The 97,153-nt window shown below is 48.3% G+C and carries 87 protein-coding genes, 8 tRNA genes, 1 rRNA gene, 2 pseudogenes and 3 riboswitches; of the genes and pseudogenes, 15 read left to right on the top strand and 83 right to left on the bottom strand.

Going from position 1 to position 97,153, the window contains the following annotated elements; translation table 11 throughout:
• The 10 genes from TES5_RS09255 to TES5_RS09300 all read right to left on the bottom strand — a co-directional run.
• A 16S ribosomal RNA gene (locus TES5_RS09255) occupies positions 1 to 191 on the bottom strand; the annotation flags it as partial.
• Between the two features lie 531 nt (positions 192 to 722).
• Positions 723 to 1,040: a PTS lactose/cellobiose transporter subunit IIA gene (locus tag TES5_RS09260; RefSeq protein WP_068561593.1), complete on the bottom strand. Its 318-nt coding sequence runs from the start codon at positions 1,038 to 1,040 to the stop codon at positions 723 to 725.
• Positions 1,041 to 1,068: 28 nt separating this feature from the next.
• The gene (locus TES5_RS09265) at positions 1,069 to 1,389 is read right to left on the bottom strand and encodes a PTS sugar transporter subunit IIB (protein ID WP_068561594.1); all 321 of its coding nucleotides are present in this window, start codon (positions 1,387 to 1,389) and stop codon (positions 1,069 to 1,071) included.
• A 138-nt stretch (positions 1,390 to 1,527) separates the two neighbouring features.
• Positions 1,528 to 2,964, bottom strand: coding sequence for a glycoside hydrolase family 1 protein (locus tag TES5_RS09270; RefSeq protein ID WP_068561595.1), 1,437 nt, complete (start codon positions 2,962 to 2,964; stop codon positions 1,528 to 1,530).
• Positions 2,965 to 3,066: 102 nt separating this feature from the next.
• Positions 3,067 to 3,384 carry a PTS lactose/cellobiose transporter subunit IIA gene (locus tag TES5_RS09275; RefSeq protein WP_068561596.1) on the bottom strand — a complete coding sequence of 106 codons (318 nt, stop codon included), beginning with the start codon at positions 3,382 to 3,384 and terminating at the stop codon, positions 3,067 to 3,069.
• A 24-nt stretch (positions 3,385 to 3,408) separates the two neighbouring features.
• The gene (locus TES5_RS09280) at positions 3,409 to 3,729 is read right to left on the bottom strand and encodes a PTS sugar transporter subunit IIB (protein WP_068561597.1); all 321 of its coding nucleotides are present in this window, start codon (positions 3,727 to 3,729) and stop codon (positions 3,409 to 3,411) included.
• A 66-nt stretch (positions 3,730 to 3,795) separates the two neighbouring features.
• Entirely contained in the window at positions 3,796 to 5,106 is a 1,311-nt protein-coding gene (locus TES5_RS09285) for a PTS sugar transporter subunit IIC (protein WP_068561598.1), read from the bottom strand.
• A 196-nt stretch (positions 5,107 to 5,302) separates the two neighbouring features.
• The gene (locus TES5_RS09290) at positions 5,303 to 6,703 is read right to left on the bottom strand and encodes a glycoside hydrolase family 1 protein (protein ID WP_068561599.1); all 1,401 of its coding nucleotides are present in this window, start codon (positions 6,701 to 6,703) and stop codon (positions 5,303 to 5,305) included.
• A 254-nt stretch (positions 6,704 to 6,957) separates the two neighbouring features.
• Positions 6,958 to 7,713: a MurR/RpiR family transcriptional regulator gene (locus tag TES5_RS09295; RefSeq protein WP_068561600.1), complete on the bottom strand. Its 756-nt coding sequence runs from the start codon at positions 7,711 to 7,713 to the stop codon at positions 6,958 to 6,960.
• A gap of 176 nt (positions 7,714 to 7,889) precedes the next feature.
• Positions 7,890 to 8,927 (bottom strand): DUF7309 domain-containing protein, encoded by a 1,038-nt coding sequence (locus TES5_RS09300; RefSeq protein WP_068561601.1) that lies wholly within the window; start codon positions 8,925 to 8,927, stop codon positions 7,890 to 7,892.
• Positions 8,928 to 9,127: 200 nt separating this feature from the next.
• Between TES5_RS09300 and TES5_RS09305 the strand changes: the two genes are divergently transcribed.
• Complete coding sequence (locus TES5_RS09305; RefSeq protein WP_068561602.1) at positions 9,128 to 9,889, top strand: GNAT family N-acetyltransferase; 762 nt, start codon at positions 9,128 to 9,130, stop codon at positions 9,887 to 9,889.
• 181 nt (positions 9,890 to 10,070) lie between these two features.
• Here TES5_RS09305 and TES5_RS09310 read toward each other — a convergent pair whose 3' ends face one another.
• The 10 genes from TES5_RS09310 to TES5_RS09355 form a co-directional block, all read right to left on the bottom strand.
• Positions 10,071 to 10,355: a DUF503 domain-containing protein gene (locus tag TES5_RS09310; protein WP_232309344.1), complete on the bottom strand. Its 285-nt coding sequence runs from the start codon at positions 10,353 to 10,355 to the stop codon at positions 10,071 to 10,073.
• 244 nt (positions 10,356 to 10,599) lie between these two features.
• Positions 10,600 to 11,241: a bifunctional phosphoribosyl-AMP cyclohydrolase/phosphoribosyl-ATP diphosphatase HisIE gene (hisIE, locus tag TES5_RS09315; protein ID WP_068561604.1), complete on the bottom strand. Its 642-nt coding sequence runs from the start codon at positions 11,239 to 11,241 to the stop codon at positions 10,600 to 10,602.
• On the bottom strand, positions 11,234 to 11,998 hold the full coding sequence (gene hisF / locus TES5_RS09320; RefSeq protein ID WP_068561605.1) for an imidazole glycerol phosphate synthase subunit HisF: 765 nt from the start codon (positions 11,996 to 11,998) through the stop codon (positions 11,234 to 11,236). The genes hisIE and hisF overlap by 8 nt, the downstream gene beginning before the upstream one ends.
• On the bottom strand, positions 11,995 to 12,699 hold the full coding sequence (gene hisA, locus TES5_RS09325) for a 1-(5-phosphoribosyl)-5-((5-phosphoribosylamino)methylideneamino)imidazole-4-carboxamide isomerase (protein WP_068561606.1): 705 nt from the start codon (positions 12,697 to 12,699) through the stop codon (positions 11,995 to 11,997). Before hisA ends, hisF begins: the two co-directional genes overlap by 4 nt.
• Complete coding sequence (gene hisH / locus TES5_RS09330; protein WP_068561607.1) at positions 12,700 to 13,275, bottom strand: imidazole glycerol phosphate synthase subunit HisH; 576 nt, start codon at positions 13,273 to 13,275, stop codon at positions 12,700 to 12,702.
• Positions 13,272 to 13,850, bottom strand: a complete 579-nt coding sequence (gene hisB, locus TES5_RS09335) for an imidazoleglycerol-phosphate dehydratase HisB (RefSeq protein ID WP_232309345.1) — start codon at positions 13,848 to 13,850, stop codon at positions 13,272 to 13,274. Before hisB ends, hisH begins: the two co-directional genes overlap by 4 nt.
• On the bottom strand, positions 13,847 to 14,845 hold the full coding sequence (locus TES5_RS09340; RefSeq protein WP_068561609.1) for a pyridoxal phosphate-dependent aminotransferase: 999 nt from the start codon (positions 14,843 to 14,845) through the stop codon (positions 13,847 to 13,849). Before TES5_RS09340 ends, hisB begins: the two co-directional genes overlap by 4 nt.
• A complete protein-coding gene (hisD, locus tag TES5_RS09345; protein ID WP_068561610.1) occupies positions 14,842 to 16,095 on the bottom strand; it encodes a histidinol dehydrogenase in 1,254 nt (417 codons plus the stop codon). Before hisD ends, TES5_RS09340 begins: the two co-directional genes overlap by 4 nt.
• The gene (gene hisG / locus TES5_RS09350; RefSeq protein WP_068561611.1) at positions 16,079 to 16,696 is read right to left on the bottom strand and encodes an ATP phosphoribosyltransferase; all 618 of its coding nucleotides are present in this window, start codon (positions 16,694 to 16,696) and stop codon (positions 16,079 to 16,081) included. The genes hisD and hisG overlap by 17 nt, the downstream gene beginning before the upstream one ends.
• 12 nt (positions 16,697 to 16,708) lie before the next feature.
• On the bottom strand, positions 16,709 to 17,530 hold the full coding sequence (locus TES5_RS09355; protein ID WP_232309350.1) for an ATP phosphoribosyltransferase regulatory subunit: 822 nt from the start codon (positions 17,528 to 17,530) through the stop codon (positions 16,709 to 16,711).
• Positions 17,531 to 17,693: 163 nt separating this feature from the next.
• Between TES5_RS09355 and hisJ the strand changes: the two genes are divergently transcribed.
• A complete protein-coding gene (gene hisJ, locus TES5_RS09360; RefSeq protein ID WP_068561613.1) occupies positions 17,694 to 18,485 on the top strand; it encodes a histidinol-phosphatase HisJ in 792 nt (263 codons plus the stop codon).
• 48 nt (positions 18,486 to 18,533) lie between these two features.
• Here hisJ and TES5_RS09365 read toward each other — a convergent pair whose 3' ends face one another.
• The 3 genes from TES5_RS09365 to TES5_RS09375 are packed head-to-tail and all read right to left on the bottom strand — an operon-like array spanning position 18,534 to position 21,593.
• Positions 18,534 to 19,766 (bottom strand): ABC transporter permease, encoded by a 1,233-nt coding sequence (locus TES5_RS09365; protein ID WP_068561614.1) that lies wholly within the window; start codon positions 19,764 to 19,766, stop codon positions 18,534 to 18,536.
• Positions 19,763 to 20,467 (bottom strand): ABC transporter ATP-binding protein, encoded by a 705-nt coding sequence (locus tag TES5_RS09370; RefSeq protein WP_068561615.1) that lies wholly within the window; start codon positions 20,465 to 20,467, stop codon positions 19,763 to 19,765. The genes TES5_RS09365 and TES5_RS09370 overlap by 4 nt, the downstream gene beginning before the upstream one ends.
• A 1-nt stretch (position 20,468) precedes the next feature.
• Entirely contained in the window at positions 20,469 to 21,593 is a 1,125-nt protein-coding gene (locus TES5_RS09375; RefSeq protein WP_083546467.1) for an efflux RND transporter periplasmic adaptor subunit, read from the bottom strand.
• 230 nt (positions 21,594 to 21,823) lie between these two features.
• On the opposite strand from TES5_RS09375, the gene TES5_RS09380 reads away from it, so the two are divergent.
• Together TES5_RS09380 and TES5_RS09385 are read left to right on the top strand one after the other, a co-directional pair.
• A complete protein-coding gene (locus TES5_RS09380) occupies positions 21,824 to 22,399 on the top strand; it encodes a DUF1836 domain-containing protein (RefSeq protein WP_068561616.1) in 576 nt (191 codons plus the stop codon).
• Positions 22,386 to 23,249: a DegV family protein gene (locus TES5_RS09385; RefSeq protein ID WP_068561617.1), complete on the top strand. Its 864-nt coding sequence runs from the start codon at positions 22,386 to 22,388 to the stop codon at positions 23,247 to 23,249. The genes TES5_RS09380 and TES5_RS09385 overlap by 14 nt, the downstream gene beginning before the upstream one ends.
• Before the next feature lie 613 nt (positions 23,250 to 23,862).
• On the opposite strand, the gene TES5_RS09390 is transcribed toward TES5_RS09385, so the two are convergent.
• Positions 23,863 to 25,260 (bottom strand): 6-phospho-beta-glucosidase, encoded by a 1,398-nt coding sequence (locus TES5_RS09390; protein ID WP_068561618.1) that lies wholly within the window; start codon positions 25,258 to 25,260, stop codon positions 23,863 to 23,865.
• 261 nt (positions 25,261 to 25,521) lie between these two features.
• On the bottom strand, positions 25,522 to 26,421 hold the full coding sequence (locus TES5_RS09395; RefSeq protein WP_068561619.1) for an aldo/keto reductase: 900 nt from the start codon (positions 26,419 to 26,421) through the stop codon (positions 25,522 to 25,524).
• A gap of 213 nt (positions 26,422 to 26,634) precedes the next feature.
• Between TES5_RS09395 and TES5_RS09400 the strand changes: the two genes are divergently transcribed.
• On the top strand, positions 26,635 to 27,612 hold the full coding sequence (locus TES5_RS09400; RefSeq protein WP_068561620.1) for an aldo/keto reductase family protein: 978 nt from the start codon (positions 26,635 to 26,637) through the stop codon (positions 27,610 to 27,612).
• A gap of 287 nt (positions 27,613 to 27,899) precedes the next feature.
• Here the strand turns inward: TES5_RS09400 and aroD are convergent, their stop codons facing one another.
• From aroD to TES5_RS09445, 9 genes are all read right to left on the bottom strand, one after another.
• Complete coding sequence (aroD, locus tag TES5_RS09405; protein WP_068561621.1) at positions 27,900 to 28,655, bottom strand: type I 3-dehydroquinate dehydratase; 756 nt, start codon at positions 28,653 to 28,655, stop codon at positions 27,900 to 27,902.
• A 168-nt stretch (positions 28,656 to 28,823) separates the two neighbouring features.
• Positions 28,824 to 30,095, bottom strand: coding sequence for a glycoside hydrolase family 27 protein (locus tag TES5_RS09410; RefSeq protein WP_068561622.1), 1,272 nt, complete (start codon positions 30,093 to 30,095; stop codon positions 28,824 to 28,826).
• Complete coding sequence (locus tag TES5_RS09415) at positions 30,088 to 32,076, bottom strand: glycoside hydrolase family 127 protein (RefSeq protein ID WP_068561623.1); 1,989 nt, start codon at positions 32,074 to 32,076, stop codon at positions 30,088 to 30,090. The genes TES5_RS09410 and TES5_RS09415 overlap by 8 nt, the downstream gene beginning before the upstream one ends.
• Before the next feature lie 130 nt (positions 32,077 to 32,206).
• Positions 32,207 to 32,443 carry a DUF6171 family protein gene (locus tag TES5_RS15575; protein WP_068561624.1) on the bottom strand — a complete coding sequence of 79 codons (237 nt, stop codon included), beginning with the start codon at positions 32,441 to 32,443 and terminating at the stop codon, positions 32,207 to 32,209.
• A gap of 1 nt (position 32,444) precedes the next feature.
• The gene (locus TES5_RS09425) at positions 32,445 to 33,896 is read right to left on the bottom strand and encodes an alpha-N-arabinofuranosidase (RefSeq protein ID WP_083546468.1); all 1,452 of its coding nucleotides are present in this window, start codon (positions 33,894 to 33,896) and stop codon (positions 32,445 to 32,447) included.
• Positions 33,893 to 34,867, bottom strand: a complete 975-nt coding sequence (locus TES5_RS09430) for a glycoside hydrolase family 43 protein (protein WP_068561678.1) — start codon at positions 34,865 to 34,867, stop codon at positions 33,893 to 33,895. The genes TES5_RS09425 and TES5_RS09430 overlap by 4 nt, the downstream gene beginning before the upstream one ends.
• Positions 34,868 to 34,904: 37 nt before the next feature.
• A complete protein-coding gene (locus TES5_RS09435) occupies positions 34,905 to 36,347 on the bottom strand; it encodes a glycoside hydrolase family 43 protein (protein WP_072763741.1) in 1,443 nt (480 codons plus the stop codon).
• A gap of 446 nt (positions 36,348 to 36,793) precedes the next feature.
• Positions 36,794 to 36,979 (bottom strand): hypothetical protein, encoded by a 186-nt coding sequence (locus tag TES5_RS09440; protein WP_157080406.1) that lies wholly within the window; start codon positions 36,977 to 36,979, stop codon positions 36,794 to 36,796.
• 165 nt (positions 36,980 to 37,144) lie between these two features.
• Positions 37,145 to 38,644 carry an arabinosylfuranosidase ArfA gene (locus tag TES5_RS09445; RefSeq protein WP_068561626.1) on the bottom strand — a complete coding sequence of 500 codons (1,500 nt, stop codon included), beginning with the start codon at positions 38,642 to 38,644 and terminating at the stop codon, positions 37,145 to 37,147.
• Between the two features lie 345 nt (positions 38,645 to 38,989).
• Between TES5_RS09445 and TES5_RS09450 the strand changes: the two genes are divergently transcribed.
• Positions 38,990 to 39,892 carry an ArsR/SmtB family transcription factor gene (locus TES5_RS09450; RefSeq protein WP_068561627.1) on the top strand — a complete coding sequence of 301 codons (903 nt, stop codon included), beginning with the start codon at positions 38,990 to 38,992 and terminating at the stop codon, positions 39,890 to 39,892.
• Between the two features lie 374 nt (positions 39,893 to 40,266).
• Here TES5_RS09450 and tkt read toward each other — a convergent pair whose 3' ends face one another.
• The 3 genes from tkt to TES5_RS09465 all read right to left on the bottom strand — a co-directional run bounded on the left by tkt (position 40,267) and on the right by TES5_RS09465 (position 44,822).
• Entirely contained in the window at positions 40,267 to 42,270 is a 2,004-nt protein-coding gene (tkt, locus tag TES5_RS09455) for a transketolase (RefSeq protein WP_068561628.1), read from the bottom strand.
• A gap of 138 nt (positions 42,271 to 42,408) precedes the next feature.
• Entirely contained in the window at positions 42,409 to 43,794 is a 1,386-nt protein-coding gene (locus TES5_RS09460) for an MATE family efflux transporter (protein ID WP_068561629.1), read from the bottom strand.
• A gap of 107 nt (positions 43,795 to 43,901) precedes the next feature.
• The gene (locus tag TES5_RS09465; protein ID WP_068561630.1) at positions 43,902 to 44,822 is read right to left on the bottom strand and encodes a Gfo/Idh/MocA family protein; all 921 of its coding nucleotides are present in this window, start codon (positions 44,820 to 44,822) and stop codon (positions 43,902 to 43,904) included.
• Positions 44,823 to 45,011: 189 nt separating this feature from the next.
• Between TES5_RS09465 and TES5_RS09470 the strand changes: the two genes are divergently transcribed.
• From TES5_RS09470 to manA, 4 genes are all read left to right on the top strand, one after another.
• Positions 45,012 to 46,406: a glycoside hydrolase family 1 protein gene (locus TES5_RS09470; RefSeq protein ID WP_068561631.1), complete on the top strand. Its 1,395-nt coding sequence runs from the start codon at positions 45,012 to 45,014 to the stop codon at positions 46,404 to 46,406.
• 25 nt (positions 46,407 to 46,431) lie between these two features.
• Positions 46,432 to 47,715 (top strand): PTS cellobiose transporter subunit IIC, encoded by a 1,284-nt coding sequence (gene celB / locus TES5_RS09475; protein ID WP_068561632.1) that lies wholly within the window; start codon positions 46,432 to 46,434, stop codon positions 47,713 to 47,715.
• A 151-nt stretch (positions 47,716 to 47,866) separates the two neighbouring features.
• Positions 47,867 to 48,580 (top strand): GntR family transcriptional regulator, encoded by a 714-nt coding sequence (locus TES5_RS09480; protein WP_068561633.1) that lies wholly within the window; start codon positions 47,867 to 47,869, stop codon positions 48,578 to 48,580.
• Positions 48,581 to 48,606: 26 nt separating this feature from the next.
• Entirely contained in the window at positions 48,607 to 49,569 is a 963-nt protein-coding gene (manA, locus tag TES5_RS09485; protein ID WP_068561634.1) for a mannose-6-phosphate isomerase, class I, read from the top strand.
• 370 nt (positions 49,570 to 49,939) lie between these two features.
• Here manA and TES5_RS09490 read toward each other — a convergent pair whose 3' ends face one another.
• Together TES5_RS09490 and TES5_RS09495 are read right to left on the bottom strand one after the other, a co-directional pair.
• Positions 49,940 to 50,905: a Gfo/Idh/MocA family protein gene (locus TES5_RS09490; protein ID WP_068561635.1), complete on the bottom strand. Its 966-nt coding sequence runs from the start codon at positions 50,903 to 50,905 to the stop codon at positions 49,940 to 49,942.
• A 40-nt stretch (positions 50,906 to 50,945) separates the two neighbouring features.
• Complete coding sequence (locus TES5_RS09495; protein ID WP_068561636.1) at positions 50,946 to 51,806, bottom strand: ROK family protein; 861 nt, start codon at positions 51,804 to 51,806, stop codon at positions 50,946 to 50,948.
• A 346-nt stretch (positions 51,807 to 52,152) separates the two neighbouring features.
• Here TES5_RS09495 and TES5_RS09500 point away from each other — a divergent pair, with 346 nt between their 5' ends.
• A complete protein-coding gene (locus TES5_RS09500) occupies positions 52,153 to 53,202 on the top strand; it encodes an aldose epimerase family protein (RefSeq protein WP_068561637.1) in 1,050 nt (349 codons plus the stop codon).
• A 91-nt stretch (positions 53,203 to 53,293) separates the two neighbouring features.
• On the opposite strand, the gene TES5_RS09505 is transcribed toward TES5_RS09500, so the two are convergent.
• From TES5_RS09505 to TES5_RS09555, 11 genes are all read right to left on the bottom strand, one after another.
• Positions 53,294 to 55,345: a beta-galactosidase gene (locus tag TES5_RS09505; protein WP_068561680.1), complete on the bottom strand. Its 2,052-nt coding sequence runs from the start codon at positions 55,343 to 55,345 to the stop codon at positions 53,294 to 53,296.
• Positions 55,346 to 55,374: 29 nt separating this feature from the next.
• Positions 55,375 to 56,223 carry a sugar ABC transporter permease gene (locus tag TES5_RS09510; protein WP_068561638.1) on the bottom strand — a complete coding sequence of 283 codons (849 nt, stop codon included), beginning with the start codon at positions 56,221 to 56,223 and terminating at the stop codon, positions 55,375 to 55,377.
• A gap of 2 nt (positions 56,224 to 56,225) precedes the next feature.
• Positions 56,226 to 57,479, bottom strand: coding sequence for a carbohydrate ABC transporter permease (locus TES5_RS09515; protein ID WP_083546470.1), 1,254 nt, complete (start codon positions 57,477 to 57,479; stop codon positions 56,226 to 56,228).
• Positions 57,480 to 57,519: 40 nt separating this feature from the next.
• The gene (locus TES5_RS09520) at positions 57,520 to 58,812 is read right to left on the bottom strand and encodes an extracellular solute-binding protein (RefSeq protein WP_068561640.1); all 1,293 of its coding nucleotides are present in this window, start codon (positions 58,810 to 58,812) and stop codon (positions 57,520 to 57,522) included.
• Positions 58,813 to 58,988: 176 nt separating this feature from the next.
• Positions 58,989 to 59,975: a LacI family DNA-binding transcriptional regulator gene (locus tag TES5_RS09525; protein WP_068561641.1), complete on the bottom strand. Its 987-nt coding sequence runs from the start codon at positions 59,973 to 59,975 to the stop codon at positions 58,989 to 58,991.
• 140 nt (positions 59,976 to 60,115) lie between these two features.
• On the bottom strand, positions 60,116 to 61,012 hold the full coding sequence (locus TES5_RS09530; RefSeq protein WP_068561681.1) for a DMT family transporter: 897 nt from the start codon (positions 61,010 to 61,012) through the stop codon (positions 60,116 to 60,118).
• Between the two features lie 238 nt (positions 61,013 to 61,250).
• Positions 61,251 to 62,240: an L-glyceraldehyde 3-phosphate reductase gene (mgrA, locus tag TES5_RS09535; protein WP_068561642.1), complete on the bottom strand. Its 990-nt coding sequence runs from the start codon at positions 62,238 to 62,240 to the stop codon at positions 61,251 to 61,253.
• 326 nt (positions 62,241 to 62,566) lie between these two features.
• The gene (locus TES5_RS09540; protein ID WP_068561643.1) at positions 62,567 to 63,298 is read right to left on the bottom strand and encodes a GntR family transcriptional regulator; all 732 of its coding nucleotides are present in this window, start codon (positions 63,296 to 63,298) and stop codon (positions 62,567 to 62,569) included.
• A gap of 105 nt (positions 63,299 to 63,403) precedes the next feature.
• The gene (locus TES5_RS09545; protein ID WP_068561644.1) at positions 63,404 to 64,819 is read right to left on the bottom strand and encodes a glycoside hydrolase family 1 protein; all 1,416 of its coding nucleotides are present in this window, start codon (positions 64,817 to 64,819) and stop codon (positions 63,404 to 63,406) included.
• Between the two features lie 31 nt (positions 64,820 to 64,850).
• Entirely contained in the window at positions 64,851 to 66,188 is a 1,338-nt protein-coding gene (locus TES5_RS09550; protein ID WP_068561645.1) for a PTS sugar transporter subunit IIC, read from the bottom strand.
• Positions 66,189 to 66,606: 418 nt separating this feature from the next.
• The gene (locus tag TES5_RS09555) at positions 66,607 to 66,987 is read right to left on the bottom strand and encodes an SMU1112c/YaeR family gloxylase I-like metalloprotein (protein WP_068561646.1); all 381 of its coding nucleotides are present in this window, start codon (positions 66,985 to 66,987) and stop codon (positions 66,607 to 66,609) included.
• A gap of 190 nt (positions 66,988 to 67,177) precedes the next feature.
• Here TES5_RS09555 and TES5_RS09565 point away from each other — a divergent pair.
• Both TES5_RS09565 and TES5_RS09570 read left to right on the top strand, forming a co-directional pair.
• A pseudogene (locus TES5_RS09565) lies at positions 67,178 to 68,593 on the top strand (RNA-guided endonuclease TnpB family protein).
• Positions 68,594 to 69,056: 463 nt separating this feature from the next.
• Complete coding sequence (locus TES5_RS09570; protein WP_068561649.1) at positions 69,057 to 69,398, top strand: heavy metal-binding domain-containing protein; 342 nt, start codon at positions 69,057 to 69,059, stop codon at positions 69,396 to 69,398.
• A gap of 51 nt (positions 69,399 to 69,449) precedes the next feature.
• Here the strand turns inward: TES5_RS09570 and topB are convergent, their stop codons facing one another.
• The 4 genes from topB to TES5_RS09590 form a co-directional block, all read right to left on the bottom strand.
• Positions 69,450 to 71,624 carry a type IA DNA topoisomerase gene (gene topB, locus TES5_RS09575; RefSeq protein ID WP_068561650.1) on the bottom strand — a complete coding sequence of 725 codons (2,175 nt, stop codon included), beginning with the start codon at positions 71,622 to 71,624 and terminating at the stop codon, positions 69,450 to 69,452.
• A gap of 155 nt (positions 71,625 to 71,779) precedes the next feature.
• Complete coding sequence (locus TES5_RS09580; protein ID WP_068561651.1) at positions 71,780 to 73,975, bottom strand: DNA topoisomerase III; 2,196 nt, start codon at positions 73,973 to 73,975, stop codon at positions 71,780 to 71,782.
• A gap of 120 nt (positions 73,976 to 74,095) precedes the next feature.
• The gene (locus TES5_RS09585; protein WP_068561652.1) at positions 74,096 to 74,647 is read right to left on the bottom strand and encodes an ECF transporter S component; all 552 of its coding nucleotides are present in this window, start codon (positions 74,645 to 74,647) and stop codon (positions 74,096 to 74,098) included.
• Positions 74,626 to 75,048: a DUF4430 domain-containing protein gene (locus tag TES5_RS09590; RefSeq protein WP_068561653.1), complete on the bottom strand. Its 423-nt coding sequence runs from the start codon at positions 75,046 to 75,048 to the stop codon at positions 74,626 to 74,628. Before TES5_RS09590 ends, TES5_RS09585 begins: the two co-directional genes overlap by 22 nt.
• 87 nt (positions 75,049 to 75,135) lie before the next feature.
• Positions 75,136 to 75,292: riboswitch (adenosylcobalamin (AdoCbl) riboswitch) on the bottom strand.
• Positions 75,293 to 76,191: 899 nt separating this feature from the next.
• Here TES5_RS09590 and TES5_RS09595 point away from each other — a divergent pair.
• Both TES5_RS09595 and TES5_RS09600 read left to right on the top strand, forming a co-directional pair.
• Positions 76,192 to 77,715, top strand: a pseudogene (locus TES5_RS09595) (heavy metal translocating P-type ATPase).
• Positions 77,716 to 77,856: 141 nt separating this feature from the next.
• Positions 77,857 to 78,051: an SHOCT domain-containing protein gene (locus TES5_RS09600; protein WP_232309347.1), complete on the top strand. Its 195-nt coding sequence runs from the start codon at positions 77,857 to 77,859 to the stop codon at positions 78,049 to 78,051.
• Positions 78,052 to 78,116: 65 nt separating this feature from the next.
• Here TES5_RS09600 and TES5_RS09605 read toward each other — a convergent pair whose 3' ends face one another.
• From TES5_RS09605 to TES5_RS09745, 29 genes are all read right to left on the bottom strand, one after another.
• The gene (locus TES5_RS09605; RefSeq protein ID WP_068561655.1) at positions 78,117 to 79,517 is read right to left on the bottom strand and encodes a sensor histidine kinase; all 1,401 of its coding nucleotides are present in this window, start codon (positions 79,515 to 79,517) and stop codon (positions 78,117 to 78,119) included.
• Positions 79,514 to 80,197, bottom strand: coding sequence for a response regulator transcription factor (locus tag TES5_RS09610; RefSeq protein WP_068561656.1), 684 nt, complete (start codon positions 80,195 to 80,197; stop codon positions 79,514 to 79,516). Before TES5_RS09610 ends, TES5_RS09605 begins: the two co-directional genes overlap by 4 nt.
• A gap of 31 nt (positions 80,198 to 80,228) precedes the next feature.
• Positions 80,229 to 81,737, bottom strand: coding sequence for a multicopper oxidase family protein (locus tag TES5_RS09615; protein ID WP_232309349.1), 1,509 nt, complete (start codon positions 81,735 to 81,737; stop codon positions 80,229 to 80,231).
• A 154-nt stretch (positions 81,738 to 81,891) separates the two neighbouring features.
• On the bottom strand, positions 81,892 to 83,022 hold the full coding sequence (locus TES5_RS09620; RefSeq protein ID WP_068561658.1) for a sodium ion-translocating decarboxylase subunit beta: 1,131 nt from the start codon (positions 83,020 to 83,022) through the stop codon (positions 81,892 to 81,894).
• 16 nt (positions 83,023 to 83,038) lie between these two features.
• Complete coding sequence (locus TES5_RS09625; protein WP_068561659.1) at positions 83,039 to 83,386, bottom strand: biotin/lipoyl-containing protein; 348 nt, start codon at positions 83,384 to 83,386, stop codon at positions 83,039 to 83,041.
• Between the two features lie 34 nt (positions 83,387 to 83,420).
• Positions 83,421 to 83,717 (bottom strand): OadG family transporter subunit, encoded by a 297-nt coding sequence (locus tag TES5_RS09630; protein WP_068561660.1) that lies wholly within the window; start codon positions 83,715 to 83,717, stop codon positions 83,421 to 83,423.
• Between the two features lie 19 nt (positions 83,718 to 83,736).
• Positions 83,737 to 85,179 (bottom strand): oxaloacetate decarboxylase subunit alpha, encoded by a 1,443-nt coding sequence (locus TES5_RS09635; protein ID WP_255356055.1) that lies wholly within the window; start codon positions 85,177 to 85,179, stop codon positions 83,737 to 83,739.
• 220 nt (positions 85,180 to 85,399) lie between these two features.
• A complete protein-coding gene (gene dhaM / locus TES5_RS09640; RefSeq protein WP_068561662.1) occupies positions 85,400 to 85,774 on the bottom strand; it encodes a dihydroxyacetone kinase phosphoryl donor subunit DhaM in 375 nt (124 codons plus the stop codon).
• Complete coding sequence (gene dhaL, locus TES5_RS09645) at positions 85,767 to 86,354, bottom strand: dihydroxyacetone kinase subunit DhaL (RefSeq protein ID WP_068561663.1); 588 nt, start codon at positions 86,352 to 86,354, stop codon at positions 85,767 to 85,769. The genes dhaM and dhaL overlap by 8 nt, the downstream gene beginning before the upstream one ends.
• Positions 86,355 to 86,479: 125 nt before the next feature.
• Positions 86,480 to 87,187 (bottom strand): glucosamine-6-phosphate deaminase, encoded by a 708-nt coding sequence (nagB, locus tag TES5_RS09650; protein WP_068561664.1) that lies wholly within the window; start codon positions 87,185 to 87,187, stop codon positions 86,480 to 86,482.
• 10 nt (positions 87,188 to 87,197) lie between these two features.
• Positions 87,198 to 88,343, bottom strand: a complete 1,146-nt coding sequence (nagA, locus tag TES5_RS09655) for an N-acetylglucosamine-6-phosphate deacetylase (protein ID WP_068561665.1) — start codon at positions 88,341 to 88,343, stop codon at positions 87,198 to 87,200.
• A 70-nt stretch (positions 88,344 to 88,413) separates the two neighbouring features.
• On the bottom strand, positions 88,414 to 89,229 hold the full coding sequence (locus tag TES5_RS09660) for a MurR/RpiR family transcriptional regulator (RefSeq protein WP_068561666.1): 816 nt from the start codon (positions 89,227 to 89,229) through the stop codon (positions 88,414 to 88,416).
• 217 nt (positions 89,230 to 89,446) lie between these two features.
• Positions 89,447 to 89,938 carry an energy coupling factor transporter S component ThiW gene (thiW, locus tag TES5_RS09665; protein WP_068561667.1) on the bottom strand — a complete coding sequence of 164 codons (492 nt, stop codon included), beginning with the start codon at positions 89,936 to 89,938 and terminating at the stop codon, positions 89,447 to 89,449.
• A gap of 131 nt (positions 89,939 to 90,069) precedes the next feature.
• Positions 90,070 to 90,171, bottom strand: a riboswitch (TPP riboswitch).
• 62 nt (positions 90,172 to 90,233) lie between these two features.
• Positions 90,234 to 90,336, bottom strand: a riboswitch (TPP riboswitch).
• Between the two features lie 36 nt (positions 90,337 to 90,372).
• Positions 90,373 to 91,356 carry a zinc-binding dehydrogenase gene (locus TES5_RS09670; protein WP_068561668.1) on the bottom strand — a complete coding sequence of 328 codons (984 nt, stop codon included), beginning with the start codon at positions 91,354 to 91,356 and terminating at the stop codon, positions 90,373 to 90,375.
• Between the two features lie 23 nt (positions 91,357 to 91,379).
• On the bottom strand, positions 91,380 to 92,255 hold the full coding sequence (locus tag TES5_RS09675) for a DUF5131 family protein (RefSeq protein ID WP_068561669.1): 876 nt from the start codon (positions 92,253 to 92,255) through the stop codon (positions 91,380 to 91,382).
• 21 nt (positions 92,256 to 92,276) lie between these two features.
• Entirely contained in the window at positions 92,277 to 92,900 is a 624-nt protein-coding gene (locus TES5_RS09680) for an ABC transporter permease (RefSeq protein ID WP_068561670.1), read from the bottom strand.
• Positions 92,897 to 93,670, bottom strand: coding sequence for an ABC transporter ATP-binding protein (locus TES5_RS09685; RefSeq protein ID WP_068561671.1), 774 nt, complete (start codon positions 93,668 to 93,670; stop codon positions 92,897 to 92,899). The genes TES5_RS09680 and TES5_RS09685 overlap by 4 nt, the downstream gene beginning before the upstream one ends.
• Positions 93,671 to 93,687: 17 nt before the next feature.
• Positions 93,688 to 94,596, bottom strand: a complete 909-nt coding sequence (locus TES5_RS15580; RefSeq protein WP_068561672.1) for a glycine betaine ABC transporter substrate-binding protein — start codon at positions 94,594 to 94,596, stop codon at positions 93,688 to 93,690.
• Positions 94,597 to 95,226 (bottom strand): ABC transporter permease, encoded by a 630-nt coding sequence (locus tag TES5_RS15585; RefSeq protein WP_068561673.1) that lies wholly within the window; start codon positions 95,224 to 95,226, stop codon positions 94,597 to 94,599. It abuts the gene before it with no gap.
• Between the two features lie 13 nt (positions 95,227 to 95,239).
• Positions 95,240 to 95,530, bottom strand: coding sequence for a hypothetical protein (locus tag TES5_RS09700; protein ID WP_143148215.1), 291 nt, complete (start codon positions 95,528 to 95,530; stop codon positions 95,240 to 95,242).
• A gap of 397 nt (positions 95,531 to 95,927) precedes the next feature.
• On the bottom strand, positions 95,928 to 96,266 hold the full coding sequence (locus tag TES5_RS09705) for a winged helix-turn-helix transcriptional regulator (RefSeq protein WP_068561675.1): 339 nt from the start codon (positions 96,264 to 96,266) through the stop codon (positions 95,928 to 95,930).
• 160 nt (positions 96,267 to 96,426) lie between these two features.
• A tRNA-Leu gene (locus TES5_RS09710) sits at positions 96,427 to 96,510 on the bottom strand.
• 39 nt (positions 96,511 to 96,549) lie between these two features.
• Positions 96,550 to 96,620, bottom strand: a tRNA-Cys gene (locus TES5_RS09715).
• Positions 96,621 to 96,652: 32 nt separating this feature from the next.
• Positions 96,653 to 96,724, bottom strand: a tRNA-Gln gene (locus tag TES5_RS09720).
• 8 nt (positions 96,725 to 96,732) lie between these two features.
• Positions 96,733 to 96,805: transfer RNA gene (locus tag TES5_RS09725), tRNA-His, on the bottom strand.
• An 11-nt stretch (positions 96,806 to 96,816) separates the two neighbouring features.
• Positions 96,817 to 96,897 (bottom strand) — tRNA-Tyr (locus tag TES5_RS09730).
• 14 nt (positions 96,898 to 96,911) lie between these two features.
• Positions 96,912 to 96,984: transfer RNA gene (locus TES5_RS09735), tRNA-Phe, on the bottom strand.
• Positions 96,985 to 97,002: 18 nt separating this feature from the next.
• Positions 97,003 to 97,075: transfer RNA gene (locus TES5_RS09740), tRNA-Asp, on the bottom strand.
• Positions 97,076 to 97,077: 2 nt separating this feature from the next.
• Positions 97,078 to 97,150: transfer RNA gene (locus TES5_RS09745), tRNA-Val, on the bottom strand.
• Positions 97,151 to 97,153: the final 3 nt, after the last annotated feature.

Genomic DNA, 97,153 nt, shown 5'->3' on the forward strand with positions numbered 1-97,153 from the left:
AAAACTATGCGGTATTAGCACCCGTTTCCGGATGTTATCCCCCTCTTATGGGCAGGTTACCCACGTGTTACTCACCCGTTCGCCACTATCTTCTCAGTGGAAGCAAGCTTCCATAGAAAAGACCGTTCGACTTGCATGTATTAGGCACGCCGCCAGCGTTCGTCCTGAGCCAGGATCAAACTCTCATGTAATGTGGGCTCTTGTACAGAAACCCTCATGAAAAGCTGAATAGCTCTTAATTTCTTGCTGACTTTATGTTTGCGATACGATGTATCGCCTTCGTTTGCTTCGACCGAAGTCTAAGCTCCCTGCACATTTGGTTCGTTCATTCTTTGTTCAGTTTTCAAAGGTCAATCGCGCATCACGTATTACGTGATTGCTTACTCATGTTATCACGGCCTCGTTTATCCGTCAAGCATTTTTTGAAATATTTTTCAAAAAAATTTATTGAAGGTCGCTCGAAGCAGCAACTTTTATATCTTATCACCATCACAATTGCATGTCAACAATTATTTTCAATTGTTTTATTTGCTCTCGTGGACAACTTCTAAATACTACCACCCGACACCTCTCATTGTCAACATTTTTTAGAAGATAAAAATCCAATGCCTCGAATAAATGACACTATTTATGAGTTCCTTCATTATATGCACTCTCCCAAAAAAGAATAATAAAAAAGCGGATATCCGGTTTTCGCCGGATATCCGCATGCATCTATTTTATTATTTACTGATTTTCTCATAGATTTCGACGATTTCTTTCGCCAAGTCTTTGAATGCGATCGACGTCATCAAATGATCTTGTCCATGGACCATCAATAACGACAGTTCCACTGCATCTCCAGATGCTTCTTGTGTCAACAGACCGGTCTGCGCATGATGGGCTTCCACCAATGCTTTTTCCGATTCGCCGATTTTTTCGTTCGCTAATGCAAAGTCTCCTGCTTTTGCCGCTTCGATCGCTTCAATCGCATTTCCTTTTGCATCGCCTCCATGCATGATCAACTGCATGATGACATCCAGGTTCTTTGGTTCTGCCATGTTATAGACTCCTTCAGTGTTGTTTTGTTTATTCACCCATTAACGTTAGAGCTGTTTTCAATACTTTTTCGCCATTCATCATGCCGTAGTCCTGCATGTTGATGACATCCATTTTTGTGTCCGTTCCGGCAACTTTATCTTCGAATTGTTTTTTCATGTATTTAACTTGCGGTCCCAACATCAGGACATCGATTTTTTTCTTGGCCAAATGTGCGTCTGCTTCTGAAGCGGATACTGCGAAAATTTCAGCATCCAATCCTTGCGCTGCCGCCGCTTTTTGCATTTTTGATACAAGTAAGCTGGTGCTCATTCCAGCTGCACATACTAACATGATTGTTTTGTCTGCCATATTCATTCTCTCCATCCATAAAATAATTTGCTATGCGATTATTATAACACACATGATAGCGTTTGTCGAAAACACTTTCATAAACTTTCAAACGTTTTCACCACACCGCTTTCTTTCGGGTTTCGTGGAGAGAGGACACTACTTCAGATTCTTGCCGTTTTGTTCTATGACCTCTTTGTACCAGTAATAACTGGCCTTTTTGTATCGTTTCAACTCTTTCGGACTTTCTTCATCTCGGTCCACATAAACAAACCCATAACGCTTTTGATACCCGTTCAGCCAACTTAAAAGGTCGGTATAACTCCAAGTGCAATATCCGAGCACTTTCACGCCATCTGTGATGGCTTCCTGGACTGCTTTGGCATGGTCGTTCAGATAATCGATCCGGTACTGGTCATGAATCTGTCCCTCTTCAAGCTTGTCGTATTCACCCAGTCCGTTTTCGGTTATCAGTATCGGCAGTCCGTATCGACTGTTTATCCGACGTAAGGCGATGCGAAGGCCCAGCGGATCGATATCCCAATCCCAATTGGTCTTTTCAACGAATGGATTCAGTACTTCTTTGAAAACGCCTGGAATTCCGCCTCTTTCGGTACTCCCCTTTTCGCCGGAATAATTCGGTGTGCCGATGCCGACGCCATCCAATGGATTCGCGGCAACCGTTGATGTCTGATAGTAATTCACGCCCATGAAATCAGGTTTCCCTGCTTTCAGTATCTTGAAATCTTCCGGTCGGGTCTCAGGCTGCAGATCGTTTTCTTCCAACCAATTCCAGATGACGGTAGGGTATTCTCCTTTTGCATAGACGTCCATCCAAAAATAGGCGTTCATTTCGTCGAAGTTCTCCGCTGCCAGAATGTTTTCTGGGCGTGCGTCAATAGGATAGCCTGGTGAGTAAGCGAAACTCGGCCCGATTTGCCCATCCATACCAAGCGACCGATATTTGTTGATGGCTGCCGCATTCGCTACGTTCGCATGATGATTGGCTTGGTACATCCGTTTCGGATCCTTGACTGCCGGGGGATGGGTCGCCATCATGTAGCCATGGGAAATGAAAATATTTTGTTCGTTCAGGGATACCCAATATTTTACCCGATCGCCGTATCTGCGGAACACGGTTTCTGCATAGGTGGTAAAGTCTTCGATGATCTGGCGCGATTCCCAGCCTAGATACTCATCCTGCAGATATTGTGGGATATCCCAATGATACAAAGTGACAACCGGTTCGATTTGATTCGCCAGCAACTCATCAATTAGATCATCATAGAACTGCAGACCTTTTTCGTTCGTTTCATTCATGTTGTGAGGGAAGATACGGCTCCAAGCAATCGAAAAACGATAAGCCTTCAGCCCCTGTTCAGCCATCAATGCAACATCTTCTTTGAAACGATGGTAGTGATCAACTGCTACATCCCCGTTCGTTCCTTTAAATGTCTTGCCGGGAATCCTGACAAAGGTGTCCCAGACAGATGCACCTTTTCCATCTTCATCCCAAGCTCCCTCGACTTGATAGGCGGCCGAGGCAGAACCCCATAGGAAATCTTCCGGAAAATCTTTCATTTTCTTGTGCTGCATAGTATAACCCACTTTCGGTTTAGTTTTTTTATGTTCAAAATGCAAAATGGACCATCAATCCTATGAGAGGTTCATGGTCCATCTATGTTTGGTGTCTAGTGATTATTTTGCGATTTTCTCATAGATTTCGACGATTTCTTTCGCCAAGTCTTTGAATGCGATGGACGTCATCAAATGATCTTGTCCATGGACCATCAATAACGACAGTTCCACTGCATCTCCAGATGCTTCTTGTGTCAACAGACCGGTCTGCGCATGATGGGCTTCCACCAATGCTTTTTCCGATTCGCCGATTTTTTCGTTCGCTAATGCAAAATCTCCTGCTTTTGCCGCTTCGATCGCTTCAATCGCATTTCCTTTTGCATCGCCCCCATGCATGATCAACTGCATGATGACATCCAGGTTTTTTGGTTCTGCCATGTTATAAACTCCTTAGTCTTTATATTATAGTCCCATCAAAGTGAGGGCTGTTTTCAATACTTTTTCGCCGTTCATCATGCCGTAGTCCTGCATGTTGATAACATCCATTTTGGTGTCCGTTCCGGCAACTTTATCTTCGAATTGTTTCTTCATGTATTTGACTTGAGGTCCCAACATCAGAACGTCGATTTTTTTCTTAGCCAAATGTGCGTCTGCTTCTGAAGCGGATACTGCGAAAATATCAGCGTCCAATCCTTGTGCCACCGCCGCTTTTTGCATTTTTGATACTAGTAAGCTGGTGCTCATTCCAGCTGCACATACTAACATGATTGTTTTGTCTGCCATAAGATTTCCCCATCCTTATATCTAATTTGAGCCCCTATGAAAGGGGCTCATTTTGAGGCTATTTGATTATGCTACTACGTTTCCTGAAGCATCAGCTTCAAGTTCACCGATTTCAATACTATATGCTTTGTTGTCTTCGATTTTGAAGAATGGGTAGAAGATTGCAGCACTGATGACTGTTTCGATGATTTGCCATACAGCACCTCTCCACCCGCTGATCAAGAAACCAGAGAATACTGGAGGAGTTGTCCAAGGAATGTTTACCCCGTTTGCAAGAGGAACCAGACCGATGCTCATCACGATGTAAGTAAGGATAGCCAAGATTACTGGAGTCAAGATGAATGGGATCATCAAGATTGGGTTCAATACGATTGGCATACCGAAGATCAAAGGCTCATTGATGTTGAACAATCCAGGTCCAATCGCTAATCTTCCGAGTGTTTTGAATTGAGTCGATCTAGCTACGAACAAGCAAAGCAATGCCAAACCTAATGTTGAACCGGCACCACCGATTTTAATGAAGTTTGCATAGAATTGGTAGTTGACGATGTTCGGCAATTCAGCACCTGCAGCGTAAGCATCTGCATTTTCTGCAGTCAGAGTCAACCAGATTGGTTGCATTACAGCACCCAAGATGTTTGGACCGTGAAGACCGAATGAGAACAAAAGTGTTTCCAAAATCAGTACCAAGACAGTTGCAGGCAATGTTGCGCCTAAGCTAGTCAGTGGTGCTTGGATGATTTCGAAGATGAATGATTGAGCTGTTTCGTAAGGTGTCAAAGCGAATACCATACGCAAGATGTTGAAGATCAGAATAACGAATAATCCAGGGATTAAAGCATCAAATGATTTTGCAACGTTTGATGGTACTGAATCAGGCATGCTTAATTTCCAGCCGCGAGCCAATACCCAACGGATGATTTCAACTGCGAATACAGCACTCATCATACCAAGGAACAATCCGCTTGCGCTCAAGTTATCCATTGGGATTCCTGATGCATCGTCTGCGCTCAATAGTGTTGGAGTCAAGATAAGGAATCCTACGATACCGTAGATGATTCCTGCCAGATCATCCAAGCCATAGTGTTTTGACAAATCTTGGGAAATCCCGATCATAACGAATAATGTCATGATGTTCATTGTCATGTTATAAGGAACCATGAAGAATTCTGTCCAGTTGGCACCGAAGATACCTGCCATGAAGTCGGCGTAACCAGGAATCGGCAAGTTAGCGAACAACAGGAAAATCGATCCGATGATCAGTAGGGACATTGCTCCGAAGAACCCACTCTTGATTGCTGAAAGGTAACGGTTTTCGTTTAATTTATAAGCAATTGGTCCTAATTTTTCTTGTAATGTATCTAAGAATTTATCCATAATAAAATCCTCCTCTGTTAGGAACACTTGTGAAGACAGCGTGCCGTCTCCGAAAACAGTAAAATAAATTGATATGATTGCTTGTCCGGATTCTGCCAGTCAGTCTCAGAACAATGGGCCTTCGTCTTTCGCCTTCATTTGCCGCTGTTCTTTATCAACAACGGTTGGAGCGAAAAACTTTCCTTGCTTTCTACATCTAACCTTCCAGTTTCTCCCCGTTTGACGCGATCACTCCTTTGTACCAATAGAAACTATCTTTCCGGTATCTCTTCAGATCTTTCAGATCGAAGTCTTCCCGGTTGACGTAAACAAAGCCATAACGCTTGCGGAACCCTTGGTGGGTGCTGATAAGGTCGATTGCACTCCAGGTGCAGTAGCCGAACACATCTGCTCCATCCGTAACAGCCAGGTTCATCTGTTCGATATGGTTGCGGAGATAGTCGATCCGATAATGATCATGGACCTTCCCATCTTCCAGCTTATCAATACCGCCTAAACCGTTTTCAGTAACGATCAGGGGTTTGCGATAACGAGAGTAAATTTGGTTAATCGTCGTGCGGAATCCAGTAGGGTCGATCTGCCAACCGAATTCTGTATAAGGAAGATGCTCATTGTCGGATCCTGCAAAGAATCCTTCTTGGCTATCTGATAACTGCTGATCTTTTTTGCCTGTTGCGCGTTCCGTTCCGGCCGGATAGGCTTGAACAGTCGAGCTGTTGTAGTAATTGAAGGCGATGAAGTCGCATTCCGCGGATTTCAGTATCTCCAAGTCACCCGGCTCCATATCAGGCAATGCCTCATTTTCTTCCAGGTAAGCCCACACTTGGTGATTGTATACACCATACACGGCGATATCAAGATAAAGCCAGTTACGGATTGCGGTATACAGATCGGCTGCTTGGACGTCCGCCGGGTTGTTCGATTTCGGATAGACCGCCGAAATGTTCGGTGCCGGTCCGATTTTCACATCCGGTAATTTTTCGTGACAATTGTTCATCACCATCGCCTGTGCAACAAGCATGTGGTGGTTTTGTTGGTACAAGGATTTCAGAGTGCTTTCACCTGTACCGACTGCAGCGCCGTGCAGGATCATCATGTTCTGTTCATTGATCGTCAGCCATAATTTGACGCGGTCTCCTAAGTTATCGAAGAGGACATCGCAGTAGCGGACAAAAGCATCGATTGTGGCGCGGTTTTCCCAGCCACCTTTTTCAGCAAGTCCTTGCGGCAAGTCAAAGTGGTAGACCGTCACTAGAGGCTCGATACCGTATTTCAGACATTCATCAACCAAATCGCTGTAGAACTGAAGGCCTTTCGGATTGACTTCTCCATCCCCGTCAGGAATGACCCGTGACCATGAAATCGAGAAACGATAGGTTTTGAAGCCCATCTCTGCCAAAAAAGCAATATCTTCCTGCATGTGGTGGTAATGGTCAGTGGCTACCTTAAAATCGGAAGTATCGGGAACGATTTCCTTCACATCCTGAACCGATGGGCCTTTACCATCTTCGTCCCAAGCGCCTTCAACTTGATAGGCACTAGTTGCGGATCCCCATAAAAAACCTTCTTTAAACGGCTTCAATTTCTTATGATACATGCTCTCATCCCTTCCAATCGCTTTACATTGGGCAAGCCCACATATTTTAAGCGGTTACATCCACTTGGAAAACAAATGCTCTTTCCTTAAAAAGAGCGGTTTTACAGTTGCGGATGCGCTTTCTGTTTTTCAATATAAGCTTATTATAGGGTTTGTGAACGAAATGTAAACAGTTTCATCTCGTAAAGGAACAATGACCAGCTTTTGGAATGTTGTTTCATAAAAGAAACGATTTGTTTCAAACGAAAAATCTGCTAAAGCTTGTTGTTAAGCATTTGTTGCATGTAATTATAATTGCGTCTTGCCAGTGTTTCAATCAAAAAAACGGCCGGTAACTGCGAAGTCACGTTTACTTCTTCGTCGACGTATTCAGGTGTCAAATGATAGGCCAGGTTTATATCTGACTGCCTAGCCAAAGAATTGGTAGAGGAATTCGTGATGCTTATGATTTTGCTTCCTAAACTCTTCAGATCTCCAGTTTTCCTTAACATGATTTCTGTTTCTCCAGAGACGGAGCAAATGATTGCCACTGTATTTGTATATTGCCTGCTGATCAAATGAAATGGATAATATGGATCTTGGATATGGAAAGTACTTTGACCTAGATTCGAAAATTGCCGGGATGCGTATGCAGCGATCAGGCCAGAAGTTCCTATGCCAAAAAAGAGGGCAACGTCGGAATTGGCTATCATTTTGACTGCATCCTGTATTTTTTCTTCGTATTCCGATTGCATGGAACGGCTGAAAAACTCCTCAACGATCTCCGAGGTATCGAATACCTTCTTATTGTGTTTGCGGTTGTCCATTTCCTTCAGATGCAATTTGCACTCCCAGATATTTTCAAACCCTAGCTTGCTGATGGTCCGCGTAACCGTTGCCGGCGACACATGAGTCTCGGAAGCTATCTCGCGAACGCTCATACGGATCACTTTTTGGGTACGCTGCACGATGTACTCGTATACCTTTAATTCTGTATTCGTCAGTAATTTCACATTTTCTTGATTAAACACGTAAAAACCCCTTTATCCGGAACAAAATAAGCTCTGAGGCGTGCATGAGTTCGTTTTCTTTTCTTATTAACAATTTTACCATTTATTTTGAAGAAAACAAAAAACAAAACAATTTTACGCAACTCAAAAATTGTTTTGTTTCTTGTGCTGTTATTTTCAGAAAAATAAACTATTTCTCAGAAGATATCTTCCGATAAGCTTTTTCGGAAAGCCTCGATTTTCCGTAATCTGCTCTTTTCAGCGTGTGCGATGTCCAACTCATCCAGCAAGGGAACCAACATCTCGTAAGTTTCCAACACGCTATCCCCGCGCATTTCGATTTTTGCGGGAAAAACTTTCGCCTCAAACAGATATTTGTACAATTCGAATTGGATATCGCGCGATTTATCGGACGCCAGGACAGTCGCCAGCAGTACTTCTCCCGATTTTTTATCCGCGATGGCCATCATCTTCACAAAGCGCGGCCGTTCCCCTTCTTTGAAGGTGATTGGTTGCGGCAAATAAAATAAGTCTATTTCGAAGGTATTTCTTAAGAAGGTTTTCTTCTCCATCATCAAACGACGGATTTCAAACTGAGAAAGCATCAGATCATATGGACCTTTCGTCAATTCACCGCCGGTCAAGAACGCCAGAATATGCTCTTCTTTCAATTTCCAGACACTGTCTTTTGTACCTGCTTGGTAATAGTAGCGCGTCGGAACGTCATCTGCCGCAAAGGACTTGTCAAAGTCCAGTTTGCTGTAGATAGGGAACATTTCTAAAAAGCTCTCCAGCACGCGTTCGAAAAGAGTGATGTCCTCTTCGGTAGCCGACCACGGAACAAGTCCTGGCGTGAAATCCAGCAGCTCCGGCCAAGCTTTTTTTCCGCGGAATTTGACATCCGTTGTGCGGATACGGTTATAATCGATTTCTTCCAGTTTGTTTCGGTCGACGAATTCCAGTCTGATGTTTTTCAACTTCTCAGTGTATTCCCCGTTGCCATCAACTTCCGCGAACTCCGACTCCAGCAAATCCAAATAGAGGATGTATTCCGAAACATCCCGGAAGACGCTCAATCCGATGCTGTCCTCGTCCAACCCGTCCAAAGCAAAGAATACAGGCTCCTTGCGGTCGGAATATTTGATCCCGACCACGTCTGTGTCTTTCATTATTTCCCAAGGCTTCAGTTTATGGAAAGCCTTTATGTTTTCGTACAATTTTTGATAATCTCTCATTTATATCTCCTATCTATTTACAAAACATAAGCCTATGAACCTTTATAAAAATGAAATTCGCAGAAGATGCTGCTTTTTAGTCAGTTATCCCTAGCGCTTTCCACCGCATATGTTGTTTCGGCTTATTGTAACAAATTCCTTTCCTATGCTATCATATCTTGAAGCGTGCATCAATTTTTCTTTTTTTAAGGAGTCCAAAAATGACCTTTTCTTTCAAGGATATCGAACATAGCAAGTCAGTAGTCAAAGAAACCTCTCTGTACACTCACTATCACAATGAAACGGCCCTTTTTATGTATATCGAAAATTACGTGATTTTCCATCGCGTGCCAACCTTCGCTGAATTCATCGAGGCGGAAGCCTATTTGAAATCAGAGCATCAAAAAGATAACCAGGATTTCATAAAATTCATTTGGCCCGAAGATTGCGAAATTCCGCAGCCGATCATTTCCTATCTGGGTTCGAACGACTTCAGCCTCGATGTATTGGAACTGTACGCGGCCCTTCCCGGAACCTTTGTGTCGACACGGATTGATGAAGCACCTTCCGATGTCAAAGTGGAATGGGTGAACGCCGACAACCGCAGCGCCTATCTGGCTTTGTCCGCACGGGCAGACAAGGAAGTCAGCGAGGAATTCGCAAAACAGAAGCAGCCCTACACCCAAGCTAAATTCGACAATCCAGCTTTCCGTCCCATCGTGGCCCTGCGCTCCGATGAAGCGGTCGGTTCCATCGACCTTTATCTGAAAGAGGAAAGTATTGAAATCGATAACTTTCACGTTGCTGTAGATTCCCGGGGTAAAAGGATTGGAACGGCTCTGCAGCAATTCGTGATGGATCATGCCGACGGGAAGACCGTCCTTTTAGTGGCTGATGCAGCGGATACGGCGCGCGAGATGTACAATCGTCAAAATTACACATATATTTCTTTCCGCTACGAGCTCCTTAAAGTCTTCAAATAACGGATCAACGGGCTGTCTCATACGTAGACGGCCTATTCTGCAGGCAGCAGCCATAACTAGAGCGAAAGTTGTCCGGTAATCCGATTGAATCGGACAACCAGAGTGCTAATAGCAACAAAAAGGGCTTTATCAGATCCAGAGAGTGCTACGCTGGTTCTGATAAAGCCCCTATTTACTTTTCTCATTCGATTTCGTTGATTTGGTAGATTTCCACAGGATAGTTCGATTCGATTTCCTCAATGATTTTATCCACGATTTTTTGGCAGAGGACCCGCGAACTGTTGACAACCGCCAACCCGATGACGGCCTGGTTCAGCATATCTTGTGCCGATACTTCCGCAATGCTGACATTGTACCGTTGATGCATCTTGGCAAGGATGCTTTTCACAACGCTGCGCTTATCCTTCAGAGAATTGGAATCAAAAAGCCGCATAGACAGTTCAACAGCCAACACATTCATCGTCATCGCCCCATTTATGTTTGATATAGAAATATTATCTCTTCAAGACAAAAAATAACCGAAACGGCCCCTTCTGTCAAGGGATAGCTCCGGTGATCGGATAAAACAAGGGCGGGATTCATCGTATCCTAGTAGTTGAACTCTGAATTGCAGGGGATTCCGCCTAAGCTGACATTACGTCACGGCCAAAAAGCGGCCGTTCTCGTAATGTCCTCTTAGTGCTCATCCCCTACCCGCAATTCATCGTATCCTAGTAATTATCTACATCTTTTCTTTCGCCTTTGAAGTTGTTTTTCTTTTGGTGGCGTTCGATGAGGACTTTGGTCACATCGGCTACGTCGACGCCTTGGTCGTACAGGAGTACGCCGAGGTGATATAGCAGGTCTGCCGTTTCGTTGGCGACTTCTTCTTTGTCGTGGTTTTTCGCGCCGATGACGACTTCGAAGGCTTCTTCGCCGAATTTCTTGGCGATTTTATCTGTGCCTTTGTCCAGCAGATAGTTTGTATAGGACTTTTCATCGTGTCCGACAGCGCGTTGGCGGATGGTCTCTTCCAGATCATCCAGACCAAAAGCAACCGGGACATCGAAACAACTCTCCGTATTGCGGTGGCAAGTCGGTCCGGCCGGGTCGACCATAATCAGCAATGCATCCTGATCGCAGTCCAGGTACATATCCTTCACGAACTGGTAATGTTCGCTGGATTCGCCCTTTTTCCAGAGTCTGTCCTTGCTTCGGGAAAAGAACCAGACAACCTCGTCCCGTTTCGTCAATTCGAAGGCCTCTTCATTCATGAAGCCGACCATCAAAACATTTTTGTTCGTAAAGTGCTGAAGAACGACAGTCAATAACCCTTTCGTAAAGTCAGGCACTAGTGCATCGTATTTAGACATTGCGCATATCCACTCCATTCTCCGTGCAGCATTCTTTCACTTCGGCGATCGACACTTCTTCATCATGGAAGATGGAAGCTGCCAATCCGGCCGATACATCCGTTTCCTTGAATAAGTCGGCGAAATGCTGGGCATTGCCGCCACCTCCGGAAGCGATGACCGGGATCGAGACCAAAGCTTGGATTTTATTCAGTAAACGGTGATCGAAGCCTTGCTTCATGCCGTCATAATCCATACTGGTGACCAGCAATTCGCCGGCTCCTAGTGCTTCCACTTGCTGCATCCAGTCCAACGTTTTGATGTCGGTCCGTTTTTTGCCGCCGTGGGTATAGCAATACCATTCCTCTTTGTCGGCTTCCCATTTCGCATCGACAGCGATGCAGATGCATTGGCTGCCGAACTTGTCGCTGGCTTCTTTGATCAGTTGCGGATTCGCTAAAGCCGATGAGTTCAGGCTGACTTTATCCGCTCCAGCGTTCAGCAAGCGGGAAATGTCGTCCGTCGACTTGATACCGCCGCCGATCGTCATCGGGATGAACAGCTGTTGCGCCGTTTTGCGGATGACATCGATCATCAAGTTGTGCCCGGTTTCGGTTGCGGAGATGTCCAAAAAGACCAGTTCATCCGCACCCAAAGCATTGTAGCGCTTCGCCAGTTCGACCGGATCGCCGATTTCGCGCAATCCCTTGAATTGGATCCCTTTTACGACGGTGCCGTCCTTCACATCCAGGCAGGGAATGATCCGTTTCTTTATCATGCCAAGCCCTCCCAGAAAGCATCTGTATTGGCCGCTTTGCCGACGATCGCTGCCGCCACACCCAAAGCTTCCAATTTTTTGATGTCTTCGATGTTGCGGACGCCGCCGGATGCGGTGATGGGATGGGTCGAGAGCTCGACAAGCTTGCCCGTCAACTCAAAGTTCGGTCCGGCCATCTTGCCGTCTTTCGAGATATCCGTATAGATGATGCCGCCCAAGGCCATCGGATTCGTCGCTTCCACGACATCATAGATGGTCTGGCGGCCCGTTTCGGTCCAGCCGTTCACGGCGACCAGTTCGCCTTTAGCATCCAGCCCCAGGTAGATCTTGCCGGGGTATTTCGCCGTCATCTCAGCCAGCCACGGCAGATCCTGTAGCCCTTTCGTCCCGACGATCACATAGCTGGCGCCTTTTTCGAAATAGTGCTTAATGGTTTCTTCGGAACGGATGCCCCCGCCGATTTCGACAGGCAATGCACTCTGTTGCAAAAGTTGCTCGATGAACGGCGTCTCTTCCGGTTTTTGGTTCAAAGCGCCCATCAGATCCACGATATGGATGCGCTTCACTTGCTCAAATTGCGCATAAAAAGCAATGGCTTCCTGAGGCGTGCGCTGCATTTCTTCTTTCGTGCCGTAGTCTCCTTCGGTCAGACGGACACTCTTGTTGTCGATCAAGTCGATCGCCGGCCAAATCTCTATCATTTATTTCCATCCCCCTTGCAAAGCTTGGTTCAAAATTTCCAGACCGTAATCCCCGCTTTTTTCCGGGTGGAACTGGATGCCGATGACGTTATCCTTCTGGACGATCGCCACGATTTCCTGGCCATAGTCCGCCGTTGCCACAACATTTTCGTCGGTCACTACCTTGTAGGAATGGATGAAATAGACATCCTTATCCAAACCTGGATGGCTTGAATGCAGATTGTTCCAGCCCAAATGCGGAACCGGCAAGTCGCTGACGATGTATTTCACTTCGCCCGGCAAAAAGCCCAACCCATCGACATCCCCTTCTTCGCTGTGCTCAAACAGGAGTTGCATCCCGAGACAGATGCCGATGAACGGCTTTGTCTGCTCCAACTCAATCAGCAGTTCCCGCAAACCGATTGCATCGATCCGCTCGATGGCATCCTTGAAATGTCCCACACCCGGCAGGACGATGACATCCGCCTTGCGTAATTCTGCTTCTTCATGCGTCAAGATCGTTTCATAGCCCAGAAAACGGATGGCGTTCGTCAGGTTCGCGATGTTCCCCAAACCATAATCAACGATTGCTATCATTCGATCACTCCTTTTGAGGAAGGCAAGCGCTGCACGTCGGAATCGGCCATCGCGATGCGCAGGCTTTGCGCAAAAGCTTTGAAGATGGCTTCGATTTCATGGTGCGTATTGCCGCCGCGGATCAAGTCGATATGTGCCGTGTAACGGGCATTGATGACCAAACCATGGAAGAATTCTTCAACCAGTTCCACATCGAAACTGCCCACCTTTTCTTTCGAAAACGCGGCATTGAAACTCAGATAAGGGCGGCCGCTGATGTCGATGACGGAACGGGCCAAGGTTTCATCCATCGGCACATAGGCACTCCCGTAGCGATTGATGGCGCCTTTGTCCTGGCCCAATTCAGCCAACAACTGCCCCAAGACGATCCCGACATCTTCGGTTGTGTGATGATCATCCACATCCGTGTCGCCGTCCACCTGCACATCCAAAACGAAGTGGCCATGGAAAGCGAAAAGATCCAACATATGGTTCAAGAAGCCCACACCTGTGTTGATGACGGAAGGTTCCAACCCTCGTTTCAAGGTGATGGCGATTTTCGTTTCTTTGGTAACGCGCTCTTTTGATACGCTCACAGCTGTTCTCTCCATTCTCTGATGATTTCGGCTAAGGCATCCAACTGTTCATCCGTGGCGATCGAATAACGCACAGCCGTTTCGATACACGGGATGCCTGATTTTTCATAAGTCCGCGGCTGATAGCCGTGGTCGATGATCCATTGACCCAAAGCAGGCGCCAATTCACCGTAAGTGAAGACGAAATTCGTCTCGCTCGGCAGCAGGGAAAGAATATCCGCTACACCTTCATTGAAGATTTTCTTCAGTTTGGCGGAAAGCCGGCGTTGATCAGCCATGAAGGCCCGCAAACGTTCCGGATGCTCCAGTAAGTAGGCCGCTATGCTCAAAGATAAAGTATTGAGCGGATACGGATGCGCGATGGAGTTCAACAACTGCATCGTTTTTTCCGTCGAACTGGCGATGCCGATGCGCAGGCCGGCCAAGCCGTAGATTTTTGACAAGGTACGCAAAAGGATGACGTGGTCACCGACCGGACGCGCCGGTGGATTGTCCACGAAATCCATGTAAGCCTCGTCCAAAATCAGATAGCCGCCGGAGTCAGCCAGCAGATCTGCCGTTTTTTGAATGAAAGCTGCAGGGTGCAGCCCGCCCAACGGGTTGTTCGGTTGCGAAACGATGAAATAGGAAGGCTTTTCCTTCTCGATGACAGCGTACACTTGGTCATAGTCAAAGGAATAATCCGCTCGGCACGGCACTTTGATGATTTCGCGCTGGAATTGCGCGGCATACTCTTCGTACATCACGAAATCCGGCTCCAGCATCAGGATCGGCCCGTCCCCCAAAAGGATTGTGCACTTCTGGATCCACTCATCCGATCCGTTGGCAAAAGCGATCAGGGCTGGATCTTCTCCGTGGAAAGCGGCGTACGCTTCCGTCAGGCGGTCGATGGCATCGTCCGTATACTCCTGGAAGCGTGTCGATACAGCTATTTCGGCAATTTCTTCATTTGTCAGCGCCCGGATCGGACTTTCATTTTTGTTGATGCGGATCATTTCTCGCCCCCCATTCTGACAGCCAGGGAATCGTGGTGGGCTTGCAGTGACTCCTCAGTCGCAATCAGCATCCCGGCCGGGGCCATTTTTTGGAACGTTTCTTTCTTCAGGTTCAAAACAGAGTTCGGGCGCAGGAAGTCATTTACGGACAAGCCGTTCGCAAAGCGGGCATTCCCTCCGGTAGGCAGCACGTGGCTTGGTCCGGCAACATAATCCCCGATCGCTTCAGGCGAATATTCGCCGATGAAGATCGCTCCGGCTGTTTCGATGGCATCAATGTAATCTTCTGCGTCTTTTGTCTGGATCGAGACGTGCTCGCCTGCAATCAGATTCACGACTTCGATGTTCTCTTCTTTACCGCTCGTCAAAATCGGGAAGTGATTGTGCTTCAAACTCTCCTCGATGACCTCGATGCGGCTTTGTTTCGCTTTTTGGACAAGCAGTTCGGCTTCAATGGCGGCCAATTTTTCTTCGTTGTCGCAGACAAGGAAAGTGCGGGCCAATTCATCGTGCTCGGCTTGCGCCAGCAGGTCGATGGCAACCCATTCGTTGTTCGCCGTTTCATCAACGACTACAACGATTTCGGATGGTCCGGCGATCGAATCGATGCCGACATCTCCGTAGACCAATTTTTTGGCCAAGGCGACATATTGGTTCCCGGGTCCGACGATTTTGTCGACGCGCGGAATGGTTTCCGTACCGTAAGCCAAGGCAGCCACGGCTTGGGCGCCGCCCACTTGATAAACGTGGGTCACGCCGCAGATATAGCAAGCGGCCAAAGTTGCTTGGTTGATGGCGGTCTTTTGAGGTGGGGTCACGACGATCGTTTCCTTTACGCCGGCTACATTGGCCAAAACGGCAGTCATCAGAACTGTGGAAGGATAGCTCGCTTTACCGCCCGGCACATAGATACCGACTTTGTTCAGCGGATGGATCTTCTGGTAAAGTTCCCCTGCCGGAGACTGTTGCCATTTGATGCTTTCCTGGTAGACCGTGATGTTGTCGCGGGCCTCCTCCAAAGCAGCGCGCAAGACCGCATCCAAGCTGTCATAAGCTTCCTTGATGACGCTCTGCGGCACTTCCAATTCCGTGATGTCCGCCCCATCGAAACGTTTTGCGTATTCGAACAGCGCAGCGTCGCCTTTTTCCTGAACCGTCTGGATGATTTCCATGACAGCCTGCGTCTTCGAAAAGTCGATTGTATTTTTTGTTTTGTATACTTCCTTGAACGTTTTAGTTGTGTACATCATTCGTCACCTTCAATTGATTGATTATAGTCTGGATTTCATCATATTTGGAAAAATAAGCATGCTTATTCGAAATCAGGCGTGCGTTGATGTCGTCAAGTCGGACCTGCTCGCTCAAGCCATTATCATGCAGGGTTTTGCCGGATTGGACGATATCCATGATTGCATCCGCCATATCGATGGTCGCGGCCAATTCTACGGACCCATTCAGCTTGATGATCTTCACGGGTTGCTTGATGGAATCAAAATATTGTCTGGTGAAATTCACGTACTTTGTTGCAACTACTGGATAAACGTCCTTCTTCTCTTTGCTGGCGATGGCGAAATGGCAATAGCCGAATGGCAAATCCATCAGATTGTTGATGTTGCAGTTCTGCTCGATCAGAATATCGCTTCCGGTGATGCCCAGATCCGCGATCCCTTCCTCCACATATACAGGGACATCTTCCCCTTTAACCAAAATGAAGCGGGTATCCTTTGTCTGAATGACCAATTCCCGAGAAACGGACTTCAATGCTGTCGACCATTCCGTCAGGTTGATTTCATCCAAATATTGGATGAAATCCTTAAGCTGTCTGCCTTTTGATAGCGCGATAGTAATCATTTTTTCCCTCCGTTAATTGTTGATGGCCATTCCGAATGCTTTGGAAGAGCTTGTGTATTGACCGCCCGACGCTACAGGTTCCGTTTGGTTTTCTCCGTACAGTTGAATAAAGATTCCCTTGTAATAGGATTGGTTCGGCAACGCCAGCATATCCGCGTAGACGTAATCTACGTTCTTGCTCTTCAGCGTCGCTTCCCATTCCGCCAATTCATTCAAATGTCCCGTCAGTTCAGGATAGTGTTCCTTCAGATAGCCGGCCTGTTCGGTAGGCGCTTGGTCCATCAGACCGATCAGCGGATGGTCCGCACCCAAACGATGCTTCAAGGCATCCTGGTTTCTTTCGCAGATGAACTTGCGGACAGAAGCATCTTCCAACTCCCGCGGGCTCAGAATTTTTTTCAGTAATTTATTATGGCTGACTACCGCAACCGATAAGGAAAGTTCCAATTCCTTCTCCATGAAGGTGATCATATCGCCCAGAACCTCGATTTGCTTCGGAATCGAGTCGGTAAATGTTTCCACACCCAATTGGTGGCGCTCTTTGAGCAGCGAATAGACCGGACCGGAGTAGGCTATTTTATCGGCGCGTAAATGGTATTGCTTGCGGTATCTCACGATGGCATTCGTCCAGTCACTGCGCAAGGCGAACAGTTTATCGCCGCTTTGCCATTTGTGCCGGTTCAGCATCAGGTGCAAGTCATCATGAGACAGTTGTGTCCACTCAAATTTCTCTACGACTCCCAGGTCGATCAGATCGTACCCTAAGTGGTGGAAATGATGGAGAAACCCCATCTCTCTCTGTTTCTTCGCTAACAACGATTCATTGGTCATCATTTCGTCCAAACTGTCTCACTCCCATTTCTTTTTGATAAGTCGTCTGTTATCCTTAGAATATCGTTAGAATACCATTAGATGCTGATGTTATCATACCATAGAACGCTGCTATAATGTATCCTAAAATGATGATACTTTATGATGAAAGGAAGCTGTATAAAATATGCTCAGCGACAGACACGTCCATACCCCCTATTGCCTGCACGGTTCATCCGATGCAATGGAAAATTATGTGAAGGTTGCCATCGAGGCCGGCCTCGAGTCCCTCACATTCACGGAACACGCTCCCTTACCGATGGCAGATCCGCTTCCGGACAAAGACAGTTCGATGCGACCTGAGGATGTCGATGCCTACTTGGCCGAAGTCCGTTCACTTGCCAAGAAGTATCAAGGCATCATCGAAATCCACGCCGGTTTTGAGTTGGACTACCTCGAAGGAAAGGAACCGGAAACACGTGCCTTTCTGGAAAAATATCCCGAGACAGTCCCTCACTCGATCCTGAGCGTGCATTTCGTGCAGCTCGCTCCGGAAGAGTACTTCTGTATCGACTTGGACCGCGAATCGTTCACGCAAAAAGGCGCAGAAATAGGCTACGAAACACTTTACACACTTTACGAAGCAGCGGTCAAAAAAGCCTTGGCATCCCCGTACGGAGAATTGACCCCGAAAAAAATCGGCCACATCAACTTGATACACAAGTTCCAAAAGGCCTACAGCGTCAGCGACCCCATCGACTGGAAGTTGCTGTTGGATAAGGTGAAGGAGAACGGATACACGCTTGATTACAACTTTGCCGGAATCGACAAGCCGGACTACGGAAAAACGTACCCGGACAAGGAAATGATGGCTTACGCGATAAAAATCGGCCTCTCCTATGAGATGGGTTCCGATGCCCATGCTTCCCATGAAGTCGCCCGCTATTTCGGTACAGCGGTAGTAGAAACGGAATTATAGAAAAAAATAAGCAGCCAAGCGGTTGGATTCGCTTGGTTGCTTATTTGCTTACTGGTAAATCGCTTTGATCGGATCCATTCTTGAAGCGCTCAGAGCTGGAATAATCCCAAATAAAAGTCCTGTTCCGATTGATACAGAAGTGGATAGAATCATGATGGTCGGCGTTAAGAATACCGGCATTTGCAAAAGCATGCCAACTAAACTCGCAATCCCATATCCTAAAAACAAACCGATAATCCCACCAAGAAACGTAATAAAGGCTGCCTCCAATAAGAATTGCAACAGAATCATTCTCGGTTTAGCCCCGATTGCACGACGAATACCAATTTCGCGTCTCCGTTCTGTTACAGATACATACATGATATTCATAACACCGATTCCACCGACAAATAGGGATATGGCTGTAATGGCCAGCAAGAACATCATGATTCCATTGATGTAACTGTTGACCTCTTCCATCATCTGTTCATTGGAGCGATCTTGTTCAAAGACCCCCTCATCTTCTGGATAAGCTTCCACCAGATTTTCCAAGACGGTCATTGTGACCCTTTCATTATCCATTCCTTCTGCCACTTTCACTTTCAATGATTTAATCGGCTTAGAGCGCGTCAAAGTATTGTAAGCTGCTTGAGGAATGACACTCGTATAAGCGTCTTCCCATGTATAACCCGTATTTAGGAGATTACTGTCCTCCCAGTTGTAGGGCTCCTTGATTCCAATAATCTCATACATGAATCCATTGATACTGACAGCTTGACCAATCAGCGATTCGGGATCTTCGACCACGATACCGTAATCCAATATATCGTGAGATAAGATAATCATGTCTCGGTTTACATCTGAAGGCTGAAAATCGCGTCCATACAAAATATGGTTTTCGCTTTTATTCGGCACCATCATCGTATATGCTTGCGCTCCAAAATAATCCAAATTGACGTCAATCGAGTCCATCGCCATACCATTTGAACCATAATCGGGTACAACCGACTGAACGCCATCCAACCGGGAAATCCGTCGCATATCCGCTTTTGAAAAAGAAAAATCATCTTCCACATAACCCATTCCACTGTTATCACTCATTGCGATTGTGTGTTTCACAGTCACAACATTCGCTTCCGTCGTATTCGCCAATTCCATACTTTGTTGCTTCACGCCTTCACCCAGTGCAGCAATGGTCACGACCGAAGCAATTCCGATGATAATCCCTACCATGGTTAAAAAAACGCGAAGCTTGTGTGCCCGGAGACTCAACATTGTACTGAGCAAGATATTACGAATCATCTTACGGCACCTTCTTCCACGAAACTCCCATCATGCATCCGAATAATTCGCGTTGCATACTGCAATAAATCTTCGTCATGCGTTACCATAATGATTGTTTTCCCTTGCTTATTTAATTCTCGCAGCAGGCTCATCACCCCAATTCCGGTGTCGGAATCGAGCGCTCCGGTTGGCTCGTCCGCCATAATGAGAAGCGGTTCATTGATGAGGGCTCTTGCGATTGCGACGCGTTGTTGTTGTCCACCGGAAAGTTCTTTGGTTTTGGCTTTTATCTTTTCAGGAATACCGACTAAACTTAAATACTTCTCAGCAGCTTCCAACCGGTCTTTCTTGTTCACTTCGCCAGCATAAATCAATGGGAGCTCGACATTTTGGGCGACATTCAAAGAATCAATCAAGAAAAACTGTTGGAAAATGAAACCGAAATGATTGTTGCGTATACTGGATTTTTTATTTTCATTCAACAGGGATACGTCTTCACCCAAAAATGAATAGGTACCCGTTGTTAAGCGGTCCAAAAAGCCAATCATATTCATCAAAGTTGTTTTTCCACTTCCAGATTTACCGACAATCATCAAGAAGTCGCCTTCATGAATAGTCAAATTAATCTCTTTCAATACCACCGTTTCTAACTCGCCTTTCCCAAACTTTTTGGTCACATCTTTCATCTGAATCAGTGACCTGCGTTTTGTTGCCTCCATCTTATTCCTCCTCCAGGTCCACTTCCATCGAAGCAGGATCTAAAAGATCACCTTCTTGAACATCCGCTTCAGAAGAAACAATAATTTCGTCTTGTGCTTCTAATCCGCTTGTTACTACGATACCTTCTGCGGCCTCTTCAGTCGTTTGGATAACGCGGCGTGTGACAGTACCGAAATCATTTACCAAGACATATGTCACATCACCGTCTGTACGGATGGCTACTTTGGGAACAACAACTTGATTTTCTTCTAGATTGATGGTTGCTTGCACATGATAGCCATTCACGATACGTTCTAATGAATCAAAACTCAATTTCACAGGGTAACTCGACATAGAGGATCCTTGAGTGTATGGATCCGACACTGTGTTGGCAGGTGTTGTATCGACAAAAGACACTTTCCCTACCGTGGTGAAATTACTGGAAACGACCGTAATATCAGCTACTTGACCAATCGTTACTTTTTCCAAATCTTTTTCATTCACTGTTCCCGCAACATAAAAATTTTCCGAAATTAATGTCAGTACAGGCACATCTGCTTTCTTTTCTTCCGGAATAACCACTTTACCGGTGAATGGTGCGGTCACTTCTGTATAGACGGACTCTTCCAACGATAAGATATTGTTGTATATTTCCTTGATTTGCGCATCCAAGTCATATAAATTGAAGTCCATTATCAATTCATCCAATGTTTGAGCCCGTTCTTCTTCCTGCATTTCATAGAAGCGATCAATGGCAAGTTGCTGTTTGTAGGCTGTATTCGCCCGGTTCGTCTCAAGCCGCGCAGCTTCGTTATACAATTGCGTAACTTCTTTCTGCACTGTTTCATTTGTATAGCTGTACAGTAAGGTCCCCGCCTCCACCACTTGCCCATTTTCTACTTGGAGATCCCCTCTTGTACCTAAGTTTTCTTCTTGATAGAACTCCTGAGATTGTTCAGGCGTAACGACACCGTTCACAAAAATTTGCTCTATCGCGGGCACTGTATAATATTCAATGCCATACGGATCCTCTTCCACTATCGGTTCATCCTCTGCTGGTTTCCCTAAATAATTCGGCAAAAAGATTACCCCTAACACTGCTACAACTGAGATAATGCCCATCCAAAGCCACTTTTTCTTTTTCACACTCCAACCTCCTATATAGTTACGTTTGAGTGTATTATACCCTTAATACATCAAAATGCAATCCTTTTCATAAAAAGGACTGCTCCTTTAAGCAATCTATTTAAATTATCACTGAAGTTTCAAGATTGAATTTCCCGTCGAATACTGGTACAGTTATCTAGTAACGAAAAGCATTACATCTAGTAACGAAAACTAGATTAAATTTTCCAGTCCAGAAAGCAGGTTGTCCCGTGAAGCTTAAACCAGAATTGGAAGACTATCAGCAACAGCTGCTAAACTTGACGTTCATCCGATTTGACGAGTTGCCTGATTTTGGCCTCTACAGCGATCAAGTGATCGCCATCATCGAAAAGCAGTTGAGTTTCTTGAACGCAACTCAGGAAGAGCGCATCATCACACCGGCTATGATCAATAATTACGTAAAACTGCAGCTGATCGATAAACCCGAGAAAAAGAAATATTTCAAAACGCACATCGCCCAACTGATCGTCATCACCTTGCTCAAACAGGTGCTGCCTTTGTCGGAGGTGAAAAAAGGACTGGAGCTGCAAGTCTCCATCCGCGGATTCCAGATCGCCTACGACACTTTCTGCCAGGAATTGGAGTATGCCCTCCGGATGCTCTTCCGTGATCTCGACAAGAAAGAGCATTTCACATACACACTGGAGGATATCCACAGCGAAAACATCGCTTTGAAGATGATCACGCTGTCGCTTGCTTCGAAATTGTTGACACAAAAAATCATATTGGTCGATGGCGTCAGCCACGCATCCCAAAAAGGAGAGAATACTCATGACGAAAGCTAATTCCATTGCCGTCTTGGCCGATTCCTGCAACGACATTCCGCAGGAGTTGCTTGACAAATACCATATCTACACCTTGCCGCTGATGATCAATTATAAAGACGCGAGCTATCGCGATCGGGTCGACATCACGCCGGAGCAGGTCTACGCAAGATTCCAGGAAGAAATACCCAAAACAAGTTTGCCCTTGCCGGAAACGATTGCCGAAACTTTCGCCAAAATCAAGGCGGACGGCTTCAATCAAGTAATCGTATCCGCCATTTCCAGCGGTTTGAGCGGCACCTGCCAAGCCATCAGATTATTGGCGGACGATATCGAAGACATGCAGATTGTCGTCATCGACACGCTGAATATCGCCATCGCATCAGGATTTGTGGCACTTTACGCTGCCGAACAGATCGAAGCGGGACTTCCGTTCGAGGAAGTCGTTTCTAAAACACAATCAGCCGTGAAACAGTCCACTATCCTCTTCGGCGTCGGCACCTTGGAGTATCTGATGAAGGGCGGCCGCATCGGTAAAGTTTCTGGAATCCTGGGAAGCGCCTTGAACATCAAACCGATCATCTCCTGCAACGAAGACGGCATCTACGACACGGTCGCAAAAGTGCGTGGCCGCAAACAAAGCATCCAGAAACTGATTGATATGACCCGCGAAAAACTGGGTCAGCACAAAAATTACTACCTTTCGATCTGCCATGGGGATGCCTACGAAGAGATGCTCGTTATGAAAGACCAGCTGAAGGACTTGGTTGCTGGGGCCAAAATATACGCTGAAGGTCAAATCTCGCCAGTATTGGGTGTCCACACCGGGCCCGGATTGTTGGGAATCGGCATCATGGTGCTTGAAGATTAAAAAGAGTGTGATGAATCCTGCTCTAGAAATCGAGCACTAAGAGGCTATTACGAGAACGGGCGCTTTTTGCCCGTGACGTAATCGCAGCTTAGGCGGAGATTTCTGGGATTCAGAACACGTTTAATAAGAGAGTGTGATGATTCGCGGGAGGGGACGAGCACTAAGAGGACTAACACAAAACGGACTTTTTTGTCCGTGTGTGGTAGTCAACTTAGGCGGAATCCCCTGCGAATCAGAACACGTTTAATAAGAGTGTGATGAATCCCGCTCTAGAAATCGAGCACTAAGAGGCAATTACGAGAACGGGCGCTTTTTGCCCGTGACGTAATCGCAGCTTTGACGGAGATTTCTGGGATTCAGAACACGTTTAATAAGAGAGTGTGATGATTCGCGGGAGGAAACAACTGGAAATTCAGACGCACCTCCGGACAGGCATCACTCGCCGGAGGACATAGACGATGATTCGTCCCAACTCCGGCGAAGCCTTCCTCATCGAAGAACACAAGACAAAATATTGGGCGAACTCCGGTGATGCCTGCGTTCACCGGAGTTGCGCGCAAAAAAAGTGGCTGCCTTTTTTACAGGGCAGCCACTCTTTTTCACGCTCATTTAATTAGTTTGATTTCATCAATTCATCGACGTAAGCGACTGTTTCCGGTTGATTTGCTTCGATTTCAGCGATTTTCTCTGCGAATTGCGGCAAGTGCTCTTTGTGTGCATACAACAATTCATCCAATAACGTCTTGGCTGTTGTACCGCCCGGCACAAGTGGGTTGATTGTGAAGGCCTGCAATGCAGCACCATAGCTGCCTGTGATGGCCGCGCGGATGACTGTTTCTTCCATCGCTTTCATGCCTTGCAATAAGCCACGGGCCGCGGAAGGCATTTCACCCCAGTTGTATGGTTCTGCGCCATGAGCTGTGATCAAGGCGGAAACTTCTACGACGCAATCATAAGGTAAGTCTTGAATCGTACCGTTGTTGGCTGTCGATACAACCATGTCCGTACGTTTGTCGTTTTGGATCGACGCAATCACTTCACAGGCAGCATCGCTATAGTGCGTACCGCCGCGTTGCGATAATTCTTCCGGTTTGTAGTTCAAAGCAGGATCTTTGTAAAGTTCGAACAAGCGTGTTTCCGTTGCCTTGACGACTTGCGCACGCGTTTCGCCTTTTTCGAATTCTTCAATAGAATGCTTCAACATTTCATCTTCGATATAGTAATAACGATGGTATCCGCAAGGAAGCAAGCCTAAGTCCTTCAGTTGCTCGTAGTGGAATTGCGCACTGTGGATATTTTTCAGATGGTTCTCATCTTCGGTTTTTTGCGGTCCGTAAACCATATCGATCACTTCATCTGTGCGCTCCGCCCCCTTGTCATCCCAGACACGGTGCCAGTGGAAGTGGTTGATTCCGGCAAATTTGAACAGTAATTCATCTTCAGGAATCGCTAATTTTTCTGCTGCGACTTTGCGGTGTCCGATCGGAACATTGCATAGGCCGATTGTTTTCTTCCAACCGAAATGTTTGATGGCTGCTTCAGTCACCATACCTGCAGGGTTCGTAAAGTTGATCAACCAGGCATCCGGACATTGCACTTTCATATCCGCAATGATCTGGCCGATGATCGGAATCGTACGGAAAGCTTTGAACATTCCGCCTGCACCATTGGTTTCTTGACCCAAAACACCATGGGACAATGGAATGCGCTCATCTTTGATACGAGCATTCAATAAACCTACACGGAATTGCGTCGTAACGAAATCCGCATCTTTCAATGCATTGAAACGATCCAATGTCAGGTGGACTTCCCAGTCCAATCCCGCCGCCTCGACTTGGCGTTTCGCCATTGCGCCGACTATTTCCAGTTTTTCCTTGCCTGCTTCTATATCCACCAACCAAATTTCTTTGATAGGCAATTCATCTTTTCTTAAAATGTATCCTTCAATCAATTCCGGTGTATAACTGGAACCTCCACCAATCGTAACAATCTTCAAAGCTTCTTTCGACATGCATGCTTCCTCCTATTTTTGGTTTCTCTTTGCTTTCCGGCTCAAAAATTCTGTCGTGACAATGCATTCCTTAAAAAAGCGGCTATAGTTCCGCACAACCCGTTAGGAAAGGCTTTCATTCCAACCTTCCGTGAAAGGGCTTTTCGCTCTCATGAGTTCATTTTAGCACAACTCTGACACTTCCGGAGAATCCCCTTACATTCTGATTACAGGTTTGCCACAATGATTTTCGTTTCAGAAAAGAAACGATTTGTTTCATCCTCAAATGATATCTAACGCCGTTTTGAAAGTGGGCGCCGGGAACCGTGCATCCAATCGTTTCAGATCTTCATCATCCAGCCGGATTGTTGCCGCCTGAGCATTGAGATACGTATGATCGGGGTTGGAAGATCGCGGTATCGCTACAACATCTGGATGGATGAGGCACCATGCCAAAATGATCTGGAGTGCTTCGACACCGTGTTTTTTTGCGATGCTCTGCACTTCTTCACTCTCCAGCAATTGCTCGCGCAACCTGCCTCCCTGAGCCAATGGCGAGTAGGCCATGGTCGGAATGTTGTGCTCCCGTTGCCATTTCAGCAAATCGAACTCTATCCCACGTGAGCCCAAATGATACAAAACTTGATTCACTTGACACTGGTTCCCATGTTCCATCGACAAAAGATCCTGCATATCATGGATGTCGAAGTTGGAAACGCCCCATCTGCCGATCTTTCCTTCCGCCTTCAACTGCTCCATTCCGGCTATCGTTTGCGACAAAGGCACATTTCCTCGCCAATGCAGCAAATAGAGATCCAAGTGGTCCGTATCCAATCTGCGCAAACTTTCGGCACAAGCAGCCAAAATCTCGTTTCGGCTCGCTCGATGCGGGTACACTTTGGAAACAAGATAGACTTGGTCACGGATGCCTTTGATCGCTTCCCCAACCAAGCGTTCCGACTTCCCGTCCCCGTACATTTCGGCTGTATCGATCAACGTCATTCCCAATTCCACACCAAAACGCAAAGCTTCTATTTCCTCTTGCCTTTTTGCAGGATCCTCACCTAAGTACCATGTTCCTTGCCCCATTTGCGGCATGATGCTGCCATCCGGTAACGCCACCATCCGATTGGCATTCGCTATCCGTAGCGAAGCCTTGATGTTTTCGTCTATGTTCGTCATTTATAGACCCCATCCTTTCTGTTCTTTGACACCGTTCCTTACCTCAAGTATACCTTTTTTTGTCGTTAATACAAAAAGAATCGTAGCGCTTCCATTTTTTCGATTTGTTGGCCTTTTCCTTTGGCGATTTCGATTTTGTGGCTTATGATAAGGACAGAAAGCTATTTCGGCTATCATCAAAGTCTGATTAAATGAATCAAGGAGGACGAGTGGATGAAATACAGGAATCTAGGGAAAAGCGGTTTGCGTGTCAGCGAAATCGCATTGGGCAGTTGGTTGACCTACGGAAAATCAGTAGCGGATCAGACAGCGGAGGCATGCATCCGAACCGCTTATGATGCCGGCATCAACTTTTTCGACACAGCCAACGTTTATGAAAAGGGTGCTGCTGAGACCGTGCTCGGAAAAGTGCTGAAGGACTATCGGCGCTCCAGTTTGGTCGTCGCCAGCAAAGTTTATTTCCCGATGGGGGATGGTCCGAATGACCGGGGCTTGTCACGCAAACACATCATCGAAGCCTGCGACGCCAGCCTGAAGCGTCTGGACATGGATTATCTGGATCTCTACCAATGCCACCGTTACGATCCGAGCGTACCGATGGAGGAAACACTCTGGGCGCTCGACGATCTGCAGCGTCAAGGCAAGATACTTTATGCCGGAGTCAGCGAATGGCCGGCCGCCAAAATCCAGGAGGCTCACCAGATTGCAAAACAGCATAATTTCCGGCCGCTCATTTCCAACCAACCGATCTACAATATGATTGAGCGTTACATCGAGGTCGATGTGCTGCCCGTCTCCGTCGCCAATGGCATGGGGCAAGTCGTCTTTTCTCCATTGGGACAAGGCATCCTGACCGGCAAGTACAAATCCGGCCAACTAGTTCCGGAAGGCAGCCGTGCCGCCAACAGCAAACTGAACAGTTCAATGCAAAAGTATCTGGAAAACGAGTCCCTGTTGGAAGCCATCGGAGAAATCGAAGCCATCGCGCATGAATTGGAAATAACCATGCCGCAACTGGCTCTAGCCTGGATTCTGCGCCAACCCGGCGTCAGCTCAGCCATCATCGGCGCCAGCCGTCCAGAGCAGATCGAAGATAACATCAAGTCGGTGGATATCGAATTGACGGATGAATTGCTGCTTGGCATCAACCAAATTTTGTTGAAAGTAAGCAGCTTTAAGCCGAGAAGCTGAGCATACGATGACTCATTCCGGACATCAAAAAAGCCATCCTTATATCCAGGGTGGCTTTTTTTGCCTGTTCTCCATCCATTTGTTCTCCAAATCGAAGAAAAACGTGTGACCTCCGGCGAACGGTGGCTTCGCAGGAGGTCGCCTACATTTTCGTTTACGTTCTCCGATGAGGGAGGCTCCGCAGGATTTGCGTTTGCTGACGATCAGTTTACTCCGGCAAGCGACGCTTCACCGGAGCTGAGCGGAAATCCGAAAGTTCCGAACCGATCTGTTCCGCCCGCACGTTCTTAATCCAGCGCCAGAATTTCCAGGATGGAACGGACATCGCGGACAGATACCTGACCGGGTGCAGAAACATCTTTGGCCGCCGCAAAAGTCAGGCAGGAACCGAACAGTTCTCCGGCCAAGCGCGAAATGACGCCGTATTTGCCCATCGACATCGTGATGCACGGGCGATCAGCTTTCGTTTTTTTCATTTCCAACGTCGCCGCCAGCAGCGTCAAGACATCTTCCTCGTTCTGCGGCATGACCGCAATCTTCGTGATGTCCGCCCCGAGTTGCTGCATCTTCACCAATCTTGCGACGATATCCTTTTGAGGAGGCGTGCGGAAGAAATCGTGGCTCGACAGAATGACTTTCACGTTTTTTTCGTTCGCTTCAGCAATCAAATTGATCACGTCTTCTTCCGAACTGAGCAGTTCCAGATCGATCATGTCCACCAGCCCGCTCCGGATCGCGAAACGGTTCAATTCAAAATAGTGATCCAAGCTCAGCTCGCGCTCTCCGCCCTCTTTTTTGGTCCGGAACGTGAACAGCAACGGCTTTTTGTAAATACTGTTGATTTCGGTCAATAACGCTTCGACCTGTTCCGGATACTCTACCCCTTCGAAAAAATCGATGCGCAGCTCCGCCAGATCGAAAGCGACTTTTTCCAGCATTTTGACTTCAGTAATGATTTCCTGTTTTGTTTTCCCAACCAACGGCACGCAGATTTTCGGCCTGCCTTCGTTGAAGACAACATCTTTCACTTGAACGGTTTTCATTGGTTTATCCCCTCCATGGCGCATTCCCGTCCTCTTCCTTGTCTATTTTTGGGCAAAGAAAGCTGGACTTACGAGTATATGATACTTCCCATTTTATCGTTAATTGCGCCAAAAGCATAGGAGCACTTTACGGAAGTTGTCCGATTCGTTCACGTTTCGGTTCTGCCTTTACTTAGAAATATACAGAGCGACACCGTGCGGAGCAATAAAAGCCGTTTCCGCATCCGCCACCGAAACTGCCCTGTTTGCCCATACCTCATGCAGTTCTCCACCAAGTGACTGCAGCCATTCCCTGGCGGCAACAGGCAAGCCCACTGGACGATCCGCAAGATTGAAGCAAGCCACATATTTCCTGGTATCACTTTCGGAAACCCAGATCACCAAATCTTCCTTTCGGTACACTTCCTTTGGATCGCGCCCGTTCTGATGCGCATCGATCAGATAGGGTTCGCTCAACAACGAATGCGTCCAATCATCCAACTTACGCAGATCGCCGCCGAACAGTAACGGCGAACGGAAAATCGACCACAGCGTCATCAAAGAACGCTGCTCCTCTTTCGTGAACCGTGTCATACGCGCCTCCGAACCACCAGCCGTGGTCCGGGTGCCGATGTGCCCCAACGGTAGCATATCGCAATCCGGCCAAGCACAGGTGCCGACAAAAGCCGACCACTTTCCGCAGCGTCCGAACATGTCGTACAGCTGCTCCCAATTGTCCCACAGATCGTCCGTCAGCCGCCACATGTTGGCATTCCGTTGGAAAAAGGTACCCCGTTCGATCGGGGCGGGTCCCGGTGAGAGGCTCAACACCATCGGTCTGCCGCAACTGTCGATGGCTTTGCGGATCAGCTCGATTTCTCCGCTGTGCGTTCCGTACAATTTCGAATCCGCGATATCATCTACTTTCAGAAAATCGACTCCCCAGGAAGCGTACAGAGCCAGCAACGAATCGTAGTACGCTTGTGCACCGTCCTTCGTGTTGTCCACGCCGTACATATCAGTGTTCCACGGGCAGATGGAATTTGTATCCGCAATGTCCCGGGCTGTTTTTTGCGTACCCAAAATCGGGCTATTGCCATGCACCGCCTGCCTCGGGATGCCGCGCATGGTATGGATGCCGAATTTCAGACCCATTGCGTGGACCGCATCCGCCAATGGTTTGAACCCTAGTCCCCCTCTGCTCGAAGGGAATCGGTTTTCGGCAGGGATCAGCCGGCTGTATTCATCCTGACGGAGTTCGGTGAACGGATGATAGGCGCAGGAATCAGCGAGAGGTTCATACCACTGGATATCCACGTCAATGTATTCCCAACCGTAGTCCTTCAAACTTTTCGCCATCACTTCGGCGTTGCCCAATACTTCCTCTTCCGTCACGCTGGCTCCGAAAGAATCCCAGCTGTTCCAACCTTTTGGTGGTGTTTCTGCGTAGCTTCTAAACATGCGTATCCTCCTTATCGACCCATACTTGCATTTCTCCCAAAGAGCGATTACCCCAGTTGTAGTAGGGGATGAACGTGAGCATTTTGGGAATGGTTTGCGGTTTCTGATGAACGCGGTACAGCTTGCCCTGCCACCCATCTTCCATCACTTGCAGCTCCCCTTCAGCTTCCAGGAAGACGCTATCGCCGAGCAGCTTATCCGATCGGAAACGTGGTCGGACCGATCCGGTCAATGCCAGCAGATGCAGTTGTTTCCCGTTGTCCTGTTCTTCCAGGCAATAAATGAAAGGTCCCCGTTGCAGGGCGACTTTTCCCTTATCCGCTTTGACAAGTGGATGCGCCTCGATTTCGTTGATGGCGATGGTGTATGTTAATTCGACAGCCATCGAATCGGAGATGACGGTCACATAAGTGTAGCCATTGCTGCTTTCAGCAACCGTTTCTTGACCGTCCACAACCAGTACCGGATTTTCCGCCCAATAAGGGATGCGGATGCCCAAACGCAGCTGTTCGGAGGATGCTTTTTCAACTGCGATTACGGTCTGGCCCGTTTCCGATACCGTATGCTTTTGCCGAATTGTGTATGGTTCGCCGGCTTGCTCCCCGGCCAGTTCGCTGTCGATGAACAGATTCAGCAGCACTTCATCTTCCTTTTGCGTGAAGGCGTATCTCCCGACAGCGGGCAGCGTGCGCGCCAAGTTCGGCGGACAGCAGGCGCAGCCGAACCAAGAAGGCCGCGTCGCCTTCACATGGCTCTTATCCGGATTCTCGGCGCTCGCTTGGGGATCGACTTCCAACGGATTGACGTAAAAGAAGTGCTTCCCGTCCAAGGCCATGCCGCTGATGATGCTGTTGTAAAGTGTCCTCTCCATGATGTCCGCATATTGGCTGTCGGTTTCGGTCTTCAGCAATTCATTCGAAAAATTCAGCAGCCCGATCGCTGCGCATGTTTCGCAGTACATCAGATCGTTCGGCAAATCATAATCATAGGTGAAGGCTTCCCCGCGTACGGTCGAACCGATGCCACCCGTGATGTACATGCGCTTTTGGACGATATTCTCCCAGATTTTTTTCGCGGCACCGATCAGCTTTTCATCTTGCTTGTGGCGACCGGCCCCAGCCATTGCCTGCGCCATATAGACCAACCGAACGGCATGCCCTCTTGCCGAATCCTGCTCGATAACGGGCTTATGCGCTTGATGATAGACGGTATTGATGACAGGCTTCGGCCCTTGCTGCAGTCCCAAGCGATCATTTTCTTCCAGTTGCTCCGCAAAGAAATGTGGGTTCTGTCCGCGCACCTCCAAGAAGTAGCTGCTCAAATCCAAGTATTTCCGGTTGCCCGTCGACTCGTACAGCCGCACAAGCGCGAGTTCGATTTCCTGGTGGCCATCGCTACCGTCGATTTTCCCTTCCGATTTGCCGAAATGCGCTTCGATGCAGTCGATCGCTTTGTCGGCAATCTGAAGCAGCCGACCGGACCCGGTCGCTTCCTTATAAGCGATGGCGGCTTCGATCAGATGACCGATGCAGTACAGTTCATGGCTTTCGAACAACCTTCTGAACTTCAGGTGCGGGGCATCGATCTGATAATAGGTACTCAAATACCCGTCATCGTCCTGCGCCGCTTCCAAGAGTTCGATCGTTTCCTCCACTTGGGCGACCAGAGCTTCATCCTTTTCCAACGCGATTGTGTTGGCTGCCGCTTCGATCCATTTGTACAGATCGCTGTCCTGGAAAAGCCAGCCGTAATGGTGTCCTTCCTTCTGTCCAGCCGCAATCCTGAAATTTTCGATCACATGGCTTTTTTCCGTCGGGATGGTCGCATCCTCCCTTTCGCTTTCGATGACGATGTTCCCTCTGTCGTTGAGGACATCCCATTGGAATGGGATCATTTCCTCCCTCACCAGTTGCCTGTACTTCAGCCAGAAGCTGTCTGATACTGTCACTCTCGGGTGTTGTTGCAGCAATGGTTTGATCATTATCTATCCCCATTTCATCCAAATTTCAACCTGATTTTATGTCAAGATGCAAGAAAAGCCACCAGCAAGCCGGCAGCTATTCCTGTTGATATAAACGCTGATACAAAAGCAGTGCCTAAGCTGGATGGCGTTACCACTTACCCAAGGGGCAGCGTTTGTCCTGCAGACTGGCACGGAAGCGAACGAAGCAGCCACAATGCTTGCACGTATGCTCCGAAAGCGCCGGACACGCACTACAGACAAACAACCGCTGGTCCCGCAGCTCGTTTGAGGCGTGGTTCAGCTCCATCGACAGTTGCTCATCGATGGCGCTCTCGATATCCATCTCCATCATCTGATTGTTACGTTCGCAGCCTTTGCAGGTCATGTCAGTTTTCCTTTGCGTATACGGAAACGACACTCATCGGAGGCAGCGTGATCGTCAATTCATTGCCATCCACCGCGAAATCGGTGAATGTTTGTTTCGCAACGGCTTCAGGATTTTCGAACGAGTTATGATCATCCGTGCTGTTTCCGAAGATGCCCTCTGCTGCTGTTTCCCCGAATGCGCCGTCGACACGGCTTAACGTGATGGTTTCTGTGTCAGTCAGACTGTAGTTGCAGAAAGATGCCGTCATGACGCCGTCTTTTTTGGATACCGTGTAACTGGTCGTGCCGGAAACGGCGCCATCCGCATCGACAAGGGTTGCGTCCTGGTGATTTTTATAGAGATCGAACACATGGTAGGTAGGTGTCTTGATCATTTCTGCGCCCTCAGTCAGAATCATAGCTTGCAGCACATTGACCATTTGGGCAATATTCGCCATCTGTACGCGCTCTGCATGCTTATGGAAAATATTCAAAGTCAGACTTGCGATCATCGCATCCCGGATTGTGTTCTGTTGGTACAGGAAGCCCGGGTTCGTGCCTGGCTCCACAGCCAGCCAAGAGCCCCATTCATCCACGATCAGACCGACGCGTTTATCAGGATCATATTTGTCCATGATCGTGGTGTGCCGCGTGATCAATTCATCCATCTTCAAAGCGCTGTCGATCAGTGAAAACCATTCTTTTTCAGGGAACCCCAGTGCCGGGCGCTTGTCCTCCCATACGGAAGCCAGCGCATAATGGTGCAGGCTGATGCCGTCCATGAACTGCGCTGCATGCTTCATCAGCACATCCATCCAGTTGTAATCATCGATGTTCGGGCCGCAGGCGATTTTGTAAAGCGGTTCTTTCGTGTACTGTCTGACGTAGGTTTGGTAACGGCGATACAGATCAGCGTAATATTCCGGACGCATGTTGCCGCCGCAACCCCAGCTCTCATTGCCGACGCCAAAGAATTTGACTTTCCACGGCTCGTCCTGCCCGTTTTCACGGCGCAATTTGGACATCGGCGAAAGACCGTCCATTGTCATGTATTCGACCCATTCCTGCATTTCCTGGACCGTGCCGCTGCCGACGTTTCCGTTGATGTAGGCTTCAGCCCCGACCTGTCTGCATAATTCAAAGAACTCATGCGTACCGAAATGGTTGTTTTCCGTCACGCCGCCCCAGTGCGTATTCACGATTGTGGCGCGCTCTTCGGTAGGACCGATGCCGTCTTTCCAGTGGTACTCGTCCGCAAAGCAGCCGCCCGGCCATCTGATGACCGGAACCTGGATGGCTTTTAGCGCCTCCACGACATCTTGTCTGATTCCTTTGACGTGCGGGATTTCTGAATCGGTTCCTACCCATACCCCTTCATAGATGCATCTGCCCAGATGCTCCGCAAATTGACCATATATATAGCGACTGATTGTTCCTGTTTCTCTGTTCAAGGTTACTTGTATCTTATTCAAATGATTGTCCTGCCTTTCTGATTGTTGTCTGTTCCGGGTTCGCCGAAAATCGGAAAACCATCCGCGCTCCAGGTGAAAACTTGCGCGTGCGCATGGCGATCGGGCACATCCAAGGGATCACCCTCTGTCACGATTTTTGGGCGTACGTGGTAAACCAGCACATCATCCTCTCCATCCTCGCTGCGGGTGAAGCTATTGTGCCCGGGCCCGAACAACTGGTTTTGTTCGGAACTCCTGAAGACCGGTTCCGCAAGTTTGTGCCAATTGTAACCGTCCAACAGGTCGCTGGCGGAATCCGCCCACAATAGGCCCATGCAGTAATTTTCATCGGTCGCGCTGCCGGAATAGGTGATGAAGACTTTACCATTGCGGATGATGACCGCCGGCCCTTCGTTCACCAAGAAGCCGACCTTCTCCCAAGCGTATTCCGGGATACTCAGAAGCGTCTGCTTGCCGCACAGTGTCCAAGGATTCTGCATTTCGGAAATGTAAAGATTGGAATTTCCCGGAATGGCCGGGTCTTTTTGGGCCCAGACATAATAGAGTCTGTTGTCCAACTCGAAAGTCGTCGCATCCAGACTGAAGCTCTCGAAGGCCGTTTTGACCTGGCCCTTTTCGATCCACTCACCGGTCAATGGGTTTTCGCCGTCGCATTCCAGCACGAACATTCGGTGCTGAAATGTGCCTTTGGCGACCTTATCCGTACCGGCAGCGGCAAAATAAATGTACCAACGTCCCTGGATAAAATGGATTTCCGGCGCCCAGATCAGGCTGCTCATCGGGCCCGTCGCATGCGCACGCCAGATGCTGGTGCGTTCCCCATCTTCCAGTCCGTCCAGATTTTTCGCCCGGCGTACCTCAATTTCCTGATAGCCCGGCACCGAGCCGGTGAAATAATAATAACCGTCCGTATGTTTGTAGACCCATGGATCCGCTCTTTCGATCACGATCGGGTTTTTGTAAGTTGTCATAGCCTTAATCAAAGCATCCACCTCTTTATTCTTTACTCTAATCTTCTGTTTTTTTGATGCCGAACAGGGCTTTCCCTTCAGCGGACATGCCTGAAAAAGTCGTCGTTTCGACTCCGTTCACTTCATCCCATTGTCTGATGAAGTAGCCCTTGTATTCGGTGAAATTCAGGACCAAGCTCGATTCGTTCGGCAATTCCGACCCTTTCCAGTAACCTCCGCCTTGACCGTAGGCAAGGTGCGTAGTAGTCAACGTCAGCGCAAGTTCCTCTTCGTAATCGGCATCGATTGCATTGTCCATTTTGTAGAAGCGGTAATCCCCTGCTATATCCGCCGTTTCCAAAGTATCTAGGGACTCCCCGGCATATCTCATCGGCGCAATCACCGGCCAGCCATCTGAATTAAAGAATAGTTGATGTACCCGCACTTCATTATGCTCACCCTTGTTCGGAAAACGTGCGTGGAAAATGATATAGTATTTATTCTCAACTTCATCGTAGTAGGCTGAATTATGCCCAGGCGACACATAACCGCCGACCGGGATGTCCTGTTCATTCGTGATCTCAAAATTACCGATAAGCTTGGTTCCGTAGTCTTTTATCGCCTCATCATCGAAAAAGCTGCCTTCTTCACCTTTTGCATCCATCATCGCATTGCCGCTTGCATCCTCATACGGCCCATCGGGATTCTTCGACCGCGCGACCCTTATGTTGTAGCCGCCGCTTGCGTCCAACCCGCCAAAGGACAGGAACAGATAATAGTACTCCGTGTCTTTATTGTACAGAATATAAGGCGCTTCGATCCTGCTGTGGTTGCCGCCCAGTAACTTTTTGCCATAGCCTTGATTTTCTTTCGGAAATCCGGTTGCGGAATCCATCTCAAGTATAAAAATGCCTCCTGAGTAGGAGCCATATACCATCCACAGTCTATCTTCCTCGTCATAAAAAACGTGAGGATCAATGACGTTCGGCTCTTCCGTCGCATCGAATGCCGCACCGGTCACACTCACCGTTCCGGATGTCAAAAAGATGCCTTTGTCCTCGTAGGGTCCTTCGATCGAATCCGATACAGCCACCCCTAAAGTCGACAGCGGGCTGCTGCCTTCACAGAAACAATAGTAAAGATAGTATTTCCCATCCTTCAGTTGGGTTATGTCGCTTGCCCAGAGCGTATCCGTTCTGGCATAATTGAAGCTTTCCGCCAACGAAACGGTGACGTCCTCGAACAACTCGCTTGTCGAAACACTCGTCGCCAATTGATCCCAATTCATCAAGTCCGGACTCTTTGCGAACGCCAGATGGGACCCGATGACATAGTATTGATCCTCCGCAAAAATGATCGACGGGTCATGGACGGAGGCTTCCTTGAAATTTTGATTCAGACTTATCTCCGGGTTCGGTTCCGCTGATGCATTTTTGTTTTCTTCCCCGCAGCCGGCCAATAATGCAGCCGCTGAAAGACTAAACAGTATTTTTTTCCGCACAATCTTAACCTCGACTTTTCTCTTTATTTCTCTTTTTTGAAATCAAAGGGACATTTGGTTTGCCAATCGGATCGCTTTATTGCGCGATTGATAGATGACGAACAGCACCGAGTAGATGATGATGCAAGATGGCTTGGAACAAGCCTTTTAATTTCAGCCCTTTATGCTACATGAAGGTCGCAATGATCATGGGAACACTTTGGTGGATGCGGCTTCAGATGTTTGCATGTTATCTTCCTTTCAAAAAAATTCATACAGCAATTCCGTTTAAGAATGCCGTATGAATTTTTGAATTACTTCCTCGTCACTCCATTGCGTTTGGATGATCAGCTTGCATTTTCAGCAATCAAATCTTCAAAGGTTTTTTGAGCTTGCTCCAGACCTTCGTCAATTGTGATGTTGCCGTAGATCATGTCCGATAAAACGGTAGCCAAAACTGATTCGACTTAGCTGGAATATTTGTAATCAAAAATATAGGAAGCTTCTTTTTCGACATCCGAGCTTGTGAAGAATGATTGCGGATACTGTTGGTATTCTTCGCTCTCGAATACCTCCTTACTCGCTATGATTTGACCGGCACCTGTCCGATCGATCGAATTTTCACGCATCCTTGATGGCATAATGCCCTTCATCCAGCTTCCCATCCAACGATAGAATTCCTTCAATCGTCACCGGTCAAAGAGTTCCAGAAGGTGATTGTGTTCGCATTCCCGCAACCTGCCAATAAGGTGATGCCTGCTAACGTCGCTGCTGATAAAAACTTTCTATTTGCATTTTTTATTTTTTATGCCTCCATTTTATTTTGTTTTTATTCTGATGACATTCCAAGATAACGGTTTCAAAATAGTGGACAACCTGCCATCATTGAATACCACATCCGACTTTTCTTTCAGTTTGACCAAATCATGATCTGTTGCATTTGTATCCTTTTTATCATATCCAGCCAGCTCGGTCGCTTCGGAGACGCTCTCCAACTCGAACCCTTCTTCTTCGAAGGTAAAGGCGATGTCCGTATCTTCCGATCGGTTTACCGCAAAGACAACCAGTTCATCCGTTTCATCGTTGTGTACCGCAATCGTTTCGATATAAGGCACTTCAGCAAAATCCTTCGAACCGTATGTTTCCGACTCGACATGCGGAGTCAGCACCACGCCTCTTCCATAATTGGATACTTGCATAAAGGGATAGAAGATGGTTTGTTTCCAGGTGTCTCCGTTCTTTTCGGTCATGATCGGTGCGATGACATTAACCAATTGTGCTAGGCAAGCAATCTTGACGCGATCGGCGTTTTTCAACAATGTGATCAGCAAGCAGCCTACCATTAAGGCATCCTCGAAATTATAGATATCCTCCAACAGTGGCGGAGCGACTTGCCATGGTTCCAATTCCTTATCCTGATCATTTGAGTGATACCATACGTTCCACTCGTCGAACGACAGATTGATTTGTTTGTCGCTGCCTTTTTTGACCTTCACGAAATCACAGATGGAAACGACTGTCTTGATGAAGCGATCCATATCCAATGATTGTGCCAGATAATTGCCTATGTCATTTTCCTTATTTCCATAATAGCAATGCAAGGAAAGATAGTCGACATAATCATAGGTATGTTCCAAGACAATCCGTTCCCAGTCACCGAAAGTCGGCATTTTGCTGGTCGAACTTCCACAAACGACCAATTCGATGCTGTCATCGACCAGCTTCATCGCCTTAGCGGTCTCTGCCGCCAAGCGTCCGTATTCTTCCGCGGTCTTATGGCCGATCTGCCAAGGCCCATCCATTTCATTGCCGAGCGACCAGGTCTTGATTCCGAAAGGTTCCGCTGATCCGTTCAGCTTGCGCAGGTCGCTCCAATGGGTCCCGCCTTCAAAATTGCAATATTCCAAACATTCCACAGCTTCCTGGATGCCACGCGTGCCCAGATTGACTGCCATATTCACTTCCGCATTGACTTCTTTTGCCCATTTCGCGAATTCGTGGATGCCTACCTGATTCGTCTCCAATGATCGCCACGCCAAGTCCAACTTCTTCGGACGCGTCTCTTTTGGCCCGATTCCGTCTTCCCACTTGTACCCCGATACAAAATTGCCTCCAGGATACCGTATAAGCGGTACATTCAGTTCGGCCACTACCTCTTTTACATCTGTCCGAAAGCCTTCTGCATCGACATTTTTGTGTTCCGGTTCGTAAATGCCGTCATATACAGCCCTTCCCAAGTGTTCTATGAACGAACCATACAAACGCTTATCTATTTTGCTGATGGTATTCTGCCTGTTGACCGATAATTTCGCTTCCATTTGTCCTCCTTACTAACTTAGTTAACATTTTAGTTTACTAAGATTAATAAAATTAACTTATGAGGTAATAATATCGAACTATGCAAACGTTGTCAACACAAATTACTCCTTTTTAGCAAATATATCTCAAGTTTAATCAACACATTTGTTAACCATGCCCATAAATACAGTTATCACGCTCTTTTAACTCAGCATTTTCATAAAACTGTGTGAAATATATCTTTTTTTGGTTAACTCAAATAGTAATGTAAGCCAACCTATTGACAGACAAGTGATAAACTTTTATATTTATCACATACAGTGATGAACAATATCATTAACAGAAATGAAAAATGAGGTGAGCTTATGCAATTGGACATATCCGAATCATCTTTGGCTGTATACGAGGCATTGGCCAGCGATATACGCTTAAAGATAATCCAATTATTATCCAAACAAAAAATGAATGTGAAAGATCTCGCGCTTGAACTGAATCTAAGCAGCGCCATCATTTCAAAGCACATCAAAAAACTCGAAGCCGTTGGTATCATCAAAACGGAAAGGATTCCTGGCATATCCGGTCTCCAAAAAGTATCCATCCTGAAAGTCGATCATATCGACATCCATTTTCCGAAGAAAATCTACCACTCCTTCGAAACCTTCGATACCGCCATTCCAATCGGCCACTACACGGATTATCATGTCACACCGACATGCGGCTTGGCTGATTCCAAAGATTTCATCGGTCAGGTGGATGAACCGAAATACTTCATGGACTCTGGGCGAATGGACGCCAGCATCCTTTGGTTCACTGCAGGCTATGTGGAATACAAAACTCCCAACTTCCTGACGCCTGATGACACACTGGAGCAGATTGACATCAGCATGGAAATCAGTTCCGAATTCCCTTTTTCGAATGATGTTTGGCCGTCCGATATCACATTCACCTTGAACGGAACAGAGTTGGGCACATGGACGAGCCCAGGCGACTTCGCGGATACGCGCGGAAAGCTGAATCCATCTTGGTGGCCCTCGAATTTGAACCAATACGGTTTATTGAAGACACTCAGGGTAAGCCACCACGGCACTTACATGGACGGAGACCCGCTTTCCCAAGTCAGCATATCGGATCTGAATAAGACAGCCGAAACATGGGAAATCCGCATCGAAGTGAAGCCCGATGCTGAAAATGTCGGAGGCGTAACCCTGTTCGGCAAAAAATTCGGGAATCATGACCAGGACATCAACTTCAAAGCCTACTATTCCTGATAAGCACCAGAAAACTGCAGCCCACTCCTTTCGAGTGGACCGCAGCTTTTTTGGCTTTCCTTCGATTGACGGAGATGCATACCGGCAATCGAAGGAAAGCCTCTGCTCCGGCGAAGCCGCGCTCGCCGGAGCACAACGGTAACTTCAGGCCGCAACCCCGTCGAGTCCCCGCTTATCGGAGAACGCACCCCGAAATGTTGTCCGACCTCCGGTAAGGCCTTTGTTTACCGGAGGTCAGGGATCATTTTCATCCTGATGCGTTTGATCTGATCAAACGGCATTTCCGATGCAAAAACTCTGGACAAGGACAAAAAAAGCGTGGGCTGCCTCAATTTCGAGACAGCCCATGCTTTTTTGTTCATCTGTTAGGAAGTTTATTTTGTGAATTTTGCTTGATAGGCTGCAACCACTTTTTCAGTAGTGAAGCCATATTCCGCCATTACGACGTTGCCATTGCCGCTTGCGCCGTAAGTATCGATGCCGTAAGCAAGGCCATCCAGGCCGACATAACGTTCCCAACCGAAGGTAGCGCCCATCTCGATGGACATACGGTTGCGGACTGCACCAGGCAAGACTTGCTCTTTGTAGGCAGCATCCTGGGCTTCGAACAGATCGAAACTCGGCATGGAGACAACAGAGACGTCCACTCCAGCTTCACGCAATTGTTGCTGCGCTTCCACAGCCATGCTCACTTCCGAACCGGTTGCGATCAGAATGCCGGCAGGTGTTTCGCCTTGTTGCGGAGAAAGCACATATGCCCCCTTCTTCACGCCTTCGCGGGCCATTTCTTTTGTGCCTTCCAAAACAGGCAAGTTTTGGCGCGTCAGCACCAACATCGTTGGTTTGTCCGCTGAAGACACGGCGATTTCCCAAGCAGCACTGACTTCGTTGCCGTCGGCCGGACGCAGAACCGTCAAGTTCGGCATGCCACGGTAGCTGGACAAGTGTTCCACTGGCTCATGCGTCGGGCCGTCTTCGCCGACCGCGATTGAGTCATGCGTCATCACGTACGTGCCAGGCAAGTGCGAGATGGCAGCCAAACGCATTGCTGGGCGCAAGTAGTCAGTGAAGACGAAGAATGTTCCTACATACGTTCTGGTTCCGCCATGCAGAACGATACCGTTCATGATAGCGGCCATCGCGAATTCGCGCACACCGTACCAGATATTGCGGCCGGCATAGTTGCCCGGCTCAAAATCGCTTGCCGATTTGATCATTGTGTTGTTTGAAGAAGATAAGTCCGCAGAACCGCCCCAGAAATAAGGTACAGCTTCACCCAATGCTTGGATGGATTCAGCACTGGTCACACGGCTTGCTTTTGCTGCGCTGCCCACTTCATAAGTCGGCAGTTTGTTTTGCCAGCCTTCAGGTAATTTACCGTCGATGGCAGCTTCGAATTGTTGCGCCAATTCCGGATAAGCTGCTTTGTAGTCGTTGAACATCGTTGTCCATGCCGCTTCCGCTTTTTGGCCTTCTGCAACCATTGTTTCGTCGAAACGGGTTGTCACTTCAGCCGGTACGCAGAAAGCTTCGTCCGCACAGCCGTAAGCCGCTTTAGCGAAGGAAACGCCTTCCGCTCCAAGGGGAGCGCCATGCACTTTATGCGTTCCAGCGTCAGGAGCACCAAAGCCGATGATGGTTTTGATTTCGATCAAAGTTGGTTTTTCGGTTTCAGCTTTCGCTTCTTCGATGGCTTTGGAGATGGCTTCCAGATCATTGCCGTCCTTCACCAGGATATGTTGCCAACCGTAGGCTTCAAAACGGGCAGCTACATCTTCAGTGAATGATTTCGAAGTCGGTCCATCCAAGGAGATATCGTTGGAGTCATACAAACCGATCAGTTTGCCCAATTTCAGGTGGCCAGCCAAGCTGGCTGCTTCATGGGAGATGCCTTCCATCAGATCGCCGTCGCCGTTCAGGAAATAAGTGTAGTGATCCACAACAGGGAAGTTTTCTTTGTTGTAGGTAGCAGCCAAGTGCGCTTCCGCCATTGCGAAACCGACCGCATTGGCGATCCCTTGGCCCAAAGGACCAGTTGTTGCTTCCACGCCGTCCGTGTCATGCACTTCCGGGTGTCCAGGTGTCTTGCTGCCGAATTGGCGGAAGTTCTTCACGTCGTCCAGGCTCACATTGAATCCGGATAAGTGCAACAAGCTGTACAACATGGATGACCCATGTCCAGCCGATAATACGAAACGGTCACGGTCTGCCCACAAACTGTTCTTAGGGTTGACTTTCAAATGTTTTGTCCAAAGCGCGTAGGCCATCGGAGCGGCTCCCATCGGCAAACCAGGATGCCCTGAATTGGCCTTCTGTACGGCGTCTATGCTAAGTGTACGTACTGCATTAACTGCTAACTCATCAATTTGATCAAACATTTTTTTCCTCCTCAAGATAGTGAATCTAGTATTGAACTCCTCAACCAACTTTTACAATCATGATTTAATCTTATTATAACATATTCCGAATCGGTTTATATCGGTTTATTAACTTAGATATGCAGCAATAATGGATTATCAATCCGACAATTCAACCAATCGCTCACCGTCGGCTTCCTTGCATCTGTTCTCTTCCAATAAAGTCAATTTTCTTTTCAACTGACGATAAGCGTACATCATAGGAACGGCAGCCCCCACCCAAGCAATGGGATTGGCAAAGGCGACAGCCTGGTAGCCTAGCAGACCGGAAAATCCCAACGGAACGAGGATGCGTGCGACCATCTCCATCACACCCCCAAAGGTAGGCGCAGCGTTGTCCCCAACCCCTTGCAGCGTATACCGCAAGATGATCAACGTCGTCAATACAAGATAGAAGCTGGCCGTGGCAACAAAATACGTATGCGCATACGCCAATACGGCCGGATCATTCTGATTGAACAACAGCCGGATGAGATCCGTCCCGAAGAACAAAAGCGCTCCTCCCAACAGGATGCTGTAGACAAAAGACAGCAGCAAACTGATGCGCGCGCCTGCCCAAATCCGAGAATACAATCCGGCCCCGTAGTTTTGGGCTGCGAAAGTGGCCATAGCGATACCGATGGAAGCTATCGGCAGCGTCGCCATGATGTCCAATTTTTGGGCGATGGCATATCCACCGACCGCTTCCGGGCCAAATCCATTCAGACTTTTCTGCAATACAATCAACCCGATCGAAATGATGGAGGCTTGCAGACCGATAGGGAGCGAAATTTTCAACGGCAACGAGAAGTCCGTAGGCTGCATGTGCCAATCTTCTCTGGAGAAACACAGAATCGCCATTTTCTTCCTTATGTATACGAAACAGAGAAAACTGGCGAACAATTGCGACGCAACAGTCGCCAGCGCCGCTCCTGCGACCCCCATAGAAAACCCGACAATGAACACATAATCCAATGCCACATTCAATATGGAAGAAATCACCAGGATGATCAGTGGCAGCTTGCTGTCACCCAGCGAACGCAGGATGTTGCTCAGCAAATTGAATACCATGATCGCCACCGAACCCCACATCAAAACCAAAAAGTAGGCTTCGGCTTCCTGGCTTATTTCGGCCGGCGTATCCATGTACAACAGGATATCTTCAGCGAAAAAAACACTCAGGAGGGTTATGAGGACAGTCATGATGAGTGTTATCCAGACGCTTACTGTGATGCTCTTCCGTATCCGCTCCTCATTTTTCGTGCCAAAACGCTGCGCTATGACGATCCCTAAACCCGAAGTGACCCCGACTCCGAATCCATGGATAAAGAAGAGCACCCCACCTACCGAACCGATGGCCGCCAGTCCGTCCACCCCCAATGTCCTGCCGATGATGATTGTGTCCGCTAAGCTATATACTTGTTGGAATATGTTCCCTATCAGCATCGGAACCGAGAACAGCACGAGCAGCTTCAGAGGACTGCCGGCAGTCATATCTTTTGTCATCCTTCACCTCCATTTGATGATCCTATGCCTTGCTGATTTACATTATACCAGATTTGTACGAACAAATTAACAAAATACGCGTGAATTGTACCTACAAAATACCAAATCTATTCATTTGGCTTGTTTCCGAATCCATTGTCGGCGAGAATTTTCTCGCACAGCGAGTGGCTCAGATAGCTTGATTCTGTGGAGACGGGGTTTGTATGTTCTTTGACTCCCGCGACAAACGAAGCGATCAACGGTGCGAATCCTCTCTTGCGGAGCGTCCCTTCCCAATCGCCGAAAGCAACTTGCTGCTTGCCATTTTTTTGTTCGATGGTCATATCGGTCAAATTCAGGACGCGCGCAATCCCCTCAGGACTTTGGACTTCCATGACTTCCTGATTGGCTCCCGCTTCATAGTTCATCGAAACGAAACAAGTGGTGCTTTTCGTTTCGAGCATCAGCCATAGCCGTTTCAACTCCCCTTCGTTTTCGACCAGATGTGATTGCAACGAAACCACCTCATCATCCAACAAATACAAAGCGGTATCCGCGATATGGATGAACAAATCGTAGACAGCGAAGCGGACGGGTTCCACGTTCTTCACGCGATCCTTCTGAATAAGGATCATCTTTTTGTCAGGAATCCCTTTCAACCGTTCCACCATCGGAGCAAAACGGCGGTTGAAGCCAGCTGTAAGGAGCAAGCCCTTAGCGTCCGCCAACTCAATCAATTGCTTTGTTTCTTCCAGATCATCACTGATGGGCTTGTCCACATAGACCGAAATGCCGCGCTCCAGCAACTTGCGGATGATTTCCGCATGGGCAACGGTAGCTACGTGCACAAAGGCAGCCTCGATTCCGCTGTCCAACCATTCCTCGATCGAGGTATACAAATGCTGGAAGCCAAATTTTTTTCCTACGGCTTCCAGCTTCTCTCTGTTTCGCGAGCACAGATGCCATTCCACCTCATCCTGCATCTCGACCATGACCGGGAGATACGCCTTTTGTGCAATGTTACCTAACCCGATGACTCCAATTTTCATCACCTATCGCCTCCAAACCTGTTTGTTCTTTTTATACCATAATTTCGTTGCGAATTCTCGCTAAAAAGCGGAAATAATTGAGAAATAATAAAAATATATATTTTTCTTTGAAATCGATTGCATTTTCTTTTTTTGTTTTGTATAATTCTTTTTGAAGTTATGTATAGACATAGAAATGGAGTTGTTTAGATGAAATACGAATTTCCTGCAGGTTTTTGGTGGGGCTCGGCAGCAAGCGGACCGCAGACAGAGGGCACGGTTGCCGGAGACGGCAAAGGAGACAGCATCTGGGATCATTGGTACAAACAGAACCCAGAGCTGTTCTTCAATCAAGTCGGTCCTGAAGACACATCCTACGTATACAATCGCTACAAAGAAGATATAGCACTCATGAAAAAAACGGGACACACTACGTACCGAACCTCCATTCAATGGAGCCGTCTGATTCCGGATGGGATCGGCGCAGTGAATCCTGAGGCGGTGGCGTTTTACAATAGCTACATCGACGAGCTATTGGCCAACGGCATCGAACCTTTCATGAATCTTTATCACTTTGATATGCCGTTGTCATTACAACAGAAAGGAGGCTGGGAAAGCAAAGAAGTCGTGGATGCCTATGCGGATTACGCGCGCATCTGCTTCGAACTGTTCGGCGACCGCGTAAAAAAATGGTTCACCCACAATGAACCGATTGTTCCGGTCGAAGGCGGCTATCTCTACCAATTCCACTACCCTAGTGTCGTGGATATGAAAAAAGCCGCTCAAGTCGCTTATCACGAAACGTTGTCAAGCGCAAAAGCCATCAAAATTTATCATGAAATGAACCTTGACGGGCAAATCGGCATCATCCTCAATCTGACGCCTAGTTACCCGCGCAATGAGAATGATCCTGAAGACGTCAAGGCAGCCCGTCTCGCTGATGCCTTCTTCAACCGTTCCTTCTTGGACCCTGCCATCAAAGGCACCTTCCCCGAAGATTTGGTTTCGCTGCTGAAGGAATTGGATTACCTACCGGAATATACGCAATCGGAATTAGAACTCATCAAACATAATACCATCGACATTCTGGGGATCAATTACTATCAGCCAAGACGCATCATGAAAAAAGAAAGCACGGAACGCTTGTCCGACAACCCGATGCCGGATGATTACTTCGACAATTACATCTGGCCGGAACGCAAAATGAATCCATACCGTGGCTGGGAAATCTACGAAAAAGGCATTTATGATTGCCTGATCAACGTCCGTGACAACTACGGAAACCTGCCCTGCTACATTTCCGAAAACGGGATGGGTGTGGAAGGCGAAGAGCGCTTCATCAACGCGGATGGCATGATCGAAGATGATTACCGTATCGAATTTGTCCAAGATCATCTGAAATATGTCCATCAAGCGTTGCAGGAGGGTTGCAACGTGAAAGGTTACCATATGTGGACGTGCATGGATAACTGGTCCTGGACAAACGCCTACAAAAACCGCTACGGCTTCATTGCGGTCGATCTGGCGGAAGAAGGAAAACGCACAATCAAGAAAAGTGGTTACTGGTTTAAACAGGTTTCAGACAAAAATGGTTTTGACGCATAAGTTTTCTAAGAGAGGAAAATGACCAATGAATAATTTTATTGATAATTTAGCCGAAAAATTGACTCCCCTTGCCGGCAAGCTCGGCTCAAACAGATACTTAGCAGTATTGCGTGACGCTTTTATGCTTTCTTTCCCACTGACGATGTTCGGTTCAATCGTCGTTGTATTGAACAACCTGCCGTTCTGGAGCGATGATCTGAAAGGGACTTTGGGCGGTCTGTTCGGAAACGGGCAAAACGCGACTATGTCCATCATGACGATTTTCATCACGTTCGGTATCGGGTATTACCTGACCCGTTCTTATGATGAAGATGGCATCTTCGGAGGAGCTGTTTCATTATCTTCTTACTTGATTTTGACACCCTTCAACTTTACAACAGCAGACGGTGCTGAAGTCAGCGGCGCCCTTTCCTTGGATCGCCTAGGCGCTAAAGGAATGTTCATCGGCATGTTGGCTGCCTTCATCGCAGCTGAGATTTATGTGCGAATCACCAAAAAAGGAATCGTCATCAAAATGCCTGAAGGTGTTCCTGATGCTGTTGCCCGCTCATTCGGTGCCCTGATTCCGGCAATTTCTACACTTACCATTTTCCTGATGCTTAATGCATTGGTTTCTGGCGTTTTTACAACAAACTTGCATGATGTCATCTACACAGTCATCCAAAAACCGCTTGTCGGATTGGGAAGCAGCTTGCCTGCTACTTTGGTTTCCCTGTTCTTCGTGCAAATCCTTTGGTTCTTCGGCTTACATGGCCAAATCATCGTCAACTCCGTCATGGATCCGATCTGGAACACCTTGGCTTTGGAAAACTTGGATGCTTTTAAAGCTGGTGAAGCACTGCCGCACATCATCACAAAGCCATTCATGGAAACATTCACAGTCGGTCTGGGTGGTTCCGGTATGACGTTGATGGTAGTCATCTTGATGGCATTCGTCATGAAGAGCCGTCAAATGAAGGATATCGGTCGTTTGGCGATCGGACCTGGCTTGTTCAACGTTAACGAACCTGTCATCTTCGGATTACCGATTGTATTGAACGCATCCATCGCTATCCCTTGGATTTTGACACCTTTAATCGTAACGACCGTAAACTACTTATCAATGGCATCCGGTTTGTTCCCTACTCCAACTGGTGTAACGGTTCCGTGGACTGTTCCGTTGTTCTTCAGCGGTATGATGGCCACCAACTCCGTTATGGGCGGCGTGCTGCAACTGATCGACTTCGTAATCGTCGGTGTGATGTGGTATCCATTCCTGAAGGTTGTCGATAAAGCGAATTTGGCCCTTACTGTCGAAGAAGCTGCATAATCGGTTTATCTAAATTGAAGGCCCGAGGCAGTATGCTTCGGGCCTTTGTCTTTCCTTAATCAGCTAAATATAGAGCTTAGCTTGTTTCAAGTCTAGCCATTACGGTATAATGGGAATCAAAATCGTTTAATTCCCGGAAGGAGCGACTGTAATGAAAAAATATGAAGAAATCGCGGATGAGCTGCGGCGCCGCATCGCCGATGGGGAATATGCGGAAGGTGAAATGCTCCCGGACCAGATTGCTTTGGCGGAAGAATTCGGCGTCAGCCGGATGACCTTAAAGAAAGCCATCGATATGATTGCAATGGAGGGCCTGATTTTCCGCAAACGGGGTGTCGGAACTTTTGTCATCAAGAGCGCCCTCTGGAATAGCGGAGATTCCAAAGCGGATGAATATGCCGGCTTATCCAAACAGTTTCCGAATAAAACGGTGAAGAGCAAAATCATCCTCTTCGATATCCTGTTCCCTTCCGAGAATATCCAATCCTTGTTGATGTTGGAGGACAATCAGCCTGTCTACCACCTGCAACGCCTGAGGATTATTGACGACAAACCTTATATACTGGAAGATACTTACTTTGTAGCCGGATTGGTCAAGGACTTGACTGAAGATATTATCCACCATTCCATCTATGACCATATCCGCGATACCTTAGGACTAAAAATCGGTGGCGCTTACCGAAAGATCCACGCTGATCGTTCTAATGAACTGGATTGGCAAGAATTGGCATGCGATCAGCATACGCCGATTCTTGAAGTGGAACAAGTCGTTTATCTGACGAATGGGACTCCCTTCGAGTACTCCACTGCTCGCAGTCGCTTCGATACACGTTCCTACACCATCACGGATATTATTAAACAATAACAAATAAAAATATTAGGAGGAAAAACATGCAAGAGCCATTGTTCATCCAACCTGTCCTGCAAGAAAAAATCTGGGGCGGCACCAAGCTGCGCGATATCTACGGGTACGACATCCCCAGTGACCATACCGGGGAATGCTGGGCCATCAGCGCCCATCCCGACGGCACTGGCGCGGTGGAAAACGGCACCTACGCCGGCACCCGCTTGGATGTCCTTTATGCGGAGCATCCTGAGCTGTTCGAAAATCCGACTTCGCCCGTCTTCCCGTTGCTGACCAAAATCATCGACGCCGCCGAAGCCCTGTCCGTCCAAGTGCATCCGGATGATGCCTATGGACTGAAGCATGAAGGTGAGCTCGGGAAAACCGAATGCTGGTACATCATCGATGCCGATGACGACGCCGAAATCATCTACGGACACAATGCCCAAACAAAAGAGCAGTTCTCGGAAATGGTCGCTGCAGGCGACTGGGAGGGGCTGCTGCGCCACGTCAAAGTGAAGAAAGGCGACTTCTTCTTCGTTCCGAGCGGCACCATCCATGCCATCGGCGGCGGCATCACGATTCTGGAGACGCAACAGAGCAGCAACACGACATACCGCGTCTACGACTTCGACCGCAAGGACGATCAAGGCAACACACGCGACCTGCATATCCAACAATCCATCGATGTGTCGATGATTCCGCACAAGGATCCTGCGAACCACTTCGAAACCAGCACAGTCGACGGCAACACCGTGACGACTTTCATCGAAAGCGACTATTTCACTGTCTACAAGTGGAACATCCTTTCTGAACTGGCCTTCAAGAAAACTGCTCCCTACACCTTGGGAAGCGTCATCGAAGGCAGCGGCAGTCTGACTGTCGCCGGAAAAATCTATCCGTTGCACAAGGGCGACCACTTTATCCTGCCTGCGACCGTTTCCGCTTGGACACTGTCCGGCAGCAATATGGAACTGATCGCCTCCACACCCGGCCCGAAAAACAGCTAAGAAAAATGAAGCCGGCTCAACAGCTGAGCGTGCATTAAATAAGGCTATCTATCCTTTTCTGCTCCGGCGAAGCAAACCTTAACGGGAGCTGGTGCTCTCCTCCGGTGAGCGCCCTTCTCGACGGAGTTGCGCTCTTCGGTATTCATCTTCCTCCTGTGAGATAATGTTTGCCGGAGCTGAGCATGCGGACGCAAGCTGTCCTCCGACGAACGAGGGCTCGTCGGAGGTACGCATCCCCCCATCTCGCGCCTACTCCGGCGAAGCAAACCTTAACCGAAGCTGGGAAACAACGCGATTACACGCACGCCTCCGGTCAGCACACGCACCAAACAGGCTGCCTCTTTTTTGAGAGACAGCCTGTTTCTGTTAGTTACTCAAATGGATAGACTAGACCCCAGTCTTTGCGGACCTTATCCATGATTTCCAGAACGTCCACGGTGTAAGTGAGCGTTTCATTTTTTGCTCCATTAAGGATGCGTTCGCTGAAATCAGCCACTTCATAGTTCAAGGCTTGCGCAGAATCCCCAGCTTCAATGATGCTTACTTTTCCATCATAAGAAGTGAAGATAGCTTTTGTCGACCTCGGATAATCCATAATCGTTAAAAATCCCTTTTCATAGGCGACTACCCCTTGTTTCGGCATTTTCGCCCGGAAAGTCAAGGATACCGTCGCAAGTTCTGCTTCAGCATTCCGCAGAAGGATTGCTGAGGATTCATCCACACCAGATTCGTGCAAATTGCCCATCGTCATGATTTCAGTCGGTTTGCTGGTCATGAAATTACGGACAAATGACAAGGCATATGTCCCGATATCGAATAACGCGCCACCCGCTAATTCTTTATTGAAATAATAAACAGATGGATCCGTGTCCTTGAAGCTTCCGAAAGAGGCTTGGATCATCTTCAATGGTCCTAAGTCTTGCTCTGCAATCCATTCCTTTAGCTTGCGGTAAAGCGGCATATGGTAAATGGTCATGGCCTCGGCTAAATAGAGCCCCTTTTCTTCAGCCAACTGGACAAGTTCATCCAACTGGATTTTGTTGACTGTGATGACTTTCTCGCAAAGGACATGCTTGCCGGCTTCCAGACTGGCCTTGATCCATTGATGATGATGGCTGTGCGGCAAGGCGATGTAAATAGCGTCTACCGCCTCATCCGCCAGCAGTTCCATATAATCGTCATAATAAGCGGGAATACCATACTGTTCGGCAAATCCTTGTGCCTTTTCTTTGGATCGGGAGGCTACCGCGATCAATTCCGCATTGTCCGCTTGAAAATGGGAAGCGAACTCCGTTGCGATAGTCCCTGTTCCAAGTATTGCCCATTTGATTTTCATCCAATACACTCTCCCTTTTTTCGGTCTGATCGGTTATCGTTTACCCTTTCATCTCATTCGCCAAAATGAGCGCCCCGGTGATGCCGGCATCATCGATCAATCCTGGCGTCACCAAGTAATCATCGACTGCCGGAACCGGCACATAATCGGCAAGCAGCGTCGTAAATTTAGCCTTGATGTTATCAAGCATCCCCGGCACTTTCATGACACCCCCGCCCAAGACAATGCGCTCCGGACGCAGGATAACCGTGTAGGCTTCCAAAGCTTGACCTATGTAATAAGCGATGTAATCCCAGACCGCATCGGTAGGCGCAACATCTTTGCCGGCTTTACCTAGTCGTCCGTCGATTGAAGGACCAGCTGCCATGCCTTCCAGGCAATTTCCATGATATGGACAGAACCCGGCATAATGGTCAGCCTCGTGCGGACGCACCAGTATGTGACCCATTTCCGGGTGACCGATGCCTTCCAAAATTTTTCCGTCCACGATCGCACCGGCGCCCACGCCCGTACCGATCGTGATATACATCATGTTCTTTAATCCTTTAGCGGCACCTAACGCGGATTCACCCAAGGCAGCGGCATTCACATCCGTCGTCCACCCCATCGGAACTGCATAACGCTCCTTCATAGCGCCAAGAAAATCAAAATCCTTCCACGCCAACTTTGGTGTAGAAAGAATATATCCATATGTTTCCGAGTCTTTATTGACGTCAATCGGCCCGAAGGAACCGATTCCGATTGCAGCTAAGTCAAAACGATCAAAAAAAGCAAATACCTGCGCCAATGTTTCTTCCGGCGTAGTCGTCGGGAATGCAACCCGTTCCAATAACTCATTATTTTCGTTTCCGACGGCGCACACAAATTTTGTTCCGCCTGCTTCAATTCCACCTACTAGCATAAATTTCTCACTCCAATTAGTTAGTTTTCGTGTGCGTCGCCATCATCGGAGTACATTTGATATCCATCCGATTTGTCCTGAAAGAGCACGCTCGCACCTTTTCCTATTATAACGCTTTCAGTTGGCGGAATCACGTTTTTCTGGCATTTTCCTCTGAATTTCAACATTTCCCTGATGGCGCAAACGCCTTCAGTAAATATTTACTTAATTTGAATTTTTTTTTACTTTTTTTGTTGCTTTACGAAATTTAAACGCTTACAATGAAAAGGAGACGATAATATACTTTAAAAAAATAGCAGATTGACTGATCTATCTGCAACTACGCAACTAGGAGAGTGGAAAAATAATGAAAGTATCTGAAACAATACTCGGCCAAGCTCACGGAAAAGATGTCGTTGCCTATACCTTGACGAATCCCAACGGCATCTCCCTTACAGCAATGACCTATGGCGCCACCATCACGGAACTGATGATGCCGGACAAAAACGGAAAGAGTGAGAATGTGATTTTGGCGATGGATTCATTGGACGATTACGTGACGCATCGCCCGTATTACGGAGCCACAATCGGCCGGATTGCCGGACGCATCGCAAAGGGATCATTCGATTTGGATGGAAAAAGGCATCAATTGATTGTGAACGAGGAAGAAAATCAACTCCATGGTGGCCCCGCCGGATTGGACACGCATGTTTGGGATGCGGAAATCGAGGCTTCCGCTGATGAAGCCAGCATCCATTTCACGACTACCGATGCGGACGGCGCCAATGGCTATCCCGGGACACTTTCGGTAACGGTCAGCTATACGCTTACTGTTGAGAACGAATGGAAAATTGATTATCGGGCAACGACGGATCAACCAACTTTGTTCAACCCGACCAACCATGTCTATTTCAACCTGAGCGGAGACATCAACAAGCCGATTCTGCAGCACGAGCTGCAACTGAACAGCGCGGTTTTTGCCGAATTGGGCGACGGAAATCTTCCTACCGGGGCGTTGCTGCCGGCGGAAGGGACCCCTTTTGATTTCCGCGACGGAGGAAAACTTGCGATTGCCGCTGAACAGAGCCACCCACAGACCCAAAAAGTTGCCGGTTTCGATCACCCTTTCCTGCTGCAGCACGATACTGGAAAGCCTGATGCGGTCCTGAGCGATGCAGAATCCGGTCGAAGCGTCAAAATGTATACGGATCAGGATTGTGTCGTGATCTTTATGCACAACGGCGCTATCGATAAGTACACGATTGCCGGCAGTCCGGTCATCCAGTACGCTGGCATCACCTTGGAAACGCAGGCATTGCCTGATGCCATCAATCAAGAAGGCTTCGGCGATATTGTACTCCGACCGGGTGAAGTTTATTCGGCTGAAACGATCTATAAGTTTGAAGTACAGGCCTGACAATAAGCAAGTCACAAGCAAAAGAAGGCTTAAGTCTTCCTGACAGAAAATTGAAAGAGGCTGGGATCAACGCATCCCAGCCTCTTTCAATTTATATCCCCTTATGAACATATACTCTTACAGCATACTTTTCCAATCTGACTTGTCCGTCTTCTTTCCGCTGCGTAAGCATGTCTTCGAGTTCGAAGGGCAAAAGGATCGTCTGTTCTTCTTCCGTAAAGTTCATCACAAATACATATGCTTCCTCATCCGCAGTCCGTACTTGTACAGAAACGCCCTTCTCATGTTCAATAGCGAAAGGTGCCCCGATTCCTGCTTCTTCGGTAATTTCTCTGTAAAGCATTTCATGAAACGCTTGTTCCGTGCGGGCACCTATCACGTAGGTTCGGCCTTTTCCAAAGCTATGTCTCGTCACAGCTGGCGTATCCTTATAAAAATCATCCTGATAGGTCGCAAGCACTTCGCCATCCGTTACCTTAAGCAAAGCAGCGTAATCTTTGACTTCAAAAGTCTGCCCGGCATAGGTTATCCGATTGCTATCGGATGGATAAAGAGTATCCGTTTCTCCCAATTTTACTCCGCAGATTTCCTGCATGATCTCCGGCCAGCCGCCTAAATAAGTCAAATCATTTTCATCCACAATACCTGTGATGTAGGTGGTCACCAGCGTTCCACCTGCGGCCACGAAGGCTTTCAAGCGCTCCTGCATGGCTATCGGCAACATATACAGCATCGGCGCAACCAGCACTTTATAGTTCGAAAAATCTTGTTTCTCGGTGATCACATCCACAGGAATATCCTGTTCCCAGAAATAGCGGTAATGTTCTTGCGCCGTTTGCGGATAACGCAACGTTTCCTTGCTGAAGCCCTGAATTTCCTGAAGAGCCCAATGATTGTCCCAATCATAAAGGACAGCCACTTCTGCCTCACGGAAGCTGCCGGCAACAGGTTGGAGTCGTTCCAGCACGTTCCCTACCTCCGTCACATCCTGGAAGACACGATTGTTTGGATCACGGTCATGATCCACTACCGCACCATGTAATTTTTCTGATGACCCGCGTGATTTTCGCCATTGGAAATACAGAATGCTGTCCGATCCGTGCGCAAGCATCTGCATGGATGACAAGAGATGCATGCCGGGGCGTTTTGTTTTATTCACACCATGCCAATTGACGCCGCTAGGGGTTGATTCCATCAAGAGGAAGGGTTGTTGTTTCAACGACCGATACAAATCATCGACAAACCCGACCCGCATCGCCAAATCCGCTGTCGTGACGCCTTCTTTATGCCAAGCCGGGTAGGCATCCCAGCTGATGACATCGACATGTTCAGCGAATTTGCTGTAATCCAATGCTTGGAATGGAATCAGCTCGTCGGTGTCCGCCATAAAATTGACCGTGATCGGCACATCAGGCGTCAATTCTCGCAAGGGGCTCGCTTCGTTTTCGTAGAAAGCGATCGTCTGGTCCGTGACAAAACGTCGCCAATCGAGAACCAAGCCGTGCATCTCATGCTCCCCTAAAGGTGAAGGCGATTCGATTTCATCCCACTCTTGGTAACGATGGCTCCAGAAGCTGGTCCACCAAGCTTGGTTCAGTTTTTCCAGATCATCTCCGTATTTCTCTTTCAGCCAGCCGCGGAATGCAGTTTGGCATAAGTCGCAATGGCATTCTCCACCGTATTCATTCGAAACATGCCACATCAATAAAGCCGGATGTTTCCCATACCGCTCAGCCAATTTCCGGTTCATTTGGGCCGTCTTTTCACGATAAACAGGCGCTGTGAAACAATGGTTATGCCGCCGCCCTTGAAGTTCCTGTTCGCGTTTGCTTGTGACCCGGCGGATTTCCGGATATTTTTTTGCCATCCAGCTTGGTTTTGCCCCACTTGGGGTGGCCAAAATGATGTTGCCGCCATTGTTATGGATTTTTTCAAAAAGATCATCCAGCCAACCAAAATCATACTCGCCTTCACGCGGTTCCAAAGCGCTCCATGCAAATATCCCTAAGGAAAATGTGTTTGTTTTGGAAAGACGCATAAATTCCAAATCTTCCGCCAGTATATCCGGTCGATCCAGCCATTGATCCGGATTGTAATCACCACCATGAAGAAATTGTTTCTTCTTGGTGACGTATTTTCTCATTGCCATAGTCGAAAACTCCTTTAATAAGATTAACCTTTCGTACCGCCTGCGGTCAGACCGGATACAAAGTTCTTTTGCAACAGTATGAAGATGATTGCTACAGGTAAGCTGATCAAAATGGCACCTGCCGCAAACGTTGTGTAACTGGCCCCCATCACGTCATTGACTAAATTATAGAGTCCGATCGGCAACGTATACGCCTCCGTCTTCCTTAATATCGTCGAGGAAATGACGAAATCCCCCAACGGTCCCGTAAATCCATTCATGGCCGCCACCGCGATCATCGGTTTGGACAGCGGCAGAATGATGTCGATAAATATTTTTGTATGGCTCGCGCCGTCAATACGCGCGCTTTCGTCCAGATCATACGGAATCGTATCCATGTAGCCCTTCATCAGATAGGTATTCATGGGAATCTGTCCACCGATGTACAACAGGATCAGCAGCACATGACTGTTGACGAGCCCCAGCAATTGCGCCAACACGAATATCGCGACTAAGGCCGAAAATTGCGGAATCATCTGCAGCAACAGAAACAGCGTCAGCCCGTTTTTCCTTCCTTTGAAACGGAATCTCGAGAATGCGTAACCCGTCAGACTCACACTGATGACTGTTCCGATCATCGTAAAAAGACTGATCTTAAGGGAATTCAAATACCAGGTCCCATAAGGCAAGCTTTTCTTGCCGGCGAAGAGTTCCCGATAATGGTCCAGTGTTGGATTTTCCGGAAACATACTTGTGCTGATCAGGCTGTTCCCAGGATTAAAACTGGCGCCCACCGTCCACAAAAGAGGGTAGGCAATGATCCCAACAAAGAATGCAATGATCAGGTAGGAAAAGAATAAGCGTGCATATCTGCGATTTTTTGTCGTCTTCATACTTATCTCCTCTCTTGGTTAAACGAATTGGATTTTCTGAACTGCCACATGGCAATCGCGATGACAAAAACAGACAACAGGATCGTGAGCGCCGCAGCCAAAGCATATTGGCTGGACTGCATCGTTAATTTGTAGATCCAAGACACAAGAATGTCCGTCCCCCCCGCCGTAGAGCCGGGAGTCGCTGGTCCTCCACCATTGAACAAATAGATGATATTGAAGTTATTAAAGTTGAAGGTGTACTGCGTAATCAACGTCGGTGCCATCGAAGTCAGTATCACAGGCAGCGTGATGTTCATGAATTTATCCCATGACGTCGCCCCATCAATGACTGCTGCTTCATAAAGATCCTCCGGAATCGACTGCAGAATGCCGGTCGTGACGATGAATATATAAGGAAAACCCAGCCAGCCTTGAATAAGGATCAGAGCTACCCTTGTCCACAACGCATCGGTCATCCAAGGGATCGGACTGATACTGAAGAAAGCCAAGATATCGTTGTTGATTGCTCCGAAGCTATCATTGAACATGCCGGCAAACACCAAAATCGTCACAAACCCGGGCACTGCCCAGGGCAAAACGAACATGGTCCGAATGAAGCGTTTCAACTTCAAATCCTTTTGATTCACCACTACAGCCAAAAATACTCCGATAGTGATCTGCAATGTTGAAGCCAGCAAGGTCCAGACAACGGTCCAACCCAAGACATCAAAGAAGGTGGAACGCCAAATATCGACAGTGAAAATATTCGCGAAGGTCTTGAATCCCACCCAATCAAATAAATGCGCCGGCGGACTGTGGTATAGGTCATAATTGGTGAAAGCCAACGCAAAACTGAACATGATCGGAAAGATGACCGCAAATATAAGCAACAGGATTGCCGGACCGCTGATGACATAGGGATATCCTTGCTCAACCAGATTGAGATAACTCTCTCTTAACGAGGTAACCGGCAGTTGAAGATCTCTTCTTTGGCCATTTTTGTAGGCATCCCGTATGTTCAACCAGTAAAGGGTCACTCCAAAGAAAAGGATGATGATTGCCAAAATGCCCTCAGCCAATAAAAACACCGAGTTATCGCGCGGGATTTGTTCTCCTAAGGTGACGATGCCCCATAAGCCAATATTCAAAAGATCTCCAAAAGCAAAGGCGAAGCTTACTGTCGCAATCAGATAGAGCAGGCCCTTAAGCCACTGTTTATTGTAAAACTGCCCCCCTCCCGGTAAGAGAGAGGACAGCTGCCGTTTTACTATGATTCAATATTTCTCACCTCATTTTCTTTATGTGCCGGATTGCTTATTGTCCGCCATGGTTCGCTTCGATTTGATTTTTGATCGTTTCTACAGCCTGATCCAATGCTTCCTTCGGTTTTGCTTTTCCGGTAGCGATGGTTTGTAGTGCCGCATCCGCAGGAGACCAAACTTCATTCATCTCAGGCACATTCGGTGTCAATTCCGAATGCAGACTTTGCTGTGCGACTGCTTGGGCTGCAGGATCATCCGCCAAGGCATCCCCTTCAGCCAGAGATTTCACAGCCGGTACTTCTTTGGTTGTTTCGTAACGGCGAAGCGAATTTTCTTCATTTGTGATAAATTCGATGAATAACTCTGCCAATTCCGAGTTTTTTGAGTAGCTGCTCACGTTGTAACTTTTCACGCCAACAAAGGCACTCATAGGATTTCCGTTCGGCAATTCCGGCAAAGGCAAGACACCATAATCAATGCCGGCACTGGAAAATGGCTCCAGATTCCATGGCCCCGAAATAACAGCTGCCGCTTTCCCTTCACTGAACAAGGAATCCAACACATTGATGGCTTGCTCTCCGATCATACCGGATGGGAATAACCCTTCTTCATACCATTTTTGGATATAGGAAGCCGCTTCGATCGCACCATCCGTATTCAAACCGATATCGGCTGTGTCATATTTCCCGTCTGTATCTTTAGCAAAAATATAGCCGTCATAGCCACCGATTACGCTTTGCGCATAATAAATCTGATCCCATAAAGCCAGCAATCCGTATTGTCCATCCGCTGTCGCTGTTTTCGAAAGTTCATACCATTCTTCGATATTCGTAGGCACTTCCGCTTCAGAAATAAGATCTTTGTTGTAATAAAGAATGGTCGTTTCGACGACTTTCGGCAATCCGTAAAGTTTTCCATCAACCATCTGCGACTCCAAAGCTACATCTGTATAGAGATTCTGAACATCCTCTTCTACTGTCAACTCTTTAAGCAAGCCTTCAACTACAGCAGTTCCGACTTGATCTCCTGGTATCGTGAATACATCCGGTCCCGTTCCGGCAGGTCCGTCCAAGCGTAGATCCTCCAATTGACCTCCATATGCTTTTTCGGTCACTTCCACAGTGACACCGTATTCACTTTCAAACTCGGCGATGGCCTCCTCGATACCAACTGATTTGTCGATGTCTTCCCACACGACCAAGGTTTGACCCTCAAAATTCCCCTCTTGGCCAGTAGCCGAATCCGTTGCATTAGCGGAATCCGAATTACTCTCGGCTGGACCGCACGCTGCCAAAGATAATAAAACTACACTGCTGAGTGATAAAAATAAGGCTTTCTTCTTCATATCCGAAACACTCCTCTATTAGATGTAATCGCTTTACTGAAATTATAATACCAAACGAACTAAAAAAAGTAAACAAACTTTCACTTATTATTTAGTAAAACATTTTACTTGTTTGTGCAAAAAAAAGACGCTCCCTCCCATCTATTCAGATGTTCGAAAGCGCCTTATCTGTAAGACTAGGTACTTTTCCTTTCGATAAGAAAAGCGTTCAATAGTACCTTTTTTGTGATGACTCTTTTATCGATCAGCTGCTCCAACAGCAAGGAAACTGCAGTATGGCAAAGTTCCTTCATATCAATGGCATATGTGCTTAAAGGTGGCGAAACATAATTCGCAACCGATATATTATTGATGCTCAGGACACTGACATCCTGCGGAATGCGGACATGATGCTCATTCAGAGCCTGCAGCACACCCACAGCAATGGGATCCGAAGCGGCAAAGATGGCACTTGGCAGTTTTTTCCCAGACTTCAAGGCTGTATCAATCAACTGATACCCGGTTTCCAACGAGAATCCCCTACGGATATAGATATGTGCTTCTTCCAGCATATTCTGTTGTTGCATCTCATCGCGGAAAGATCGTTCCCGTATATCCATTTCGTCCAAATGGGTATCTGGATTCACATAGGTACCGCCTACAAATCCGATTTCCTTATGGCCTTTCTCCTTGAAAAAACGGACTGCTTTCCGGGTAATATAATCCAAGTCCGGACGAACAGCATCATAAATGTCCGAATACGGCGAACTGTCCAAAAACACGCCATTTTCTGTCAGAGTCTCAAGATAAGCGATTTCCTTATTGTTGAACGAACCCACTGCAATGAAACCGTTGATGTCTTGCGGAATCATCTCGATACCTTGGGACCTTTTGAATACAGTCGCCGAGACATTTTGTTTATCCGCTTGTCGGATCAACTCTGTACGCATGGTTTTAAAATAGACATCCTGCAATTCTTCCATATCGGAAACCCAATACAAAAGCGCGACATTTTTGACGAGTGGCCGAGAGACTTTTTTGCGGTATTCCAAATCTGTCGCTACTTCATATATCCGATCCCGCGTCTCCTCCGGAACAGACAAAGTCGGATCATTATTCAACACACGCGAAACGGTTGTGATCGAAAAACCTGTCCTTTTAGCTATATCCCTTAATGTTGCCATATTTGCACCTACTTTTCAGTAAAAAATTTCACCTTCATCATACCCGTAATATTCAGAATCGTCAAATGAAAACACAGGGGCGTGAATCCGGCTAGGATTCACGCCCCTGTGTTTTCGATTTCAGTTGATGCTCTTACCATTTAATCCCGCAGATCCAGATCCCCGAATGGTGCATCCACTTTTTCTTGCTTCGGTTTCAGTTCCACGACCAATACGCCAGCCAATATCAAAGCTGCTCCGATAAGCATCCGCAACGTGATCTCTTCCTTCAGAAAAAGTGCTGAAGCGACCATCCCGAACACGGCTTCCAGCGACAGGATGATGGCTGTTTCCGTTTCTTTGGTGAACTGCTGCGAGGCCGTTTGGATCAGAAAGCCAAGCATAGTGCTGACCGTCCCCAAATAAATGATGGAAAAGTAGCCTTCCGCGGCTGCCGGAAACAAAAATTCTCCCCTTACGAGCGATACGAGCACCCCTAAGAGAGTGGCAGTGCCCATCTGGATGGTGGTCAATGCATAAATGTTTTCACCCAGCACGAACCGGTTTGTGAAGATGATCTGCAAGGCGAACAACAGAGCGCAAACCAGCGTCAGCATATCCCCGAAGTTTACACTGTGGAAGTCGGTAAGGGAAATGACGGCGATGCCGCCGATCGACAACAGCGCGCCCACGATGGCCGGGGCTGTAACTTTCCTTCTGAAGAACAATGCGCCTATGAACGGCACCAATACGACATTGAAGGCGGTAAGGAAAGCGTTCTTCGAAGGTGTCGTATATACAAGACCTACCGTCTGAAACAAGAAAGCCAAGTAAAGGATGGTTCCGAGGCCGATGCCTTTGAGATAGGTCTTTTTGGTCGCATGCTTCAGCTGGCCGAAAAAAATTGCCCCCATCAGTATGAATGCCAACAAAAAACGCATGGTCAATATTTGGTATGGGGAAAAATACTCCAAAGATATGGCGCTCACGACGAAACCTGAACCCCATATCATCGTCACAAAAATAAGTCCGATCTGTCCCTTTCTTCTGTCTGTCATATAACTTCCCCTTTCTATGAATAAAGATGCTTGCCCGATTGGCTTGATGCTGATGAACAATCCGGGCATACTTATCCACTTTACCCAACATTCTGATTGTCTGCAAGCAGATTTCTGCAAAATAGTAATACTATTTTCTGTTCACGATGCCTGTACACTGGAGCAGATACATCAGCCTGTCAGCAAAAAAGCTCCCCGAATGATGCATGGCATCGCTTCGGGAAGCTGTTCCTATTTTTTATTTTGCCAATACCGCTTCGATTTCATCCAATTCTTCATTGGTGAAGTCAAGGTTTTCCAACGCTTTTACGTTATCATCGATTTGGCTCACTCGGCTGGCGCCGATCAACACGCTTGTGACTTTCCCATCGCGGAGAATCCAAGCAACGGCCATCTCAGCCAATGTTTGGCCGCGTCTTTGCGCGATTTCATTCAAAGCGCGTGATTTCTCGATGGTTTCCTGCACCCGCTCCGCGTTCAAGAACGGAGAAGAAGGTCTGCCGGCACGTGAATCTTCCGGAATGCCATGCAAATAGCGATCGGTCAGCATGCCTTGCGCCAACGGACTGAAGGCGATGGTTCCCAACTTATTGGCCGTCAGAACATCCTGCAGCCCATCCTCGATCCAACGATTGTACATATTGTAGGCCGGTTGGTGGATGATGAACGGCGTCTTAAGATCTTTGAAGATGGCTGCAATTTCAGCAGTCTGCTCCGCAGAATAGTTGGAGATGCCGATATACAGAGCTTTTCCTTGACGGACCATCAGATCCAATGCTTGCGCAGTTTCTTCGAATGGTGTTTCAGGATCCGGACGATGCGAATAAAAAATATCCACATAATCAAGCCCCATCCGTTTCAGACTTTGATCAAGGCTCGCCGTCAAATACTTTTTGGAGCCCCATTCCCCGTATGGACCGGGCCACATATCATAGCCGGCCTTGCTGGAAATGATCAGCTCATCCCGGTAAGGCAGGAAGTCCTTCTTCAAAATCTTGCCGAAAGTTTCTTCCGCGCTGCCCGGAGGCGGACCGTAGTTGTTCGCCAGATCGAAATGGGTGATCCCCAGATCGAAGGCGCGTTGGACCATTTTGCGCGAATTGTCGAACAGATCCACCTCGCCGAAGTTATGCCAAAGCCCTAGGGAAATGGCAGGCAGTTTCAGACCGCTGTTGCCTACGCGGTTATAGATCATTTTGTCATATCTGTTTTGTGCCGGTTGATACATGTCATCACCTCAACAAGTTAATATATCTAGTATAGCGTTTTCATTATTGTAACGCAAAGCTTTTACGCGAAAAGCTGAACGGGTTCGTTCAGCCCTGAAAGAAATTTAGGAAATCTGGCCCTGAATGAGCATCGTAGAGCGCAATGGGTCAGATTTATCTAATTTCCGAAGGGCTAACCCGCGAAGCTGGACAACTTTTTTGGATGCACAGAATATTTTGAAATCCCTTGAGGCACCTACGGTGATGCACTTTTGGATTCTGAATACTTTATTCCTAGCAATTACGGACAACGAAAGTCGCCGCGCAACCTCGCTGTCCGTAAAAGCTATCCCAATAGTCCGTCCCGGCTGACGTTGATGAAGGACATCTCGACCATGTCATAGCGGTGATGCACGACAGAATATTCCAATGGCGTCCCTCTTTCAAGGAACATGACCTTGCTGACTTCAAGGACCGGATCCTCATTGGAACAATGCAGATATTGCTTGTCGTTATCGTCCGGTTTGACCGCGCGGACTGTCTGCCGGTTGTCGCCGAAAACAATCCCTAAATCCCCTTGGAGATAGTCATAGAGGGAGCGGTTCAGGATGTCCTTCGTAATGTTCGGTGCCAGCGCAATCGGGATGATCGTATGCTCCAAAGAATACGGTTTTTCATCCAGGATCCGCAAGCGTTTGATGTCATATACGGGTTCTTCCTTCGTGATGCTCAGTTGGTTGCACTCTTCCTCATCCGGGAAGCGGACGTTGAAGTCCAGCACTTCCGTATTCAGTTCCAATCGTTCGCCGGCCGCAGCGGTCAAGCCGACATTCTGACCGATTTGGATGCTCTGCTCTGCCAGATTGACCGCGTTTTTCTTCACATAGGTCCCTGAACCTTGGATTGTGTACACCAATCCAGCGACACTCAGCAGATCCAGCGCCTTCTTCACCGTCACGCGGCTGGTGCCGAACTCCTTCGCCAGGGACTCCTGATCGGGAATCTTTTCTTCGGAGTTATACATTCCGCTTTTAATCCGTTTTCTGATTTCATTCGCGACTTCTTTGTATTTTGCCATGTCCTTCACCACTTATCTACGTGATACGAAAATTTGTATTTACAAATCTCTCCTTGTTGATTATAACATAGACAACTGGCCATTATGCAACAGGAAAAACAACGGTTACTTATATGTGTGCTCGGCCACTTCGATTCGCTTGCTTTGGATAAGATCCCGGTACCAATAGCCCGACTGCTTCAGGGAACGCTTCAGGTCATCCTCCAGATCGATCCGCACGAGTCCGTAGCGGTTCTTAAAGGCATTCATCGGCGAGACACAATCGGTGAAGGCCCAGAGCATGTAACCCTTGCAGTTCGCTCCGTTTTTGACTGCATCCAACAAGGAATTCAAATGTTCAGTGATATAAGCGATGCGGTAATCGTCCTGAATGGTGCCCTTGCTGTCCGCAAAGCGCTCCTCCTGCTCGATGCCCATCCCGCTTTCCGCGATGAACCACGGGATATTTCCGTATTCAGATTTCAGGCGCATGGCCATATCATACATGATTTGCGGGTAGATTTCCCAACCGCGCGAAGTGTTCATCCTTCTGCCCGGCAAGGAAAACTCTTCATAATAATATTCCGGATGGAAAGGCGTCTCCTTGTTCCACTCGTAACGCGGGGACCGGACCCGTTTCGGGAAATACAGATTGATTCCGAGATAGTCCACCGTATTTTCTTTGATGATGAGCAGTTCCTCTTCGGAATATTCAAACGGGATCTCGTGCTTTGTGAGCACATCAAACAACTCGTCGGGATACTCCCCCTTCACCAACGGATCCAAAAAAATGCGGTTATACAACAGGTCATACATCCGGGCGGCTTTTTGGTCAGCCGGTGATGAGGAACGCGCGTAGGTCACCTCCGGATTGAGGATGGCTCCGATCTGGCCGTTGTAGCCTTTTTCATGGAAAATTTGGACTGCCCGTGCCGTAGCGATCACCTTGTTGAAATTCCATTGCATCCATTTCGACGTATCCTGTTCATGCGGATAACGGATGGCATCGAGGTAGATGCGCGTCTGGATGACAACCGGTTCGTTGAAAGTGAACCAATTTTTGACGCGGTCGGCATAGCGTTCGAACGCTATTTCGGCATATTTCGCGTAGAGTTCGACGACATGCTTCGAGCTCCAGCCATCGTACTTCTCCATCAGATAGGCAGGGACTTCGTAATGCTCCAGGCACAGCATTGGCTCTACTCCAGCATCAAGCAGCGCATCCACAACATCGCTGATGTGCTGGGCATAATCTTCATCGACTACTGAATTTTCGTAATCCGTAAAGAAACGCGCCCAGTTGATCGACGTACGGTAATGGGTCAGACCGATTTCTTTCATCAAGGCCACATCTTCGTTGTAGCGGTCATAGAACGAGGTAGCTCCAGCCGGTCCATAGCCTTCATGCCATACGAAAGGCTCCTCTTTGTACCACATGTCCAGGTAGGAATCCTGCCCCTCTTTTTTGCCCTTCCAGCCCTCCGTCTGCCATGCAGAAGAAGATGCACCCAAGATGAATCCTTCTGGTATATTTTTTAACATTCCTCATTCCCCTTTCTGTTCAAATCTTTCATTATTCGATGGCTGACGCCACTTCTGATTTACTTTCAGTTTCTGGTCCCACTGCAAGCGCACGATTGCTGGCCTTCACGAACGGCAGATAGATCAACACCGAAACAGCGATACAAATCAGTTGCGTAGCGACCGCACCCAGGCTACCCGCTGTCGCAAGATAGCCGCTGATTAATGGTGGCGTTGTCCAAGGAACCATCACGACCGCCTTGCCGGCAAATCCGATTGCCGTCGCGAAGTAACCGATTGTACCTGTAACCAGAGGCGTCAAGATGAATGGGATCGCCATGATCGGATTCAGCATGATCGGCATCCCGAAAATAAGTGGTTCATTGATATTGAAGAGGCCAGGGCCTACAGACAGTTTGCCGATCTCCTTGAAGTCGGCTCGTTTCGAAACCAAGAAGACGGCGATCAAGAGACCGATCGTAACGCCGGATCCACCCATGCTCATGTACATATCCCAGAATGGCATGTTGATGATGTTCGGAGCTTCCTTGCCGGCTTCAAAAGCGGCTGTATTTTCGGCGATCGCAGCCAATAAAATCGGCTCGCGAATCGGTTTGATCATTTGGTTACCGTGAATCCCGATCACCCAAAAAATCTGCGAGACGAACATCAGCAACAGGATACCCGGCAAACCTTGAACGACTTTCGCAAGCGGCGCTTGGATGGTCGTATAGATGATGTCATACAAAGTCAATCCCGTGATCATGAAAATCAGATGGGCACCTGCCGCAATCAGTGAAACCGTCAAAATAGTCGGAATCAAAGCAGAGAAACCGCGGGAAACATTCGTAGGTACCGTATCAGGCATGGTGATTTTCAGTTTATCCTGTTTGCTCAACCAGGTGTAAAGTTCAACGGATAAGATGGCGATGAACATACCCAGGAATAAGCCGCGTGACCCTGTATAATTGCTGGAAAGGACATTTGTCACCGGAACCGGCGTCTCTTCAAAGAGAACTTCGATTGCTGTCGGGATGGTCGCAATATAACTGATGACCGCCAAAAGACCAGCGAAATGATCGGATACTTTGTTCAGTTTAGCGACTTCAATCCCGATCAAAAAGACTGCACCGATCGTCATCAGATTCATGGTGGCATAGTTGATCGCCTGTGTAATCGGTTTCATTTGTTCCAAGAACCGTAAAGCCTCAAATTGGGCCAACCCATTCGTCGAATCGAACACCATGTTCGAAAACAAAGTAGCAAAAGCACCTGTGATGATGACCGGCAACAGCATTGAAAAGGCATTTTTGATTGCGATGATATACTTCAAATCATTGATCCTATAAGCGATCATATTCAAACGTTCAATCCACTTCGCATTTTCCATTCTTTTTCCTCCTAAACTTTTTGCTCTGCTTGTTCTGATTGATGATTGAGTTGCCTCCTCCAACTCTCTTTTCCACATTGTAACCCCTTTCCTCTCAATTGTAAATACCTATTTAAAATTTGTGTTTACAAATTATCGATTTGAACAAAAGAAGGCGCCGCCTCGAATGGAGGCTTCTGTTCTTTACTCCGGTGAACGCAGGCTTCGCCGGAGTTCGGACCGTCATTTCCCATGCGTTCTCCGATGAGGACGGCCTCGCCGGTGTTGAAATCTGATTACTGCCACTGTGTTCCGGCGAAGGGACCCTCACCGGAGCTGGATGAAATATACGTGGAATCCCCAACCAGAAATATTGGTAAGAACGGCCGAAAAAACGGGGAATGCCTCAAAATGAGACACTCCCCGTTTCAGCTAAGCTTTATTCATGCAGCTCCAACGGCAAGCCGTCCGGATCCTTGAAAAAAGTGAATTTCTTGTTCGTGTAGTCGTCCAGACGAATCGGCTCGGTCTCCACGCCCTTGCGGTTCAATTCCGCCACGGTGGCCTCGACATCCTCCACATAGAAGCAAAGATGGCGCAGTCCGACTGATTCCGGACCGCTTGGGCGTTCAGGCGGATTCGGAAAAGAGAACAGCTCGATTTCGCTCTCCCCCAGCCTGAGATCGAGTTTGTATGAATCCCTGTCCGCCCGGTAGTTTTCGCGGATGATCGGCAATTCCAACACCTCAGTGTAGAATGCTTTGGAAGCCTCATAGTCGGAAGCGATGATTGCGACATGGTGAATTTTTTCAAATTTCATGATTTTTATAGTTTTCGGAAACCCACGACTTCAGTCGTGGGAGGAGAAACCGATTGGCCCAGCGGACCAAAAGATCTCCTTGATTTCCGAGCTCCTTCCTCTTTTATTTTAAGCGAACTTACGTTCTCTTTTTAATATGCTTTCAATTGCGATTGTAGTATAATAGGGTTATTGAAGGGTGGTAAATTCCGTGGAACTAAGTCTAACGATCAAAGTTAAATTGAAGCTCTCGAACCCCAAAGATGCATTGGCGTTTCAAGAAGTCTGCGAACAGTATAGGCAGGCATGCAATTACGTATCTGATTATGTTTTTCACCACGATTTAGAATTAAATTCGATTAAATTAAACGAAGTTTTGTACCATGATGTTCGCCAGCGGTTCCATTTGAAATCCCAATTGACCCAATCAACCTTTCGGACTGTTACGGCCCGATACAAAACCGTCCAAACACAACTCCGTCGCAGTCCCAACAAATATGACAGCGGTAAAAATGATGGAGACGGAAAGGCAGTACACATGCAACCTGCATTCCCGAATTGTGTAACGAGAATGGCTGTAAACCTTGATATCAGTGGATTTTCCTCCTTGTTATAAATGTTGATTATAACGAGGTGGAATCAATCTAAAAAATCTCTTAAAGCCTTGATGTTACTAAGTTTCTACAAAATCCTCGTTATAAATTTCCGGGAATGCAGGATGCAAGTTCAAAAGGACTTGAATTGGCTATGGCACCCCATCCTGTTTTCTCAACCACAAGCAGATTTAGTGCGCAATCGCGATTGGAGCATTGTCGATAATGGCAAAACGTTCTCAATCAATACGCTGAAGGGGCGCGTGAAGTGCGGTTTTTTCCTCAACGGCTTTGAAGAGTATTTTGATGGTACCTGGGCGTTTGGTTTGGCAAAATTGGTCAAGTCAGGCAAGCATTGGTTCTTGCATATTTCGGTAAAAAAAGAAATCGCCGAAATGGAATTGACAGACGTCAAACACGTTGTCGGAATCGACAGAGGGTTGCGTCAATTAGTGACAACCTATGACGAAAAAGATAAAACCACTTTCTTCAACGGAAACGCAGTCTTGAAAAAGCGCAGACACTACAAAGAACTGCGCCGTAGTTTGCAAGCACGCAACACCAGGAACTCCAAACGTCGTATCCGGAAAATGGAAAGCCGAGAGAACCGCTGGATGGCAGATGTGAACCACTGCCTGTCTAAGACACTCGTTTTCCTATATGGTTCCGATACGGTATTTGTGTTGGAAGATTTGATTGGCGTGCGTTTCGCTACGGAACAAGTTGCGAAATCACAACGCTATGAGCACGTGTCGTGGGCGTTTTTTCAATTAGGGCAAATGCTCACTTACAAAGCCAACAAAGTTGGCTCCATGGTGGTTGAAGTAAGCGCCGCGTATACAAGTCAGCGTTGTCCTAAGTGTGGCACAATCAAAAAATCCAATCGGGATACCCACAACCACGAATATCATTGTCCATGCGGGTATCGCTCAAACGATGACCGTGTTGCAGCAATGAATATTCAACAACTAGGAACACAATACGTAAGCGGCGTAGAGAATCCCAAATTTGAGAAACAAAAAGCAAATTCCTAGTGCATAAATGTGCTGGGTTGCCGGCAAAGTCAGCTGTCGGGCTGCTCCATTCCGGTTGAATAAGAATGGAGCAGTGAGTAACGCCAACATTTTGAGAGACCAACCGATCTCAAACTACTCAGGAGTCCGCAGGACGTTTGAACTGCGTAGCGTTAGGCGTAAACCTAAAAGTCTTAGCGAAGCTAATGCACTCGTCACGAAATGGCGAGAGGCAAGCCGTGACTTCAGTCATTGGTAGTTGACAGTAACCGTCCCTTCTGTTTCGAGTCTTCTCTGATTTTACCATTAAGCAACAATCTGTACAATTTTACCCACAACATTTTTCTGCCCAGCGGCCACCAAGATGGCAGGTTTCTGTATCTTTTCAAGCCGAATTTTTGATATAATGAAGGCATCACCAGAAAGTTATAATCGATTTGTTGAACTGATTGTTTCACCGTCAGGAGAAAGGATGGTAAGTCACATGATTATTACAACAACCGCTCATATCGAGAGCAAAAAAATTACTGCCTATAAAGGCATCGTTTTCGGAGAAGTCATCACAGGCATCAACGTGTTCAAAGATTTCGGAGCCGGCATCCGCAACATCGTTGGCGGACGTTCAAAGAGTTACGAGGATGAATTGACTGTTGCACGCGAAAATGCCTTGGCAGAAATGGAAGATCGTGCAGTCGCAAAAGGCGCGAACGCCATCGTCGGCATGAAAATGGATTACGAAGTACTGGGAGCCGATAATGGCATGCTGATGGTCACCTGCAGTGGTACAGCTGTGAAATTGATGGATGAATCAGAATATTTAGGCTAAAAAAATCAGAAAAGGTATCCGGGAAGCAATTTTCCGGATACCTTTTTCTGTTCATTGTGTTTTTTTGCGTACCGGTTTTTTCTTACTCGGAGCGAACGGTTTGAAGGAAACGGCGTAATTGCCGGCTTCGTCTTTCCCCAAGAGCAATGCCGTCGAAAAACTCTTGCCGTCTTTTTTCTTGAAACCGGAAAGGCGCTTCGTTTCTTTTCGGGCCAAAAGCTCTTTGGCTTCCTCCGGGGACAGATAGCGGCGGGCGATATAGCGGGAAATCCGGAATGAACACGCCTCGCCGTAGTCCTGGCATTGTAGGTAACTGCCCTTGATGATCGCTTCTTTCCCGCAGACCGGACAAACGCCTACGACCGCACCGTCGCCTGCAGCATCGATGCGCTCCGCGATCCCTTCGGACTGCAGCATCTCGTTCTTCGTACCGAGGATTTCCATGACGAAGTGTTTGATGTTCTCCAGGAAATAAGCCTGGTCGCCCTCGCCTTTATGGATTTTTGCCAAATACTTTTCCCATTCTGCCGTGAAGGCGACATCGCTCATCTTGTTGCCGGCCACGGCCTCACAAAGCAGAGTCCCCTTTTCGGTGATTGCCAGCTGATTCTTCGAAGCCGTTATGTAGCCCCTGTCCTTCAAATTTTCGATGACCCCAGCGCGGGTAGCTTCGGTTCCGATACCGTGTGTTTCCTTCAGGATCGCCTTGTCTTCGGCATCATCCACTTCTTTGCCGGCGTTCTTCATGGCTGCGATCAGCGTGCCTTCTGTGTAAGGCTTAGGAGGGGTAGTCTTCTTCTCCTTCGTGGCCAAAATGGCTGTTCCGGTTTCCCCTACCGTAACCATCGGCAAGATTTTGTCCTCCGGTTCGCCTTTTTTCCTTGTGTTGCCTTCCAGCTTCTTCCATCCGAGATTCTTGATGATCTTACCGGATGCCACAAAGTCCAGTCCGCCGATATCCGTAATGATGGTCGGTTCATCGTAGATGAAATCCTCTTCGAACATCGCCAAGGTCCGGCGCAGGACGAGATCATAAATTTTCTGCTGGTTCACATTCAATTTCGCGATCCGGGCCTGATCCGGCACTTTTTTCGTCGGGATGATGGCATAATGTTCCTGTACTTTGGCATCATCGACGTATTTTTTGCGCGGAGTCAAGTTCGGCTTGTCGATGGTATGACCTAGGATGCCCAGATAGCCGGAGAGGTTATCCTTCAAATAGACAAACTCATTTTTGGTGATGACCGTCGCGTCCGTCCGCGGATAGGAAAGCAGTTTTGCTTCATACAAAGACTGCACGGTTGCCAATGTGTCTTTCGCACCCATCTTGAATTTGGCATTGGCTGCCCGCTGCAGATCGCTGAGCGAATACAGACGCGGTGCCAACTCGCGTTTGTTCTCGTTGGCTTCATAGCGTTTGATGACGGCTGGCATCTCAGCCGCCAAGCCGTGCGTCGCGATGAAGGTTTTCATTTCTTGTTTTGATTCAAATTCATGCTGATACTTCGCTTCGAATGTCCCGTTCGTGACCGTGATGCGGGCCAAACACTCATAATGCGTCTCTTCCTGGAAGGCAGCGATTTCCTTCATGCGCTTATAGATCATGAAGAGCGTCGGCGTCTGCACTCGGCCTACCGAAAAGGCCCCTTCTTTGATCCCGGCCTTCTGGAGCGCAATGGTATACAGCCGACTCAGGTTCATCCCCACCAGCCAATCGGCGATTTCCCGGCTTTGGGCCTCGATGTAGGACGGATAGGTATCTTTTCCGTCCAGCAATTCGCTGAACCCGCGACGGATTTCATTGGATTCCAGGCTGTTGATCCAGAGACGTTTCATTTCCTTCTTTTCGGCACCAGCATGGCGGATGATCGAGCGGGCGATATTTTCCCCTTCACGGTCCGAGTCGGTGGCGATGATGATGCGGTCGGCTTCCTTGAGCTGCTGTTTGATGTTCGCCATCTGCTTGCCTTTACCGTATTGGATCTTGTATTTGTAGTTTTCCGGGAAAATCGGCAAGTGGTCCAGGCTCCATTTTTTCCATTTCGGATCATATTCTTCCGGCTGCAGCAGCCCCAAAAGATGTCCCGAGGCATGCACGATGACCGTTTCGCCATCGAACAGACTGTCCTGGATGACGTAGTTCCCGGCAACCGTCGCCTTCTTTTGAAAAGAGCTCGCGTAGGCAGCCGCCTGCGATGATTTCTCGGCTAAAATGACTGTTTTCATTCTGAAATTCCCTCCCTGACAGGATTGCCGTCTGAGACTTTTAAGGCAATCGATACCTTACGATTATAACATACGCACATTCCCGAAATCCGATCGAAAAAGGACTGCAACAGGCACAAAAAGCGCCGTTGCAGTCCTTATCGACCTAATTATGCTTATTCGCCCAAATTGAGTTTCTTAAGCGCCTCGAACAGGGCATTATTTACTGGCTCTTCAACTTGATTTTGTTTCTTCAGATATTTTTGGACGTCTTGCTTCGCGGCTTTTCCGCCGGTGCCTTTTTTGCGTCGCTCGTTGAAGGCCGATAGCTTTTCACGGTAGCCGCACTTGCAGGTAAAAATTTGGCCGTCACCTTCGCCGTGCAGTTCCATTTTCTTCATGCACTGCGGACAACGGGCATTGGTGACCCGCGCCACATTCTTGCGGTATCCACATTCGCGGTCTTGGCACACAAGCATCTTGCCTTTTTTGCCGTTCACTTCCAGCATCGGTTTGCCGCATTCCGGGCAGGTCTTGGCGGAGATGTTCTCGTGCTTGAACTTGCCTTCGCTCATCTTGATTTCCGAAACGATCTCTTTCGTGTAGGCCTTCATTTCGTTGATGAATACGTCCTTCTTCAGCTTGCCGGCAGCGATCTGCTCGAGCTTTCGCTCCCACTCGCCAGTCAGAGCCGGAGATTTCAGTTCTTCCGGAACCAACTCCAGCAGTTGCTTGCCTTTGGAAGTGATATGGATTTCCTGTCCGCGTCTTTCGATAAGGAAGGCATTGAACAACTTCTCGATGATGTCGGCGCGCGTAGCCACGGTTCCCAATCCGCCCGTTTCCTTCAGCGTCTGAGCCAAAGCTTTGTCAGTCGTTTCCATATATTTCGCCGGATTTTCCATCGCCGTCAACAGCGTCGCTTCATTGAAGTAGGCAGGCGGTTTCGTCTGTCCGGATGTCTCGCTTACGTAACGGACAACCAGCACATCACCTGCCTCGATTTTCGGCAACAGTTGCTCCTGGAGACCGTCTTCCGACTCCTCATCCTCCGTGCGATTGCTGTAGACTTCTTTCCAACCGGCAGCGATGACCGTTTTGCCACGGGCCACGAAGCGCTCGCCGCCGATATCCGCGCGCAGAGTCAGCTGCTCATATTCGTAAGCCGGGAAAAGCACAGCCAAGAAGCGTTTCACAACCAGGTCATAGATTTTGAGTTCCTGAGCCGAGAGCTTCCCGATTTGCACGACCTGCTCCGTCGGAATGATGGCATGGTGATCGGAAACTTTGCTGTCATCGACGAACGATTTGTTTGCCTTGATCGGTTTCGCCAATACCTTGTTCACGAGCAGACGGTATTCCTTGATGGCGCATGCCTTTAGTCTGTCCGGCAGCGTGGCTACGATGTCGTTCGACAGGTAGCGGGAATCCGTACGCGGATAAGTCAACAATTTATGCTGCTCATAGAGTTTCTGCATGATATTCAGCGTCTCTTTGGCTGAATAACCGAAAAGCTTGTTGGCGTCGCGTTGCAGTTCAGTCAGGTCGTACAAGCCTGGTGCATAGGCTTTTTTCGGTTTGCGGTCGACCGCCACAACCGTAGCCTGTTGCTTATCCAACTTTTTGACGATGGCTGTAACTTTATCGCGATCGAAACTCTTCGTGTCGTTCGTTTTTTCGTCCTGCCAGATCAGCTTCAGCTTCGTATCGGTCTGAGCCTCGATGCCGTAGTAGGTCTTTGGCTGGAATTTTTTGATTTCCTCTTCGCGTCTGGCGATGATGGCGACGACAGGTGTCTGGACGCGGCCGCAGTTCAACTGGGCGTTGAATTTCGTCGTCAGCGCGCGGGTCGCATTCAAGCCGATGTACCAATCCGCTTCCGAACGGGCCACAGCCGACTGGTACAGGTTTTCATAGTCCTTGCCCGGCTTCAGGTTCTGGAAGCCGTCTTTGATGGCCTTGTCCGTCACGGACGAGATCCACAGGCGTTTGACGGGTTTATTGACTTTCGCTTTTTCGATGATCCAACGGGCTACCAGTTCGCCCTCGCGGCCGGCATCCGTCGCGATGATGATGTCGGAAACGTCATTCCGCACCAGCTGGGCCTTGACGGCATTGAACTGCTTGCCGGACTGCTTGATGACAGTCAGCTTCAGATCCTGCGGAAGCATCGGCAGATCAGCCAGATTCCAATTTTTGTATTTCACATCATAGGCTTCCGGATCGGCCAGCGTCACAAGATGCCCCAAGGCCCAAGTGACGATATAGTCTTTCCCTTCCAGGTACCCTTGACCCTGTTTCTCGCACTGCAGCACGCGGGCGATATCGCGCGCCACCGATGGTTTTTCAGCTAATACTAGACTCTTTCCCATAGTTTATATTTGCTCCCTTATCTCTCGATTATCGTGTCCTACTATATCACAAATGGCGCCAAAACAGAAAAAACTATAGCGGATACCCATGCTGGGAGTCCATTACAGTCTTCTTAATTTCTATGTTTTTTTCTTTTGCGCCAGCAGTAAGGGCGCCAAAATCGGCTCCAGTATCAGATAGAAACTGGCATTCCCCAGGCCGTGCATGAGATCGAAAGGAATCCCGGCGATGTAATAAGCCCAAAAACTGTTGATACCCATCAACTTCACCGAAATGACGGAGATGACGAATCCGTAAAGCAGTCCCCCGAAAAAGGCGAACAGCGCAAAAACAATTCTGAGGCCCCTCTTTTGGCTCGTGCTGTAGAACGGCTTCATGACCAATCCAGTTACCACGATCAGAACGCCGAAACTGGCGATCTGCGCAATCGTCCACGGCCCCATCCCCAGCAGAAAGTTGGTCAAAACAATCGACAGGATGGCCACAATGAAGCCGTCCGTCATGCCCAGCGTCAGCGTCAGGATGATCAGCACAGACGTCACCGGTTGGACATTCGGGATGAACTGGAACATCATCCTCCCAACATAGCACAAAGCCGTCAAAATCGACAGCAACGCCAGTCGTCTCACACCGAAGTTCACAGTCTTCTTTACATTTCTGTCAGGTTCCACACGATTACGTCTCCTTCTTGGAGCGCCACATCAGCTGCTCCGACCATCGAAGGCTCACCGTTCACATCAAACAACCAATATTTCGCTTTCGTATCGGCAGTCTGTTCGACTTGTGTTTGTCCATCGATGGCTGTGATGAATCCGTCCGCTTCTTCGATTGTGTAGTTTTCTTTCATGACAGCCAACAAATTGGCGCCTGCTTCAACCTCAATCGTTTTTTCAGAACCCGCGATGACAGTACCGCCATCCGTCAAAGAAATCGATACGCTGACTGTTTCTGCAACTTCGGAGCTGATTGCAACCGATGAAGATTCCGCGACTGAAGCCGAATCTACCGTGTCCGCAGGAGCGCACCCGAATAATACCAAACTCAATGATAAGGCCAACAATAATTTTTTCATTTTCCCACTCCTAATCTGTATTCGACAGGGGTTGCATCGCCAACGGCCGGAATCATGCAAAAAAATCCTATACGCCATCGCATAGACTAGTAACGGGACCGTTTTACCTCGAAACGGTTCGCTTGCAAAAAATAGCAGCTTGGAATGAAGACCTGACTTAGACGTTCCGGGACGTCATCACAGTGGCGGGACCGCGTTGGATTTTCACCAAACTTCCAAATTCCAAGTGTCTTTGAATGGTTTTCCTATCCCTTTCATTTTACCCAAAGCAGAAAAAAATACAAGACCAGTTGCGCTTTTCGGTGCGCCCTGGTCCTGCAATTGATAAGAAGTCTGTCAAGTCAATCTTTGGTTCCCGGTTACGCCTGCAAGCTTCCGCCGTTGGTTGCGATGACTAAATCGGTGCAGACCCAAGCGGGGAGGCGAAACCGTTACCACTACAGCGCTGAATTCTGCTATGATAAGCATGAGAAGCTGCAGTCATTTTTATAAACCTTATTGTTTGGACGTTTTGAAGCAAGGAGGAATACTCAGATGGATGAACACAAACATACGCAGCACGCGCACACAGACCACACTCTGGAAGCCCCAAAGACCAGCGATCCGCACGCCGGGCACGACCATTCCGGTCATCATATGCCCCCACCCGAACCGAAACAGACTGCTTCCAATGGTCACGAACAACATGAAAAGCACATGGCACACGGTTCGACTGGGCATGCCGACCACCACGAGCAGATGGTGGCCGATTACCGGAAACGTTTTTGGATCGTCTTGCTGCTGACCATTCCCGTCACCGTGCTATCCCCCATGATCATGATGCTCTTCGGTTACCATTTCGAATTTCCGGGAGCAAATTTTGTCGTCTTTGGGTTATCCACCGTCATTTTCTTCTACGGCGGCAAACCGTTTCTGGAGGGCGCTTGGGAGGAATGGAAGAACCGGTCGCTCGGTATGATGATGCTGATTTCCTTGGCGATCGTTTCGGCCTATATCTACAGCAGCTTCACGGCCTTCTTCATAGAAGGATCGGACTTTTATTTCGAACTGGCAACCTTGATCCTGATTATGTTGCTGGGTCACTGGATCGAGATGAAATCCCAGATGGGGGCATCCAAAGCGCTGGAAGAACTCATCAAACTGATGCCTAAAGTTGCCCATCGTTTGGATGCGGCCGGCAATATTGAAGAAGTGTCGATCGAAGCCCTTGTTCCGGGTGAGCGCATTCTCGTCAAGCCCGGTGAAAAGATCCCTTTGGACGGAAAAATCTACTAAGGCCTCTCAACGGTTGATGAATCGATGCTGACGGGCGAATCTGTGCCTGTCGAAAAAAATCCGGGCATGCAGGCCATCGGCGGCTCCATCAACGGGTCAGGCGTCCTCAAACTGACCGTGGAAAAAGTCGGGAATGAAACCTACTTGGCCCAAGTGATCAATATGGTCCAGGCGGCCCAGCAACAAAAATCCAAGTCGCAGGGATTGGCCGACAAAGCGGCCGGTTGGCTGTTCTATATCGCCGTCACAGCCGGACTCCTGACTTTCCTTTATTGGATTTTTGCAGTGAACTTGGCCTTCGCTTTGGAGCGGATGGTGACGGTACTCGTCATCGCTTGTCCCCATGCACTCGGACTGGCTGTCCCTTTGGTGAATGCGGTGTCCACTTCAATCGCAGCTCGAAATGGCTTGCTGATCCGCAACCGGACGCAATTCGAAGAGGCGCGCAAAGTGGATCGGATCGTCTTCGACAAGACCGGGACCCTGACGGAAGGCAACTTCGGCGTAACCGACATCCTTCCCGCTGCCGGGGTCTCCGAGAAGGAATTACTGACGCTGGCCTATTCTGCCGAAAGCCAATCTGAACACCCGATCGCAAAAGGAATCGTCCGCAAAGGAGAAGCAGAAGGCGTCACCCTTTTGCCGGCAACCGATTATCAAAACCTTACCGGCCAAGGTCTGCAGGTCACTGTGGACGGCATGCAGGTCGCTGTCGTCAGCCCCGGCACCATGGACGAGCGCGGCATTGCATACGACAAGGAGACATTCGCCAGTTTGGCCCAGCAAGGAAAAACCGTTGTCTTCGTCCTGAAGGAAGGGAGCCTGCAGGGGATGATCGCCAACGCTGATATCATCCGTTCGTCATCGCAAGAAGTCGTGGCTGCCTTGAAAGAGCAAGGCATCGAAGCTATCATGCTGACTGGCGACAATAGCCGCGCAGCGCAATACGTGGGCGATCAGTTAGGACTGGATCAAGTATTTGCGGAGGTGCTGCCTGCCGAGAAATCGAAACACATCGCCGCACTGAAATCCGGAAACAAAAAAGTCGCGATGGTCGGGGATGGCGTCAATGATGCGCCCGCTCTGGCGGAAGCTGATCTTGGTATTGCCATCGGCGCCGGAACGGATGTCGCCATCGAAACAGCCGACGTCATTCTGGTGGACAGCAATCCGAAAGACGTATTGACCATCATCACCCTTTCGAAAGCCACTTACCGCAAGATGGTCGAAAATCTGATTTGGGCTGTCGGCTATAACGTGATTGCCATCCCGCTGGCTGCAGGCGTTTTGGCCAACCAAGGCCTCGTCATAACACCGGCCATTGGGGCAGCCGTCATGTCGATCAGCACCATCATCTGCGCGGTCAATGCCCGTCTGCTGAAGATAGACTGAGCTTGCACTTCAAATACTCACTGCAACAGCCAGAAAAACTACATCCAATCTACACAATATGACTGTATACTGCATATATAGAGAAAAAAAGGGGGCCTTTGCATGTTTGGCAGATGCTTACAATATTTTGGAGGTTTTGGCATGGGCGGCATGATGTTTATGTGGATTTTCTGGATTGCTTTGATCATACTCGTCATTTACTTGGCAACCAGGCTTTTGAACGATAGATCAGGCAAAGTTTCAACAGACGAATCCGCTTTGGACATCCTGAAAAAAGAACTGGCTAAAGGGAACATTACCGAGGAAGAGTTCGATCGCAAGAAGAAACTTCTGTGATCCTGAAAGAAACACAAAAGGCCTGGATACCAATCGCAAATGATTGGTATCCGGGTCTTTTTCGTTCATGTTCTGATGTGTTCCAATGGAAGTGTAACCGTGAACGCGGCTCCCTTGCCGATTTCGCTGACAACCCGCACGGTCCCGTTGTGCTTCTTGATGATGCTTTTGACGATGGCCAAACCGAGTCCTTGCCCACCGGATTTGCTGTTGCGCGACGGCTCGGTCATATAGAAACGCTCGTAAATCTTTTCCTGGTCTTCCCGGTCGATGCCGATGCCGTCATCTGACACTTTCAGTACCGCCCGGTTACCCTCCAGATGAGTTTCGATGCGGATATTCCCTTGCTTCGGCGTGAACTTGATGGCATTGGCCAAAAGATTCGTCAGCACTTGGCTGATTTTGTCCTGATCCGCCGTTATCATCAGCGGCTCCCCAGCAACCGCCAAAATGATATTCTTTTTGGCGGCTGCAGCCGTAAAGTTCGTTGCGACTTTCTTGCTCAAAGCCTGCAGGTCAAAACGGCTGAATTCCAATTTCTCGTGATTGCTCTCCATTTCGTTGATTTTATCGATATTTCCGATCAGGCGGGAAATCCGGTTCACTTCATCATAACAAATCTTCAAACGCTCGTTGCTCGGCTCCCAGATGCCGTCAAGCATTGCTTCCAGATTGCCCTTCAATGTCGTAAGCGGGGTCCGGATTTCGTGCGCGATATCGGAAGAAAGGCGGTTCCGGATTTCCTGTTGGCTGTCCAATTGGCGGGAAAGGCTGTCCACCGAACGGATCAGCGCATCTATCTCGACGATGTTCGTTTCCTTCGGCGCCGGCTCCGTGTAGTTGCCTTTGGCGATTTCCCCGGTGAAGCGGCTCACCGCAAAGACCGGCACACTCAATTTTCTGGCTATCCAAACAGCGAAAAACAGCGATAAGGCGAAGGCCAGCAGCGCCACAATCATCAGGTTATTGCGGATATCGCTCACGAATGCGACATCGTGTTCCGTATAGAAATACGTCCCCATCGTCCCGATTTCCAGACTGCCGATTGTGCGGGAGCCCTCATTAAGCTCAACAGTGGTCACCGTATATTCGCTTTCTGTTCCGCCCATCATCTCGCTCATCTGCGACATATGGCTGGACATCATCTGGCGGTTGTCCTGTTCCTCCATCGCAGTGGGGGTCCAGATCAGCGCTCCTTGGTTATCATAAACTTTCAGGATGATGTCGGCCTGCAATGCCTGCCTGCCGATGACCGCTATGGCATCCTCGTCCCAACTGCCTTCTTGTGCATAGACCGCCTCGATTTCATCTGTAAAACCGGTTATTTCTTCCGTGCGCCGTTCGCTGACATATTCCGAGAAGTGGCTGTCCAATAAACGTACGCTGAACCATCCGAATAGCCCGATGATGACGATCGAAAAGAGCAGGAAGGAAAAAATCAGCTGCCAACTGATCGTCCGCCTCATCGCTTCCCACCAAACCGGTAGCCGCTTCCCCGGACAGTCAATATATAAGTGGGCTGCTTCGGTTCCGGCTCTATCTTTTGCCGGATGTTCTTGATATGCGTATCGATGACTCTGTCCAATCCTTCGAAGTCCAGCCCTTTTACGCTCTCCAGCAATTCTTCCCTCGTGAAGAGCCGGCTCGGGTTCTTGGCCAACAAAGTCAACAGTTCATATTCGGTAGCCGTCAATGCGACTTCCTGCTGCCGCGCGAAAACCTGCTTCGTTTTTGGGAGAATGACCAATTCGCCGCCATCGAAATTCCATTTCTCCTCGGCATCAGCCGGTGCAACGCGCCTCAGAACTGTCTCGACCCGCGCCACCAGTTCCTTGGGACTGAATGGTTTGACCATGTAATCATCCGCGCCTATCCGCAAGCCGCTCAGGATATCCTTTTCGGATGACCTTGCCGTCAGCATGATGATGGGCACATTGGATTCTTCGCGGATTTTGGTGCAGACATCTCCGCCTGTCATATCGGGCAGCATCAGATCCAACACGATCAGATCCGGATGGAAGGCATGAAATTTCTCCAACGCCTCCGCACCGGACTCGGCACGGTATACCTGATATTTTTTGGCGGCCAGATAGGCCTCCACGATATCCAAAATATTTGGTTCATCATCGACGATCAAAACTTTCATCGGCATCCACCTCCATCATATTTCCCAGATTTTATTGTACACTGACCTGACCCATCATGCCATTATCCTCATGCTCCAAAATGTGGCAATGATACATGAAGACTCCTTTCTCAGAAAAAGTCACCGCCAGCCGGACCGTTTCGCCGGGATAAACGGCGATAGTGTCCTTCCATCCTTGCTCGTTCTGCGGCGGTTCCACTCCATCACGCGAGAGCACCTGGAATTGGACGCCATGGATATGGAAAGGATGAACCATGCTGCCCATCATATCCTGCGCATTGCGGACTTCCCAGATAACTGTTTCATTCAGGCTCTGTTCGACGTCGATCCGATCCATGTCGAACTGATTGCCGCTGATGTTGACCATGAAGGACATGCCGCTTAGCGTGAACTGTTGGACAGCCGCTCCCTCTGTCGTCAATTTAGGAATTTCATTCAAAGTTTCCGGAAGCGTGGTCTGTACTTCCGTCTCCTCCGTGACATTCAGGGAAAGGACGGTTACGTCCCCGTCCATCAGTTTCGCGGTGTCCCCTTCAGCGTATTCGCTCAGGTCCACGATGATTTCCGCCCGTTCTCCGGGTGTCAATGTCACAGACGTCAACGCAACCGGCTGCTCCAGGAAACCGCCGTCGCTGGCGATCTGATGGAACTCCGCGCCATTTTCCAATCCGAATGTGTAATTGCGGGCATTCGAACCATTCACCAACCGCAAGCGGATTTGTTCATTTTTTACCTCAACGTAGGGATTGATGGTCCCGTTGATCAGCAAGGTATCGCCATAGGTACCGTCGGGATTGTAAGTCCCTGCGTAATCGAATTGATTGTCCGCATCGAAGGTCCGGTCCTGGATAATCAGAGGGAAGTCATTCACCCCATAGTCCTTCGGCAAATCCAATTGATCAGAATTGTCGTCCTCGACAAAAATCAATCCGGCCAGACCGGCATAGACCTGTTCAGCCGTCGTTCCTAAGGCATGCGGGTGGAACCACAACGTCGCCGCCTCCTGATTGACCGTGAAATCCACCTGCATCGTTTCATTCGGTCCGACCGGATGATGCGGCCCACCATCCATATCAGAAGGCAGCTTTACGCCATGCCAATGGAAAGAGGTTGCTTCGGCTAACTGGTTCTCGGTCTTGATATGCACCTCTTGGCCTTCACGCACGACCAAAACCGGTCCAAGATAAGAACCATTATAACCGAGCGTCTGCGTCGTTTTTCCTTCCAAGAAGGCAGTCTCCCCCGCTTGCGCTGTGACCGTATAGGTGATTTCGCTAGCGGATTCGGAATCCGGTTCCAATAGTTCCGGCAACTGCAGTGCAGTCATTGGCTGCCCACTTTCATCCAGTACGACAGACTGCTCTCCTCCCATCATATGCCCCATCCCGCTAAAATTCCCTGTGCTGCTCGAATCCGTATCAATAGTTGTTACCCGATTATCCCCGCTATTGAAAAACGTCGAGAAAAGATTGGCTGATACAAACAGCAACAACGCCAGCGAAGCAACCAAAGCGACAATCAACGAGGTTCTCCTGCTCATTTTAATCCGTCCTTCCTTTCTGACTCTTTTGTTGCCTTCATTATACATCCTTCATGTGTAGAACAGAAGGATTTAGCAATCATGTAGCCTCGAAACAATAAAAAAATCCCCTTCTGACATGAAACATCAGAAGGAGATGATTAATAATCCACACTCAACCGAAGAAAGCCAACAGGACACCGGCCGCGACAGCCGATCCGATGACGCCCGCCACATTCGGTCCCATCGCATGCATCAGCAAATAGTTGGAAGGGTTGTATTTGATGCCTTCCTTCTGCACGACCCGCGCAGCCATCGGTACGGCCGAAACACCGGCTGCCCCGATCAACGGATTCACTTTACCGTTCGTCAATTTGTACATCAGTTTACCCATCAGGACGCCGGCAGCGGTCCCAATCGAGAAAGCAAAAAGGCCAAGAACGATGATTTTTATGGTTGTCAGCGACAAGAACAACTCGCCGTTCGCCTTGGCTCCGACTGTTACGCCCAAAAGTATGGTGACGATGTACATCATGGCATTCTGCAGCGTTTCCGTCAGTTTCGGAACCTGACCGCTTTCCCGGATCAGATTACCCAGCATCAGCATCCCCACAAGCGCTGTGGCTGATGGGACGACCAAGCTGACGAAAATGGTGGTGACGATTGGGAACAAAATGCGTTCGTTTTTGGACACGGCGCGCATCTGCTTCATGACCGTTTGCCGCTCTTTTTCGGTCGTCAACAGGCGCATGATCGGCGGCTGGATTAGGGGAACCAACGCCATATACGAATAGGCCGCCAGCGCGATGACTGACAAGAGATGGTTGGCCAATTTTGTCGTCAAATAGATGGCAGTCGGTCCGTCTGCCCCACCGATGATGCCGACCGAAGCTGCTTCCTGGGGTGTCATTCCCAAGGCCAAGGCCCCGAAGAATGCCGCAAAGATACCGAACTGTGCTGCGCCGCCCAACAACAACGTCTTCGGATTGGCGATGAGCGGACCGAAATCTGTCGCTGCCCCCAGACAGAGGAAGATCAACGGCGGATAGATGCCCAGATTAGTACCTTGGTAGAGGTAATAGATCAGCCCTCCCGGTTCGCTTTCGGTAGGCGGCGTCATCAATCCGGCTAACGGAAGATTCACCAACAGGATGCCGAACGCAATCGGAATCAACAAATAGGGCTCATAGCCCTTTTTGATGGCCAAATAAAGGAAAATGCAGGCAATGATGATCATAATGATTTCTTTATACGTAAGGTGAGCCAATCCGGACATCCGGATCAGATCAGTCAGAGCTTGAATCATAGGAATCCCTCCTCTTCTAGAGAATCAACAATGGTTGGTCGGATTCGACACTGTCATTTGCTTTCACCAAAATACTTCTGATGACGCCATCCTCATCTGCAACGATCTCATTTTCCATCTTCATGGCTTCGAGGACGATGAGGTTTTCGCCTTTTTTGACCCGTTGTCCCTCTTTGACGAGGATGCGCAATACGGTTCCGGCCATCGGCGCCAACATTGCTTTCCCTTCCGTTTGGGGGGCGGCATCAGCAGCGCTTTTGCCGCTGCCGGCCTTAGGTTGCTCTGTCATGACTGCATCATCCGGCAACTCCCTTACTTTGACATGATACACTTGTCCGTCGATTTCGATTTCATACTTTTTCATAAAAAATCCTCCCTTTATAATCAGCAGATGGCATTTATTTGATACGCGTTACATCAACAATCTCGAACTTCTTGGCCGGATGGGCTTCATAAGCCGCGACCAATGCCGTGATTGCCGCTGCTTTAGCTCGTTGCTCATCCACACCCGGATCCAGCAGGACGGGCTGACTAGCTTCTTCGCGATCAATCGGTGCTGTAGTTGCCGGTGCTGGTTCACCTACCAGCTTATGCACCAGTTCGACCAAGAACCAAAGACTTGCCAAAACAGCAAACACGACGATCATCGCAACAATCGTGACAATCAGACCATCTCCTAAATTGAATGTTTCCATTTCCCTTCACCTCTTCCTCTTAGCTGCGATAGCGGGCTTGGATCCGAACCACTGTTTCCGTCGTCTCGCCTGGAGATGGCGCTTTTGTTTCTGCTTGTTCTTCTGGAATGGTCGGATAGTAGACTTCCTGCAGATACGCCTTTCCGACCTGAGGGAACAAAGCATAAGTCAATACGTCCTCGTCCGTACGCGCCAAGTCACCCAACTCCGCCTTCAATCTTTCGAACTCCGGCTCCAGATGGTCTGCCGGGCGATCCGTGATGACGGCATCATCCCCGATAATGCTGCGTCTGAACGCGTCGCTCACCGGGACCGGTGTCTTTCCGTATTTTCCGTGCAAGTAATCCTTCACTTCATTTGGGACCATTTTGTAACGTTCTCCCGTCAGAACATTGAAAACAGCCTGCGTCCCGACCATTTGGCTCATTGGGGTGACCAACGGCGGAAAGCCCAAGTCCGCTCTGACGCGGGGCACTTCCCGCAGCACAGCCTCGTACTTATCGCTGGCATTTGCCTGTTTGAGTTGCGAATTCAAGTTCGACAGCATTCCGCCCGGTACTTGATAGATGAGCGCTTTGGGATCGACCGACAGCATTTTCGGATCGAGCACGCCCGAGGCGATGTACTTATCGCGGATCGGTTTGAAATAATCGGCAATTTCTTCCAATTTGGCGATGTCCAATCCCGTGCTGTACCCCAATTCCTCCAGCACAAGCGTCATCGATTCGGTCGGCGGTTGACTCGTTCCTTCCGCAAACGGTGAAATGGCGCAATCGAGGATATCCGCACCGGCTTCAATGGCAGCCATATAGGTCATCTGCGAAACGCCGCTGGTTGCATGCGTGTGGATGTTCAACGGTACACCAATCACAGCTTTGATGGCGGGAATAAGCTCTTTGGCCACTTTCGGCGTCAATATGCCAGCCATATCCTTAATGCAGATCGAGTCCGCACCCATCACGGTCAGCTCCTTGGCCAAATCGGTGTAAAATGGGATAGTGTGGACGTCGCTGATGGTGTAACAGATCGTCAGTTGAGCATGGGCGCCGTATTTTTTGACGGCTTCAAGTGATGCCTTCAAGTTTCTCGTGTCATTCAAGGCATCAAAAATCCGAAAAATATCGATGCCATTCTCGACAGCTTTGCCTACAAAACGATCCACGATATCATCTGCATAATGGCGGTAGCCAATCAAGTTCTGTCCCCTAAGCAGCATCTGCAGCTTTGCATGCGGAGCACGCTTGCGGATTTGCCGCAGTCTTTCCCACGGATCTTCATGCAGAAAACGGATAGCCGCATCATAAGTGGCCCCGCCCCAGCACTCGAGCGCGTAATACCCGGCTTCATCCATTTTCTCAACAATCGGGAGCATGTCGTCCGTAGACATACGTGTCGCCATCAAGCTTTGATGCGCATCACGCAGAACGGTCTCAGTAAAAAGCACTTTTTTTTCTTTTTCCAATCCGAACACATCCATTCTTTTCTTTAGCGCTAAAATTGTAAGCGTTTTCTGTAGTTTTAGCTTACACTAAATTGACCGATATTTCAATCTGTAGATAAAAAATACGAGAAAGAATATAGAAACAATACACCTTCAATAGGGGGAAACCGTAAATAAAAAAGACTGCACCTTGGCAGTCTTTTTCTTAATTGTGTTTGTCACTACAATTTTGCTCAGTGTTTCATTTTACGTACAATTCCTGCAACTGCTCACAGATTTTTTCATAGGGCGTATCCGCCTGCAGCAAAGCTGCTGTCAGATAGGCGCCCTCCACAAATGCCGCATCGCAAATGATTAGGTTTTTTTCGGTCATTTCACTTACCAACTCAAGATTCATCTTGGCGCTGCCCAGATCATAAAAAGCAAATATTTCAGGCTCCTCCATTTCATTGAGCACTGCTATGACTTTATCAAAACTCGTGCCGATGCCGCCGCCTTCCGCTCCGCCGACCGCTTTCACGGTGACGTCCTTTGCTACCTGTTTCAGCAATCTGGTCAGCCCGTCAGCGAGCTCCGCAACATGTGAAACCAATAAGATGCCGTACTGTTCACTCATCGTACACACCCGCTTCCAGCATGGCCTCAAAGAAATAACCGCAGGAGGCTGCACCTGGATCGATATGGCCATTCAGTTGTTCCGACACATAGACCGCGCGTCCCTTTTTCGCCTGGAAATCCTTCGTGCTTGTGACATATTCATTGATTTTTTCCAACGTCAGACGCTTATTCCGGATGTCTTCCATGACCGGAATCCAAACATCAACTAAGGTCTTTTCCTTCAGTTCCGTAGGGCCGAACGTTTGGATGCCTTCAAGCCCGCTTGTCAGGCTGTCCATCAGATCGTTATCTTCTTGAAAAGCCTCCGACATATGCAGAAAGATTTGCCCATAAAGGAGTCCGGCTGCCCCGCCCGTTTTCTGGACGAAGGACATCCCGGCCATTTTGAACAGATCTGACACCCCTGCCTGAAGCCCTTCCGCTAACTTTGCCTTCAGGTCTTTGGCACCCCGAAGCATATTGGCCCCGTGATCGCCGTCACCGATGGATTCATCCAGCATGTTCAGATACTTCTCATTTTTTTCCAGCTTTTCGATGAACAAGCTCAGCCATGCTCCGGCTGTCTCAACAGTCAACATTTCCATCACCGCCTTGGATTCCTGAATCACATGCTTTACATGCTATCTCTGCTTCCATTGTAAACGTTTTAATCCAAAACGACAATCAGGAGACTTTTGGGAATAGACTGCAGATTACCGACTCACTATTTTTTGCTGAGCATTTGTGCAGCTGCTTCATCGAGTATCACGGTCACATGCTTGTGGGTCTGCAGAATACTCGCCGGCAAGTCTTCTGTGATTGGACCTTCCAGCGCGGCTTTGACGGCAGCGACTTTTTCTTTTCCGAAAGCCATCAGGATGATCTTTCTTGAAGAGAGGATCGATTGGATCCCCATCGAATAGGCAAACCGCGGGACATCCTTCTCATCCGCAAAGTAACGTTTATTGGAATCAATCGTGGATTGCCATAGTGCCACTTTCTGGGTACGGGAATCAAAAGATGTGCCCGGCTCGTTAAAACCGATATGCCCGTTCGTGCCGATGCCGAGAATCTGCACATCGATCGGATTCGCGGCGATGATTTCTTCGAATTGCGCGCATTCTTCCGTTTCATCCGCCAATCCGTCCAGCAGATAGTTTTTCTTGAACGGTTTTGCATCGAACAAATGCTTATGCATGAAATAGTGATAACTCTGCGGATTGTCTTCGGAAAGACCCATATATTCGTCCAGATTGATCGATGTCATCCCCGAAAAATCAAGATCACTTTCCCGCATGATCCGGTACAGCCTCTCCGGCGTGCTGCCGGTTGCCAACCCGAGCACTTTCGCACCTCTTTCCATTTCCTCGCGGATTTTTTCGAATGCGTAACGGCTTGCCTCTTCAGGAGTCGCTTTAATGATTATTTCCATGATCTGTAACCTACTTTCTGTTATTTTTGTATACTGTCTGTCCATAACTGATTGTCCGCTCGACCGCAAATGACTCCGAAAGCAGGACCATATCGGCATCTTTTCCAGGAGCGATGCCCCCTTTTCGCACCAAATCGAATTCACGGGCCTGATTGACTGAGCTCATCTTTACCGCATCCAAGATGCTGCAGCCGGTGAAGGCGATGATGTTCCTGAAAGCCTCCTGAAATCCCAGCACGCTTCCTGCCAAATTTCCGCTTTCCAGACGGGCTTGTCCTTCTTTGACGATGACTTTCTGTCCGCCCAATTCACTGATGCCGTCGCCCATCCCTTTGGCACGCATGGCATCGGTAATCAATTCGATGCGGTCTGCGCCTTTTTGTTTGAAGGCGATCTTGACCATTTCCGGATCGATATGCAGGCCATCGACAATCATTTCCGCATAGATGTCATCCTCCAGGAACGCATGTCCGGTCACACCCGGTTCACGATGATGGAGTCCCCTTTGCGCATTGAAGAGATGGGTGACATGCGCTGCCTTGGATTTTCTCAGCTGGCTGCGAAGAGCATCCGAATGCCCGACCGAAAGCACGATGCGGTTATCGAGACAATACTTTTCGAATGCCGTCGCATCAGTGGTCTCCGGCGCATAGGTTACCAAACGGATCAAGCCGCCGCTCAAGTCCTGCCACTTGCGCATCAAAGCAGCATCCGGCAGTTTGATGTGTTCTTCCGGTTGCGCTCCCTTAAATACTGCGGAAATGAACGGCCCTTCGAGGTGGATGCCTTGGATGACCGGATTTTTTTCCGCGGCCTTGCGGATGCCGACCAAAGCCTTTTCGATATTTTCTGTCGATTGCGTCATCGTCGTCGGAAAATAACTGGTGATCCCTTCCCGGTGCATCGCCGCAATCATCCGGTTGATGCCCTCCGCATCACCGTCCATGTTATCCACACCATATCCGCCATGGCTGTGGACATCAATGAAGCCCGGCACCAGCCTGATTCCGGTTGCGTCAATCACTTCCTCGCCAGATTCGGGAACGTATTCCGACATATTCCCGACTGCGCTGATTTCTTTTCCGAACCGGATATACCCATCGGAGATGACTGTTTCCCCTGTATAAACTTCTGCATGGATGATCACTTTTTTCATTTGCGTTCCCCTCTTCGATCCTGAACTTTATTTTCACTGTGCACCTGCATGACTCAGCCGCCACATCCCACTATTCCGATTTTTTCGAATAACCTTGCACATTTTTTCTCGTCAGATCCATGTTGTATTTGAAATTCTCATCCTGCACCAAGAAGGTCGAAATCACATCGATCAGATACATCATCCCGAACTGTGTGTTGACGAACACCGTGTTGTTGACGAAACGCGAGTGGTAACCGAAGCAAGTGACGTCCGCCAGTTTCGTCAGGGAACTGTTTTTGAAGCTCGTCAGGGCGATGATCTTCGCTTTTTTCTTCTTGGCGATCTCCAGTGATGCTATCAGTTCCGGCGTTTCGCCTGAATTTGAAATGGCAATCACCAATTCGTCCTCCTTGATGATCGAACTGTTGATGATCATCAGGTGGGAATCCGTAACCCCCGTGGCATTCAGACCCATGCGGATCAAGCGTTGCGCCAATTCGGCGGCCGTGAACCCGGAACTGCCGATGCCGTAGATGACTGTTTTGTTTGCATTTTTGATCCAATCGACAACCGTTTCGATTGCCTGATCCTCGATCATCTGATTGGTTTCATCGATGACTTGCGTATAATAGCCATAAATATCGTCATAGACAGTCGGCATTTCTTTCAAAGGATGCTCGCTTGCCAATGAACGCAGCGCAATCTTCATATCCACAAACCCATCGATGTTGATGCGTTTACAGAAACGGGTGATGCTGGACGTCGAGGTCTCCACCTTCGCCGCCAAATCCTTGATGTTCATATTTTTGATGGATGCTTTATTCTGCAGAATGTAATCCGCAATTTTTTTCTCGTTCGCGGAAAAAGCGGAATACTGATTTTGGATCTCTTCGATGATTGTCATTTTTCGTTGCCTCCTCCTGTTTTGCGCAGCCGCCAAAAGCGCTTTACGCATTTCTTGACTTCGCCTTTTCCCCTTCGCTGATAGAATAACACATGAAAATAGTTTTTTCAATTATTATTTTATGAAAATAATTTTCTTAACTATTTCTATTGGAGACACTTTTAGACAGCAGAAAGCCGCCCTCTTCCGAGAGCGGCTTCCTGCTTATGCGGATGTTTTAAATTCTGTTCCGATCCAACACGCTTCTTTTTTCCATTTCCAGGATGATGAAATAAGCCATCCCGGCTCCGATGGCGGAGCTGATTGCGAAGCTCGGAAGGAAGAGCATCAATGCTGCTTCCATGCCCATAAAGAGCTGCGCCAGCAAAGTGCTCACCAGCGAGCCCAGGATTCCGGTGCCTATCCATTCACCCAGCGCCGCGTAACCGATCTTTTGCGTTCTGGCATAAAACAGACCTGCGCAAACAGCTCCGATCATGCTGCCAGGAAAGGCAAATATGGTTCCCGTTCCCAGCAAGTTGCGCAGCACGGAAACGCCGAAGGCCTGCAGGACGGCGTACCCGGGTCCTAACCAGACAGCGGTCAGTACATTCAGCAGATGCTGCATCGGTGCTACCTTTGCAATGCCGATCGGGATGACGAAGATGCTGTTGCTGACCACCCCCATGGCAATGATCAAGGCAGTGGTGACTAATTTTTTTGTGTTCATAAGATTTTCCCCTTTTCAGTTTGATTCATTCCTTTTGAAGCCTGATCTATGCGAACCGTTTCCCCTCCTCCCGGATTTTAACGAAAATAAAAAGACACCTCCCCTGAGATGTCTTGGATATACGTACGGACTCCAGACCGAGCTCAGTTCCCTCCGCCAGTACGAACTGGATCAGGTTTGAAGGGTTCCGACAGTTTCGGTCTCAGCGCTCGCGCGCACCCCTACTGAAAATAAAAAACGCTATATGATCTGATGCGAAAATCAGAAAATATAACGTTTTGATGTCTATTATGCGAATAGTCAAACGCCACATTCCCTCCGCTAGTATGAACTAGATCAGGTACAAAGAGTTCCGGCAATGCCGGTCTCAGCGCAATAGCGCACCCCCAGTGTTTCTCATTTGATTCTAACCAATAATCCGCGGAAACGCAACCCTATTCTGAAGCTTTCTCTCCCGCAGCGCTCGGATCCAACACAATGGCTTTTCCGAAACTGTCCTGGCTCTGCAAAAAGGCATGGGCTTGGGCAACCTCTTCGAGCGGGAAGACTCGCTCGGGATCCACAGCAATGCCTTTTTCTTCAATGTACTCCAGCAGTTCATTCACCTTCTCGCCGGAGACGTCACTCGAATGGAAAGTAGTCAAGTAGCTGTTATGCTTCAATTCCATGATGGGATCGAAATCCTCCAGGAACCATTTCCCGCCCAGTTGACCGGTGCTGCAGACAACGCCGCCTTCCCGGATATGGGAAAGGCTGTCCTTGATCGTCGCAGGGCCGATCAATTCCAGAATTTTGTCGAAAGTCTCTTCCGTTTCCAACACGCCGTTGCGGTCTTCGACGTAGTCGGTGAAGCCGGCTTCTTTCAATCTCTCACCCTTTTCGGCTTTCCGCGTGCTCCCATAAATCCGGATATCCGGGAATTGGGCTTTGACCAACTTGGCAAAGGCAACCCCGACACCGCTCGTTGCCCCCCGAACCAAAACCTGATCGGATGCTTGGATCCGCAGATTCTTCATGGAACCGAAAGCCGTATAGTAGGTTTCCGGAAGGGCCGCCAATTGGGACCAAGGCAAATTGGTGTGGACTGGATAGATTTGGTCATCCGGCAACAGGGCATATTCCGCATAACTCCCGTCGAAGGCTCTCCCCATTTCCCCCATGATCGACACCACTTTTTGACCGAGCGGCAATTTTTCTTCGTCGCTCGAACGCTCCACTATCCCTACGCATTCAATCCCTAAAATGCGGGGAAATTTGACCGAGGGGGATTTCCCCTCCCGCGTAAAGATTTCCGAATGGTTGATGCCGAAGCCCATGACCTTCACGAGAGACCAGCCTTCCCGGATTTCCGGAAGCGGAACTTCCTGATGCACCAGTTTTTCCGGTCCGCCCGCTTCATGCACTACGACTGCCTTCATTTCTCCGACTTCCTTTCTTATTTTCATAGCGACAGCATGCAGCTGGGTATTCCCGATTGCGTACCGCAAAATTTCTTGTAGGCATAGGAGTCGCACAAAGTCACGGCATCTGTTTGAAAAAGCGGCACCGATTCGCCCTGGGCAACCTCCGTCAGTTGAACCGAAACCGCACGCCCTTCATAAGACAGGCCGGATTTCTTTGCCTGCTCCTGCTGCTTTCTTTTGTCCAAAATTTCATACTTCCGTCCGTTCTTCACAAAATGATTCCCGGTTTCGATGAATTCGAAGTTCACATGCTGGTCCACGCAATCTTGGTGCATCCTGTGCACCCATTCATAATGGCATTCCCTTGCCCCATCATAGTTTTCCCCGCCAACGATGACGCGTTCGATTTTTCCGGACGACAAATGCTTCGTCAAGTCGATTTCGCCGATCAACGGTGCGGCCATGATGCCTCGGTGTTTGAAAGGCAGATCCAGGAGTACCGGGATCCGCCTATCGGCCATCTTTTGGTTTTCGGCAGAGACATTCATCCACACGTTTTCCCAACCGTCTCCCCAATTTTCAGGAAGGCAATCTTTCACGCGTTCGATTCTTTTCGTCAACAAGTAGAACAGCACGTCCGAACGCTTCTCAATCATCTTCCAGACTTCCCCGCGCCACTCGTCCGCTTCCTCAAGAAAGAAGTCAGAAGTCATGCAGACGCGTATCGTGGAACCAGGAGGTATGACAAAGTCGCCGCGCCGGTTTCTTTTCAACGGTCGATCGAAGCTGCTCTGGACTTTATAAATCAGCGCGCCATCTTTTCCTCGTTGACTATCCAAATGAAACATATAACAATTTTGGCATCCCGGGCTGACCTTTTTGCAGCCGTGCAACGGGTTCCAGATATCACTCAAGCGACCACTCCTTTGAAAAGATCAGGCAAATCTCCGTCGCAACGCGTTCTCAAGTAAGTACAGGATGACATTGACAAGCAGACACAACAACATCGACAGCACAGTACCCCACAACAGTTTTACGACGCTGAATGTCCGCAAGCCATCGAAAAGGACAGTTCCCAACCCGCCCGCATTGATCGTTGCGGCGATGGTTGCGATGCCGATTGTGGAGGTCGCAGCGATCCGTATCCCTGCGATGATTGATGACATTGCCAACGGCAGTTGGATTTTCCGGAACATTTGATTCCTCGTCATGCCCATCCCTACAGCGGCTTCGATGATTGTCGGATCGATCTCCTTGATCCCTGCGGAAAAACTGCGCAACAGGACATATTGGCAATAAATCACCAATACGATGATGGCCGTGTTCCTTCCCAGTCCCGTCAACGGAATCAAGATGGCAAATAGAGCAAGACTCGGGATCGAATAAAGCAAAGAGGTCAGATAGATCAAGCCGTTCATCACGCGTTCCTGATGCATGCAGGCCAGGATTATGCCACTAGCGATGAGGATGGCGATCGTCAGCGTCGTCCCCACTAATTCGATATGCTGCATCGTGGCAAGCAACAGTTTTTCATGGTAAGTATTCCAGTATGCAATCATTTCAGCTCACTCCAAAATGCCTCTTGTTCCTTTACGGTGGCAATCAAATTTGCGACAAACTCCGTTTTCGGATTGCGCATGATTTCCCTCGGTGCATCAAATTGACAAATCTTGCCTTTGTCCATTACCAGCACTCTCGTCCCCAGCTTGAACGCCTCATTGATGTCGTGGGTGACCAGCACAAAGGTTTTGTCTCCCAATTCTTTGTGGATCTTTTGCAGTTCATTCTGCAGTTGTAGGCGCGTGATCGCATCGACCGCTCCAAATGGTTCATCCAGCAGCATCACTTTCGGATTGGCGGCAAGCGCCCTCGCAACGCCGATACGCTGTTGCTGACCGCCGGATAATTGTTTCGGCTTTCTGTCGGCAAACACATTCGGATCCAGTTGGACAAGCTCCAGCAATTCTTTGACGCGGGCTTGGATTTCCTTCTTGTCCCACTTCAGCAGTTCCGGGACTGTCGCGATGTTTTGGGCAACGGTCATGTGCGGAAACAGACCGATTTGTTGGACGACATAACCGATTTTCCGTCTAAGATCCACTTCGTTCATTCCGCTGATGTCCTCTCCGAAGAAGGTTATGTTCCCTTCATCTTCACGGATCAACCGGTTGATCATTTTTAAAGTCGTCGTTTTGCCGGAGCCGGAAGAACCCAGGACAGTGATGAACTCCCCCTCCTTAATTTCAAAAGAGATATCATCGACTGCCTTCGTGCCCCCTTCCCCGTAGAGCTTCGTCACATTTTTGAATTCTATCGCGGTTTGCTCCATGCGGCCTCAACGCCTCCTTATTTTATCGAATCAAAGTACTCTTTCGCGACCGCTTCATATTCTTGTCCATCGACGTCCACTTTAGCATTCAGATTCGTCATAGTCTCCGTATCCAAAGTACTGCTGATGTTGTTCAGAATTTCCGCAATGTCAGGATTCACTTCCAACACTTCATTTCGGATTACTGGAGCCAAGTTATAAGGCGGCCAGAATTTTTTATCATCCACCAAGACGGTAAATTCTTCTTTATTTGTCAGTTGTCCTTCTGTCGTATAGGCCGGAGCGACATCCGCTTCATCATTTTTCAAGACTTCATATTTCAAACTGTTGTCGTAGACTGTCGAACTCTTCCAATTGAATTCTCCGTATGCTTTGGTCAAACCAGGAAGGCCATCTTCCCTCAGATCGAATTCACCTTGGGATGCAAAACGCAGCTCTGAAGCATTTTCCTGCAGATCGGAAATGGTCTCAATGCCGTATTTTTCGGCTACGCTCGTTTTGATTACCAGCCCGGCGCTGTCGTTGGCTTGCGCATAATCCAACCAAGTCAGATCGAACTGCTCATCGTATTCTGCTTTGATTGTATCATAGACTTTTTGAGGGTCGGTTTCCATCTCCATTTCCAATACTACCAACAGACCTGTACCTGTATACTCCGGATAAAGATCGATTTCATCATTGGTGATCGATGTGTGGATGACCGAACTGGCGATATTCGGGATCCGTTCAACCTCATACCCGGCATCCTCCAAAGCCAATGCATAAATTTCCGAAACAACCAAGTTTTCGGTGAAGTCCTTTGAGCCCACGCGGATGGCTGTATCTTCCGTGCTGCTATCGCTTCCGCCAGTCAGGCCTGAACAACCTGAGACCATAAGTGTTACGGCCAACATTGCAATCGTACTGATGATATTTTTTCTTTTCATTTAATTGATGCTCCTTTTAATTATGTAATCAAGAAAGATGCTTGTCGTGAAGGCAATCATCGCTACCGATACTCCTCCAATGAGAAGCAAATCCATCCTGTTCAAACCCAATCCTGTAAAAATCAATGTTCCCAAACCGCCAGCCCCGATGTATGTAGCCAACGTCGCACTCGATATGATTTCCACCAACGCTAGCTTCACACCGGTCATCACAAAAGGAAAAGCCAGCGGAATCTTCACCCTTTTCAAGAGCTCCCAATCGGTCATCCCCAAACCCTTTCCCGTTTCGATCATCACAGCAGAAACTTCCAGGAATCCGACCGTTGTATTGACCAAAATCGGCGGAATTCCCAACAACACCAATGCGATCAACGCTGGAGCCCTTCCGACGCCTATGAAAGAGATCAATAAAAAGAGGACCGCCAAACTGGGGATAATCCTCAAGACTTGAGAACTGAGGGTGATCATCTGACTGAGCTTCCGGTGCTTGTGGCTGATGTATCCCAGTGGAATGCCAATCAGACATGAAATGCCGATCGCTTGGATACTCAATCCAAGGTGCTGATAAACGTAAATCAAATATTGACTAAAATTCTCTTGAAAGTATTGCAGTATGTCATCAATTAGCATGTTGGCCCTCCTTTCACTTCAAACATTGATCCGAAACGTTTGCCGCCTCGCTAAATATCTTCAAGCTGGCGGTGCCGCTGCTCGTCAAGGAATAATAGCACTGCCTGTCCCCTTCCATCTGATTGACCACAATCGTGTCCACTTGCAGTCGCCACAGACTGCTGGCCACATTTTCTTTTTTCTCGCCAGTCAAGCGGACGATATCATTGCAGCTCATGGTCGGGTAGTAAAGGAACAGGTACATAATGGCAATCTTAATGTCAGTATCAAAGATTGTTGTAAATACCAATAAAGGATCTATCATGACCTGCATTCCGCCTCCTTCAACACACGCGCACCGAAAATTACCGCTGAGCCAGCTTCTTCGCACAAGCAATATCATCATGATGGCCTTCGTGCGTGTCTGACTTGCTTAACACCTCAATGATGTTTCTCCCTTTCCATACTTATGGATGGATTTCCATACTCTTACTATATCTTTAAAGATGCCCTTACAAAAGTACGCACTTTTTTATCAGGTACTTACCTTTTTGTAAGCTACAGCTACAATGATACCTACAACAAAAAATTGTAAAAAAAATCCCTTTTGAAGCATTATAACGCTTCAAAAGGGAGTATGGAAATGATACAACTTTTGGCACCCGTATGGGATCACAGAAAAGGTCGGATTTGCAACCCGCTTTCCTACTTCCTGTGCTGGCTTATTTTTGTTCCAAGAGATTATTTTTGATATAATCCGTTCCCCAATCACTCATGCTGTTGATGATCGGTCTTAGGGAGTCACCAAGATCGGTTAATGAATATTCCACGCGGGGTGGCACTTCAGGAAATACTTCCCGTTTAACAATCCCATCAGACTCCATTTTCCGGAGATTTTCAGTCAATACTTTTTGGCTGATGCCATCAACCAATCGGTGCATTTCATTAAAACGCTTGGTTCCCGTCAATAATTCGCGCATTATCAGCAGTTTCCATTTATTTCCGATCAGATCGACGGTTGTCGCAACCGGGCAGAACGGCAATTCTTCTTTGGTCAGCATCTTTTCCACCTCATAGATAGTGAGTTTCTTTTTGTAAGTTACAACGAATTATATACTTAAAATGAAACAATTTCAAATATTCCTTTCAGTTTCGGGTGTAACTATGCAAAAAAACAGGCTTCCAACGATGATGTCATCGTCAGGAGCCTGTTTTGTGTGATACCGGCGGCCGGGGTCGAACCGGCACGCCCTTGCGGGCACTGGATTTTGAGTCCAGCGCGTCTGCCAATTCCGCCACGCCGGCATGATATGAAGAATGCAATTTTCCATCTTACTCATGGAAAGGCGGTAACCGGATTTGAACCGGTGATAGAGGTTTTGCAGACCTGTGCCTTACCACTTGGCTATACCGCCGAGATGTTGCTATTTGAAAATGTTTGAAAAAACTGGGCTAGCTGGATTCGAACCAACGAATGACAGAGTCAAAGTCTGTTGCCTTACCGCTTGGCGATAGCCCAATAAAGAGGGCGACCGATGGGAATTGAACCCACGAATGCCGGATCCACAAACCGGTGCGTTAACCACTTCGCCACGATCGCCATCATAAGAATGGAGGGAGGCAGATTCGAACTGCCGAACCCGAAAGAGCGGATTTACAGTCCGCCGCGTTTAGCCACTTCGCTATCCCTCCATCATATAAAAAAATGGTCCGAGACGGATTCGAACCGCCGACACCTTGAGCTTCAATCAAGTGCTCTACCAACTGAGCTATCAGACCAGAATAAAATTGTAAAAACGGCTCCGACGGGATTTGAACCCGCGATCTCCTGCGTGACAGGCAGGCATGTTGACCCCTACACCACGGAACCAATGGAGGTTGACGGGATCGAACCGCCGACATCCTGCTTGTAAGGCAGACGCTCTCCCAGCTGAGCTAAACCTCCAGG

Source organism: Trichococcus sp. ES5 (genome assembly GCF_900067165.1).
Lineage (GTDB): Bacteria > Bacillota > Bacilli > Lactobacillales > Aerococcaceae > Trichococcus > Trichococcus flocculiformis.

What these genes read in the sequence shown, in the direction of transcription:
- TES5_RS09460 (WP_068561629.1), bottom strand. Translation starts at nt 43,794, where the DNA reads ATGACAAAAGATATGACTGCCGGCAGTCCTCTGAAGCTGCTCGTGCTG.
- TES5_RS09400 (WP_068561620.1), top strand. Translation starts at nt 26,635, where the DNA reads ATGAAATACAGGAATCTAGGGAAAAGCGGTTTGCGTGTCAGCGAAATC.
- TES5_RS09620 (WP_068561658.1), bottom strand. Translation starts at nt 83,022, where the DNA reads ATGATTCAAGCTCTGACTGATCTGATCCGGATGTCCGGATTGGCTCAC.
- thiW (WP_068561667.1), bottom strand. Translation starts at nt 89,938, where the DNA reads ATGAACACAAAAAAATTAGTCACCACTGCCTTGATCATTGCCATGGGG.
- TES5_RS09355 (WP_232309350.1), bottom strand. Translation starts at nt 17,530, where the DNA reads ATGATGACCAATGAATCGTTGTTAGCGAAGAAACAGAGAGAGATGGGG.
- TES5_RS09275 (WP_068561596.1), bottom strand. Translation starts at nt 3,384, where the DNA reads ATGGCAGAACCAAAAAACCTGGATGTCATCATGCAGTTGATCATGCAT.
- TES5_RS09570 (WP_068561649.1), top strand. Translation starts at nt 69,057, where the DNA reads ATGATTATTACAACAACCGCTCATATCGAGAGCAAAAAAATTACTGCC.
- tkt (WP_068561628.1), bottom strand. Translation starts at nt 42,270, where the DNA reads ATGTTTGATCAAATTGATGAGTTAGCAGTTAATGCAGTACGTACACTT.
- hisJ (WP_068561613.1), top strand. Translation starts at nt 17,694, where the DNA reads ATGCTCAGCGACAGACACGTCCATACCCCCTATTGCCTGCACGGTTCA.
- TES5_RS09700 (WP_143148215.1), bottom strand. Translation starts at nt 95,530, where the DNA reads ATGATAGATCCTTTATTGGTATTTACAACAATCTTTGATACTGACATT.
- TES5_RS09430 (WP_068561678.1), bottom strand. Translation starts at nt 34,867, where the DNA reads ATGACAACTTACAAAAACCCGATCGTGATCGAAAGAGCGGATCCATGG.
- TES5_RS09500 (WP_068561637.1), top strand. Translation starts at nt 52,153, where the DNA reads ATGAAAGTATCTGAAACAATACTCGGCCAAGCTCACGGAAAAGATGTC.
- TES5_RS09450 (WP_068561627.1), top strand. Translation starts at nt 38,990, where the DNA reads ATGCAATTGGACATATCCGAATCATCTTTGGCTGTATACGAGGCATTG.
- TES5_RS09445 (WP_068561626.1), bottom strand. Translation starts at nt 38,644, where the DNA reads ATGGAAGCGAAATTATCGGTCAACAGGCAGAATACCATCAGCAAAATA.
- hisIE (WP_068561604.1), bottom strand. Translation starts at nt 11,241, where the DNA reads ATGTCTAAATACGATGCACTAGTGCCTGACTTTACGAAAGGGTTATTG.
- TES5_RS09270 (WP_068561595.1), bottom strand. Translation starts at nt 2,964, where the DNA reads ATGCAGCACAAGAAAATGAAAGATTTTCCGGAAGATTTCCTATGGGGT.
- TES5_RS09630 (WP_068561660.1), bottom strand. Translation starts at nt 83,717, where the DNA reads ATGGAAACATTCAATTTAGGAGATGGTCTGATTGTCACGATTGTTGCG.
- TES5_RS09580 (WP_068561651.1), bottom strand. Translation starts at nt 73,975, where the DNA reads ATGGGAAAGAGTCTAGTATTAGCTGAAAAACCATCGGTGGCGCGCGAT.
- topB (WP_068561650.1), bottom strand. Translation starts at nt 71,624, where the DNA reads ATGAAAACAGTCATTTTAGCCGAGAAATCATCGCAGGCGGCTGCCTAC.
- TES5_RS09550 (WP_068561645.1), bottom strand. Translation starts at nt 66,188, where the DNA reads ATGGAAAATGCGAAGTGGATTGAACGTTTGAATATGATCGCTTATAGG.
- TES5_RS09680 (WP_068561670.1), bottom strand. Translation starts at nt 92,900, where the DNA reads ATGATTGCATACTGGAATACTTACCATGAAAAACTGTTGCTTGCCACG.
- TES5_RS09370 (WP_068561615.1), bottom strand. Translation starts at nt 20,467, where the DNA reads ATGGAGGCAACAAAACGCAGGTCACTGATTCAGATGAAAGATGTGACC.
- TES5_RS09670 (WP_068561668.1), bottom strand. Translation starts at nt 91,356, where the DNA reads ATGAAGGCAGTCGTAGTGCATGAAGCGGGCGGACCGGAAAAACTGGTG.
- hisF (WP_068561605.1), bottom strand. Translation starts at nt 11,998, where the DNA reads ATGATAAAGAAACGGATCATTCCCTGCCTGGATGTGAAGGACGGCACC.
- nagA (WP_068561665.1), bottom strand. Translation starts at nt 88,343, where the DNA reads ATGAAAAAAGTGATCATCCATGCAGAAGTTTATACAGGGGAAACAGTC.
- TES5_RS15580 (WP_068561672.1), bottom strand. Translation starts at nt 94,596, where the DNA reads ATGAAAAGAAAAAATATCATCAGTACGATTGCAATGTTGGCCGTAACA.
- TES5_RS09505 (WP_068561680.1), bottom strand. Translation starts at nt 55,345, where the DNA reads ATGAGAAAATACGTCACCAAGAAGAAACAATTTCTTCATGGTGGTGAT.
- TES5_RS09610 (WP_068561656.1), bottom strand. Translation starts at nt 80,197, where the DNA reads ATGAAAGTTTTGATCGTCGATGATGAACCAAATATTTTGGATATCGTG.
- TES5_RS09410 (WP_068561622.1), bottom strand. Translation starts at nt 30,095, where the DNA reads ATGTTTAGAAGCTACGCAGAAACACCACCAAAAGGTTGGAACAGCTGG.
- TES5_RS09310 (WP_232309344.1), bottom strand. Translation starts at nt 10,355, where the DNA reads ATGACGATGAATGTGTTGGCTGTTGAACTGTCTATGCGGCTTTTTGAT.
- TES5_RS09545 (WP_068561644.1), bottom strand. Translation starts at nt 64,819, where the DNA reads ATGTTAAAAAATATACCAGAAGGATTCATCTTGGGTGCATCTTCTTCT.
- TES5_RS09510 (WP_068561638.1), bottom strand. Translation starts at nt 56,223, where the DNA reads ATGAAGACGACAAAAAATCGCAGATATGCACGCTTATTCTTTTCCTAC.
- TES5_RS09440 (WP_157080406.1), bottom strand. Translation starts at nt 36,979, where the DNA reads ATGAAGGGCATTATGCCATCAAGGATGCGTGAAAATTCGATCGATCGG.
- TES5_RS09385 (WP_068561617.1), top strand. Translation starts at nt 22,386, where the DNA reads ATGACGAAAGCTAATTCCATTGCCGTCTTGGCCGATTCCTGCAACGAC.
- TES5_RS09555 (WP_068561646.1), bottom strand. Translation starts at nt 66,987, where the DNA reads ATGAAATTTGAAAAAATTCACCATGTCGCAATCATCGCTTCCGACTAT.
- TES5_RS09265 (WP_068561594.1), bottom strand. Translation starts at nt 1,389, where the DNA reads ATGGCAGACAAAACAATCATGTTAGTATGTGCAGCTGGAATGAGCACC.
- TES5_RS09490 (WP_068561635.1), bottom strand. Translation starts at nt 50,905, where the DNA reads ATGAAAATCAAATGGGCAATACTTGGAACAGGGACTATCGCAACGGAG.
- TES5_RS09495 (WP_068561636.1), bottom strand. Translation starts at nt 51,806, where the DNA reads ATGCTAGTAGGTGGAATTGAAGCAGGCGGAACAAAATTTGTGTGCGCC.
- TES5_RS09305 (WP_068561602.1), top strand. Translation starts at nt 9,128, where the DNA reads ATGACCTTTTCTTTCAAGGATATCGAACATAGCAAGTCAGTAGTCAAA.
- hisG (WP_068561611.1), bottom strand. Translation starts at nt 16,696, where the DNA reads ATGATTACTATCGCGCTATCAAAAGGCAGACAGCTTAAGGATTTCATC.
- TES5_RS09290 (WP_068561599.1), bottom strand. Translation starts at nt 6,703, where the DNA reads ATGTATCATAAGAAATTGAAGCCGTTTAAAGAAGGTTTTTTATGGGGA.
- TES5_RS09605 (WP_068561655.1), bottom strand. Translation starts at nt 79,517, where the DNA reads ATGAGGCGGACGATCAGTTGGCAGCTGATTTTTTCCTTCCTGCTCTTT.
- TES5_RS09465 (WP_068561630.1), bottom strand. Translation starts at nt 44,822, where the DNA reads ATGAAAATTGGAGTCATCGGGTTAGGTAACATTGCACAAAAGGCGTAT.
- TES5_RS09530 (WP_068561681.1), bottom strand. Translation starts at nt 61,012, where the DNA reads ATGACAGACAGAAGAAAGGGACAGATCGGACTTATTTTTGTGACGATG.
- TES5_RS15575 (WP_068561624.1), bottom strand. Translation starts at nt 32,443, where the DNA reads ATGACCTGCAAAGGCTGCGAACGTAACAATCAGATGATGGAGATGGAT.
- TES5_RS09625 (WP_068561659.1), bottom strand. Translation starts at nt 83,386, where the DNA reads ATGAAAAAGTATGAAATCGAAATCGACGGACAAGTGTATCATGTCAAA.
- hisD (WP_068561610.1), bottom strand. Translation starts at nt 16,095, where the DNA reads ATGATGTACACAACTAAAACGTTCAAGGAAGTATACAAAACAAAAAAT.
- TES5_RS09365 (WP_068561614.1), bottom strand. Translation starts at nt 19,766, where the DNA reads ATGATTCGTAATATCTTGCTCAGTACAATGTTGAGTCTCCGGGCACAC.
- dhaM (WP_068561662.1), bottom strand. Translation starts at nt 85,774, where the DNA reads ATGAGTGAACAGTACGGCATCTTATTGGTTTCACATGTTGCGGAGCTC.
- TES5_RS09600 (WP_232309347.1), top strand. Translation starts at nt 77,857, where the DNA reads ATGGGCGGCATGATGTTTATGTGGATTTTCTGGATTGCTTTGATCATA.
- TES5_RS09390 (WP_068561618.1), bottom strand. Translation starts at nt 25,260, where the DNA reads ATGTCGAAAGAAGCTTTGAAGATTGTTACGATTGGTGGAGGTTCCAGT.
- TES5_RS15585 (WP_068561673.1), bottom strand. Translation starts at nt 95,226, where the DNA reads ATGCTAATTGATGACATACTGCAATACTTTCAAGAGAATTTTAGTCAA.
- TES5_RS09480 (WP_068561633.1), top strand. Translation starts at nt 47,867, where the DNA reads ATGAAAAAATATGAAGAAATCGCGGATGAGCTGCGGCGCCGCATCGCC.
- TES5_RS09685 (WP_068561671.1), bottom strand. Translation starts at nt 93,670, where the DNA reads ATGGAGCAAACCGCGATAGAATTCAAAAATGTGACGAAGCTCTACGGG.
- nagB (WP_068561664.1), bottom strand. Translation starts at nt 87,187, where the DNA reads ATGGAAATAATCATTAAAGCGACTCCTGAAGAGGCAAGCCGTTACGCA.
- TES5_RS09300 (WP_068561601.1), bottom strand. Translation starts at nt 8,927, where the DNA reads ATGAGAGATTATCAAAAATTGTACGAAAACATAAAGGCTTTCCATAAA.
- TES5_RS09415 (WP_068561623.1), bottom strand. Translation starts at nt 32,076, where the DNA reads ATGATCAAACCATTGCTGCAACAACACCCGAGAGTGACAGTATCAGAC.
- hisH (WP_068561607.1), bottom strand. Translation starts at nt 13,275, where the DNA reads ATGATAGCAATCGTTGATTATGGTTTGGGGAACATCGCGAACCTGACG.
- celB (WP_068561632.1), top strand. Translation starts at nt 46,432, where the DNA reads ATGAATAATTTTATTGATAATTTAGCCGAAAAATTGACTCCCCTTGCC.
- TES5_RS09590 (WP_068561653.1), bottom strand. Translation starts at nt 75,048, where the DNA reads ATGAAAAAATTATTGTTGGCCTTATCATTGAGTTTGGTATTATTCGGG.
- mgrA (WP_068561642.1), bottom strand. Translation starts at nt 62,240, where the DNA reads ATGTATCAACCGGCACAAAACAGATATGACAAAATGATCTATAACCGC.
- manA (WP_068561634.1), top strand. Translation starts at nt 48,607, where the DNA reads ATGCAAGAGCCATTGTTCATCCAACCTGTCCTGCAAGAAAAAATCTGG.
- TES5_RS09660 (WP_068561666.1), bottom strand. Translation starts at nt 89,229, where the DNA reads ATGACAATCATCGAAGAGATCCAAAATCAGTATTCCGCTTTTTCCGCG.
- TES5_RS09395 (WP_068561619.1), bottom strand. Translation starts at nt 26,421, where the DNA reads ATGACGAACATAGACGAAAACATCAAGGCTTCGCTACGGATAGCGAAT.
- TES5_RS09705 (WP_068561675.1), bottom strand. Translation starts at nt 96,266, where the DNA reads ATGCTGACCAAAGAAGAATTGCCGTTCTGCCCGGTTGCGACAACCGTC.
- TES5_RS09280 (WP_068561597.1), bottom strand. Translation starts at nt 3,729, where the DNA reads ATGGCAGACAAAACAATCATGTTAGTATGTGCAGCTGGAATGAGCACC.
- TES5_RS09525 (WP_068561641.1), bottom strand. Translation starts at nt 59,975, where the DNA reads ATGGCAACATTAAGGGATATAGCTAAAAGGACAGGTTTTTCGATCACA.
- dhaL (WP_068561663.1), bottom strand. Translation starts at nt 86,354, where the DNA reads ATGTTGACTGTTGAGACAGCCGGAGCATGGCTGAGCTTGTTCATCGAA.
- TES5_RS09615 (WP_232309349.1), bottom strand. Translation starts at nt 81,737, where the DNA reads ATGAGCAGGAGAACCTCGTTGATTGTCGCTTTGGTTGCTTCGCTGGCG.
- TES5_RS09260 (WP_068561593.1), bottom strand. Translation starts at nt 1,040, where the DNA reads ATGGCAGAACCAAAGAACCTGGATGTCATCATGCAGTTGATCATGCAT.
- aroD (WP_068561621.1), bottom strand. Translation starts at nt 28,655, where the DNA reads ATGAAAACCGTTCAAGTGAAAGATGTTGTCTTCAACGAAGGCAGGCCG.
- TES5_RS09340 (WP_068561609.1), bottom strand. Translation starts at nt 14,845, where the DNA reads ATGATCCGCATCAACAAAAATGAAAGTCCGATCCGGGCGCTGACAAAT.
- TES5_RS09285 (WP_068561598.1), bottom strand. Translation starts at nt 5,106, where the DNA reads ATGGATAAATTCTTAGATACATTACAAGAAAAATTAGGACCAATTGCT.
- TES5_RS09540 (WP_068561643.1), bottom strand. Translation starts at nt 63,298, where the DNA reads ATGGCAAAATACAAAGAAGTCGCGAATGAAATCAGAAAACGGATTAAA.
- TES5_RS09520 (WP_068561640.1), bottom strand. Translation starts at nt 58,812, where the DNA reads ATGAAGAAGAAAGCCTTATTTTTATCACTCAGCAGTGTAGTTTTATTA.
- TES5_RS09470 (WP_068561631.1), top strand. Translation starts at nt 45,012, where the DNA reads ATGAAATACGAATTTCCTGCAGGTTTTTGGTGGGGCTCGGCAGCAAGC.
- hisA (WP_068561606.1), bottom strand. Translation starts at nt 12,699, where the DNA reads ATGATAGAGATTTGGCCGGCGATCGACTTGATCGACAACAAGAGTGTC.